The sequence below is a fragment of the Brevibacillus sp. HD3.3A genome, assembly GCF_013284375.2.
Lineage (GTDB): Bacteria > Bacillota > Bacilli > Brevibacillales > Brevibacillaceae > Brevibacillus > Brevibacillus parabrevis.
Genome location: NZ_CP085874.1, coordinates 2,826,403 through 2,941,745, shown reverse-complemented (window position 1 = coordinate 2,941,745; position 115,343 = coordinate 2,826,403). Strand labels below are relative to the sequence as shown.

Below are 115,343 nucleotides of genomic sequence, written 5' to 3'. Positions count from 1 at the left end.
ACCCCAGGCCAAATCCGGCTCCGTTTCCAGCAAGACCGGATACAGGCTCGTGAACCAGCCCACCGTACGCGACACGTCCACGCCATCCACGATCGGCTCGCGACCGTGTCCCTCTACCGAGACATACAATGCCCGCTTGTTCGTCCAATCCGTAATCGTGCGCGTCAAGGCACTGAGCAGCACATCGTTGATCTGCGTGCGATAAGCGGCTGGCACTTCTTGCAGCAGCGCCCGAGTCTCGTCCGCGCTCAGCTTTGCCTTAACTTGCACGGCCAGACCTTCCGTGTTCTTGCCTTGTGGATGATCAACAGGCAGCCCGCATGCCTGTTCGCTGTCCATGCCAGTCCAATACTCATCGACAGCGCTTTGCTCCGCGTACGTTGTCAGCTCCTCCGCCCAGCTTTTGAACGAAGTCGTCTTTTGCGGCCATGCAATCTTTTGCCCGGCTTTAACCTGTTCGTAAGCGGTTTGCAGGTCTTCCAAAATAATGCGCCAGGAGACGCCATCGACCACGAGATGGTGAATCACGATAAACAGCCGCTGTTCCGCTCCGAGTTGGAAATAGGCGGCACGGTGCAAAGGTCCTTTGGCGATATCCAGGCTTGCTTGCAGTTCGTCTGTGATGTGCCGCATCCGTGCTTCTCTCTCCGCCTCAGGAACGGACGACAAATCGGCGACCAGCAGCACATCTTCATCCGCAATCTCACCATGCGCTGCCTGCCATGTTCCGTTGACCTGCTGAAAGCGCAGGCGCAGGGCATCATGCTGGCGAGGCAGCGCGGCAAAAGCTTGTGCCAGCGTCGTCGTATCGAGTTCTTCCCGCACCGCGAGCATGACCGACTGGTTCCAGTGATGAACGTGGCGGACATCCTGCTCGAAAAACCACGTCTGAATCGGTGTCAAAGGCATTTCGCCTGTCACGATTCCTTGTTCGGCCTGCATTTCCGGCGCTTTTTCCAGCACCACTGCGCTTGCCGCCAGCTCTGCCAATGTTTGCGCGTCAAACAAATGCTTCGGCGTTAACTGCAAACCAGCCTGATTGGCCCGCGAAACGATCTGAATGGTCAAAATCGAGTCGCCGCCCAGTTCGAAAAAGTTGTCGTGAACCCCGATCGTCTCTACGCCCAGCACCTCTTGCCAAATTTCGGCCAGCTTGCGTTCCACATCCGATTGCGGTTCGACGAAGCTGCCTTCCCACTCTGTCTGCGCGACATCCGGCAGCGGCAAGGCGCGACGGTCTACTTTTCCGTTTGGCGTGAGCGGCAGGGCTTCCATCAGCACGATGGCAGACGGCACCATGTAGTCTGGCAACATTTCTTTCAAGGACTGGCGCAACTCGCTCGTCTGTCGCTCTTCTCCTTCATTGAGCACGACATACGCAACAAGCCGCTTCACTCCGGGGGTCACGTCTTCGCGGACGATCACTACGGACTCCGCAACCGTGGGATGAGCGTACAAGGCCGATTCAATCTCGCCCAGCTCAACCCGGAACCCGCGAATGCTTACTTGATCGTCGGCACGTCCGATAAACTCGATGCTGCCATCTGCTGCATAGCGCACCAGGTCACCAGTCCGGTACATCCGGGCACCTTCAATCGGAGAGAACGGATTCGGCACAAAGCTCGCTTCCGTCAGGTCAGGACGGTTCCGATAGCCGCGCGCCAGACTTTTTCCCCCGATGTACAGCTCTCCGACTACCCCTACAGGTACAGGCTGTCTGTTTTCATCCAACACGTAGACAGACACATTGTCGATCGGGCGACCAATCGTCGGCGCAGACTCGCGCTCGCCCAAAACAGGCACTACCCCTGCTGTCGCAACAACCGTATTTTCTGTCGGCCCATACTGGTTCACGAGCGTAAACGGCACGTCCGCAGTCGGGTATTGATGCAGCATATCACCGCCCGTCAGCATGTAGCGCAGCGCCGCTCCCGTCGGCCATGGCAGCGGAAGCAAGTTCTCAGCCAGCGGAGTCGGCAAAAAGCTGATGGTGATGCCTGCCTCGACCAGCCAGTCCCGCAGTTTTTCCGGCGATAGGCGAATCTCGTCCCACGGCTGGCAAATCGTCGCACCTGCGGTCAAATACGGCCAAGTCTCCCATACGGAAGCGTCAAACGCCGTACCGGCAATTTGCGAAGCGCGATCTTCTGCGGACACGCTGTAGGCGCGCTGGTGCCAGTTGACCAGATTCAGGAGCGATCCGTGCTCGATCTCTACGCCTTTTGGTGTCCCTGTCGAGCCTGACGTATAAATGACGTAGGCAAGTTGATCCGCATTCGTCTTGATTGCAGGCGCAGCCGTGCTTTCCGCCGCAATCTCCTGCCAATCCCGATCCAGGCACAGAAGCGCCGCTGTTTCCTGCGGCAATGCGTCAAGCAAGCGCTCCTGGGTCAAAACGAGCGACATTCCCGCATCTTTGATCATGAAAGCGAGCCGTTCGCGCGGGTACGCCGGGTCCATCGGGACGTAAGCAGCACCTGCCTTGAGAATCGCCAGTTGACCGATCGGCATCTCGCTGGAACGCTCCACGCAAATGCCCACCAAATCTTCCGAACCAATCCCTCTTTTCAGCAAAGCATGCGCAAGCTGGTTGGCTTTCGCATCAAGCTCCGCGTACGTCAGCGCCCCTTGCTCCCCGATCACGGCAAACTGTTCTGGCAGCTCCTGTGCGATGCGCGCGACCCGTTCGTGCACTAGCAGGTCGAGGGAATAGGCGACATCTGTCTGGTTCCATTCGACGAGCATCCGGCTTTGTTCCGCACCGCCCAACAGGGGAAGCTCCACAATTTTTTGCCCCGGATCGGCGGCGATGGCTTGCAGCAGATTGCCAAAATGCTCGGCCATGCGCTCGATCGTCGTACGGTCAAACAAATCGGTGCTGTATTCAAACACGCCTTTCAATCCGTTGTCCGCCGCTTCAATCATCGTCAGAGTCAGATCGAACTTGGTCGTCTGGTTGAGCGTGACTTCATCGGGCGCAATCGCCAATGTCTCGCCTTCACGCACCCCTGTCGACATACCCTGCACAGCAAAAAGCACCTGAAACAGCGGCGAGTAGCTCAGACTGCGCTCGATTTGCAGCTCATCGACCAGTTTTTCAAAAGGCACATCTTCGTTGGCAAACGCATCGAACGCCGTCTCGCGCACGCGACGCAACAGCTCGACAAACGTAGGATCATCGGACAAATCAGTGCGCAGGACGAGCATGTTGACGAAAAAGCCGATCAAGTTTTCGATCTCTTGCCGATTGCGTCCGGCGACAGGGGTGCCAATCAAAATGTCGTTCGCATGCGTATAGCGGTACAAAAAGCTTTTGAATGCCGCAAGGAGCGTCATGAACAGCGTAGCGCCCTCTTGCCGTCCCAGCTCGCGCAGCTTTTGCCCGACCTCACCCGGCACGTAAAAAGACAAATGGTCACCGCGATAACTTTGAACGACCGCGCGTGGCCGATCTGTCGGAAGCGGCAACAGCGGCTCGCTGCCGTCCAGTTTGTTTTTCCAGTAACGGAGCTGTTCTTTCCATACGTTGTCTTGCGATTTCTCGCGCTGCCAGACGGCATAGTCCCGATACTGGATCGGCAAGGCGGCAAGCGGCAGCGCTTCTCCTTTGAGCAACGTTTCGTACACTTCGCTCAGTTCGTTCACCAGTACATCCATTGACCAGCCATCGGAGATGATGTGGTGCACGTTCAGCCAAAGGACAGACTCCTGCTCCTCCAAGCGAATCAGCATCGCCCGCAGCAGCGGCCATTGATCGAGGCGGAACGGCGTTGCTGCATCTTCCTCGGCCATTTGCTTCCACTCCGCGTCTTTTGCCGCGGCTGGCTTGTCGCGAAGATCGGTGACGCCAAGCGACAGATGCACATCCGTATGAATCACCTGCAACGCTCGCCCGTCCACATCGACGAACGTGGTGCGGAGCGATTCATGCCGCTGGATGATTTCATTCAAAGCGCGTTCCAGCACAAGCTCATCGACCGTTCCGCGCAGCCGGAAGCCGACGGGGATGTTGTACATGGCGCTGTCCGGGATGAGCCGATCGAGGAACCAGAGACGCTGCTGGGCGTAAGACAGCGGCAACTCGTCGGCACGCTGGAGCGCGGACGGCTGAATCGGGCTGTGCTTGTCCGCTTCTGCTCCATGCCGCAACGCTTGAATCCGCCGAGCCAATTCGGCTACTGTCTGATGGGTAAAAATTTCGCGCATCGGAAGCCGGACATGAAACAGCTTGGCTGTGCGGGAAAGCACCTGTGTCGCCAAAAGCGAGTGCCCGCCCAATTCAAAAAAGTTGTCGTGCACCCCGACCTGCGATACATTGAGCACTTCCTCCCAGATGCGGACGACCAGTTCCTCAACCGGATTGCGCGGCGCAAGGTAGACGTTGCCTGTATGCACGCGGCCATCCGGGAGCGGCAGCGCTTTGCGATCGATTTTTCCGCTCGATGTCAGCGGGAACTCTTCCATCTGAATAAAATGGGACGGCACCATGTAGTCGGGCAATGCTTGGCGAAGCGCTTCACGCAGCGCGTTGACGGTCCACTGCTTGTCTGCGATGAAATACGCGCACAAATACGCTTGCCCGTTATGGTCTGTGCGAGCGATCACGACAGCGTCGCGAATCGAAGCTTCCTGAATCAGCTGCGCGCGAATTTCGTCCAGTTCAATCCGATAGCCGCGAATTTTTACTTGATGGTCGATCCGTCCAAGGTACTCGATGTTGCCATCCTGACGGTAGCGTGCCAAGTCGCCCGTGCGGTACATGCGTTGTCCCACTGCAAACGGATGGGGCACAAATTTTTCGTTCGTCAATGCTTCGTTGTTCCAATAGCCTCTCGCCAAGCTCGCTCCGGCGATGCACAATTCACCAGGCACGCCGACTGGCTGCAATTGTCCATGCTTGTTCACGATATGCGTCTGAATATTGGCAAGCGGCTTGCCGATTGGCACCAGTACGTCTTGCGAATCTTTTGCCAAGGAATACTTCGTGGCATAAATCGTCGATTCGGTCGGGCCATAAATATTTTCCAGGATGACGCCAGGCAGCGCCTCGTACACTTTGCCCACCAGCTCGGACGGCATCGCTTCCCCGGCGGCAAATATATAGCGCAATGGACTTTCTTGCTGTTGATCCCGGACATAGTCGACGAACGGAATCAACATCGACGGCACAAAATTGACATGTGTCACGCCGTGATTGACCATCGTCTCCCAGATGTGGGCAGGCTCCTTCTCCGCTCCGGGATCGAGAATGACCAATCTGCCGCTCCCCAAAATCCAGCCAAAAATTTCTGCGACCGAAACGTCAAAAGTGTAGGTCGTCTTCAGCAAATACGCATCGTTTTCCAGCAGCGGATACAGTTCCTGCAAGGCAAAAATGATGTTCAACAAGCTCGCATGCTCGATCATGACGCCCTTCGGCTTGCCCGTCGAACCCGATGTGTAGATGACGTAAGCCAAATGGTTCGCATGGGAGACGCACTCCAGATTGTCCGCTGCTCCCTGGTAAATCTCAGCCGCTTCCAGATCGATGATCCGATCCGCAAAATCGACCGCTCCAAGAAAGCGATGGTTCACCAGCAACAATTCACTTCGGCTATCTTGCAAAATATATTCAATGCGTTCCTTCGGATGGGACGGATCAATCGGCAAGTACGCCCCGCCCGCCTTAAAAATGGCCAAAATCGCAATCATCATCTCCACGGAACGCTCGGTAAGCAAACTGACCATGCTTTCCGGGCCGATTCCTCTCGCCCGCAACAGCTTCGCCAGTTGATTTGCCTTTTCGTTCAGCTCCCGATAAGTAAGGACTTGTTCTCCCATGACCAGCGCGATGCGCTCTGGCTCCCTCTCGGCGCGCTCTTCAAAAATTTGGTGGATCAGCTTATCTGTAGGATAATGGCGGTACGTATCGTTAAAGGAATGCAGTTGCAGCTGTTTCTCTGCCGGATCAACCACTTCGAGCTTTTGCAAAAGGATGTCCGGCGCATTTGTCACTTGTGTCATGATGGTGGTGAGTTGTCGACTGATGTGAAGGAGCTGTTCTTCGCTAAAAACAGCAGCATTGTATATATATTTGATGGTGATGACATCACTTGGGGTAACCATTACGTTCAGGTCGTAGTTGGTTTGTTCAAAAGCAGATAGATGAGTGAGGGTAAACTCTTCGTTGTACTGGTTCAGACGAGTCAGAAATTGCTGGCCCATCGGATAGTTCTGGAACAGCAGAATATGGTCAATCAGTTGCTGGTTGCCCTGAATGTCGGCCAAGGAAAGATAATGGTATTTGGCAAGCGAGAGCGCTTCCTGCTGCACTTGCTTCACCAGCTCGGAAAACGTTTGCTCCGCTCCCGCCTGGACGCGGATCGGCACCGTGTTGATGAACAGTCCGACCATCTGTTCGACGTTCGGCAGGTGGCTCGGACGTCCGGAGACAACCGAGCCGAACACGACGTCTTCCGTGTTGCACTGGCGTTGCAGCATCAGCCCCCAAATCGCGCGGAACAAATTGTTAAGCGTCACGTGCAATTGCTTGGCGAGCTTGTTCAAGCTGTCCGTCAACCCCTGCTCAATCGCAAACACCAATTCCGCCTGTCTGTAGCTGTTTTTGCCGCCCTGCTTGTGTATAAAGCTGGTCGGTTCATAGCCGCTTATATACTCAGCCCAGCTCGCTTTTGCCTCTTCGGCGTCCTGCTCTCCCAGCCAACTGATATACGTGCTGTAAGGGTAAACCGGGCCAAGCTCGACGGGCAGGCCGCCTTTTCGCTGTTGATAAATTTGAAAAAAGTCGTTGAGGACAATCGGAATGCACCAACCGTCCAGCAAAATATGATGGTGACTCCAGAAAAGGGTATGCGTGTCAGCCGAAGTCCGGACAAGAGTGAGACGGATCAGTACGTCTTTGGCCAAATCGAAGCTTGCTTGGCGGTCTTTCTGCGCAAAGTCTTCCAGGTAGGCAGCTTGCTCCTCTTCAGAAAGGTGGGTAATATCCAGCACCTGAACCTTTGTCTTTCTTTCCCTGAGCACGATTTGCCGGGGCTTTTGTACTTTTTCCAGGAGAAAGACCGTTCGGAGAATATCGTGTCGTTCAATCAGCGCGTTCAAGCTTTGTTCCAGGATAGCTGGATCGATGAGCCCTTTGATCGTAAAGCGCATTTGTTCAAAATAGGACTCGCTTCCTTCGTCCAGGAGGGAATGAAACAACATTCCCTCCTGCATAGGAGTTAACGGGTATATATTGTCGACCTTTTTCCTTGACACGACTACTCTCCTCCTGAGTTTCAGTTACTTACAAATCGCTAATCAAGTCCATAATGTCGTCCAGCTCACTCCGCGAAAGGTTCTTGTCCACAAAATCGCTCGGTGTCAGCTCGGTTTCTGTCTTTTGCAGGCAGTGGGCAAGCAGCGCATTCAGATGCGCTTGATAAAGCTCCAGCAGCTTGTCGATCGTCGCTTTGCGGTACTCATCGCGATGGTACTGTATGTGAATGGTCAGCTCTCCGTTGCTGATTTTGGAAAATACATCCAGTTGCTGCATGCGCTCAGCATTTGCTCCGCGCACGCTTCCCTGCGGAAGATGCGAAAGCGTGAGCCAATCGGTTTCCAGTCCGGCATCGAGCTGCTCCCATGCATGGACGACGATCTTTGGCTGGAGCGTAAAATCGTCCGGATGCTTGTGTCGAAGGTCAGTGAGCTGCTTGAGGATGGAATACCCGCTTCCTTGATGCGGAATCGCCCGCAGCATTTCTTTGACCTGCTTGATCTGCTCCCCCGGATCGCCTGACCTCGCAGCGGAGAGGACAACCGGGAACAGCGAATGGAACCAGCCCACCGTCCGCGACACATCCAAGCCTTTTGCTGCCGACTCGCGCCCGTCTTTTTCCAAAAAAACGGTGACATCGTCTGCTCTTGTCCAGTCCCGCAATGCCATGCCCAAGGCGGCCAACAAAAGCTCCTGCGCTTCCGTCTGATAGGCGTGATTGGCCTCGTGCAGCAGATTGGCTGTCTCTGCTTTCGCGAAACGAATGGCTGCTGTCGCCGTGCTTTGTTCCGTTCGGGAAAGCGGCTCCTGATCTTGTGGCAGCGGACGGGTCGGGCTGGACGCGATTTTTCTCCAATAGCCCAGTTCGCTCGTCAGCTTCTTGCTGTTGGCTGCGTTGTGCAGTTCTTCCGCCCAGCTCTGATACGAGTGGGTTTTGTTTGGCAAGGCGATTGGCTCGCCCGCAGCTTTTTGCTTGTAGGCGGTTTGGAAGTCTTCCAGAATGATCCGCCAGGAAGCTTCGTCTACAACCAGCTGATGAATCGCCAGGAGCAGATGGTCGCCTGTCCTCGTCATGAACAGCGCAGCCTGCACGAGCGGCCCTTCCTGCAAATTCATCCCGGCTTGCCATTCGTTTGCTTTTTCTTCCACTTTTCCCGCTATATCCAGCTCCTCCGTACAATCAAACGCGCGGAAGCCGAACAGCTTGCCTTCGTTCCCCTGATGGAACTGGACAATCCCCTGCTCTGTCTCGCGAAAACGCATGCGCAAGGCATCGTGCTGCAAAACGAGCGCGTTCAGCGTCTCCACGATCCACTCACGCTCCAGGCCATCCCGGCAAAACAGCATCCTCGCCTGGTTCCAGTGATGTCGATCGGCTGTGATCCGTTCAAAGAAATCGCGCTGGATCGGCGTCAGCTTGACAAGCCCCTCTACCAGTCCCTGTTCGATGACGACCTGCTCGGACGTGACGAATGGGGCAATCTGTTCAATCGTCGGGTACAGGAACAGGTGGTTGATCACCATCGTCCAATTGATCCGTTGCAGTCGAGAGGCGATTTGCAACCCTTTGATCGAATCTCCGCCCAGTTCGAAAAAGTTGTCGCGAATCCCGACCCGTTCGATTCCGAGCACTTCGCCCCAGATGTGCGCCAAAGTCGCTTCCAGTTCCGTGCGCGGCGCTGCATATTCCGCTTCCGCTTTCACACTGCCGTCCGGTTCTGGCAAAGCCTTGCGATCGAGCTTGCCATTGGCTGTGAGCGGGAACTGTTTCAGCAAAACGAAATGGGCCGGAATCATGTATTCAGGCAGTTCACGGCGAAGCAACTCGCGCAGTTGACCGACTGTCCACTCCTGTTCGGACAGCAGGTAGGCGCACAAGTACGCTTGGCCGTTTTGATCGTTTCGGGCTACGACCACCGCGTCCTGAATCGTTTCCTCCTGAATCAGCTTGCTGCGGATTTCGTCCAGTTCGATCCGGTATCCGCGAATTTTCACCTGATGGTCCATGCGTCCGAGGTATTCGATGTTGCCATCCTCGCGATAACGGGCGAGATCACCCGTGCGATAAATCCGCTCGCCTTTCTCCAACGGATGAGGAGTGAATTTTTCTTCTGTCAGCGCTGGATTGTTCAAATACCCTCTCGCCAGACTTGCTCCTGCGATGCATAGCTCTCCTGGTACGCCGATTGGTTGCAGTTGTCCATGCCGATTGATGATATACATGCGATAGTTGGGCAGCGGCTTTCCGATTGGAACAGGACTTTCCTGCGAGCCTTTCGCGAGCGAGTAACGGGAAGCGTAAATCGTCGCTTCTGTCGGGCCGTAGATGTTTTCCAGCTTCACCTCTGGCAATACTTCGTACACTTTTGGCACGAGTTCATCCGGCATCGCTTCGCCGCAAGCCAAGATGTACCGCAAGCGATTTGCTTCTGTTCGCCCTTCCAAATACTCGACAAACGGGATCAGCATGGAGGGCACGAAGTTGATGTGGGTAATTCCCGCTCCGACTACCGCCTGCCAAATAGCCTTCGGGTTCTTTTCCGCCTCCGGTTCCAAAATCACCAGTTTGCCACGACCCGGAACCCACCCGAAAATTTCCGCGACTGAAATATCGAATATGTAGGTTGTCTTGAGCAAGAAGGCATCGTCCTGCAAAAGCGGGTACTCGTCCTGCATTCCGTGAAGCACATTGAGCAGCGCTCCGTGCTCGATCATCACGCCTTTTGGTTTTCCCGTTGAGCCGGAAGTGTACATGACATACACCAGGTCGCCTGGCTGGTTGACCAGTGGCGGGTTGCTCGTATCCGCCGCATAGCTGCTCGCACTGTTCAGATCAAGGACCACTTCCGCCACGCTTGCCTTTTCCACAAACGGCGACTGTGCCAGCACCAGCTTGGCTCCGCTGTCTGCGAAAATGTAGGCGATTCGCTCCGCCGGACTGTGCGGGTCGATGGGCAAGTACGCTCCGCCCGCTTTCAACACAGCGAAAATCGCCACCATCATCTCGACCGACCGCTCTGCCATCAGCATCACGAGATCGTCAGGTTGCACCCCTTTTTCGCGCAAAGTGTGTGCCAACTGGTTGACCCGCTCGTTCAGCTCGCGATACGTCACGCGTTGTTCGCGGAAGACTAGCGCTGTTTTGTCAGGGGTAGCCGCCGCCCAATCCTCCAGCATCGACATGATCAGCTTGTTCGGATACGCCTTGGCTGTATCGTTCACCCGCAAAAACAAATCGCGTTTTTCGTCTTCCGTTACCAGTTCAAACCTTTTCACCTGTTGGTCCAGCCCGTGCACGGCTTGCAAAAGCAGGTGCTCAAACTGCGCGACCATGCGGAGGATCATTCCCTCGTCAAACAGGTGCGTATTGTATTCAAACACGATGTTCAGCCCGTTTTCCCGCTCCAGGACTTCGAGTGTCAGATCGAACTTGCTGATCCCGGCATTTATATGGTGCATGTTGCTCTCCAGCTCGGTTTCCGGTGCGCCTTGCATCATGAACATCACATCGAACAACGGGTGACGGTTCCCTTCCCGCTTGACACGGGCAGCTTCGAGAATTTTGTCAAAAGGCACGTACTGGTTTTGCAAAGCCGGCAAAAGCTTTGCCTTGACCTGTTGCAAGTTATGTAAAAAGCTTTCTTCATGATCAATGGAGAGCAAAAGCGGCAGCGTATTGACGAACATCCCCAGCAGTTCTCGCGTATCTGGATGCTGTCTGCCGTCCGTAACGGTGCCGAGAATGACTTGATTGCTGTCGCTGTTCATTTTGGACAGCCAGATGGACACGATCGTGAGCATCAGCATGTACAGAGTCAAGTCATGCTTGGCCGCTGTCGCCTTGAGCTTTCGCGTAATTTCCGGGTTCACTCGATACATCTGGATCGCTCCGTCAAACGTCAGCTGCGGCGGGCGTTTTTTCGTCGGAAGCTGGACGGCGGGAAGCTCTCCTTGCAAAAGCGTTTTCCAGTACGCTATCTGCTGTTCGTATTCGTCGCTTGCGAACCATTCATTTTGCCAGCGTGCAAACGACTTGTACGTTTTTTCCACAGGCGACAACACCTGCTGTCCGAGCAAAGCTTGCAGCTCGCGCGCCAGGATCGACTTGGACAGACCGTCCAGCAAAATGTGATGGGAATCGAACCAGAGAACCTTTTTGTCCGCCGTCTCAATGACTCCCGCCCGCAGCAACGGCGCTTTCGCCAGATCGAACGGCTTGATCTGCTCCGCAAGCAAGCTTTGTACCGACTCCTCCTCGCCAGTCTGGCGCACAAAGGACAGCTCTGCCCGAGGAACAATCCGTTTTACAATCTCGTCGCCGCGCATGTGATACGTGCTGCGCAAACCTTCGTGCCGCAGCACCAGCTGCTCCAGGGCCACCCGAATTTGCTCCGTATCGACAGTCAGGGGGAAGTTGATCGTATAGACCACGTTGTAGGCAATCGACTCCACATCTTGCTGCTGGATGATGTACATTCGCTTCTCGACGGCGGAAGTCTCGTACTCCGCTTGCTCGTCCAGCTCTCGCAAAGGCTCCAGGCTCACCTGCTTTTGCTCCGTAAGCAGACGTTTCAACTGCCGGATGGTCGGATGCGTGAAAAGCTGGTCGTATCTGAGCGAAAGCCCGATGTTTTTGAGCTGGTGAATCAGCTGCATGACTTTGATCGAGTCTCCGCCTCGCTCCAGAAAATGGTCGTCGATCCCCATTTGCGGAATCCCCAGCACGTGGCTCCACACCTGTGCCAGTTGCTGTTCAAGCTCATCAGTTGGCGCGACATAATCTTCCCCCAGCAACTCCGCATCGGCCTGCACGTCTGGCAAGGCGCGCCTGTCTACTTTCCCATTCGCGGTCAACGGGAAAGCCTTCATGTGAACAAAGTACGTGGGGATCATGTAATCGGGGAGATCGTTCCCGAGCCATTCCCGCAGCTCGCCATGCGGAATTTCTTCAGGAGCAACGTAATAGCCAACCAAGTATTTGCGCCCGTCCGCTTGCTCCTTCGCCAATACCGTTGTCAGTTCAATCAGCGGATGATTCATCAAAAATGGCTCGATTTCTCCTGGCTCGATGCGGTATCCGCGAATTTTGACCAAATTGTCCAGGCGGCCGAGAAACTCGATGTTTCCGTCAGGCAAAAAGCGTGCCCGATCGCCCGTGCGGTACATTCGCTCGCCCGTCTGCGGATGGACGATGAACTTTTCCGCCGTCAGCTCCGGACGGTTCAAATATCCGCGCCCCAGCCCTTCCCCGACAATAAACAGCTCGCCTGCCACCCCGATCGGCTGCAACGCCAGCGCTTCGTCCAAAATCAGGATGCGGGTGCGGTCAATCGGCTTGCCAATCGGAATATTCGCATACGGCTTGTCCACCTCGAACATCGTCACCATGATGGTGCACTCTGTCGGCCCGTACCCGTTGTAGAGCTTGTACGTTCCGTTCCGCTCGATTTTTTTCAGCACATCCCCGCCCGTAATCACCACGCGAAACGACTGGTTGTCCATTTGCATGAACTGTTCAGCGGCACCCGTCGGCAAATAGCTGATCGTGATCCCTTCCTGGTTGCAGTAATCGTTTAAAGCGTCCAAATCGTACTTCCGTTCGGAAGGCACGATGTGCAGCGCAGCGCCAGCGAGCAAATGCGTAAATATATCCAGTGCAGACCCGTCAAAGGAAAAACTGGAATAAACCAACGCCTTGTCCGCAGGGGTTACGCCAAAGTACGGCCGATACCACTCGCAAAAGTTGACCAGATTGTGATGCTCGATCATGACGCCTTTTGCCAAACCTGTCGATCCTGATGTGTACATGACGTACACGAGGTCATCCGGGCGATTGACGTGCGGCAAATTGTTCGTGTTCTCGCTGTAGCTGTCAGGATCGTGCACGTCGATGATGTCGCAGGCACCGTTCGCTTTCTCCTCATGCAAAGCGTTTGTCAGCAAGATCGCGGCACTGCTGTCAGCCAGCATGTAGGCAATCCGCTCTCCCGGATAATCCGGGTCGATGGGCACATACGCCCCTCCTGCTTTCATTACCGCGAGAATGCTCACGATCATGTCCAGAGACTTGTCCAGCATGATCGCTACCTGATCGTCAGGCTTGACGCCTTTGCCCCTGAGATGGTGCGCCAGCTGATTGGCCCGTTCGTTTAGTTGCTTGTATGTCAAGGATTGGCCCCGATCGACGACAGCCACGTGGTCTGGCGTCATCTCCACCTGCTGTTCGAACAGCTGATGGAACGTTTTGTCGATCGGCTTTTCGCCCCGTTTTGGCTCTGCACAAAGCCGCTTTAATGCCAACAATTCTCGTACTGTCGTCATGTTCAGGTTTTTGTAAAAATCCCGGTCTGCTTTGAAGTGGAGCGTTCCGCCAGCAGTTTGCCGATACGGAGCGATCCGTCCATGCACGATATTTTCCCACTCGCGAATGAACAGTTCCTCGATCGCCTGATTGGCTTTGTTGTAACAATCGAGCAGAGTATCTTCGTCGGCAAACGCAATCTCTTCCTGCACGAGAATGTCGCCTGTATCTACATGCTCGTCGATGAGGTGGATCGTCACGCCCTTGGGTGTCTCGTCCCAAACGCTCCAGAAAACAGGATCTCGTCCCTTGTTCCAGGGCAAAAGAGAAGGATGAAGGTTGATGATGCGCCCGCGAAACCGGGAGACGATTTCTTTGTCCAAAATATACCCGTATGCATAGCTGACAATCCAGTCGATCTCTTGCAAATTGGCCGACTGCGCGTGCACTTTTTCCTGGCAGATGACGACTTCGTGGTGTAATGATTCCAAGTACCGTACAACTTTGTTTCCTTTGCTCATAAATGTTGTTAGGAATAGTATTCTCACAAAAACACCACCAGTACTTCCTAAAATTTCGTTGACAAAAAAGTAACTTCGAATGAAAATCTTTGGTAGATACCAATTTTGGTACTTTTTTACATAACACACAAAATCATGTTAATTTGTAAACAGTTAACGGTCAAGGTCTTATATTTGACAAATGAATGCAATCAGCGATGATAAACCTGGAAAAAACTTGATTTACGTAGGGATCGCGGCGTTTTCCGTTACGGAATAATTTGGTATAAAAATCCAAAAACCTGATTTTCTGGCTGGTTCTGCGCGCCAGAAGCTGACAGGAAAATGGACAGGCCAAACGTGGCGGAATGAGAGGAAGTGATCCAGCAAGCAATATGGAATTTTCGTGAACAATCACTGTGAAAGGAGGTTTTAGAATCGACCATCAAGAAGGAATGGTATATATGTAAAATAATTACAATTTTGTGAATGTCAAGCGAGGAAAACTTCAGAAAAAGGTGATACTTTGTGGAGCATGTAATCGAAATTAAAGATCTCAAAAAATCGTTTGGCGACAAAAAAGTTCTGAACGGTATTTCTCTCTCGATTGGCAAAGGGCGAATTTTTGGTCTGCTCGGCCCGAATGGCTCGGGAAAAACGACTACCATGCGCATCTTGTCCTGCCTCATCGAGCCTACCTCTGGGGATATCACCATCCTTGGCCGCCAAATCAGCACGCACAAAGAAGAGATTCGCAAAAAAATCGGTTGTGTCACAGAATCCCCCGGTGTTTACGACAAGCTTTCCCTGTTGGACAACCTGGAGTTTTTCGCCGCCTGCTACCAGATTCCCAAAGCCAAGCGCGCTTCCCGCATCGAATATTTGCTTCGCCAGTTCGACTTGTGGGACAGAAGAAATGATCCTGCCGGGCGACTGTCCAAAGGGATGAAGCAGAAGCTTTCGATCATTTGCGCGATTTTGCACGATCCCGAAATCTTGTTCCTCGACGAGGTGACCGCGAACCTCGACCCCGTCAGCATTCGCAAGCTGAAAGATTTGATTCGTGAATGGGCCGCCTCTGGCAAGACGATCATTTTTTGCTCGCATATCTTGACCGAGGTTGACGAGCTATGCCATGAGTTCGCCATTATCAAGGGGGAAGTCATTCGTTTGACCACTCCGCAGCAGTTCCGTGAAGAATGGACCACCTACAATGTGATCCTCGATGTCGGATCGGATGTGCAAAAGTCGGAACAGATTATCAGGGAAGCGAAGGAAGTCGAAGCCTACAAGCGTTCGGAAAATCAGTTCCACCTGAGAGTAACCGATCCGGAGACAGCCAACCCGCAGCTGATCAAAAAGCTGGTCGCAGCCGATGTCACTGTCAAATACATAACGCCTCTCTCTGTTTCGCTGGAAGACTCTTACCTGAGCTTGCTCGATCAAGAAAAGGAGGCGATCTAACATGCCGACATTCGTCATTCTCCGCGAGTGGAAAGAACTGTTTGCCAACCGTTCCGTGCTGATTACGAATCTGGCCGCGCCATTCGTGATCTTGATCATGGCTTTGATCACGACTGTGTTTGCCCAAAATGGCAAGATGGAGTTCGTCCTTACCTTGATGAAATTGACTAATCCGCTGCTGAATATGGCTGGAGACGATGGCCAGATCGCGATTGCCCGCTTCTACTTCCTCCTGTTTTTGATCGTCCCGGCGATGATCCCGCTGACCTTTGCCACCACGAGCATCATCACGGAAAAAATGACAGGGACATTGGAGAGCGTGCTGGTCACTCCCATCTCGACCAAGGAGTTCTTGCTTGGCAAAATTCTTGCCTTCGCCTTGCCGTCCGTTGCGCTGACTTGGGTCATCCAGCTCATCTTTTTAGGCTTCATCTTTGCGAGCTTTGACAACGCCAGTACCCATTTTTCCATCGTTTTCATTCTCGCGATGATCCTGCTCGTCCCGTTTGTCTCGATCATCAGCTTGTCCTTGAGTGTCGTAGTTTCCTCCAAAGTGGACAACGTCGCAGCAGCGCAGCAATTCGGTGCCTTGCTTGTACTGCCGATCATCGGACTCGCCATCAGCCAGGTGATTTTCCTCTCGATGATGAGCAATCCGCTGATCTATCTGGGCCTGGTGACAGGATGTGCCGTTCTCGCCCTGATTACGTTCCAGATCAGTGTCAAGCTGTTTGACCGCGAGCATATCATCAGCAAGTGGAAATAGCGAAAAAACCGCCTCCTGCAATCGTTGCCGTCCGCGATTGCAGGAGGTTTTTTCGTGCTCCCGCTTTTTCTTGCCATGCGAAAAAGGGCTACCCGAAGGCAGCCCGCAGTCGGCTACATGATTCGTTACCTCGCGCCAATGACGGCTTTGAGCGTCTGGGTAATCGTGTGCCAGTCTTCTTCTTGCATGTGCGAATCCAAAGGTCTTTGCAATTCCGTCAGCACATCATCCACATAATGCTCCCGTCTCATGCCTACGAGGACGCTGTGTACCTCTGGCGTAGCGCGCATCGTACGGATCGCCGTCTGGCTCAGCGTATCCGTAGCCACGAGATGCGGCCGCACTCTCGACAGCTCTGTGCGGATGTCTTGCGCCCGCTGGTAGTCTTTCGGCGTATAGTAGTTCTTCAACGCCTGGGCGGCTTCCGTGAGCGCTTCCTTGTATGTATCCAACCAGCGCAGCGTCTCTTCGCCTCCCCCGCCATGCTTCTCGATCGTTTTGCGAATATCCGTAATGACCGGATCAAACAGCATCGTTTGCACGTTGTTTACGTTTGCCGAGGAGTACAGCTTCTTCCAATACTTGCGCAGCATCGCGCCAGCTGATACTTTTTTCTTCAGCTCTTTCACTTCTTCTTTTTCCATTTTCAACGCAGGCAAAATGTGATAGACGATATGATCCTCCACATCATCCACGCGATCCAGGCAAGCTTTGATTTGCTGGGTCGCTTCCTTCTCGTCGATGACTGTATTTTGATCCAGGCGAATGTCTGTCAGACGGAAAATTTTGTCCTTCGCCGTGACGTCGAGCGTCCGGTTGGTCATCACTCCGAGTGCTTTTTCCTTGGCAAACAGCAAGGCACTCTTGCCCTGCGCATGGCTTTTTTCCAGCAAGGCACCCGACTCGTACATGTTCATCGGAAACTGGATCACGCGAAAATGGTGGTTCGGCGTAATCGCCTCCGCTATCTCCCAGAGCGTATCGAGCGCAACAAAGTCAAATTCCTTTGGATTGCTGCCAAACGAGTTGGCACTGACTCCGTAGCATTGGATTCGCCCTGCCTCGACTTCTTGTTCCAAGTGGCGAAAAGCTTTCCCGATTCGCTCCAGCAGCTCTTCGTACGCTTCCTGCTGCTTGATTTTGTTCATTTTCGCCCACAACATATACCATTCCGGATTGTGCAGCATGTAACAATCGATCATGTCCAGCTGCAAACGCTCCAGGCTGCGCGTCAGCTGATCTCTCAAATACTCGGGATGGATGCAAATCGACATCCCTTCATGTACGGTCGTGAAGTCCTGGTACGGCTTGCCTTCCGCCGTCCGCTTCATCGTCTCTTCAGAGTCCTCGCCGACCACAATGCCTGCCTTGGATACGATCACAAGCTCTTCCCGCTTGATTTTTGCTTCCTCCACAAGCTGTTTCAGGACGCTGCCGATGACTTTCTCCGCGCTGCCGTTCGCGTACATGCTGCTGGTGTCGATCAGGTTGATTCCTTCGAGCAGCGCTTTGCGCAAGGCGTGCTGATACTGTTCGTCCTGTTCATCAATGCGATACGTTCCGAATCCGACCTGGCTGATCCAAACCTCGAAGCTGCCAAACGGCTTGTAAGCCAGATGCGGATTGGCTTGTGCCAGTCGCTGTGTCCCTTCCAGTGTCGCTTTTCCTGTAATCATCCGATCCCCCTGTACCCAACCAGATAGCTTTGTAATGTTGATTCGATGATCGCCAAAAGTTGTTCCTGTTCCGAATGGAGAAAGAAATGGTCGCCTTGCAGCATGTGCATCTGGAACGAAGCACTGGTGTGCTTTCTCCATGCTTCCATGTGCGCCACGGTAATGTCGGGGTCCTGCCAACCGCCAATCGCCGTCAATCCGCAACCGAGCGGCTCTTCCTCCTGGTATTGATACTGCTCGCAGATGGTGAAATCTGCCCGCAGCATCGGCAGAAGCATTTGCAAGATCTCTTCGTTTTCCTCGTTTTCAAAAAGCTCCTTCGGCGTGCCGTTCAGCGTGCGCAGCCCTTTCAGAAACTCGGCGTCAGGCAAGTGATGGATCGCTTCACCCGGATCAGGCAGATGGGGCGCATGCCGTCCTGAAGCGAACATATGCCGCGGCTTGATACCGTACTGGTTGCGCAAATATCTGGCCAGCTCGAAGCTGACCAGCGCTCCCATGCTATGTCCAAAAAAGGCAAACGGGCGATTCAGATGGGGCAAAAGCGCTTCCGCCAGCTCGCGGATCATCACGGACAAGTCGGTGTAGTACGGCTCCATAAACCGATTGCTCCTGCCTGGCAGCTGCACGGGGCACACCCCGATCTGCACAGGCAGCTTTTTTTGCCACTCGCGATAGATGCCAGCATGTCCGCCTGCATAGTGAAAGCTGAATAAAAGCACCTCTGCCTCCGCCGTCATTTTCGGGGAAAGCAGCCAACGGCTCGGGGAAACGTGTGTCTTTTGCATAAGAGATCCTCCTTGGATTGCTAGGGAACGATGTTGATTTTTGCGCCGTCTTTCAACTGGGACTGGCCTTTGATCACAACTTTGTCTCCCTGCTTCACACCAGACTCGATCAACGTCATCTCTGTTCCTTTCAGCGCGATCGAGATTTCCTGTTCAGCCACTCTTGTTTCATTCACGACGTAGACGACCGACTTCCCATTTCGCTCCACAATCGCGTCGGTTGGTACGAGAATGCCAGCCTGTCCTTTTTTCGCAGACACTTCGGCCTTCATCCCGGGAAGCAGCGTGCCTTTCGGATTCGGCACTTCAATTTCCACAGGGAATAGCCTTGATTGCTCAGAAGCGCTCAGGCCGACGTAGGAGACACTTCCCTTGACCTTGACGCCCTGGGACGGGACTTGCAAATCCAGTTGCGTGCCTTTTGGCAAGCTGGGCAACGCTTTTTCGGAAACGTTTACCTTCACAATGACCGGATCGAGGTTAATGATCGTCGCAACAGGCTTTTGCAGGGTGATCGTATCCCCTTCCTGCACGAGGATTTCCGTGACAATGCCGTCGACGGTAGCCTTGATCAGCGTGTTGTCCAAAGCATTTCGGGCGATATTCACCTCGGCTTGCCCCTGCTGGACATTGGCTTTCGTGACCCGCCCGTTTTTATCTGCCTGATTCACCTGTGTGCGGGCATTGTTCAAAGCTGTTTCCGCCTGATCCAGCTGGCTCTGGTACTGATTTTTCGCCTGCAAAAACGCATTGTGGGCGTTTTCCAGCTCGCCCTTCGACATGGCGCGCTGCTCATACAGCTTTTTGGCCCGGTCGTAGTTCGCCTGTGCCAGCTCCATTCCTTGCGCAATCGAACCTTTTGCATTCGCATACGTTTGTTCCGCCAGCTTCAACTGACTTTCGGCCAGTTGCGTGGACGTTCCCATCCGGTTTGCGCTTTCCAGATTGGCTTTGGCGACGGCCAAGCTCGCTTCTGCCTGTTGCAGCCTGAGCAGCGCCTCGGTATTGTCCAGCTTGGCGATGACTTGTCCTTTTTTGACGGCGTCCCCTTTTTTCACGAGGATTTGCGAGACGGTCCCGCTCGTTTTGCCGAGGATGCTCACATCCGTATTCGCGAAAATTTCCGCCAGCAGCTTGTCCGACTCTTTCAGCTCGCCCTCCGTCACTTCCGCTACTTTGACGTCGAGGGAATTTTCCGCTTTGATCATCTCGATCTCCGTACCGGACGGTTTTTCGCTTTGCGCCTGTCCTTTGCTGCTCTCTTCTGTTGCCGTGCTTTGTGCATTGCATCCTGTGATGATCGCAGCTCCGATCAGGCAAACCACACCTGCGTTGATTAGCTTCCTTTTCTTCATTCCCGAAAAGCCCTCCGTCTCTACCCAGACTTTTTCATATCGCGTAAACTTCGCAGCACTGAAATAAACATATCCTCACCTGGCTCCATATCTGGTTCTTGGGTATCAGGAGTAAAAAACTCTTTTTTGATCCGGTACAACAGTTCATACCCGATCGGAACGACGATCAAGGTCAGGATCGTCGAAGTAATCAGCCCGCCGATGACGACAATCGCCAAGCTTTTCGTCATCAAGGCCCCTTCTGAAAAGCCGAGGCAAAGCGGCAAAAGGGCACAGACCGTCGCAACTGCCGTCATGACAATCGGACGCAAGCGTGTCAGGCCCGCTTGGACAACCGCCTCGCGCATGGAAGCACCCGCCAGCCTCCGCTGCTGGATATTGTCCACATAGACGATCGCGTTGGTCACGACGATGCCTACGAGCATCAAAAAGCCGATGAGCGCTGTCGCATCGAGAACGGAGTCTGTCACGAACAAGCCGAACAAGCCGCCAATCGCAGCCAATGGCAGTGACAGCAAAATGGCAAGCGGCGCCGTCGCATTGCCAAACGTGATCAGCATGACGACGTACACGATGAAAATCGCAGCGCCGATGGCGAGCAGCATGTCTTTGAAGCTCTTTTCCATGTCGCTTGAGACGCCTTCGGATGACAGCGTGACGCCGTTCGGCAGCTTTTCCGCTTTGAGCATGGCAAACAGGAAACTGCTCGCGCCGCCTTTGTTATCGCTCGTAATATCAGCCGTAATCTGCACGAATTGTTGCTCATCCTTGCGATTGATCTGGGACTGCACTTTTTCCTGATCGATCTCGACGAAGTCCAGCAGACGTACTTGCTGTTTGCTCGGCGTTTGAATGTAGACGTTTTTCAGCTCATCCAGCGTTCTCGCGTGATTGTCGCTCAGTCCAAAGGACAGATCGTAGTCTTTTTCGTTGATTTTGATTTTTCCGATTTTCGTGTCTGATACTAGGAGGTTCACTTCTTGCGCCACCTGGATCGGCGAAATTCCCAGTTCTGCGGCCGCGTCCCGGTTGACCTTGATGACGATCTCCTTGTTCACATCGTTCAAATTGTCGCGCACGTTGGTCAACAGCGGACTTTCCTTCATTTTGGCCTTGACGATTTCGCGCGCCTCTTTCAACCGTTCCAGGTCCGGCCCGTGCAGGATGAGCTTGAACTGATTGCTTTCATTGCTGCCCGGCTTGGTCAATACCATCTCGGTTCCGATCGGGATATCGGGCTTGATGATGCCCTCCCATTTTTTAATGGCCTGATCGAGGTTCACGTCATCCCCTGTTTTGATCAGCAGAACGGCTTCGTTCGTCCGGCGGATGTCCGCTTCCTCTTCAGAACCAAGGCTGCTCTGTATCGAAGCAACTCCCGGCTGTTCGCGCAATTTGGCCTCGATCTGACTGACCGTTTGGTCGAGGGTGTTGAGCTGGGTCCCTTTTGGCATCGTTACTTGAACGAATATGTATTTGGCTTCCGAGTCAGGCAGCAACCCGTATTTCATATAAGGAAGCAAGGCCAGACTCGCTACGAACAGAACAAAAGACAAAAGTCCGACCGCTGGCTTGTGGTTGAGCGACCAGTGAAGCAGCTTCCGGTACAGATTCGTCCCTTTGCCCGGCTCATGTTCCTTGATATTGCGATTTTTCAGGATGATGAGCTTGGCCAGCAGCGGAACGATCGTCACGGCCACCAGCAACGAGGCGAACAACGAGCAGACGACGGTCAGGGCAAACGGCCGGAATACTTCTCCAATCATCCCGCCGACAAACACAATCGGCAAAAATACGGCAGTGGTGGTAAACGTCGATGAGGTAATCGCGTGGAGCATTTCATGGGTAGCCATCTGAATCAGGCTTTCTTTGCGTTCCTTGTTCAACTGCAAATGGCGGAAAATATTTTCGATCACGACGATGCTGTCATCCACGACCCGCCCGACAGCGACTGCCATCCCGAACAAGGTAATCATGTTGAGCGTGATCCCCATCCAGGACATGAAAATCAGGCTGACCAGGATCGAGGTCGGAATGGAAACGAGGACGATCATCGTCGCTTTCACATGGCGCAAAAACAAAAGGATGATCAGGGACGCCATCACGGCTCCGAGCAACCCTTCCTTGAGCATGCCGTTAATCGAATTTTTGATATCGAGGGACGTGTCGTAAATCGTGGTAAAGGTCAAATTTGGGTACTCGGCTTGCAACCGGGCTATTTTCGCATGGATCGCATCGCCTGTTTCTACCGCATTGGCGTCCCGTGTTTTGTAGATGTTGATGCTGATGCCATTTTGGCCGTTAAAACGGCTGATCGAGTGAGCTACCTGGTCAAAGCGGACGTCCGCGATGTCGCCAAGCCTGACGTAAGCAAGCCCGTTTTTCGGATCTCCCGGGAGAAACAGCTTGGTGTCGCGAATATCTTCTACATGGAGGTAGCGGCTTACGACGCGAATGATCCGTTCTTCGCCGTCTTCGGTGAGCGTCCCGATCGGCATCGCCACGTGGCTGTCGAGCAACAGCTGCTTCAACTGGAGCGGAGAGATTCCGTAATAGTTGAGTGCATCGACGTTCGGCAACACTTTCATTTCTTGCCCTTGCCCGCCGACTGTCGACACTTTATCGACTCCGGCAATGCCTTCCAGCTCTTTTAGCACCGACTCCTTTACTTCGCTGTCAAAGGAGTCCGATCCGCTGTTTTGCTCCTTGTCTGCCACATACAAATAGTAGACAGGCTGACTGCTGAATCCTTGGATCATGACTTGCGGTCGACCTGCTTTGGCGGGAAGCGAGATGCCGGAGACTTTTCGTTCCAGCTCATCCCGGACAGCCTGTACGTCCGAGCCGGTCTCCAAATAAATTTTTAGCACGGAGCTATTGCTGTTCGAGTAAGATTCCAACGCCTTGATGCCTGATACATGACCCAGCTCTCGTTCCAACGGTTTCGTCACATCATCCAGAACGTCTTCCGGCGATGCCTCCGGGTAAGGAGTGCTGACAAGAAGCACAGGAAAAGACACATCCGGCATGTGCTCCACCTTGAGAGACATGGCAGCAACGATTCCACTTATGACGACCAGGAGGCTGATAATGATGATTGCTGTCGAGTTTCTAAGCGAAAAATTCGTGAGAAAGCGCAAGGAATGCCCCCCTTATTGCTAATAAATTCCAATTACTATATTACGCTTAAACGATTTCCCTTTTCAATAAATTTCCATTAAAATTAAAAATTGCTTTTTATTACCTTTCAAAAAATTGTGCGTTTTGGGCAATGCTGCCCCTTCTCCCACGGCATTGCCCAAAAACAATCCCGCTCCCTTAGCTTAAAAAGCCGTGCAGCAGGATATCCCCGATCGCGTGAGCAATCATCGCATACTCCAGCCCGCGCTTCCAGTAAAGGTAGCCAAACAAAATTCCCGCCACTCCGTTAAGCGCGATAGTGCGAATGAACAACAGCGGAGTAATCTCGCCAAAATAAGTGGCGGCCGCTGGCAGATGGCCTAGCCCGAACAAAAAGGCTGCACCGACAATTCCGATCCAGTACATCCAAGCCTTGGGCGAGGAGTGACGCCCAAACAGCTTGCTCAAAATCCAGACGATCAGCGTCATCATGAACAGCCGCACCATGACTTCCTCGTACACCCCGCCCTGGATGGAGGTGAGGACACCTGCCCAAATTGGCGTATTCAAGGCTTGTGCCTTTTCCGTGAGAATCGGCAAGAGCGGTTGCAAAATCAGTCGTTCCAGCAGGTAGATCATGAACGTCCCGAGCAGCCCGAAAATGACCGCTTGCACGATGCCTTGCCTGTTAAAAGTCGCACCGCCAGTTTTGTACATCCAATTTCGCAGGATCGGAGCATCGAGTCCGACCTTTCCTGCCAGCGTCAGTCCAGCCCATGCCAGCAAAAACGCCGAGATGCTGCCCTGCACGACAAACAGCACGATCACGGCGGGCAACGGCAGCGGCACCACAGCGAGCGCATCCCCCACCATCGCTAACAAATAAGGCGTAGCCGCGATAAAACCGATCGCACTGATCCCTGCCAAGAGCAAGGCAATTTTCACATTTTTCATCGTACTCTCCCCTTCCGGATTTTTTTGGCGAAGTAGTAGCTGCTCCCGATAGTGATCACAATCGTCGCCACGACGACCAGCAGCAGCGCAAACGAGTGGATCGGCTGCGGCAAAAAGGCAGTGAGGACAATGAGAATCCCGCCGAGGAAAAACACGCGGGAACCGAAATGATGCGTCATTTTCCACACTTGTTCACTGCCCAGCGCCCATGGCGTGCGTATGCCGATCAAATAATTATGGCGAAAGCGCGGCATGAAATTGCCCATCGTGATAAACAGAACGCCCAAGATCAGCGTCACGAAAATGGATATGTTTACCATATATCCGTAACCATATGCGATGATCAAACCGTGGATGACGAGAAGCGCAAACATGAGCGTATTCAAGATCGCGTCTTTGCTGCTCTCGAACTTTTGGTAGTTCTGCCTGCGCCAGAGCGAGGACACGAAGATAACGACCATCATGATCGGAACAAACGAGACACCCAACAGTTTGGGCGCAAATCCATTCGGCTCGCCATTCATGCCCCAGTGAATGGTCATTTTGTCAGGCATGGATGGATAACAGATCAGCCCCATCGCCACGCTGATCAGAAAAAACAAAATCGTCAAACCCGAGATTTTCATGTTATGACTCCTCTTTCGCATGAAATTGGATAACCCATTTCAAGAGATCTTGAAACACGGTGGTATTTAAGGAATAGTAGATGTTTTGGCCTTTTCGCTCGTCGAAAACCATCTCCGCCTGCTTCAACAGATTGAGGTGATGGGAAATGCTTGGTTTCGTCATTGCAAAATGCTCGGCGATTTCGCCAGCCGTCATGTCTTTCTCCCGCAACAAGTCAAGCATCTTTCTCCTTGTCGGATCAGACAGCGCCTTAAACGCATGATTCATGGACATAGTTCATCGATCCTACTTTCGGAACATCTTTATTAGATATTTAGAAATTTATCGAAACAACTAACCAAAAAATACCATGGAAAATATACCCAGTCAATAGGTAAAAAGATTCTCATTATCCATAAATTGTATGTTATAACTGCACAAAAACCCCGATCATCCAGCTTCCTGCGGGAACGAAGCATCGTTCCAGGAAGTTGGACGGTCGGGGTTTTACCGTTTCCTTCTGCGCTTATCGCTTATTTCACCAGATCACGCATGATGTCTTCCACTTTCACATCGGTCGTGATCAGCTTTTCTTGTTTCATCCAGTCGATCAGCGTCTGCCACGACTCGGCTGTCATCGCACCGAACTTTTTGTCGCCTGCGTCCATCAGCGGGATCAAAATATCGAGGCTTTTTGTCTCGATGTCTTTTTCCAACGGGAACTCCGCGGCTTGTTTGGCGAGCAGCAAATCGAGCGCTTTTTCCTTGTTGTTTTTCACGTAGTCTTGCCCTTTAGCAATCGCGCGCAGGAAGCCTTCTACAGCCTGTTGCTTTTTGCCCAATGTGTCGTCGCTCGTAGCCAGCACAAGCTCATAGTAGTCCGGCACACCGAAGTCGGATGGCTTGATCACATTGACAGGCACACCGTTTTTCTCCAAAATGAGCTGCTCGTGATTGATGTAGCCGCCTACTACCGCATCGACCTTCTTCGCGGTCAAAGCCGGAACGATGTCAAAGCCAATATCGGTGAAGGACAGGCCGGAATCGTCCGCGCCAGCATGCTTGACGACTTGGCGAACGATCGACTCGTCGAGTGGAATGGACGGATAGCCGATATTTTTGCCCGCCAGCTTTTGCGGACTGTCGATCTCGCCGTCTTTGCGCGTCATGATTACATTCAATGGATGGCGAACGAGCGCCGCTACAGAAACGACAGGAATGCCTTCCGCGCGCGCCTGAATGAGCTGCGGCTGGTAGCTGATCGCCAAATCTACTTTTCCTGCTGCCGCCATTTTCAGCGGATCGTTGCTGTCAGAAGGCATTTGCAGGTTGACCTTGAGGTTTTCTTCCTTGAAAAAGCCTTGTTCCTCTGCGGCGTACAAGAAAGAGTGCACGGCGTTCGGGTACCAGTCGAGAGCTACTGTCAGTTCGGCAGGCTCTGCCGCTTTTTGTCCCGGAGTAGCTGTTTCCGGCGCAGTCGTGCCTGCTCCGGACTGATTGCCGCACGCAGCAAGCCCGGTGGCAAGCGTCAGTGCCAAAAGCGTTTTGGTCCATGTACGAATTGGTTTCATCGTTGTTCTCCCTACTTTTCTCACTTGGATGATTGGTGTTTGTTTTTTGTGTGCGGGGAAAGCTGGCGCTCGATCCGGCCGACGAGCCAGAACAGGAGCATTCCCAGGACGGACAAGAGCAGCACAGAAGCGAACAAAGCTGGCGCCTGAAAATTGCCGGACGCCCGTCTGCCGAAGTAGCCAAGCCCTTCGCTCGCCCCCAGCCATTCGCCGATGGTTGCCCCCGCGACGCTGTAAGTCGCGGCTACCTTTAAGCCGCTGAAAAAATGCGGCAAGCAGGACGGCAGTTGAAGCTTCGTGAATATTTGCCAGCGGTTGGCGCCCATCGTCTTGATCAGCTGCAGCATCTCTTGATCGGTGGAGCGCAGACCATCATACGTGTTGACGACGATCGGAAAAAACGTAAACAAGATCGTCACCGCGATTTTTCCCGATAAATCGTACCCGAACCATAAAATAAATACGGGTGATAATGCTATAATTGGGATCGTTTGGGATATGACGATATACGGATAGACCAGTCGTTCGATCAGTTTGCTCATGCTCATGGCAAAAGCCAGCAGCACACCAAACACAATCGAGACGGACAGCCCGAGCAGCACTTCTTTCAAGGTCGCCCACAAGTGCACACCGAGCAGCGACTCGCGCAAATCCCAAAGCGCCACAACAACCGTGCTTGGCGGCGGCAAAATGAACGGAGGCACGGCAAATATGCGGCAAACGGCTTCCCACGCGGCGAAAAAGATCGCGATGGAGATGCCGAACCAAATTCCTCTGCTCATCTTGCCTCCCTCCCCAGCAATTGCAGCTTGGTCTGCTCAGCTCGCAGCAAGCCCCAAATTTCTTCGCGCAAAGCCAAAAAGGCTGGTTGATTCCTGCTCGTGACAGAGCGAGGACGCGGAATGGTGACATTCAACTCTACGGGTGTGCGGATCGGCTTGCCGAGCAGGACGATCACACGGTCTGCAAGCAGGATCGCTTCGTCGATGTCATGCGTAATCATCAGCATCGTGCTGCCGGTTTCCTGCCACTTGTCCATCAGCCACTCCTGCATGTCCAGGCGCGTAATTCCATCCAGCGCACTGAACGGCTCGTCGAGCAACATGAGATCGGTACCGGACAGCAAGGCACGCAAAAAGGAGACGCGCTGCCGCATGCCGCCGGAAAGCTGGGCCGGATAGGCATCCGCCCAATCCTGAAGTCCGTACCTGGGCAGCTCCTGCCGCACCCGCTGCTGCGCTTCCTTTTTGGACATCCCTTTGATTTCCAAGGGCAACGCCGCATTTTCCACAATCGTGCGCCACGGCATGAGCAAATCGCGTTGGGGCATATAGCCTACTTGCCCCAACCGCTCGTCCATCCGTGCCTCCCCTAGCCGGATTTCTCCCTGATCCGGCTGCAAAAGTCCTGCGATCAGCTGGAACAACGTGCTTTTTCCGATCCCGCTTGGCCCGATCATGCTGACGAACTCGCCTTTTTTCACCCGCAGATCAAAATCTTCGAGAATTGGCGTATGGCTGTACGAAAAGCGGACTTGGGAAAAAGCTAGTTGATCGCGCACGGCCACATTTCCTCTCTATAGGCCATATCCCAGAACATGTACTCCATCTTGGACGTATTGACGAAATACTCTTCCAGTCTCGCCAGCTCCTGCTCGTTTTTGCCCTCTGCCAGCTCGTTCATGATGTCGAGCAGCCAGATTGCCAGCTGCCCGAACTCATCGGAGCTGTACATGCGCACCCACTCGCCATAAAGCTCGTGATCGACTGCCCCTTCGACCTGGGCCAATCGCTTGCCGATCTCCCAATAGCTCCACGTGCACGGCAGCAGCGAGCTGACCAGTTCTGCCAGCGAGCCTTGATGCGCGACACGCAGCATGTAGCTGGTATAGCCGAGCATGACAAAAGACGGCTCTGTCGCTTCCAGCTCCTCGCGGGAAATTCCGAAGCGCGCTGCGTATTGGCGGTGCAGCTCCATCTCCGTGTTCAGCGTCGACTCCTGCAAAGCGGCAAAGCGCGCGCTTGTTTCCAGATCGTATGCTTTCACGCTTGCGAGCGCAAACATTTTGGCGTAGTCGATCAGGTAGATGTAGTCTTGCTTCATGTAAAATTTGAATGCGTCCACTGGCAATGTCCCGTCACCAAGTCCGGTAACAAACGGATGCTGGTGAACCTGCTCCCAGATCGGAGCCACACTGCGCAACAAACGGTCTGTAAAAGTCGCCATGCTTCCTCACTCCTTTGCTTCCTTCGGCGTATTGCACCAACTGGCGATGAAGCGGGCCATGATCTGGGCAAACTGGACGAGCTGGTCAGGATCGATCGATTCGTCTACGGCGTGCGCATGCTTCAGTTCGCCTGGCCCGAACAGGACAGCGGGGATTCCGGCATGGGCGAACCAGCCAGCGTCCGTGACCGTTGGAGACATGTCCACGACGGGGGCCGCGTGCAGCTCGCGCTCATAAGCCGCTTGCAACTGGGCGAGTGCCGGATGATTGGCGTCCAGCTCCAGGGAAGGGAAAATTTCTCCCCGCTCCTCGATCATGGAGCGACCGCCCCAGCGAAACACGGGTGGATGTTCCCGCAGCCACACATCGGCCGCCGCCGCTCTTCTAATATGATCCTCGATCTCGCCAATCATTTGCTCATATGATTCGTTCGGATAAAAGTGAACCGTAATCCACAAGGCGCAACGGTCGGCGATAAAAGCCGCGTGTCGGCCTCCTTCGATGACGGCCGGGTTGATGGTGTTGCTGCCGGCAGGAAAACCGGGATACGCTTTCATCACAGCCCAGTCGCGCTCCAGCTCTTGCAGAGCCGAGATTACCTTCATCATTTTCTCAATCGCAGAAGCTCCGCGCACTCGTCCTCCGGCATGGATCGTCTGTGCCCGCATGCCGTCGTGCAACGTAGTCGGGCTTTCAATCGTAATCCAGCCAGTGATGACGCCGCCCTGCCCTTGCATATGCAGGTTGCTCGTGTCGACGACGACTGCGTAGTCAGCCTGGTAGCCGCGTTCAATGGCAACGAGCGTCCCCGCCTCTCCGGCTTCCTCTCCGATCACGGATTGGAACAGCAGATCGCCTGCCAGCTCGACGCCATGCTCGCGAAGCATTTGGATGGCGAACAAACTCGCAGCGAGCCCGCCCTTCATGTCCGCGACCCCGCGTCCGTACAAGCGACCGTCTGCGCCGAGCGTCAGCGAAAAGGGCGGATACGTCCAGCCCGTTTCGTCTCCAACCTCGGCCACATCGATATGCCCATTGACAATCAGGCTGTTTGCCCGCGCCGAATCACGGCCCGAAAGACGACCTACCACGTTGTCGTCGCCGGGGTAAACCTGGAAGCGATCCACCGCAAAGCCCATGTCTGCAAGCTGGCTTGCGATGACGGATTGCGCCTCGTCGCTGTTTCGCGCGGGCGGACTGACGGTCGGCTGGGAAACGAGCTTTGCCAACAGGGCGAACAGCTCGTCCTTGCGATTGGCGATCGACTCTACCGCTTCTGTCAGACGATCCACGCTACTCAATCATCCCTTCCACCGGGCTGCTCGCTTGCGCGTAACGTTTTTTCGGGATGCGTCCTGCCAAAAAGCCTTTGCGTCCCGCTTCTACGCCCAGCTTCATCGCTTCTGCCATCAAAACCGGATTGTCCGCGAGAGCAACAGCCGTATTCAACAAGACACCGTCTGCGCCCAGCTCCATTGCTTTCGCGCAATCTGCCGGAGAACCGATTCCCGCATCGACGATGATCGGCACTTTGGCGTCCTCGATGATGAAGCGCAAGTTGTTTTCGTTGACGATTCCCTGGCCAGAACCGATCGGCGACGCTCCTGGCATGACGGCATGAACGCCTACATCCTGCAAGCGCTTGGCGAGAATCGGATCGTCGTTCGTGTAAGTCAACACGATGAAGCCTTCCTCGACCAAAATTTTCGACGCTTCCAATGTGCCGATCGGATCAGGCAGCAATGTTTTCGGGTCACCGATGACCTCTACCTTGATCATGTCGCACAAGCCGGACGCTTTCGCCAGGCGGGCGATGCGCACCGCTTCCTCGGCTGTATAGGCTCCTGCTGTATTTGGCAGCAGAGTGAATTTTTTCAGATCGAGCTGTTCCAAAAAGTTCGGTTCTTGCGGATTTTCCAAATTCAGTCGGCGAATGGCGAACGTCAAAATTTCCGCTTCCGACACTTCCACCGCTTTCCCTTGCGTTTCCAAGTCTGCGAATTTTCCAGTCCCGAGCAACAAACGGGAGCGAAACTCGTAAGGTCCAATTTTCAAAGTATCCATGATGATCATCCTCCTCCGACAAAATGAACGATTTCGATGCGGTCTCCATCGGCAATCGGCGTTTGTTCATACAGGGAGCGGTCGATAATTTCTCCGTTGCGCTCCACGACCACGATTTTCTCTTGCAGGGAATACGAAGCGAGCAAAGCGCGAACCGTATTGATTTCGGCCGAAAGCTCTGCTGTTTTTCCATTCAGCACAACAACCATTGTATTCCTCCTTCTTGGTGGCACTTGCCGAGGGACAAAAAACGGCTTCCCTCGCCTGCCGGAAGTCACTCCAGTCAAACGGTGGAAGCCGTATACGTATCCAAACGGACAGATGGAATAAAAAAACCATCCGCCGTGGGATGGTTGAGTTGATCTCATCAACTGGTGCGCATCCTCTGCGAAAAATCTCGCAAACGACCGCCCTAGTGAAATCGATTCATATACCTCTTCCTCCGCTGGCATGACCCAGGTCAGGTTCAACGGTCAGTAACACACTCGTTACAATCTCAGCCAACGACGCTCGGCCCCCGTTTGGTAGTAAACCTATGCAATTGTCTTACGTTCGAGTATTACAGTACCACTCTATTTCGGGTTTGTAAAGGTTTCCTTGTGCATTGCTTCCAGTTCCGTCAGGCAGCGCTGTGCCCAAGCCGCCATTTTTCTCAGCTTGTCCATCTCGCTCTCCATGGCGATGCGCACAGATTCTTTGTACTCGGGCACCTCGCCGTTGTAACGCATCACTGCCGACACCGGGGCCATGAATTTTTCCAGATAAGAAAGCGCTGGACGCTGGTGGAACAGCGGCACGTCTACTTCATAGGAAGTGTGCAGATCGCCCTGTTGCGGGTACTTCGTCACCGCCAGCACTTTGACCAAAAGTTTTGTATCGTGAATTTCCAGCACTTCGGCGATGTATTCTCCTGTCCGCTGTTTGACGCGGACTTTGTCTCCGGGATTCCAGAACATGATAGACTCCTCCTTGCATTGTCGTTATGGCTTGCGCATTGTATTAAGCCAGCAGCTGGGCAAGCAGCTTGCGCGCGTGGGCAATTACTTCGTCAGCATGCGGCTTGGACTGTCCGCCGCCTTGGGCCATCGCCGGGTTGCCGCCGCCTTTTCCGGCAATCAATGGCAAGGTGTCTTTGATCAGCTGATTCACGGCGACATTGACTTCTTGCCCGCGTGCAAACACAAGCTGGGTTTTGTCGTCTGTTGCAGCCGCGAGCAGGCAGACGGCATCTGGAGCTTCCGCGACCATCAACTGGGCAAACTGCTGCAATTGCTGGATTGATTTGTCCGGGAACACACGGGCGATCACGCGCGCGCCACCCTCCCGCTCAGCCGTGGCGAGCTGTTTTCGCACCTCGACCTCAAGCAATTGTTTTTCTACTTCGGCGAGCTTGGCTTTTAGCGAATCGCGCTCGGACAAAACACGCTCCGCCTGGGCGATCAGCTCGGCCTCGCTCGTGACGAGCAGCTTGGCCAGTTCGCGGACAGTCGCCTGCTTGCGCGTGTAATCCCGCAAAGCGCGCAAACCGCAAATAAATTCCAGGCGGATGTTCCCGCGATGTCGCTCCCAGCCGAGGATTTTGATGGCGCCCACTTCACCCGTGCGCGCCGGATGGGTTCCCCCGCATGGATTGTAGTCGTATTCGGGGATGATGACGACCCGGACGTTTTCTGTCACGGTCGGCTGCTTTTTCAACGGCAAGCTGGCAAGCTCCTCGTCGTCCACAAAACGGGCGATGATCGGATGATTTTCCAGCACAACCTGATTGGCTCGCTGCTCGACAGCTTCCCATACATCAGCCGTCAGCTCATCCAGTCGCACGTCGATGGTCACGCGCTCTTTTCCCAAGTGAAACGCAACCGTCTCCGCCTGGGCGACTTCCAGAAACGCAGCGGACAAAATGTGCTGCCCGGCATGCTGCTGCATGTGATCAAAGCGGCGATCCCAGTCGATTTGTCCCGTTACTTCCGTGCACTCTTCCGGAAGGGGCACTTCCAGCCGATGGCGCACTTCGCCGTCTACTTCCTCCACATCCACGACCCGACATTCGTTCAAGCTGCCGAGATCGGAGGGCTGTCCGCCTCCCGTCGGGTAAAAAGCCGTCTGGCTCAACACGACATATGGCGTGCCATCTGCTTCCTGACCGCGCTTTTGTACGTGTGCCGCAAACGTTCTCGTATACGCATCCTGGTAATAAAGTCTGTCTTCCATGTTTGCTCCTTGCCGCCGGAAGGAAAAGACAACTGCTTTTTTCGCATTCCGGCCGTTTTCTCCCGCCAGGGGTTCTTAGTATACTGGTACCATACAGATCGAGGAGGGGTTATCCTTGAACAAAAAAATGTTTACGCTTGCAGAAGCAAACGAATTGTTGCCATATGTACGCGAAGAGCTATCCTTTTTGCAAAAATCGAAGCGCTCTTTCTATGAACTGTATCAAAAACGCGAGCAGCTCAAAAAACAGCAGCCCCTCGATGAAGGGGCGATCTTTTCCCTGGAATGCCAGCTTGAGTTTCTCGAATTGGAAGCGAAAATGCACGTCACCCAATTAATCTCCAAAGGAATCCAGGTCAAAGACATCGATATCGGTCTGTTTGACTTTCCAGCGATGATCGACGGAGAGGAAGTGCTGCTGTGCTGGCGCGAAGGCGAGGAATCGATCACGCACTATCACGGCTTGCACGATGGCTTCATGGGCCGCAAACCGATCGTGTAACGGCCGCCTTTTCCTTTAGCCAAACAGCCGATCCATCTGCTGTTCGCGGACGAGCCGTTCCTCGGGGCTTGCCAAGTCGTATTTTTTCAACAGGTGAAACAGCTCGTTCAAACGCTCCTGGTCAAGCTCGCCTGCAAGCATGCTCTGAAATTGTCCGACCCGCTGTTCCGACAAATAGGGGGCTTGCTCGGCGAGCTTTTTTTGCACATCCTCTTTGCTGTGATCCAGTTTGCATTCTCCCATGGTTTCTCTCCTTTTCCGGTATTTACTCCCATCATACCACGATCATCCCCTTTCGAAAACGTATCCGCGCCGCCACAAGTGCCAGCTGGCGCATGTCCTGTGCCACTGCGTCTGAGCGCATCTGCCCCCGGCTGCCCTGCATCTCGTTTTGTCAATAAAATGGGGCTGTCCCAAAAGCCGATTTCCGACTGAGAGACGCCCTTTTTGTCTTTCAAAAACGTGGATACATCCACGGTTTCAATTGTTTGTTTGACGTTAGCTAGTCTGCGCTTTTGGGACAGCCGCTTTCACCTACGCCCGCTTGCGGACCCGGAAGTTGCTTTCGATCAGGAGCCAGTTCTGCGGAAACGGCAAGCCAAGCTTCCAGTAGCTGACTCCGCGCAGCCCCAGTTGTTTGACGAGATCAAATTTGGCCTGGATAGATCGGGCATCCTCGAACCAAACCTCATGCTGCCTGCCTTCTTCATCCATATAAGTGAAAAACGGGGCTTGCGCGCGGTAGTCGTAGCGAATGACGGCGTTTTGCTGCGCCGCCAGCGCGATGGCAGCCTGCGGACTTAACGCTTTTGCCGTCGTCCCTTGCTGGAAAGGCAGCGTCCAGTCGTAGCCGTACAAATTTTGTCCCATTAAAATCTTCTCCGCCGGCATTTCCGTTATGGCGTACTGGAGAACCCGCCGCACCGGGCCAATCGGAGACACGGCCATCGGCGGTCCGCCGCTGTAGCCCCATTCATACGTCATGATCACGACGAAATCGGCAATTTCCCCAATCGCCCGATAGTCGTGCGCACTATACCATCTGCCCTGCTGCTCTGCACTCGTCTTTGGCGCCAAAGCGACGGAAACCATCATCCCCTGAGCATGTGCGCGATCGCGTGCGCGGCGCAAAAACCGGATGTACGCCTCCCGATCCTGGGCAGGAAGCGCCTCCATGTCAAAGTGGATGTCTCCCATGCCCAGCTCGCGCGCTGTGGCAAAAATGTTGTCCAGCAGCTTGTTTTGCAGCTCCTGGTTGTTCAAAACAAGACTGCCCAGTTCCGTGCTGAACTGCCCGCCCTCCAGGTTCGTGACGACGAGCATCAAGACGACCTGGTTTTCTTTGGCAATAGCCGGGAAGTCGTTCAACGTCGGACGGGCCAGCGTGCCATCCCGTTTGATCCGGAAGCTGAACGGCGCCAAATAGGTCAAATGCGGTGCAGCGGTGCGCACATCGGCTTCCAATGCGGGCGGCACTGTCTGGCGCGGCTCCACATACGCATTGAAATCGGCCGCTCGGCGCGGGCGGGGTGGAATGTACAGGCGTTGCCCGATTTGCAGCGGGCGGTATTGCGATATCCCGTTAACGCGGGCCAGCTCGGCGGCACTGATCTGATAACGCTGCCCGATCGTGTACAAGGTGTCTCCCTGCCTGACCCAGTAGTAACTGCCAACAATCGGAATCACCATCGCCTGTCCCACGACAAGCTTGCCTGGATCGGGCAGCTCATTTGCTTTCGCAATCGCCTCGGCAGTCGTCCCGTACGTCGAGGCAATCCCGGTCAGTGTCTGTCCTTCTTCCACTACATGGATTTGCATGAGCCTCCCCCTTCGCAAAATGTCTCTCTTTCTTTTATTCAAGGCGAAGGGGATAGGTGTTTGTCTAGACGAGTGTTTTCAGCACATCGTACAAATAGCCGACAGAGCGCAAGGCATAATGCCTGCTTTCGACCGACCCGCCGCGAAACACAAACAATGCGGGAACGCTGGTAATTTGCAACTGCTCCGCCAATGCCGGAGCCAGATTAATATTGAGCTGGTACAACGGAAGCTCGGGCCGCGCTGCGCTGATGACGGAAAGCATCCGCTCCGCCAGCTTGCAAGTGCCGCACATCGGTGTGTAAACAAACAGCGCCAAGACCGCTTTTTCCCGGCACAAACGGGCGAACGTGCTTGTGTCTATGTCTTGCATGGTGCGGGAGTCTCCTTTTTTCTCGGATTCTTTATGCTAGGCAGGTCGCGGCTTTTTTGTCAATGGATGGGGGGAGGAAAGCTCATATCTATTATTCTGCGAGAAGGATTGATCGTGGTTCGTTTCTTGCTTACAATGTCCGTAATGAAGCAGCTCATCCTAGCTGTTAGTAAAGACGGGAGGTTTTTTATGATGGGAAAATACGGAGATACAGCACTTATGACCATGAAGCTGGTTGAATCCCAAGAAGCCAGTAGTCCACTGGAAGCTTGGGAGAGAGCGTCTATCCATATGTTTGGAGCAGGTACAGCTAGTCAGAAAAAGGGTTGCCCGAAAAGTGCATTTTTCGGACTTTGTGAAGAGGGATTCGTTCGTGGCATTGAGCCTGGAAGTTACACAACCTCAGTGGACAACAAAGCTTACGCCCTTCAAGCAGTTGAATGGCTAAAGAAAAACCCTTCTCTTTCACCAAAACCAACCCAGTTGTGGAAAGCGCTTCACATTCCGAAAAGCCACAACAATCAGATGGATGTTGTCCTCTCGCTGTGGAATCATGGCTATATCGATCGCTAGAAAAACGCGCGCCTCTTCTTCCTATGATCAAGAGAATCCCCCTCTCCTTGCAAAAGAAAAAGCACCCCGTCAGGTGCCATTTATCTGTTCCGCAATTTGCTCACGATAATCGGGATCGCGATTAGGGTAATAACGATCGGAAAAGAAACGTCACCGATTGCCGAGATGAGTTCCACTTGGTTCAAGCTCACTGCTTCCATGATTTCCCTCCTCTTTCCTCTATTAGACTTCCTATCCGGAGCAAAGTTGCGTAATCAGCATGATTCTGTCCATCGCCGTTCTTGCCCAAAACCTGGGGTAAGGTACTTTTGGGGCATCTCATCTATAAGTATGATGGAGGAAAAACATAAGGTGGCTCTCATGAAAAGCATCACTCTTTTCTTATCGCTTTTCCTGCTGGTTGATGAGCCGTATTTGTCATCGGGCAAAAAGACTGTCCACGAAGACAACATCCCGTTTACAGATGATTTTGGCCCGATCACGATTCCAAACGATGCCGCCTTTGTGATGGGAGATAATCGCTTGAACAGCTATGACAGCCGCTCTGTTGGACCTGTACCCATTGCACAAGTGATCGGGAAAGCAGCCAAAAAACTCGCAGAAAAGCGCTGATTTCAGGCATTGGTTCATTGGGCTTATATGCCTCTTTGAAAAAATAAATGGAATTAACATAATTTTTTTACATAAATTGGTGACTTTTTCCCTCTCTTTTACGACTTTTTAGTAGAGTGCTTGTTTCACTCTTCTATTCCTGTCAAAAGGAGGTGATCTTTGTGAAAAAGGTTGTTGCGATGATTTTTACCGCTGTGATGATCATGTCGATTTGCGGCAGTGCTCTCGCTTACCAGGGAACTGGATATTTGCCGCTGCTTCGATAGAAATGCCACCCGGGTGCTGAAAAAGCACCCTTTCTTTTGGGAGATTTGACATGCGATTGCGATTATTTACCCGCTATATGGAAAAATGTGTAATATGCGTCTGAATCGGCGTCTCTTCCTGGCAAAATCATTTTGACATAATGAATATTATGTAAACCAAAACTTTACTGAATGCCTTCTCTTCCTTCCCCTGATTCCTCTACCGCGCGATATCCAGATGATGGTATTGTGCTACAATTAAGCATACATGCACTTTTCAAATATTCATCACAGAATTGACAAAGGGGAGAGATCATACTGAAATTCAGACTGCTATTTTTCCTGCCATTGCTCGTTTTACTACCCGCCACCTTCGTTGGTGCTTTGGCGATGAGTATACATGAAGTCCCGCCCTCGATATGGCTGCAAAATATAATCGTATCCATCATTGGCGGGAGCGTATCCGCGCTCATCCTTGCCAGAAACAGACACTCCCATACAAATCGATCACGGAACATTATCCTCACGATCGCAGTGCTCTTTGCTTTCCTGCTGCTAACCTTCTGGGACAGCGGCATCGACAATGTGCACCGCTGGATTGCGCTCGGCCCTTTACGTTTTCATGTAGCCAGCATCGTCATCCCCTTTTTCATCGTGCACTTATGGCGACTATTAAAAGCCGAAAACTGGTGGATTCCCTTTCTGCTGACGGCAGCAACGTCCTTGCTGTTGTTTTTGCAACCAGATGCCTCGCAACTTACTGCCTTCACTGTCTCCATGGCTATTCTTTTATGGAGTCGAGCAGATCGAAGCATCCTTCGTTTTGTCTCTGTGGGCCTGCTCTTTATTTTCGCAGTTATATCGTGGATCAATCTCGATCGCTTATTGCCTGTTCCCTATGTCGAAAAAATTTTGTACCTGGTTGCTGACATGGGAATGGTTTGGCTGCTTGTCGGAGTCCTTTCCATTCTCGCTCTGATTGCCCCTTTTCTGTTCCTGCATTCTGCGCATGCCAAAATCGTTTCCATCGCGCTCGGCGTGCATTTTGCTGTGCTTTTCCTGACAACGCTTTTCGGCAACTTTCCTGTACCGATCATCGGATACGGCGTCTCGCCAATGATTGGGTATATCATCGCCTTGACATCGATCATACGCGCAAGAAATGACCTGCCTTGCTCATAGGGCAGGTCATTTTTTTGCTAAAAAGCATCGAGCAGTCAAGCAAGCTGACGTTTGGGTGCAAAGCCGCTCCCACTCCATGTAAAGCTAACTTGACACACCACCACCTGTAAAGTACACTTTACGTAAAGTTAGCTTTACAGGTGGTGTATGATGAAAAATCGCGTTCGTGAAAGACGTCTGGAGCAAGGCTGGTCACAAGATGCGTTATCGGAAAAGGTGGGTGTTTCACGACAAACGATCATTTCTTTGGAAAATGGAAAATACAACGCTTCCTTGATCCTCGCGCATAAGCTGGCACAAGTATTCGGCTGCATCATTGAAGAGCTGTTTATTTTTGAAGGAGATGAGAATATATGATCGATACCTATTTCGGTTTGTTCGGTTTGCTTGGCGGGCTGATCATCGGCTTATCCGGTCTATATTGGGGCAACAAACTGGCCGGGAAAAGGCGTGGATTGGACGAACGCCACCACCTGATCCGCACGAAGGCAAAATCGTCCTCGTGGATCATCACGCTGGCAGCCGTCTACGTTCTGTTTGCCGTTGCCATTTTGAATCCGGGCGTCTCGCTTGCTTTTGTCCTCGCGATGATCATACTGGTGCAGTTAGGCAGCTGGTGCTGCTTCATCTTTTATTACCAGACGAAATATTGAACAGGCGAACACTTGGGCATTGCCTATCCGCGACAAAACCCGCCGCTTGAACAAGAGGGACGGGTTTTGTTCTGAGAAGCGCCCCATATACAAGGCAGAGAACGTCTCGACTTTTTTCATAAAAGCGGGGGTTAGCGCCTGTAATCAGCACTTTTCCCCCGAAAAAGGGAACCACGCTCATGGCTGCTTCCATTTTTGCTTAATCTATCCCTCCTGCTCCTGCATCGTCTCCATCATCGTATAAAAATAGCGGCCATCGCCAGTCTGGAAGTAGCGATACCACGCCTCCAACGTGTCCTTTTTAAACAGATCGAGCAGCGCAATCACTTCCCGCGCCAATAGCAGACTGCCAGCAGCGCTGGTCGTGATCAGATTGCCGTCTACGACGATCTGCTCGTCCTGATAAAAGGCAGCGCCTTTGTATGTCGGACAAAACATCGTCAAATAATCCAAGCTGTTGCTCGTATGCTTACGCTTATCCAATAAACCGGCATTGGCAAGGGCGGCCGTCGCTCCACATATCGCTGCCACATTGCCGCCTGCATGCAGCAGTTGTTTTGCTGTCTCGACGATTGGAGCATGCTCGGGATCATTCCAACGGTCTGCTCCCGGCAAGAGCAAGATCGCGGCGGTTTTAAGCGTGATCTCATCGACCGTCACATCCGGTACAACCGTCATGCCGCCCTTTGTCGTGATCGGACGTTTGGAAGCCCCGACCGTTTTGACAGGAAGACGGCTCCCCCTGTTTTTAAAATATTGACCCGAGTTCAACTCGGCAATTACCAAGCCAAGCTCCCAATCTGCCATCGTATCCAGCACGTAAACGTAAGCGTACTTCATATGATCCTCCCGGGGTTTCTCTGATTTCTCCACTGATAAGGGCGTCGAATCCTTGTCTATACCGAATTGTAAACGTCCAATGTTGACAACAGCATGTCAATGATCTCTCACGTCTGCCCCCATTTTTTTATTGAGCTTGTCGGCTATATCCATATCAATCGGAGAAATGCAAAAAAGAGGAGGAAATCCCGTCAATCTATAACTTTAGTTAGGCCTTCAAAAACATAAAAATTGGTACAATCGAATAGCCCGTTGTACATTTTCTCTCTTTTACTGTTGATGGAACGCCGTGTGCGATGAAAGTCGCCCGCACGGTGTAGGCTCGAACGAACACCCTCACCCACAGAAGGGGATAAGTCGGGAATAGCTATCAAGTGATTATGAGACCTGCTCAAATTTTGGAACCTGCTGGACTTTCGATTAGCCAATCTCCAGTCATCATCAAATGCGGTGATTATACGTACTGGTCGTATACACCTTCGACGAATGACCTTGTACTGGTTGTCGTCGCCTTTGATTCCAACAACCAGGAAGTCAAACGCTGGGAAGTTCCAGGTTATCGGTATACGCTCGACATTGGGATCGACAACCAAAATCGAACCGTAGTGTTCTACATGTGGCAAAAAGCTCCCAACTATCCAAACGGCTCCTATCCTGTTTCTTTGACATGGGATGAGCTGCGGATTAACTAACTTGCCTTCAACGCCCCTCGGGATCACCCGGGGGTATTTTCTTATCTGAATAGGCGTACTGCTTTCATCCGGTGCCATTCCAGCAAAAAAGCCGACGCCCCTCCAACGGGAACATCGGCTTTTGCCAAAACCTTTATCTGGCGATCGTCGTACCAGCCAGCTCTTCCGTCACCGTGCACACAGCGGAAGAATCCCAGCTGCCTTTCCCTTGCGCCTTGGCTGCTTCATACATTTGCGCCACGGTGCCGCCGACGAGGACGGGAACGTGTTGCTCGCGAGCCGCAGCCGCGTACAGTTGCAAGTCTTTGTGCATATGATCGAGCGAAAAGATCGCATTTTCGTACGTGCCATACAAAATATTCGGGCCAAACACAGACAGCACGCGATTGTGGGCGGAGCCTTTCTCGATGACGGCGGCAAGCTTGTGCGGGTCCACTCCTGCTTTTGCCCCTACACTGAATGCTTCGCCAAGAGCGGCCGTGATGACAGCGACGACAGAGTTGTGACACAACTTGGCTACCTGACCGGAACCGGACTCTCCGAGGTAAAAAATTTCTTTGCCGATTCCTTGCAAGTACGGCATGATCTCGGGCAGCTTGCTTTCATCTCCCCCGACCATGATCGTCAAGGTCCCTGCTGCCGAGCCTGCTGGCCCGCCGCTAACCGGGCAATCAAAGTAGGAAATGCCCCGCTCAAGCCCGGCCTGATTCAACCGTTTGGCCGTCGCCGGATCGATCGTGCTCGTGTCAAAGACGAAGCTGCCTGGGCGAAGCTCGGCAAAAAGTCCGGCCTGTCCCAGCACGACCTCCTCCACGACAGAGGGGCCAGGCAGCGAGGCGAAAACAACCTTTGCCACGCTCCCTATCGCTTGCACGCTGTCTACGACAACGGCCCCTTTTTCCGCAGCCCACTCTTTTGCCGCCGGACTTGGATCATACGCGTACACTTGATAGCCTTTTTGCAACAGGCTGCCGATCATCCCTTTGCCCATTGCACCGATGCCAATGACTCCAATCGTCGCTTCCATCTCTCTTCCCCCTATCTATCCAGAACTTATGGCCGGATGTAAACCGTCTTCGTTTCGACATAGAAATCGAGCGCGGATTCGCCCTGCTCTCTCGGCCCCAGGCCGGAGATTTTTTTGCCGCCAAACGGAAATTGCGATTCAAAATGGGTAGACGGCATATTGACGTGCGTCACGCCTGACTGGATTCCTTTTACAAACTGGAACGCTTTTTGCAGATCGTTGGTAAAGATCGTGGAAGATAAGCCGAACTCCACCTGGTTCGCGATTTCCATGGCGTGATCGAACGAATCGACGTCAATGACCGCGATCACGGGCGCGAAAATCTCTTCTTTGGCAATCGTCATCTCCTGCGTGATTCCGGTAAAGACGGTTGGAGCGACGAAGTAACCGTTCGCCAAATCTCCGTCTGTCAGCCGCTGGCCGCCGCATTCCAGCACGCCGCCTTCCTCGATGCCTTTTTGAACATAATGCAAATACAGGTTAAGCTGATGCTCGTCCACGACCGGGCCGTTATGGCTTTCCGGATCGAAGCCATTGCCAACTTTCAGGCTGCGTGCGCGCTCCACCAGCTTGCGCTTCACTTCCTCCGCCACTTCCGGTACGACCAGGACGCGGCTTGTTCCCGTGCACCGCTGTCCGTTGTCAAAAAAGCCGCTGGTCACGATGCAATCGATGGCAAGGTCAATATCTGCATCCGCCAAAATGATTGCCGGGTTTTTCCCGCCCATTTCCGCCTGAATTTTGCCGCCGCGGGCACCGACCGCTTTTCCTAACGCCAAACCGACCTCCGACGATCCCGTAAACGAAATCCCTTTGATCAGCGGATGATTGGACAGCTCGTCCCCGATTACCGAGCCAGGACCAGTCACCAGATTGACAACGCCTTTTGGCACGCCGCTTTCGATCAGAAGTTCCGTCAGCTTGACGCTGATCAAGGAGGTGTTGCTGGCAGGTTTGAAAACGACTGTGTTGCCCGCGAGAATAGCCGGAACGATTTTCCACAGGCCGATTCCGAGCGGGAAGTTCCACGGCGCGATAATCGCGAAGACGCCAATCGGCTCGCGCACCGTGTAGCCCAGCACACGCTCATCAAACGAAGGGACGGTTTGCCCCGTCAAACGAGTGGCTTCTCCTGTCAACTGCTTCATGGAGGCAATCGTCTTGAGCACCTCGCCCCGCGCTTCCCGCAATGTTTTTCCTACTTCGCTTGTAATGATCGCAGCCAGTTCTTCTCTCTGCTCTTCCAGCAGTCGAATGAGCGTAAACAGAAACTCTCCGCGCACCGGAGCCGATTTTTTGGCCCAGTCAGGAAAAGCTTGTGCTGCCGCTTCGATGGCAGACCGCGCATCCAGTCCATCGGATTTTTGAAAATAGCCGAGCACCTCGCTCGTATTGGCAGGGTTCGTGCTAGGAAATACTTGTCCGGTATGGCTATCCACCCATTCACCGTTGATGTAGTTCTTGTGCGTTGTCGTCATGTATGACTCCCACCTTCCGTCTTCGATAACCATATTGTATAAATTCGAAATTGTTTATACAATGTAGAGGCACACACAAATAAAATGAATTTTATATACATTTCTCTACACGGAAGGTGCCTACATGCATACTCTTTCCTACTTGAACGAAAAGTTGAGTGCGTGGCTTGCCATTGCACCTATGTCGATCTGGGTTCGCCTCCCGCGCGACCGCCAATTTCGGCTGGCGTATACAGTGACGCCGTCAGCTGCCGTCGCTTTCGGGACCTTGCTGACCGCTCCCGCCACGCTCCCGGCTCATGAGCAAGAGCGCTACCGATATGAAGAAATCGAGGACAAACATTTGCTGCGGTTCTTTTTCGCTGAGGAAGGACAAGCGCTCATCTGGTTGGACTCGCCCTCGGAAGCGGCCTCCACGTTGACGGATGATCAATGGGAGCTATTGTGGCTCGGGTTGAAGCTACATCTCGCAGAAGAAGCGATTGCGAGCAAAAACGCCGAATGGAGCAAACTTTTGGCAGGCATCCGCTCGATTTCCGGTACGCTTGATACCGAAGCGATCATTCGTGACATCATCGGCAATGCCCTGTCCGTCATCCCTGCCGCTGACGCCGGACTGCTGCATTTGTACGATCCTGCCATCGACCGCCTCGTGCCGAAAGCGACCGTCGGCTTTCACGACACGCTGTTCAAAGACTTTCGCCTGAAAATCGGCGAGTCGATCGCCGGGAAAGTCTTTTTGGACGGACAACCCCGCCTGTATCGCTCCCATCCCGAGACGACGCAAGCGATGAGAGACATTTCCGCGGACAATTTTCACTCGTTGAACCACGCGAAAGACTTGCAAAATTTGAACGGGCTTTTATGTGTGCCGATCTCGATTGCCGAAAAGCGAATTGGCGTGCTCGTCCTGCACCAATTTCACCAAGACAACGAGTTTACCGACTACGACCTCGCCCTGTTGCAAGGCTTCGCCGATCAAACCTCTGTCGCGCTGCAAAATGCCGAGCTGTACGCCGAGACGAAGCAGGCGTATGAAAACATGGCGACACTCAGCGCCCAACTGCAAGCCCGGCATGATGATCTGATCAAGCGCAACAAAATTCACGAATCGATCAAGCAAATGTCCCTGCAAAACAAAGATGCGGCCACAATTGTGAAGGCACTGTCGCGCATGACCGCCAAGCCCATTCAGTTCGTAGACTGGCTGGAAGAGGGCCACGAAGCTTTTGCCCAGCTCCCCTACTTCAACCGCGACGAGCTGCACACTTTGCTGGCTGGACGTCGCCACCCGCTTTTTGTCCACTTGTATTCCGCAGGGCGTGCGGACAGCGAATACTGTTACCTGTATCCGCTGATCAACGGCAGCGTGCTGCTCGGCTGCCTGATCATCCCTTCCGCCAAAACAGGCTTGTCGGAGCTGGCGAGAATGACAATTGAGCAAGGGCGGTCCGTGCTCACTCTCGATTTGGTGAAAAAGCAGTCGATCAGCTCTGTCTTGTACAAGCGTGCCCACGACCTTTTCCAGGAAGTAATCGGCAGCAAAGGCAACGACCTGTTGGAACGCGCCCGCACACTCGGACTGGTGCCGCACGCCCACTACCTCGTGGTCTACGCTCATCTGAGTCACTGCCACGATCTCGCTCTGCTCGAAGCCAACATCCATCGGCTAGTGAACCGCTGGAAGCGCGATTTTGCCCCTGCACAAGTGCTGACCTACGGCTTTCACAATCACGTCACACTCCTGCTGCAAATGAATGGAACAGAGGAGCGAAAAGCTTTGAGCGAGCAACTGCAAACAGCCGTGGAGGAATGGGAGCGGGCCCAGGAAGCGTCCTTGTCGATTGGAGTAGGCAGCATGATCGAAGGCGTCGAGCATCTGGGCAAAAGCTTTGAGGAAGCGAGAAAAGCGGCGCACTACTTGGCGGCACGAAATCGCAGCGGTGTCATCCATTACGCCGACCTGGGCGTCAATCGCCTGATGCTCAACCAAAGCCAGGCTGACATTGACGCTTTTGTCGCCGACGTGTTTGCTCCCTTTTGGGCTGAGCCACAAAAATATCAGGAGTGGGAGCACACGCTTGTGACGTATATCAAATGCAGCCAGTCGCCGCAGCAAACCGCCCGCGAGCTGCACATCCACGTCAACACGCTCTATCAGCGGCTGAAAAAAGTGGAGGAACTGCTGGAAATCGACCTGCACCGTCCCGAAGACTTGCTCAAGGTCCAGCTCGCCTGCCATCTCCGCTACGAATAGCTTTTTCGCGCAAAGAAAAACCAGACTCACTTCGACGTGGGTCTGGTTTTTTCGTATCGTTTTACTTGCGCAAGGAACGGCGCAAAATTTTGCCTGTGGTGTTTTTCGGAAGCTCCGGCACGATTTCCACCTGGCGCGGCACCTTGTATTTCGCCAGCTTATCCTGGCAAAAGGCGACGATGTCTTCCTGCGAAACCGCCACTTCTTTTAGCGCGACAAAAGCTTTGACCGCTTCGCCGTGCACCTCGTCGGGAACTCCGATGACCGCCGCCTCGATCACGGCAGGGTGCTGGTACAGCAGTTCCTCCACTTCACGCGGATAGACGTTGTAGCCATCGACGAGAATCATGTCCTTTTTGCGGTCGACGATGTAGACATACCCCTCCTCGTCCATCCGCGCCATATCCCCTGTGTACAGCCAGCCGTCCTTGAGCGCGGCCTTCGTATCTTCCGGCAGCCCCAGGTAGCCGAGCATGACATTCGGCCCTTGCACAGCCAGCTCGCCTACCTCGCCCCTCGGCAATTCGTTGCCTTCCGGGTCGACGACCTTGTTCAAGACATGCGGCAAGTTTATCCCGACCGAACCGGGCTTTCTCGTGCCGCGCAGCGGGTTGAAGGCTGTTGCCGGAGCAGCTTCGGACAGCCCGTAGCCTTCCAGTACCTTCACTTCGTACTTGGCTTCGAATTTGTGCAGCAGCTCGACAGGCATCGATGCGCCACCCGAGCAGCAGAGACGGATCGAAGCGAAATCTTCCTTCGTCGCATGCGGCAGTTGCAGCATGTAATTGTACATCGTCGGCACCCCGGCAAAGCAGGTCGCCTGTTGCTCGCGGATCGTATTGACCACTTCGACAGGGTGGAAACGCGGAATGATGATCATCGCCGCTCCGTAGCGAATCGGACCGTTCAGGCACACCGTCATGCAAAAGACGTGGAACATCGGCAATACCGCGACTACCCGATCTTCCGGGATCAGCTCGAACAAAATTCCCATCGCCTCTGCGTTGGAGGCCATGTTGCGGTGGGACAGCATTGCCCCTTTTGGCTGCCCGGTCGTACCGGACGTGTACAAAATGACCGCCAAATCGTCTTCGTTTCGCTCCGGCTCCACAAAGCTGCCGTCTCCCGCTTGTGCTACCTGCGCCAATGTCAGCTCGTCGCCTGTCGCTTCGTTGTAGATGAGATGTGTCAAATGCTCCAGTTGTTCCTTCAGGGGTGTCAGGACAGGTTCGAGCGTAGCAAGGGCAATGACCGCTTTTGTCTGGCTGTTGGCGAGAATGAAGCTGATTTCTCGCGGCGTGTAGATCGGGTTCATCGGGACAACGGCCGCACCCACGCGCAAAATCGCGTAGTAAGCGCTTACAAAATCGGGTCGATTGTCCATGATCAGCGCTACAGCGTCTCCCTTGCCAATCCCGAGCTTGGACAAGCCTTGCGCCAGCTCATCGACCCGGCGGTTCAGCTCCTGGAAGGTAGTCGTCTCCCCCAAAAATATGTAGGCGGGATGGTCTGGGAAATTTTGCGCGCTTTGCAGCAAATTTTCGTTCAAATGATACATCGCTCATCTACCCCCTTTTCAGAAAATTTTAACACCTGAGACGAGCATGATAAAGCTTTTCTTTTAGGAAATCGTGGGGATTTGCGCTGCTGTCGCTGTCTTGTTTTCTTCCCGTTTGGCAAAGAGCAGGAACAGCACGCCGCAACCGACAAACAACAAGGCATTTACGATCATCGCCTGGCCAAAACCGATGCCCACATTGGGCGCTGCTTGCACAATCGAGCCTGTGACGAGCGGAGAAATGATTCCGGCGAGCGTAACGAGGCTGGAGAGCGTGCCCACCAGCAAACCTGTGCGCTCCGGCAACATGCTGCTGACGATGACAGAGGCAGCCGTCCCTACGGAAAAAGCAAACCCTTTTCCCAAGCAAAGCGCAATCAGCACGAGCGGCAAAGACTGTACCAGCGTCACGGCGTAGAAGCAAATTCCGCCCAGGATGATGGACGCTCCTCCCACCAGCACGTACGATTTGCGATAACTCCGATGTTTTTTGTACAGACGATCGCCTGTCCAGGAGATCAAGATCGTCATCAATCCGGCCAAAAGTCCCATGCCAGCAATCGCGTAAGCCATTTGTTGATTCGTCAGGTGAATCACTTGCACCAGGTAGACAGGTTCCCACACAGCGGCAAAGGTTGTGCCCCACATTTGTGCGAAATAAATCAAAAAGCTGAACAAAAAGGTGGATGACAGAAAAACTTTGGATAAGTCCGACCATTTTGCCTTGGGCAGTGCTTGCACAGTCTTCGCCGCCTCGATGCTGACTTGCGGCCTGTCTTTGCCGACCCACAGCCAGATCAAAAGCCAGATCAGGCTGAGCGCACCCATGAACGCCCAGGCAAACCGCCATCCGTTGCTGTCAATGAGCGAAACGATGAGCGGTGCCGAAGCGACTGCCCCTACAAACGCGCCGAAGTTGACCGTGGAGTAAACAAGCCCGCGCTTTTCTTCGGGAAACCATTTGTTCAAGTGGCTGACGACTGTCGCCCAAAATGGTCCTTCGCCAATTCCGAGCAACACCCTGGCGATCACAAGCATCGGCAATCCGGCAATGGCGTAGGCGCCAAACTGGATAACCGTCCAGGACAAGGCCATGATGGCGAGCATCTTTTTCGTCCCGATCCGGTCGGACAACGCCGCTCCCAAAATACCAGCGATCGAGAAAAACCAGAAGAAACTGCTACCGACAAGTCCCCATTCTTTCTGGGACAAAGAAAATTCCGCCATAATAGGAACAGCCGAATAACCCGCAATCGTTTTATCGGCGTAGTTAATCATGTACAGCACGAACAGCATGATCATGGTGATTCTCGCCATCATCTGAATCACTCCATTCCAATAGGTGGGGGCAAGGCAATTACTCAGTCTTTTCTCAACCTCACGCGGCCGATTCCATCCTCGATCTCAATCACGGTTCCATACGCTTCACTCATCGTTTTCAGTCCTTGCAATATCTCGGGATCTGCACTCAACCTCGGCCAGCCCATCCGGTAGACAGGCTCCTCGAAGCCGAGTTCAATCGGGTGCAGCTCCAGCTCGCTTAGCTCGCCACCCTCCATTTTCCAAAGCGGGATGACGGACTGCCACACTTCTTTGTGCACGCACAGTCCGCGCGTATAGCCAGCGCTCATCGCTTCCAGCGCATCAGCGACGTTGTGCGAATGGTCCAGTCCGTATTGCTCGTAAAAGTCCGCTGGCTGCGAAGTGACAAGCTCGGTTTGGAACACGAAGTCTCCCAGACTGTAGAAGATCGGGCGGTTTTTGTAGATTTCAATGCCGCGCAACAGATGCGGGCCGTGTCCGACGACCGCGTGTGCCCCGGCGTCGATGCACGCTTTGGCAAAAGTCGGCAAAAAGTCGGCAGGCACTTCTTTGTCCAAGCCTTTCATCTCGTGCGCGTGGATGCTTACGACGACGTAATCCGCGCGCCGCTTCGCTTCCCCGATTCGTCTGACCATCCTGTCCAGATCGCGTGGGTGCGGCTGTGTCGATGTTCCCGCCTCTTCCCCTGCCATAAACCGGGAGGCACCGAACAAAAACACGTCTTTGCCCGGATGATTCATGAAGCCTTCCTCGATCAACACTTTGCTGAAAGCGTTAATGTCTGTCGAATCCGCCAGCTCTTGCAGTTGGGCGAGCTTTTCTGGCGGCAGATGATGGGTCATGACATAGCGCATCGGGTTGACGCCCGGCCGTCCGATGCTGTCTGCACGCTGCTCTCCCGCCGCCCACCACGGATGAAAGGTCGATGTCGCCGCGATCAGCGCGACTCGGGCCGACTCGCATTCGAGATAGCGGGGAGCAGAAGCCTCCGCCAGATTTTTGCCAGCTCCGGCATGGACAAATCCGTATTCGTTCAAGTGGCGCTCTGTCGCTTCCAGCCCGCCGTACAAATAGTCGAGGGTGTGATTGTTCGCCCATCCGATCATGTTGAAGCCGTAGTCTTTCATCACTTGCAGCGATGACGGCGGCGACATGGCCCAGGTTCCGCCGCTTTGCGCACTCGGATACCCTTCGTTGTCATGGACGGTCGTCTCCAGATTGGCAATGCGCACATCAGCGCGCTGAAGCAAGCTGGCAATCTCGCGAAAAGCATTGTCTCGATAGGGCAGGTCGCGGGTGATGAAGCTGTCTCCCGTCGCTGCAAACCAAACAGGCACAGACATGAAAAGTTCCTCCTTTATGAGTCGCGTAATGGCTGTTTCAATAAATCGTGAAGTCGTCCTCCCCCTCTCCCACGAACGAATAAAGCGTCGAGCTGATTTCGTCATAGTGCTGGAGCCTTTTTTGCACAGAGACGGGGTCGTGGATCATGACGCCTTTGACAAGGGCATTCAGCACAGAGAACAAGGTAGGCATGCCGCTGGTGGCGACCGGCTGCGGCGTAGAGATTTTCAACAACAAATCCGCCGCCTGGCTGATCGGGGCCAGCTCGCCTTCGGTAATCGCCAGCACCTTCGCGCCCAAAGCTTTTGCCGAGTTCACCATCGCTACTGTTTCACTCGGATGGCGAGGAAAGGACAGCGCAATCACAAGCCACTCCTGATCCCGCTCGGTCAAAAAATAGTCGGCATTGTCTACCGCTCCTGTGTATAAATGGGTGTTGCCCTTGATCGCGTTTAAGGTAGAAAACAGCCACTTCGCCGGGATGTGGCACCAGCGAAAACCGACGACAACGATGCGGTTGGCAGAAATGATGCTCTGCACGGCCTGGTGCAACAACTCGTAGTCGATCTGGTGCAAAGCTTGCTGGAGGTAGGCGATATCGGTTTCCATGACTTGGTGGGCGTAATTGTTGCGCGTCAGTGCTGCCTCCGTGTCGCGGTACTTCTGGATCGGCCCTTTCGTCTGCTCGCTGGTCAAGAGCGATTTCTTGATCTCCTGCTGCAGCTCGGTATAGCCGGAATAACCTAGCGCGTAGCAAAAACGAATGACCGTCGCTTCGCTCGTATTGGTCAGCTCGGCGATTTTTTTGGCTGTGTGGATCGCGAGCAGGCTCGGCTTTTCGAGGGCGATTTTGGAGATGATTTTTTGGCTGGCTGTCAAGTTTCCATACTGCTTGCGAATCCGTTCCGTTATGAGCTGATCCATGCCGGAAAACTCCTTTGCAGTTGCTTTGCGAACCTATTTTCAAGAATAGTATATATCTTGAAATAATTCACTTCAATACATCTTAGAAAATGTAGTTTATCCTTCATTTTGAAGCGAAAAAACGCATTTTGACAGGAGTTATTGCGCTTTTCGCAAGGCAAGATTGCAGGCGGAAAAACCGGGGTGGTTTGCATGCCGCCTCCTTTTTCAGCCGGGCAAAAGTTGATTGAAAAAGAAAAAGACCGTCGCATCCGGCATGGAGTGCGGCGATCTTGCGGTTGCCTGTTGTGCTAATATAACCTCAAAATTTGAATCTGCTGATCTTCCACTGTCGCGTTGTACTCATGTGTCCATGTTCGTTCCAGCTCGCTTGGGCTGGAGAGCTTTTGCTCGATTCCTTCCGTCAACTCCGCACAGGAACGTCCCAGCACGCCTTCGACCGCTTCTTCAACCGTTCCCTGCTCGTTCATGGAAATCCGCAGCTTCCGCGCATCTGTTCCGATCGTCAGCACATAGGAAATCACTTGTCCGCTCTTTTCCTCGCTTACCGTCACCGTTCCTCCCGCAGCCACAATCGAGTCGCGCAGAGCTTCGACGGTTCCCTGCAAATACCCCTCCCTGATTTCGGAGAGCAGCGATGCGGAGCGCTGGCGAAGGAGGCCAGGCGACAAATCATGCGATTCAAAGTAAGGGATAAGCCCGTCTTTTGTCTCCTCGAAATAGACGTGAATCCCATCCTTGAACCCGGTCAGCAGCTTGCCGAGCACGGTTCCGCCAATCATCAATTCTTTACTGAACATGTTTTTGTATTCTGTCCAGACAACGTTCTCCGGCTGGTAGCCCAAAGTTCGCAACGCTCGAAAAAGCGTACGTTTGTCCTGGAATGACATCGAAAATGTCGTGCAGTGGCTCAAGCGAATCCCTCCCCGGGCTAAAAATCGATATTCCTGCCGACTGCCTCCTCGCGAGCGACTCCATCTGCCATGGCATTTGCCGGGCTTGCTGGGCTTGCCAGGCTGGCGCGGACGGCAAACTCTTTTGCCCACGAACGCAGCTTCTCGATTTCCTCCCGCCTGGCTTTAGCCAAGGGAACTGTGCGCTGCATGGCCAGCAAAATATCTTCCGTGTCGATATCCCGATCTTTTTCCTCGGGATTACTGCGCTTCGCAAAAGCATCGATCAGCCCTTCATGGAGTGAAGCCTCAATCTCGGCACCCGTCAGGCGTATGCCTTCCCCCCAGTATTTCTCGCCCGATACTTCGACGAGCTTATCGATGTCAAAACGGGCCGGGTTGCGCTTCAGTCGCTCCAGATGGATTTTGAGAATTTCTTCGCGCTCTTCCGGCGTAGGCAAGTCCACGAAAAAGATTTCGTCAAACCGTCCTTTTCGCAAAAGCTCTGCTGGAAGCTGCTCGATCTTGTTGGCAGTCGCGAAGACAAATACAGGACTCTTTTTCTCCTGCATCCAGGTCAACAACGTTCCAAAAATGCGCGTGGCGACTCCCCCGTCGGAAAAACCGCTGCCCACGCCGGACAAGCCTTTCTCGATTTCATCGATCCAGACGATCGACGGCGATACGGCTTCACACATCATGAGCGCCGAGCGAATATTCGCTTCGGACGAACCGACGATGCCCGCGAATACCCGTCCCAAGTCCAGGCGGAGCAGCGGCATTTGCCAAGCAGCCGCCACACTTTTCGCACACAAGCTTTTTCCGCAACCGGGAACGCCGACCAGCATGACCCCTTTTGGCCACTGGATGCCGAACTGTCTCGCTTCCTCCGAGTACGACGCTTTTCGTCTCAGCAGCCAGCGCTTCAAGTTTTCCAGTCCGCCGATCTGCTCCAGGTTCAGCGATTCTGTCGAGATGTATTCCAGAACCCCCGATTTTCGCACAATCTGCTTCTTCTCTTCCAAAATGGTAGAAACATCGCTTGCGGATATTCCGCGATTTTTAACCAGCGCCTTCGCCAAACAGTTCTCGATCTCGTTGCGCCCCAAACCTACGGCGGCCCGGGCCAGCGCTTCTATGACTTCCGGGGATTGGTCGATCACGATGCCCGGACGGCCGACGTACGCATCGGTAAAGCTGCGGATGATTTGCATTACTTCATCCAGGTCAGGCAGAGGCAGGTCGAGAATCGTGATCTCATGCTGCAGCTCTACAGGAATTTCCAGGGAAGGAGCGATGATAATCGAATTGGAAGGGAAGCCTGTCCGCGTCTTTTGCGCAAATTCGCGAAACGTTCTGATGTTTACATGCGATCCGCGCAGCAGCGGGTGCAGATCAAACCATAAAAACAGCGTAGGCTCTTTCGCCAAATCTTCGGCCATCGTCAGAGCGATGCGAAAATCTGTGCTCTTGTGGTCAAGCTCTTCCCCGTTCAGCACAAGACCTTTTGTCGCTGTCCATGTCACAATCCGCTTGTTCAGGCTGGCGCCAATCCCTTGGAACACATCGAGCGCCCGCTCCTCTTCCGATGTAAAAATGTACAGGATGCTGTATCTGGCGCGAATCAGATACTCCACTTCCTTGACAAAATCTTGCAGCATGTATGTACTCCTCCTACAGCCATGTGTACAGGCTCGATTGAATATTCGCGGTAGGAAAACCAGTCAGATGCAAGGAACGCTCCCCTTGAACCAGTTCGACTTTTCGTTGGGGAATCAACTCTTCCGGCGTGATCCGGTTCGTCAGCACAATCAGTTTCTTGCCATGCCAAATCTCCTCCGACTGCGCCTGATAAGGCCCCGCAATCGCCACGTCAAACAGAAGCAAGGCTTTGCGCTTTTCCTCGCAACGCAAAATTGCTTCCGCTGTATAGCCTGTGAACAAAAGGACGGTGCCCGAGTGAACCTGGCGAAACGACTGAACCAGCCGCCTTACTTGCTCCGGCTGATCCAGCGGTTCTCCTCCGGAAACGGTCAGTCCGTCAACTGGCAGTCGTCCCAGTTCTTGCCCTAAAGAGTCTGGTTCATAGAGCCGACCGCCTTGCTTGTCCGGGTGCGTATTCGGATTAAAGCAGCCGCGGCAGCCGATGGAGCAGCCTTGCACCCAGACGACAGCACGGTTGCCTGGTCCGTTTACCCTGCTTTGCTTGCATATTTCATGGACTCGCAATGACTGCGCCAACATGCTCTCCCTCCTACAAGTCTAGCTGCCTTCCTGTCGCACCTGTCTTTCTCGGTACTTGCCCGCTGTCGTTGTTGCTGGCCGCACTTGACGGAAGCTCAATTTCCCGAATGACCACCCTTGGCTTTTCACTAGGTGCGTGTTCCTGAAGTTCGGGACGCGGCATCATCCGCCCATCGCGAATAAGAGCGGGTGTACCGGGTGAAGCAGTCTGAAGAGCTTCATCCAACGCTTGCAAAAAATGCGAGACAAACTCTTCGGGGGAATCCTGAAAGCTTTTTCCGTCCAGCTTCAGGCGAACAGCGTTATCATGGACGGTCCCGATCAGCAGAAGCAAGCCTTCGCCATTCTTTCCGCTGCCGACGATGCCAAGCTTTTGGATATCGCGCAGCCGACATTCCATCCGCACGGCTTCGTGCCGCTCCTGCATGACGATGCAGACGAGCGCGTCCTGTTTAACCAAAAAGATTTTGTTGTTGGGCTGCACATGTCGCCAGCTCTCGAAATCTTTGTACAGCGCCTTCACGATATCTTTTGGCGTAATAATCCCGATTTCCTCCAGCTCAAACAAGGTGGCATCGTCAATTTTCGTATGTACCTTGATCCGGCGCTTCATTACGAACTGCAAGTAAACAAGCGCGGAAAGGCCGATAAACAGCGTAGGCCCGACAGAAAGCTTTGTGATCAGGCTGAACAAAATCAAGCCAGCCATGCCAATTTGGGTGTACGTGATCACTTTGATTTTTTGTTCTCCTGTCTTGCGAAAAAACGAGAACCCTTTTCCGGGCTGATAGTCGGCAAGCTGGTTTTGCAGCATTCTTTTAAATTTTCCAATCGCCCAAATGCCAGGTACAACAAACACCAACCCCAACAGGAGCAGAAGAAAATTGCCCGTCATGATGCCGAACAGTGACATCAATCCGAAAAAGGCGCTGGTGATCCAAAGTGTCCTGATTTTCTTGTGAATCTCTGCAACTGCTTCGTTCTGGTTTTGCAAGTTTGTGCCAACCTCCACTCCATTGTTTACTACTTTTTTCCTACGCCTATTATAGTAGAGACAAGAAGGTGAGTAAATAAATCGGTGCCAGCAAAAAACCCCCACCAAAGTGAGGGTTTTGCTGCAAAATTCTATTGTTCCGCTTTGCGCTGTTTTCTCAATGCGTAGCGGTGCTTTGCCTTTTCATGCTGGATGCGCTCTTCTTCCGTCTCGGGAATGACAGCCGGCACTAACGTTGGCTTTCCTTGGTCGTCGAGCGCGATCATCGTCAAGTACGCCCTCGCTGTCATTTTCTTTTCGCCCGTCAGCAAATTTTCCGACTCGACCTTGACGAACACTTCCATCGACGTGTTGTGTGTCCAGGTGACGTATGCTTCCAGATTGATCGCTTCGCCCGTTTTGATCGGCGCGAGAAAATCAAAGGAATCGCTGGAAGCAGTGACGACGGGCTTCCGGCAATGACGCATCGCCGCTATGCAGGCGATTTTGTCGACGTACGCCATGACTTTTCCGCCAAAAATCGTATTGTGATGGTTCGTGTCCGGCGGGAACACGAGATCAGTCAAATAGGTTCGGGATTGTCCGGTCGGGCATGCTTCTGTTGCCATCTGTGCTGCTCCTCTCGTTGCCATCATGCGATTATGCTTTTTGTGTCAAACGGTCACGCACAGCATGCGTCGCCGCCACCATGTTTTTCAAAGCTTCCACTGTCTCTGCTCTTCCGCGCGTCTTCAGACCGCAATCCGGGTTGATCCAGAATTGGGCTGGCGGCAATACTTGCACGCCGCGCGACACCATCTCTTCGATCTCCGCGACAGCCGGAACGCGCGGGCTGTGGATGTCGTATACGCCCAGGCCGATTCCTTTATCGTACGTGCAAGTCTCGAAGACGGAGACAAGCTCGCCGTGGCTGCGAGACGTCTCGATCGAGATGACGTCGGCATCCAGCTCGCTGATGACGTCGATGAAGTCGTGAAATTCGCAATAGCACATATGCGTGTGAATTTGCGTGCTCGCGGCAACTGTCGAGGTAGCCACGCGGAACGATTTGACGGCCCAGTCCAGATACGCCGCCCTGTCTGCCTGCTTGAGCGGCAAGCCTTCCCGCAGCGCAGGCTCATCCACCTGAATCATGCGGATTCCCGCCGCTTCCAGCGCCTCCACTTCTGCTTGCAGCGCCAGGGCGATCTGTTCGCACACCTCTTGGCGGGACACGTCATCGCGGACAAATGACCAGTTCAAAATGGTCGCCGGGCCTGTCAGCATGCCTTTTACTGGTTTTTCCGTCAACGACTTGGCGTATACGCTCTCTTTGACAGTCATGGGAGCGACGAACTGCACATCGCCGTAGATGACAGGTGGCTTGACGCAACGGGAACCGTACGACTGAACCCAGCCATTTTTCGTGAAGACGAAGCCGTCGAGCTTTTCCCCGAAATATTCGACCATGTCTGTCCGTTCAAACTCGCCGTGGACAAGCACGTCCAGCCCGATCTCTTCCTGAATCGCAATCCACTGCTTGATTTGCTCCGCGATGAAGGCATCGTACTGCTCGACTGTCCAGTTCCCTTTTTTGTACTGCTGTCTGGCCTGACGAACCTCTGTCGTCTGCGGGAAACTGCCGATCGTCGTTGTAGGCAAAAGCGGCAGCTTCCAGGCGGCTTGCTGGATATCGCGGCGCTCGTGGAACGGCACGTCGCGTTTGGCTTCTGTCGTCTCCAGCGCTTTTCGAGCCTGCTGTACTTTCTCCCGGTTTCTCGCCGGAGACTCGGCCAGGCGGAGCAAGTCCTTTTCGTTCTGGGCAACTTCCTTCGAAATAACATACTTTCCAAATCGGAATCCTTGGACTAAAAGCTGCACTTCTCCCAATTTTTCGTCCGCAAAGGCTAATGCCGCTTGAACTTCCCCAGGCAAATCGGTTTCTGCTTCAACAGTGACGGGAACATGCAACAGGCTGCTCGATGGCTGTAGCCAAATCCGGTCCGGGTCGACCACATTGCTGATCGTCTTGACCAGCTCCCACTTTTCCTCCAGAGCCGAGCGCCAAATGTTGCGGCCATCGACGATTCCTGCGCCGAGCACTTTTTCCTGCGGGAAACCATGTGCCGTCAGGTTGGCCAAATTCGCTTTTCCTCCGTGGACAAAGTCCAGGCCCAAGCCTTCCACTGGCAGCGCGATCAGTTCCTCGTACCAATCCACCGCTTCGAAATACGTCTGAACCATCAGCTTGAGGTGTGGCAGCGCCTGACTGAACTGTTCGTACACTCGGCGAATGAGCGCTCTGTCCTGCTCGGAAATATCTTGGACGAAAGCCGGCTCATCGATTTGCACCCATTCCACGCCGTGCAGTTCCAGTTCACGAAGCACGTCCACGTAAAGCGGCACGATCTGATCGACAACGCGTTCGAACTCGTCTTTCGCATATCCTTTCGCCAGCTTGACAAACGTGTACGGCCCGACAATGACCGGCTTCCCGACGATGCCCAGCTGATCCCTGGCCTCCAGGTACGCTTTCAGCGGCCTGTTCTCTGCCAGCACTGGCGGGCGTTCGCCAAACTCAGGAACGATGTAGTGATAGTTCGTATTGAACCACTTGGTCATTTCGCTTGCGACAGCTTCTTTGTTGCCGCGCGCCATGGCGAAGTACGTATCGAGCGGTACCGGGCCGCCATCATAGGCAAAACGCTTCGGAACGAGTCCGAACATGACAGCCATGTCCAGCATGTGATCGTAGTAAGTAAAGTCGTTGACGGGAATCCACTCGATGCCTTTGTCTTTTTGCTTGATCAGATGCTGCTGGCGGATTTGCTCCATTTGCGCAAGGAACGCTGACTCTTCCAATTTGCCTGCCCAAAAGGACTCCAATGCTTTTTTCCACTCCCGGTCTTTGCCGATTCGCGGATATCCCAGGTTGCTGCTTTTCATGAGCTTTCTCTCCCATCCATTGAAGGTATTTGTAAAGCCAATCAAAAAAGGCACTTCCAACGGTCAAAAAGAACGTTAGAAATGCCAAATAAGCACTGAGATCACAGCATCCTAACACCTCCCTATCTCCCGTAGGTTAAGCAGTGTTGTCGAAACAGGCAGGTCTCCTGACTTGAGGATCACGATCTGCACAACGCCTTCCCAGTCCGTCTCGACCAGTGGCTTATCGCTGTGCAAACTCCCCTCATACAGTGGCGGGACCGTGTCGGATTCTCACCGACTTCCCTTTTCATCCTTGCGCCGATTTTCGCGGCCAAGGAACCTGTTCCCACTCATATGAAATTGTCGGTATGAGTGCATGTGCTCTCGCATCTAGCAAAAGAGCACCTTTCTCCTTACAGTAACACGTAAACCAGTTTTTGTCATGCTAAACTATTTCCACTCACCAAAATTATTTCAAAGTTCAGCCTGATTGCCTCTACTCTGCCAGCTTTCCGGTTTACTGCTTGGTCAGTCGCAGCTCCTGTGCCCGCAGAGAAGGTTTGCGAATCATGTAAATAGTGTAGCCGATCACAGCGCCTGCAACAGCGGGCAGCATCCAGCCAAGCCCGATCGTATACATCGGCAAGTAGCGAGTAAAGAAGTCGTTGATGACGGGAAGCTGGGCACCTGCCGCGTTCAGTCCGTCAAACAGGCTGATCAGAAAAGTAGCGAGCAAGCTTCCCTGATACACCTCTGGTCGTCCGCCAAATCCTTTGTGCATAAACGTTAAAAAGACGAGGGAAATCGCAATCGGGTACATGGTCATCAAGATCGGAACCGACACTTTGATCAGCGCCGTCAAGCCGATATTGGCGACGAGTGTACTGAACACAGCCAGAATGACGGCAAACTTTTTATACGAGATCGCCGGAAACAGCGAATGGAAAAACGAAGAGCACGCTGTAATGAGGCCGACGCTGGTGGTCAGGCATGCGATCGTAATCATGAGGCCAAGCAAAACGGCGCCGTAAGAGCCGAAGTAGTAATTGGACACCTTGGCCAAAATTTGCGCCCCGTTTTCCAGATGACCAAGCTTCTCCACACTGGAAGCACCCATATAGGCAAGCACCGTGTAGAAGAACGCCAGAAGTGCGCCCGCGATCATCGTTGCTTTTGCGCACGTGAGCAAAATTTGCTTTTTCGCCGTAATGCCTCTTTGCTTGATCGCATTCACGATGATGATTCCAAACACAAATGCCCCCAAAGCGTCCAAGGTTAAATAGCCGTCCTGAAAGCCTTTGTAAAACGCTTTGGACTGATAATCCGTCACAGGTGCTTGCAGCGCGCCAATCGGGAACAAAATCGCCGTCAACACAATCACTCCGATAAAAGTCAGCTTGATCGGTGTCAAGACTTTTCCGACTACATTGATAATTTTCCCAGGATTGAGAGATAACAGGCAAGCGAGTGTAAAGAACAAGACGGTGAAGACGATCAGTGGAACCGGACCAGCTTGCTCGGACAAAAATGGCTTGATTCCGATCTCAAACGAGACGTTCCCGGATCGCGGAATAGCGAAAAACGGCCCGATTGCCAAGTAGAGCAAAATCGTAAACACAAGACCAAATACCGGATGCACACGACTCGCCAACGAACGCAAATCATCCATTCCCGAATAAACCAACGCGATAATCGCCAGCAGCGGCAGCCCGACTCCCGTCACCAGGAAGCCCGCATTGGCCGTCCATACGTTCGTTCCAGCCATTTGCCCCAGCATTGGTGGAAAAATCAGATTCCCCGCTCCGAAGAACAGAGCGAACAGCATAAAGCCGATGATGAGGATGAACGAAGAAGAACCTTTTTGATGCATGACACAAACCCTCCTGTAATTCCAAAGCAAAGGTGCTTTTCAGCAACCCTCTGATTAGTGAAAAAATTCACACAATCACTCCGCCCGCTCATGCCCCAACAACCGGGATCAGATCGAGCGGGAATAATTGTCAGATAAATCAGTCGACCAAATCGGTAATCGATGACCAGATCGCTTCTCGCTTGCCACTTCCGCGCTGATCACGATTCTATCTGGACAACCAGAAGTAAAACAGCTCGTTACGTCATTTATTTATAACATAAATATAAATGAAAAGATATTGAAAATAGGCGATTCATTTCCTTCCCATCTATTAAAATATTATTTATCGAGCAAACCTCACGTATATTCTACTGGCGCATTTTCGGATCGGAATCGAAAAAAGACTGCCAATGAGCGGCAGTCTTTTTAAACATACGTTTAACTTTTTACTCAAAGCGGAAATCATCATCTGTCAGCGGCTCGACGTTGAGCGTGCGGACATAGCCATTTCCTTTTTTCGAGAAGAAATCATGCTGCTTCGTATGCGTCCGAATCCCGTTCAAAACGATCGGATTGACTTCTTCCTCCGGGAAGAACGGGTCCAGTCCCAGGTTCATCAACGCTTTGTTCGCGTTGTAACGCACGTAAGCCAGCACTTCGTCCGCCAAGCCAATTTCCGTATATAGAGACACGGTATACGCCTCTTCGTTCTCATGCAGCTCGTGCAGCAACGCGTACAGCTCCTCTTTCACAGCTGTCTGCTCGACGACGCTGAGGCGTTGATACACTTCTTGCGCAAGCACGCCGACGTACAGTCCGTGAATGCTTTCGTCGCGCACAATCAGGTCGATGATCTCGCCACTGCTCGTCATCTTGCCCTGTCCAGCCAAAAAGAGCGGGTAGAAGAAGCCGCTGTAAAACAAATAGCTTTCCAGAAAAACAGAGGCAACCATCGCCATGTACAAGTCTTTCGCTGTCTCGATGCTTTGATAGCGTTGCGAGATCAACGCCGCTTTCTTTTGCAGATGCGGATTGCGCTCCACCCAGGCAAAAATCTCGTCGATTTCTTCGGTGGCAGCCAAAGTCGTGAAAATGCTGCTGTAAGACTTGGCGTGAATTTGCTCCATCATGCCCATGAAAGCCAGGACGGCTTTTCGCTGCAATCCGTCCACATGCTCCATGATTTTCGGCATCCCGACGCCGCCTTGCACCGTATCGAGCAAGGTAAGGCCACCGAGCACTTTTTTATACGTGTCCCGCTCGGTAGCGCTCAGCTCCATCCAGGACATTTTGTCGTCCGACAGCGGAATCTCGTCATCGGTCCAGAACTGCATGATGTTCTGATTCCAAAACGTCATCGTAAAATCGTCGTCCGGCCTGTTCCAATTGACTGCTTTCATAAGGCGTTCCTCTTCTCTATCAACTTGTTCCAATGACCTACATCTGTTGTTAAACGGCGCAGCTAATGCACTCTTCTACCGTCAGATGCTTGGTGCGCGTGTAGTAGAGCGACTTCAAGCCTTTTTTCGCCGCGTAAATATAGTAGCGAGCCAGCTCTCTTGTCGAGATGTTGCTGTTGACGTGCAGCACGGTAGAAATCCCTTGATCCACATGCTCCTGGATTTCGGCAATCAGATCGATGACTTTGAACTGGTCGATCACATAGGCAGACTTGTAGTAAAAATAGTTCTCTTGCGTCAAGTACGGCATCGGGTAATACGTGGTCGAGTTCGCATACGTTCTCGTCTCGATATGCTCCACGATCGGCATTACGCTCGATGTCGCATTCTGGATGTAGGAAATGCTCTGTGTCGGAGCAATCGCCAGACGATAGGCGTGATACAGCCCGTTCTCCTGCACTTTTTGCTTGAGAGAAGCCCAGTCCTCTGGCGTCGGAATGTGCACGCCCTCGAACAGCTGCTTGCCTTTTTCCGTACGCGGACGGTAATCGGTTGCGAGATATTTGTCAAAATAAGTGCCCTTGGCGTACTCCGACTGCTCAAAGCCCATGAAGGTTTCCCCTTTTGCCTTGGCAATCTCGGCGCTCATCTCCAGCGAGTAAAAGTTCATCATCATGAAGAACGTGCGGGCAAAATCTTTTGCTTCTTCACTCTCATACGCGATTTTGTTTTTCGCGAGGTAGCCGTTGAGGTTCATCGCCCCCAATCCGACAGAGTGCAGCTCGCGGTTCGCTTTTTGCACGCCCGGCGCATTTTCCACACGGGTTACATCGCTGACGGACGTAATCGCTTCGATGCCTTCGCGCACGGATTCACGGATTTTTTTGTGCTCCATCACGTTGACGATGTTCAGGGAAGCCAGATTGCAGCTGATGTCGCGGCGGATAATGTCTTCCTCGCCGTAATTCGTGATCGTAGTAGTCTCCTGCAACTGGAAAATTTCCGTGCACAGGTTGGACATTTTGACCGCTCCAATATCTTTGAGCGCGTGGTTTTTGTTCGCATTCGTCTTGTTCATGATGTACGGATAGCCCGATTCCATCTGGATCATCGCGATCTTGGTAAGCATCTCGCGGGCGCTCATGACGATCTTTTTCTTGATGCGCTCGTTTGCGACCAACTCGTCGTACATCTGATCGAGATCCAGATCATCCAGATGAACGCCGTATTCCTTGTAGACCGAGTAAGGAGCGAACACGGTCAGAGGCTTGTTCTCCTCTGCCAGCTTGTAAAACACATTCGGCACAATCAGGCCGATCGACAATGTCTTGATCCGCGATTTTTCGTCAGCGTTGATCTTTTTGCAATCGAGAAACTCGTTGATGTCCCAGCCAAAAATGTTGTAATAAGCTGCCCCGGAGCCTTTGCGCTGTCCCATCTGGTCGGCGTAGGAAAACGCATCTTCCAAAAGCTTGAGTACAGGCATGACGCCTTTGGCTGCGCCCTCGACGCCTTTGATCGGCTCTCCCCGCCCGCGAAGCTTGGACAGATTGACCGCTACGCCGCCGCCGATTTTCGAGAGCTGCATGCAAGTTCCGAGCACGTAGTTGATCGAGTTCAGGGAGTCGTCCATTTCCAGCAAGAAGCAGGAGACCATTTCCCCGCGGCGGCTTTTCCCTGCATTGAGGAATGTCGGTGTAGCCGGCTGGAGACGCTGTTCCATCATGGAAACAGTCAGGCGCTTCGCAAGCTCGAAGTCTCCGCGGCCGAGCGAGAGAGCAACAATCGCTACCCGATCCGGGTACTGCTCCAAATACGTGGACTTGTCGTCCGTTTTCAGAGCGTAGTCTTTGTAAAACTTGGAGATGGCCATGTACGACGCGAATTGAAAACCAGTGTCATGCGCCAGTCGGAAAACTTCGTCGACCTGTTCAACGGTGTAGTCCTCATACACATTTTCATAAAAATCATGCTGGATCAAATAGTCCATCCGCTCTTTGACACTGTTGAAGGTCATGGTCTTCGCCTGCACTTCCTCCATGAAGACGGCGACTGCCTCTCTGTCTTTTTCCAATTGGTAAAACCCGTCGTTTCCACGCTGCATTAGTTGGTTGTTCAATTCAATGTGCCGCAATTGCTGCCACCCCACTCGTAAATTGTTCCACGTCACGGCCGGTACCGGACAATTCAAACTTGGAAATCACCGGAACGCCATACTGGATCGCGATTGTATCTGCGCTTTTGGCAAAGCTGGTGCCCCAGTTGCGATTGCCGCTGGCAGACACTCCGCGCAAATAGACATGATTTCGCTTCAGGAAACGGTCCACCTTCTCTGGCACCTGCCCGAAGCCTGTCGTGTACGTCACCAGGATGAACGGCTCGTCTAGCACCATCTCCGGATCGATTTCCACGCGCGGCAGATCGATTTTGTTTACGAATCGTCTCACGTTTCCTGTTTTTGAATCAAAAGCGATTATCATGTCCCTCATCCTTTACTGCAATTGTATACTTTTTAGCCAAAGTAAAAGCGCATTCGACGCCAAAATGTCGAATGCGCATGATGATTCCCATCGTATCCATTCAGCATGACAAACGAATGGAGCGCTCGAACACTTCCCTATCTTCCGTAGGTTACACAGTGCTTGCAGTCAGGCAGGTCTCCTGGCTTGGGGTCATTGCTCCATTTGGCCTTCCCGATTGGCTCAATCAGTGGCGATCACAAGCAAATGGAACTCTCTCATCACAGTGGCGGGACCGCGTCGGAATCTCACCGACTTCCCTATTAAGTCTACCAAATATAGCGTGGTAAACACCTGTCCGCATCAATATGTAGTTGGTAAAACTTACTTTACCTCAATATATCGTAGGAGTCAAGCTTGGCATGTTCAATTTTCGTAGTGATAATCTCTCTCATTTCTCTATTGCCAATCTCTGGTTTTCGTCCATATAATAGGTTTCGTGTACATAAAAGTTGACGCCTACGGACGAATGGAGAGTGACCCATGATGGACAGTACGACTTACGAGGCAGTAGCGATTCCCCGTTCCCAAACGAGAAAAATAACATACAACGATCGTACGTTCCACCTATTTGTGAGCACGCCAGACACAGCCCCGCCGCCAACAGGCTTTCCTGTCATCTATTTGCTGGACGCCAACTCGGTTTTCGGCACGATGACCGAAGCCATTCGCCTGCAATGCCGCGCTCCTGAAAAAACAGGCGTGCAACCAGCCATCGTCGTCGGCATCGGCTATCCGACGGAAGCGCCTTTCCATCCGTCCCGCTACTACGACTTCACGCATGTCGTTCCGCAAGACGAGCTGCCCGCTCATCCGCGCGGCGGAGAATGGCCGGAAATGGGCGGCGCCGAAAGGTTTCTTTCGTTTATCGAGAAAACGGTGAAGCCTGCTATCGAAAAAGATTTTCCTATCGATCGTACCCGCCAGACGATCTTCGGTCATTCTCTCGGCGGCTTGCTGGTGCTGCACGCCCTGTTGACGCGGCCGCACGAGTACCAATGCTATATCGCCGGCAGCCCGTCCATTCACTGGAACGAAAGCGTCCTGCTCGAAGAAGAGCGGCGCTTGCCTGAACGGCTTACAGACGAGCTGAAAGTCAGAGCGCTCCTGACGATCGGGGAACTGGAGAACGACGGGCGCTTCCACGTCAACGTCAAAGCTGAGGCCATGGCAAAAAGGCTGTCCGCTCTCGGCACAGGTCAGATACAAGCCACGTTCCGTCAATTCCCGGACGAAAATCACACCTCTGTCTTGCACGTCCTGATCAGCCACGCGATCCGCTTCGCTTCCAAAACCGCTGCCTGCTAACCAGGGCAGCTTTTTCTTTTCCCAAAACCGGCCAACAACCGCTCCACGCACGCAAAAAACCGCCCATACGAAACATATGAGCGGTCATGCACGCATTTCTGCTCTTTTTCGGCTTACTGGAGGGACAACACCTTGTTGATCTGCGGCAGCTCTTCAATCGCCGCTACAACTGTTGGCGTAATCTCTTCATCCGTGACGCAAACAAGCAGGGCGTTCTTCCCTTTTTGCTCGCGCGACACGTTCAGCTTGGAAATATTGATTTCGTGGTCAGCCAGTTTGCGGGATACGTCGTAAATGACCCCGGGATAGTCGGTATGGTGCACCAAAAGACCGTGACCGCCCGGCGGAATCCGACAGGCGCAGTAATTGATCTCACTGATGTACACCTCGCGCCAGTCCTGGGCGAACGTATATTTGTTCGCGCCCACGCGCAAATTCGCCAAATGGTTGGCGTATTCGCCAGAGCTGTTTTGCACGGAAACGCCGCTGCCCAGCCCTTCCAGAAGCAAGGATGCGATCTGCTCTTTGTTTTCATGGGCCAAAATGCTCAAGGTTGCCCCTGCAAGCTGCGGCTCCAGTCTGCTAATCAATTGGGCCAACTCACGAAGTCCAGCGTATTGGGTCATGTAATGCCCTCACTCTCCCAGTCAAGGTTATTCTTCATTTCGGAAGAATCCACTCTTCCGGCTCTTTGATGATGGAGGAATGGTTTTCGGAACGGTACCAGGCTGTCAGGCTTTCCCCGTCCTTTTTGTACACAATGCGGTAAATCGTATTGCCTTTTCCGCTTTTGGCAAAAGGGCTTTCATCGGCAGGAACAGCGGTCACGCCGCCCGGTTCAATCACGCCGCCTTTTTCCTTGATGACAGCCTGGATCGTCGCCATGTGCTCACTGCTCGTAGCCGACATTCCCATGTAAGCGAGAAACCCCAAGAGGAGTGCTCCCGCCAAAAACGAAACGATAATCACTTTGGATTTTTTCGTTGCATCCACCAAGCGCTTCCCCCGTATATTAATTCTCTTTATCTATCGAACGCACCTTGTCGATCGTTCCTCCGCCGAGACAAACTTCGCCATCGTAGAAGACGACGGCCTGTCCAGGAGTAACGGCTTTTTGCGGTTGAGCGAAAACGACCTCTATGGTGTTGCCTTCCTGCACGTGTACCGTCACTTGCTGATCCGGCTGACGATAACGGAACTTCGCGGTGCAGACAAACGATCCAGTTGGCTTGTTGGCGCTAACCCAGCTCACGTCTGTCGCCAAAAGACTGCTTGAGTACAGGCGGGGATGATCGGAGCCTTCCCCGACAATCAGTGCGTTGCGTTCCAGATCCTTGTCCACGACAAACCACGGTTGACCGCTCGTGCCGTGTCCGCCGCCGATTCCAAGCCCTTGGCGCTGACCGAGCGTGTAGTACATCAGTCCATCGTGCTGCCCGATCACGGTTCCCTCGACAGTCTCGATATTGCCGGGCTTCGCTGGCAAGTAGTTTTGCAAAAACTCGCGGAAGTTGCGTTCGCCAATGAAGCAAATCCCTGTGCTGTCCTTTTTCTTTGCGGTGTAAAGCCCTGCTTCCTCGGCAATTTTGCGCACCTCGGGCTTTGGCAAATGTCCGATGGGAAACATCGTTTTGGACAACTGCTCCTGGCCGAGCACGTTGAGGAAATACGTCTGGTCCTTGTTGTTGTCCGCGCCTCGGATCAGCTTGTACTCCCCGTCGATGAATTTCACCTGCGCATAGTGGCCTGTCGCGATGTAATCGGCTCCCAGGTCCATCACTTTTGCCAGCAGTTCGCCAAACTTGATTTCGCGGTTGCACATGACGTCCGGGTTCGGAGTGCGCCCGCGTTTATATTCATCCAAAAAATACTGGAATACTTTATCCATGTATTCTTTTTCAAAATTGACGGTGTAATATGGAATGCCGATCTGTTCACAGACGCGCCGGACATCCTGGAAGTCTTCTTCCGCCGTGCAGTGGCCGAATTCATCGGTATCATCCCAGTTTTTCATGAAGATGCCGATGACGTCATATCCCTGTTGCTTGAGCAGGTAAGCCGTCACGGAGGAGTCGACTCCGCCGGACATGCCGACAACGACGCGTGTGTCTTCTGGTCGTTTCATAGTCTTTCTCCTCTTGATTCAATTTGTTCTTCTACAGATTACCATGTTTCGCAAAACAATTCATGTTTTGTTGCACTTTTCCCCGCTCCATGCCAAAAACACCTGCCGCAACTCTTGTGGCAGGTGTCGATGCGAGATGATTTTCAGCTCACTGGGACGTCTCATCCTCGATTTCCGAACGGAAGCCTTCTGCACTTTCTGCACGACGCTCGTTCTTCGCCTCGATGTCCGCACGTTCCTTGGCGGAAATCTCCCCTGCGTGCGCAGCCAGATAGTCATTCGCCTCGTTGATATTTTCCTCTGTATTTCGCGCCATTTCTTGCAGCTTGGCAGCGTTGTCAGAGCGATCATCCGGTTTTGCCATCACAATTCCTCCTCTGGTTCCAACTAGATTCACTACCTGTACCATTGTTCTCCGTTCACGCCAGAAGTATGTATGATAAACTGGTAGCATCTGATTTTGGACGAAGAGGAGTTTGACCGATGGCTTCCCTTGATTTTCTGGAACGAAAGCTGTTAAAAATCATCGCGGAGACAGACCCGGTGCGGCTCAAGCGCCAATGGGTGAGCAGGCATGCCGAGCCGTTCCCCGAAATCGAGCAGCGCAAAAGGATCGCGCTATTGCTGCGCAGACTCGACAAGCTGCCTGCATCCAAGCGCGAGGAAGTGCGCGATTTGCTGAATCAGTTCAACTGGAACGGATAAGCCGGATAAACGACTAGCGAATAGACCCGCCGATGCGCCAATGCCCGTCCACTTTTTCCATCCGGCGAATATCGGCAATGGCATCGTGATTGAGCGGACCGTAAATATGCGGATAAAGCAGTCCGTCGCTCGCCTGCTCGTATTTGATCGGAGAAGCGGATTTGCTCTCGTCGACTACGAGGACGAACAACTCCCCTTCAAATGCGCCGTATACCCGGTCCGCTACCTTCCCCAACAGCTCGTCGCCTTTTGTGGCATGAATAAAACCTTCCTGCTCGTAGTCGCGGGGCAGGTAATGCTCCTTCTCTTTCCACTGTTCCCAGTAAGCTTTTGGCACCATGCAATAAATGATCGATTCCTGCATCGAAAGTATGTCTCCTTTTTCGCTTGCGCTTTATTTGTTTCCCATCGCTTTGTTGACATGCCGCATGGCTTTATCGAAAAACATCTGGTCAAATGCCCCTTGATCGAACTTCCATTCAATGAAGTTTTTCAATGAATGCAAATCCACCCACGCATCCTTCGCTTGCGGATTGCGGTTAGGCACTTCACCCGTAATTTCTCCCTCGTAAACCAGCTTGGCCATCTCGTTTGGGTGCATCCCGATTTGATAGGCGATCTGGTGCAGCGCTATTTTCATCGAACTCCCCCTGCTCGGTAAGTCAATCCATACGTACGCTCTATTCTGCCAGTCTTTTTTCCCCGTGCCAAGTCCCTCTTGCGCACAGAGACATGTTTTCCTCCTGGCGCCTGCTTTGGTAAAATAGCGGTAGAAAAACAGGTCATACAGCACCGGAGGCCGCTCCATCTATGGAAAACATCAAATCGGCACCGAAAAAGAAGCGGTTGCGCCGCATCTTCTTTTGGGCATTCCTGACGCTCCTTCTCTATATGTGGGTCGTCAACAGCTCTTTTTTGGCGAGTCCGCCTGACGGCTCTCCTTTTTTGCTGGCTCACCGCGGAGTGGCGCAAACCTTTCATATGGAAGGAATCACAAACGAAACGTGCACAGCCGAGCAAATTTACCCACCAGAACATCCTTACCTGGAAAATACGCTTCCTTCCATGCGCGCGGCTTTCGCAGCCGGAGCCGATGCCGTTGAACTCGATGTCCACTGGACGAAAGATTCTCAATTCGCCGTCTTTCACGACTGGACGCTCGGATGTCGCACCAATGGCGAAGGGGTGACGAGAGACTTCACCATGTCCGAGCTGAAAAAGCTGGACGTGGGCTACAACTACACGGCAGACGGCGGGCGCACGTATCCTTTTCGCGGCAAAGGTGTCGGACTGATGCCTTCTCTCGACGAGGTTCTGACGGAATTTCCGACGGAGTCATTGTTGATCCACATCAAAAGCCACGATCCAAACGAAGGCAAAGCGCTTGCCGCCTTTTTGCAGCCCTTGCCGAAAGAACGGCTGGCGAAGCTCGCTGTATACGGCGGCGACGAGCCTGTTGCCACGCTGAAGCAAGCAATGCCGGAGCTGCGCGTCATGTCGATGAGCACGATGAAAAGCTGCCTGATTCCTTACATCGCTGTCGGCTGGTCCGGATACGTTCCGGACGCCTGCGCCGGGACCCAGCTGCATATTCCCGATCAAATCGCTCCCTGGCTGTGGGGTTGGCCTAATCGCTTCATGGAAAGAATGGAAGCAGCGGATACTCGCGTCATCCTGGTGGCAGGAAGCGGCGACTTCTCCCAAGGCTTCGATACCCCGGCCGATTTGAACCGGGTTCCCGAGAAGTTCAACGGAGGAATCTGGACAAATCGGATTGATCGCATCGGACCGCTTTTGCATAAAAAAAGCGAAACAAAGTGAAACTGTCTCCAGACATATGCGTATATACGAATACGCAGCCGAATCTGACAAGACAATTGGGAGTGATGGGGATGTTCAAAAAGCTTTTGAAAAATTTACTGGGTAATCACTCGAATGCTTCCCACAAATACCGGAAATACAGCAGCAGCGACCGCAAATACCGGAAAGGTTACGGGTCCAGCCACAGGGGGCACGGACACTCTCATTACGGCAGTTCCCACTACAAAAGAAAACATTCCAGCAGGAGCTTTTTCAGCAGCTAAACGACCTGCTCTTGGTACGCAAAAACACTCTGCCAGCTTCTGCAGCAGAGTGTTTCTTGTTTACGTATGCTACAATATGGAAAAGGAGCGTGCTGAAATGAACCCTTCCAAATCGTTTTATTATACCGTTGATCACTCCATGGTAGATGAATACAAAAAAATGCTCGATTTGATGAAAATCCCCTACACGATTGAAGCGCCAGTCGCTTTGCTCAAGGAAGGGGCCAATCAGTATTCCTTTGTGTTCCCGGATATGTCCGGCCGTTTGTATCAAATGGTAAGCAAGCTCTTTCAAGGGGAAGGCAAGCCCTATCCGCAATAATCGATGGCCTCGGGCAAAAAAAGGGACCCATTTCTGGGCCGAAGATAGGAAGTGGAGAGAATGCATGCTATGTAATATATACTAACATGAAACGAGTGATTGTCAACTTGTTTTGTCATTTTTCTGAGTTTTTATGTTAGTTTTTCTTACACCATTTCTTTCCGTTATCATTCTCTATCTGTTCGCACGCAAAAAGGAGGGACTTCGCGCCCCTCCTTTTCTTGTTTTTTCGGTCGTTTCGTTTATCCAAGAACGTTCACGATCTGCTCCAAACCGATCCACTCGCTTCTCGCTTCATTGACCAGTTGAACCTTGCGTGCCTTGGGGTCAACCCACTTGACTACGCCCCACATGCTGTGCGTATTCCCGCGCTCGCCATCCATGGACACCCACCAGCTGACTGTCACGCCATAATCTTCCCTGCCGGAATCACGGAGCATGTACAAAAACGATTCACGCTCCTGCTTTGTGATCACTGGCTGAGCCATGTCTTGCGGAAAAAGCTGACGTCCTCCGCCGTTACGAATACCGCTCATCACTTGATTTCACCCACCCTAGCCTGTACAAATCGTTTACTGCCCGTCTCATTTGACGATTGGACGCGATCGTATGAATCTCTGTTCCATTTTCCAGCATTCTGTAGACGCGAAGATGTACGGCTGTAAGCACGGGAACCCGCTGCATCTCCTTGTTCACAGGAACGAGAATGGTCTCCAGCATAAACATCACCCTCGAACGTACGTTTGCTTCATTATATACGAACAATATGCGAACAGGCAATATGAAAAAGCAGAATCTTCCTGCTTTCTACTGGGCGACTTCCTTCCCGATTGGTTGCGGCCGCTTTTCCACCACATCCAAAAACTTGCCGAACGTAGAGGCGAGCGTCTGCTGAAACAGCATCCCGAGCACGACAGGCAGGGCCACTGTAGCAGGGAAATACGTAATCGCCATAACCGCTCCGGCACTAATATTGCGCATCCCGCTATTAAAAGTCAGCGCGACGATTACGTCCCGTTCCCAGCCAAACAGTCTTGCCATCCACCAGCCTAGCAAGTAACCGAGAATGGCGAGCAAAAGCACCAACACAGCCATCCCGAACAGCTTGGCGTCCCATGCCTGGAAATAATTCGACACCATCGAGCTGTTAATCGCGACGACCACACCCATGCCCAGTTTGGAAAACGGAGAAAGCTTGGGAGCCAGCGTCTGTTTTACTCTCCCCCGCGACAGATGATGCAACAGCATACCGGCAAGCGACGGCAGCACGATCATGAAAAAGAGTCCCTGCATCATGTCCCATGTATCCATCTCTACTTTCGCCCCGAGCAACACGTACATGCCGAAAGGAACCACAAGCGGCGAAATCATCGTGTCGAGCAAAATAATCGACAGCGTCAGCGCGACGTTTCCCATGTAAATCGAAGACCACAAAAAACTGGAGATGCCCGTCGGAATGAGCGCCGCCAGCAAAAAGCCGGTAATGACATGGACATCGTCGGGATAGAACAGATGCGCCACTCCCCAGGCAATGAACGGCATGATGACATGCAAAATCATCAAATTGACCAGCAGCGGCAACGGACGTGCCAGCACTTTGGCAAACTCCTTGAACCCAGATCCCAGGCTCCCTGCAAAGGTCATAAAAGCGAAAACCCACGGAGACAAAAACGCGAACGGCTGCAGGTGCGATCCCGCAAGCACGCCAATCGCCACACTGCTCGGGGTCAACAACGGCATGATTTTTTCCAGCGACTTGTTTACTTTTGCGAATACATCCATTTCCTGCACCTCATTTGCTTTTGCGAACGCCTGATGAAAACCCATCTTTCTATATTACGTACTGGACAACTTTATTTCTAGAGAAAATGACGGGCGCCGCACTTTGACGGGCAAACAAAGGCACACTTGCATACTTTTTGGCGAACGGGTAAAGCCTAAGCTTTAGAAAGGAGGTATTTTTATGAACGGCATGGATTGGGTAGAATTTATCCGAAAAACCGAAGATAAAATGTTTCACCTCCATCGGGCGATTGATGGGATTTGTAACGAACCGGATTATAAAGAATCCGTCTCCGCTCTGACCGAAGTGGTCAGAGATTATCAAGTATTGGTTGAAAAAGCAAAAAGCGAGCTGCGTGGCATCGACTTGCATCGTGATCGTGGCGAACGCGATCGCGACCATCACGATCATGACCGTTACTAGAAGAAACTCAACTCCCCAATCGGGAGTTTTTCTTTTTTTACACGAAGCAAAAAACCTCAATCCATCCGCTTGCGATGGTGAGGTCTTCGTCCCAGTTACCCTTTCATTTTCTTTTCCAGCTCTTTTGCAGCTTTTTTCTTCTGGCACGCCTCTTTTACATCCGTCGGCCATGGCGTACCGCTCATCGATTGCAAGTCCATAAACAGTTTCTTATCAGAAGTGACGTGAACTTTCGAATCGGGAAATGCCGTTTTCAGCTTGCCCGCCACTTCTTTTTCAATCGATTGCAGTTTAAAGCGATTGAAGTTGCTAACCTTGATGGCGAGGTTCAAATCGTTGTCAATCTGGACAGCAACCACTTCATCGATCCCATCCACTTTAGCGGCAATCGCTTTCGCCTGCTCTTCCCACTCCGCATGCCGGACAGGCACAGGTGTGCACAACGGCTCTGCCTTGTTCTGTTGCTGTGTCTGCGCATTGTTTTTCCCCGAGCATCCTGTCATGACCAGCGCGATCGCCAAAATTGCCAGTATCGTACGCATGCAAACACCTCCTGACAAGTTATCCTTACTTTAGGATGACCGGAAATGGAGCATGTATGAGTGCGGGTTCTTTCCAATATAGAGACGCAGGAGACCGATTTGACCGTCCAGGACTATGTAACTATTTATCCCCGCCTGCGATTTTGGCATAAAAAAATGCGGCGGCTCATCTGCATTATTGAGCCGCCGCAGACCCCAAGAACATTGCGAGTCCTCCAATAGGATATACCAAATATGGCTTTGTAAGCGATAGGAGATCACTGGATGGCTTTTGGTGAACAAAAAAAAATCCCAGCCGCTGCTTCCGGCCGGGGCGTACGGGGTAGTACGCATATGTCATACGTGAATGATTTCATGATATAGGACAATAGAACTCGCAACAACCATCACTTTTAGGTAATAATACCTATGAATGGAACAAAAAAATAGCGCCGACCTATCTGCCTGAATTAAGTCGAACGCATTCAATCCCCAAGTTGGATTATACTAGCTAGCTTGGATTACTTTTCTATTATCTACGGAATTGGTCGATCATACCATGCGAAAATTATGGTAACAAACGCAATACTTTCCGCTTGATTTTGTTTCGTGTCGCTTTGAATCGTAGCGCTTTTCCAATATTTTCGGCAAAGATGCTTTTATGGTATGCTAGTTTTGCCATAAAAAGGAGTGAGACGATGAATCGCGATCAATGGACAGCTGTAGATGAATATTTTACGACGAAACTGGTTTCAGCAGATCCTGTACTGGACGCCGTTTTGGAACACAACGCAGCATCTGGCCTTCCGCCAATCGACGTGGCCCCCAACCAGGGGAAGTTCCTGCACTTGCTCGCCCAGATTCAAGGGGCACGCTCCATTCTGGAGATTGGTACACTCGGTGGCTACAGCACGATTTGGCTCGCTCGCGCCTTGCCTCAAGACGGCCGCCTGATCACGCTCGAAGCCGCACCGAAGCATGCAGAGGTAGCAAAAGCGAACATTGCTCGTGCCGGACTCGAATCGCTGGTGGAAATCCGCCTTGGCGACGCTCTGGACAGCCTCTCCGCTCTCGATCGCGAAAATCAAGGACCGTTCGACCTGATCTTTATTGATGCAGACAAGAAGAACAACCCGGACTACTTCCGCTATGCGCTCAAATTCTCGCGCAAAGGCAGTGTGATCATCACGGATAATGTCGTGAGAAAAGGTGCGGTCATCGACGAAACGAGCACCGATCCTAACATCCTCGGCGTTCGCCAGTTCGCCGATCTCGTTGCCGCAGAGCCAAGAGTGAGTGCGACTGCCATTCAAACAGTCGGCAGCAAAGGCTACGACGGTTTTGCCATCGCCCTGGTGACAGCAGATCCTAACTAACACACATCTCCCAATAAAAACCCGTCCGATGCTGAGCGCACAGACGGGTTTCGTTCATTGCAGACCGATTTGGGATTTGACTTGCAGTTTGCCATCCAGGAATGCCAAACTGGCACTGCTTCCGAGCGTTTCTCCTTCATACATGTAGACGACAGCATGATGCTGCTCCCCTTTGTTCCCTGCTTCCGACAGCAGCTCGCCTTCTCCCCCAATGATCCCCGTTGCTTCCTCATACGTCATGCCGTTTTCGATCTTGTCAAAGGCAGCCTTGGAAATCTTCGTTTTTTCATTGGCAGCAGAAGCCGACGCTGCATTGGTCGGCGAGGAAGTTTCCGAAGAACTTGCCTGTGTTCCCGCAGCGGGTGTTTCTGCTGGTGCAGCGGCAGTCGAAGTCGCATTGGTCGGTGCGGAACTTTCAGAAGAGCTTGCCTGCGTTCCCGCAGTTGGCGTTTCCGCTGGTGCAGAAGCGCAACCTGTCAGTCCCAGTCCGATACTGAGTAGCAATGCACATATTTTTTTCACGGTAACCAATCCCCCTTTTCATCTCTACACCTTAATCCAAAATATTACCAGTTTCATGAGAATATTTTCCTAATTGGCGACCTTTTTCCAAGCAGAGACAAGCAGGGAATACAATCGGAATAATTGTTGACAAAAATTTATTTTTGTGTTATATTAAAATATTTAATCATTTACATCAGCTTTTAAACCTTTCATACTATTCTTTACGCAAGGGACAGCGAAGAACTGGATGAAAGGATGTGCTGTAATGAACACATTGCCATGTCAGGGCTGCAAAGGCTTATGCTGTGGCCCGGTACCCATCACTGACAAGGAACGAAAGCTCATACATAAAAAGCTGAAAGCCATGCCGAAAAAGCTCCGCGAAGGCTTGGCGCATCAGCAGCGCTTTCCCGGCACCTGCATTTTCTACGACGTCAATCACGATCGTTGCGGCATTCATTCGTTTCGTCCAGACGTTTGCCGCCTGTTTGGCTATCACGAAGACCTCGTCTGTTTTCGCAAACCGGAACTGGCGACAAAAGGGAAAGCGCCGATCAAAGAACGACATGTCGGCTACCTCTCGATCGATTTTACGTGGAAAGATTTTCAGTGACGTATCTAGGCTGGACGTAAGGTGACACGGCGCAGGGATTGCAAGCATGGAAGTGCCAGGAAATATTCGGGAGGTGCCAGTCAAATGGAACCGTTCATCGGGTTTGTCATTCTCGCCTTTCTTGCCATCCTGCTGTTTCTCGTACTGGAAAGGCTGGTCGAACGCGCCGTGCATCCCCAGCATTTTTGGGCGGGTGCGATCATGAAAACGGTCATTTTCTTGTTGATTTGTGCAGGCGTCTATTTGTCGCTGCCTTGGTTTAGCGACCTGTTCTCATCCTGATTGGCAAGTCCAACCAAAAACCCGCCCTTTGCACAGGACGGGTTTGGATCGCAAGCAGACCATGTCGGGCTTGCCTGCTGCTTTTTAGGAAGCTGCTTTTATTTCCAATGCTGCTGAATGTACGCATCGCGGCCGGACTTTTCCCGGTCTTCCTTGTAATGCTTCGGGTTTTTCTTGTGGTAGCCTTGGTGATATTCTTCGGCGGGATAAAAAACGGACGCAGGCAAAATATCCGTGACGATTGGCTTGGAGAAGCGACCGCTCGCCGCCAGCGCTTGTTTCGATGCGACCGCAAGCTCATGCTGCTTTTCGTTATGGGTAAAAATCGCGGTGCGATATTGGCTGCCCCGATCGTGAAACTGTCCATCCGGGTCAGTCGGATCGATTTGCTGCCAAAACAGCTCCAGCAGTCTTTCATATGGAAACAACTCGGGATCGAACGTAATCTCGACCGCTTCCCAGTGTCCGGTTTCGCCTGTTTTTACTTGTTCATAGGTCGGGTTTTCCACCGTTCCCCCGGTATACCCGGAGATGATGCCTCCGATGCCCGGCAGCTCATCAAACGGTGTCACCATGCACCAGAAGCATCCGCCCGCAAATGTCGCTTTTTCCATCTGTATTTCCTCCAGTCCCAGCTACAGGTAATCTCCATGTTCTGCTCTCATTCATTGTACAAGAGCTTTCGGCTCGCTTCTAGGAAAAAGTGGGCAACAAATCTGCTCGTCCATAGAATCTCGTGAAGCCAATGCCCTCAGGATGTTTTATAATATCTGAGTAAAGCCATAGACAATTAGCTGTTAGGAGGACCATCCATGTTCCAAGTCGAAAAATTTCAAGGAAATAGAGAAGAGCAATACGAACTGGTCATCAAGCAGTTGGAAGCCTTGCTCGCTGGCGAGTCCAATCAGGTTGCCAATCTGGCCAATGCCGCAGCGCTGCTGAACCAGTTTTTTGAGGAAGTCAACTGGGTGGGCTTTTATCTGAACGACGGAAATGAACTCGTGCTCGGTCCGTTCCAAGGACTGCCTGCATGCGTGCGCATCCCGTTCGGAAAAGGCGTATGCGGCACCGCCGCGCAGAAGCAGGAAACGATTCGCGTAGAGGATGTGCACTTGTTTCCAGGGCATATCGCGTGCGATGCAGCTTCCGAGTCGGAGATCGTCGTCCCGATCGTAAAAGACGGACAACTGCTCGGCGTCCTCGACATCGACAGCCCGCGCAAAAACCGTTTTGACGAAATCGATCAAGCTTATTTGGAAAAGTTCGTCCAGGCGCTCGTGCGTTTTTTGTGATCGCGCCTTCTTTTCCACGCGAAAAAAGAGCAGGCTTCCTTCTGCTCTTTTTTTCATGGCGATTTGTTATTTTCGGTAGTAGTGCTTGGCCCATTCGTTTTGGATTTGCTTTTTTGACTTTGCTCTCACCCGCGGCACCTGGCTCGTTTCCCATTCGCGGATGGCAGCCGCAAGAGTTCGGTAGAAGCGAAAATCGTTGATGTCCCAGGAGCAAAACAGTTTGCGGTACATCGCGCCGACAGAAATGCCTTTCTGGTATCCCGCATCACTTGCGCAAATGCTCCGACAGCTGCGCAAGCTTTTCGTTATACTCGCGGTCCAGCCGGATTTTTGTCTTCATGAAGTGAATGGCCTTCACAATTAGATAGATAGCAAGTCCATACAGCAAAAGCATGGGCAAAAAAACGAGCACTTGCGTAAGCAGAGTGCCCCATTCTAAAGAAACAGCGCCAAAATCGAGCACATTTCTCGTCTCCTTTCTCCCCTTTTTGCGTTTTCCGTCGCACATCGTTGGATGCAAAGCGTAAAGAAGTTCTTTTTATATTACCACCATCTTCCACGTTTTCAAAATAAACAGACCGCGATAAGCAAAAGGAAGCTTTTTATGATCATCATGAAAATATTTCGCTGTCGCTGGAAAATAGAGGTGATTTTCGATCGTTCTTGTTGTAATATTATCCCAACTCCAAATCAACTGACAAAGGAATGATGCAGACGCCATTCGCTCTGCTGCTACTAGGCGTTCTTTTGCCTTCCCGGCTGACAGCCACACTACTTCGGATGTAAAAAGGAGACTGCCATGTCCAATCCATTGACCAGTCAACACTTGACTCTCACCAAACTGGCTCCGCCCGACTGGGAATTGATTCGCTCCATCTACACCAATCCGGTCCTCATGCAGCATATCGGCTCCCCTATGAGCGAGGAAGCGATCCGAAGCAACTTTGCGAAAGAGTTGGCTCCGTGGACTCTCGACTCCACCCACTGGCTCACCTGGATCATTCGCGAAACAGACACCGGAAACGACGTTGGCTTGATCAGCATCTGCACCCGTGATCGTGACGTGCTCACTGCGGAAGTAGGCTTTATTATTTTGGATACGCACAAAGGCAAAGGCTATGCAACCGAAGCGCTTGCTTTTGTCCTAGACCACGCTGCTCATGCATATGGCTTCCGAAAATTCACAGCTGTTTGTTCCGAAGAACACGCAGCTTCCAGAAAGGTGTTGGAAAAGGCGGGAATGAAGCTGGATAAAATCGTGCCGGAACATACTGAAATTGCTGGCACCATGGTGAATGACTGTTTTTATTCGTTGGAAAAATGAATGGTTGTTACAAAGATAACGGCCCCGTTCGCATAAGGAGAGGTACTAATGAAGCTCTGGCAACAAATGATCATCGTCATTGGCTTACTGCTATTTGGCAGCCTGCCTGTCTTCGCTGCATTCGAAAACGAGCCAGCAGACAGGAGTGCGTACGAAAGCTATCGTCCATATGAATCTTCCGCAAATGCACAAAAATTCCTTGCCCATACCGTGAAACATCTGTCTGAGGGAACCATGGGCGGCAGCATCCCTTTACAGACGACGCGCGACGAGCTGCAAGCAAACTATGGTTTGCAGGAAAGCGAAATCGTATCGCCAGTCCCGAACGCCCATTTTTTTGAGCGGGACGGCTACCGTTACTTCCTCAATCGCATCAATGGCGAATCGACTGTCATGGTCATCCAAGCTCCCTTTGCCCCGCTGACAAAAGAGGAAATTTTTGAAGTGGTTGGCGATCAGCCTTGGTATGGCGGCAAAAGGCAACACCAGATCATTTACAAGCTGGATCGCTACATGCTCATATTTACCCACACGGATTCCAAGGAGCAAGTCTACTATAATAGCGTTATGATCAGTCCTCTGGACCCTACCAAAAAATAAGCATAAAGCGTGACCAACCCCCGTGCTGTTGACGGGGGTTTCTTGTACTTTACATTTGTGTCCACGCACGCCGCCCCATCCATCTGATGCTTGTATAGCCTGCAAACACTCAGTAAAGATGACCACGGTCATGTGTTGATTCAGCTCTCCGCTTCCCATTCTCGCTTAAACGCAATTGCCTTGCTCTATTTCTTTAATCGGTTCGGGACTGTTTCAGGTTCACCCCACCACGAACCGATTGGACGGGCGCGGCACGCCCAGATGCTCACGCAGCGTACTTCCGCTGTACTCCGTGCGAAAAATGCCACGATTTTGCAGTTCGGGGATGACAAAATGAACGAGATCGTGCAGCGATTGCGGCAGCAGGTGCGGAATGAAAGTGAATCCGTCCGCAGCATCGTTCGTCAGCCATTCTTCCAAGCGATCGGCAATTTGCGCTGGAGTGCCTGTGATCGAAAAATGCCCGCTCTGCTGCCTCACATGCTCGTACAACTGGCGAATCGTAACCAAACCGAGCTGATCCGCTGTTTGCTTCCACTGTCTGTACGAAGCCATGCCAGCGTCAGCCAGATCCGGTTCGGGAAGCGGATCGTCGAGCGAGTACCCAGAGATGTCGAGTCCAAGCGAGGATGAAACGATATCCTTGCGCGCCTCCGGAAGCAACAAACGCTCCTGATGCTCCCGCTTCTCCTTCGCCTCGGCTTCCGTTGCGCCGACCACCACATTCAAGCCCGGCATCAGCAGCAAATCAGACGTTGCCCGGCCGTATTTGGCCAAGCGCCGTTTCAGGTCGAAATAAAAAGCTTGTGCTTCCGGCAAGGTGCGTAAAGCGGTGAACACGACGTCCGCCTGCTGGGCCGCCCGTTCCCTGAAAGTATCAGACCGTCCGGCTTGGATAATGACGGGATGACCCTGAATCGGCCTTGCCACATTCAGCGGCCCGCGCACGGAAAACCACGCCCCTTCATGATGCAACGTGTGAATTTTGGCAGGATCGGCAAAATCGCCCGTTTCCCGGTCAATCTTGATCGCATCGTCCTCCCAGCTGTCCCACAGCGCCTTAACCACATCAAGAAATTCCTCAGAATGCGCATGCCGCTGCTCGTGCAACGGACGGTGATCGTTGCGAAAGTTGTGCGCATCCAGATCGCCGATCGAGGTGACGACGTTCCAGGAAGCGCGGCCGCCGCTCAGATGATCGAGCGTCGCCAGCATGCGCGCGACATGAAACGGTTCATGGTAGGTCGTCGATATCGTCGCGGACAAACCGATATGCGAGGTCGCCCCTGCAAGAGCAGACAGCAACGTCACAGGCTCGGGCCAAATGTTAATCCCCCGGCGAAGTTCTTCCGGGCTGTTTGCTGATATCGTATATTTATCCGGTTGAAAAATATAATCGAGCTTGCCTTCCTCTGCCGTTCGCGCCAGCTCGCGATAAAAGGCAAAGTCCAGTATCCGTTCCGGCTGCGCCGTCTGATCCCGCCATCCCCCGCCAGACGAACCCGGCGTTATAAGCAAGGTAGACAGCTTCAACTGCTTTTTACAATGGAGCATGATCGGCCCACTCCTGTCGTTGGTAAATGGGATAGTAGACGGTCAACCTGGTCCAGCTGCCATTCCAATGTGATCGCTTCATAGGAAGCCCAGCGATGCTCAAGCACATGCACCTGGCCCCTCCGTACTGCTTCATGGTTTTTCCAGCCTTTCGTACGCTGCAATTCGTCGAACCATTCCTGAAATTGTTGTTCTCTCCCGCGGATGACGATCAGCTTATCTGCCTGCAAATCCGCGAATCGAGCAAAGTCAATCGGCACTCGGCGAATGTGTTCATCCTGCTGGACGTGGTTCACCAGCAAGCTTGGAGCAGAAAACCCGAGCACCTCGTAGACGGTCGGAAAAAAACGCGGGGCGTGCAGCCACACCTTGCCATTGTCTATGCGCAGAACAGCAGCCGTTATTTCCGGAGCGACCAATGGACGCACTCGCTTCTGAACAACCTTTTTCTTCAACTCGTAGCGCTCCAGCCACTGGTTGGCTTCCGCCTCTTTGCCGAGCACCCGGGCGATTCGCTGAAGGCGCTCGAACGGCCGTTCGTCCCAAGGTACGACGATAACAGGTGCCAGTCGGGAAATGACGGAAAACTCCGAGCTTACCATAAAATCTGAAGCCACGATCAAATCCGGCTGCAGAGGTTCAATTCTCGCCAGCTCCACTTGGTTGTCGCCGATACTCTTGATACTGCTCGCGATTTCCCGAAGCGAATCGAGCGAAATGTCGAGCGCGCCAATCGGCTTAACGCCAAGCGCCAGCATGTCCCCAACATAGTGCGGCGTGACGATTTTCGTATCGCAGCCACGACTGCACGCATATTGTTTCGGGGGAAGGCCGACGATTTGTTTGAATCGCCGATTGAAATAATGCGTGTCTTTGAACCCGCTGTTGCGCGAGATGGTATGCAGCAGCTCGCCACCGATAAGGAGTTCCTCCTTCGACCGATTGATCCGATAGGTGGTCAAGTAATCGATCGGGCTTTTTCCCGTCGTCCTTTTGAACAAACGGGTATACTGGCGAACACCGAGATTCGCTTGCTTCGCCAATTGCTGCACGGTCAGTTCATCGGCATAATGATCGTGCAAATATGCAATCGAACGCTCGATTGCAGCGGCCGAGTTCTCCTCCGCATCGACCGTTCGCGTTTGCTCCAAAAGGAAGCACAGCAACTGCTGAAAGGCGATCTGCATTTTGAATTGCTCGATATCATCCTCCGCCGGCCAACGCCGCAGCAAAGCTTGACAGTCGACGAGCACGCGATGAGCCGGCTTCATGTTGAAAACGTGATCGAAACGGAACCGGAACGTTTCCCCGCCCTTATTCCCTTTACTGCGCTCCACTGTCCGAAATAACAGGCGGTACAGCCGCAGCTCCTTTTGCCCCGTATTAGCTATTTCGCAAAAGGTTGCAGGCTCCACCATCCAGCAGGCTCCCTTGGCAATCTGCTCAGCGTTTTCCTGAAGCCAGAGCTTGCCTTGTCCATCTGCCACAGCCATAAAACTAAAGCTGCTTTCCGCCCGAAACCGCCTAGTATCCTTCGCAAGTACGCAAACTTTTTCGACCTCTTCAAGTACGAACAAGGGGAACTGATTCCTCGTGTTTTCATCCGATGCGTTTCCCATGTCCGAACCCCCTTTCGCTTTCGTGCTTATTTCAGCAAGAGCCTTTCCACTTCATCAAACGCCCAATCCAACGTGCTGGCATCGGCTATAGATAACCGTTTGTCAATCACATACACCTGGTTATTTTGAACGGCGGGCAAGTTTTTCCAAACAGCACCTTTCTTCGCGTCTTCAAACGTCTGTTGCGATTCCTCGTCATTCACGATGACGAAAATACGATCTGCCGCAAACTCCGGCAACACCTCCTCCGCCAGCGGTACAACTCCCTTGAAATTCTCTTGCTGCTCCAATTCCTGCAGCTTTTTCGGCGGAATCAGGCCCAGCACCTGATAGACGGTCGGAAACGTGCTTGTCCGGTATGTATAGATTTGCTTTAAGGCAAATTGAATGACGACACCTGTTTCCCCTTGCTTGAACATTGGCTTGACTTTGTCCTGCAGCTGTTTGGCTTTCGTTTCATAGCGCTCGATCCATGCCTTCTCCTCCTGCTCCTTTCCCAAAATGTCTGCGGCGAGATGCAGCGATTCAAATGCGTCCCCGAAGAAAGGGACCGCCACGACTGGCGCGATTTTGCTGTAGGCTTCGATTTCTTCTGGCGCCATGCGGGCGGAGACGAGAATCAAGTCGGGATTTAGCGCCAATACGGCTTCCTTGCTCGCTGTGTCCACAGCGATGTTGGCAATGCCTTGCTTCTCCTCGGCAGAAAAAAATCGCAGTAACTGGTCTGTCGCTCCGATCGGTTTTTGCCCGAGGGCCAACATTTCGCCGACAAAGGCCAAAGCGACCACCCTTTGGGGCCGAACGGGAATCACCACTTCCCGATTCAACGAATCTTTAAACGTTCTCATTTCTCCTTTTTCCGCCTCGGAAGCGGACTGCGCGCTTGAACTCAAGCTTTGCGCTGCCCCAGACTGAGAACTTCTGTTACCATCTGCATTGCTTCCGCAAGCGGACAGTACAACTGTTAGGCTCAAAAGCAAAGCGGCCGCACCGATCATTGTCTTGTAACGAAACAACTACAACCCCTCCGATAATATTGATTATCATTTTCACTTGGCTATTATAATCGGATAACAAAGGCTATTCAATGGAGGAACAGGACTTGTTTCGATTAAACAATTGCGACATGCAATTGGCGCTACCAGGGCGACGTCCCAGTCACTAGCTCCAGTTGCCCATCAATCACCTGCCCCTCTCCTGCTCTGGTGAGACGAAAACATATCATCGTTTTCCCATTTGAGCACTGCCTTCGTCACTCGGGATTTGAACCGTAACCCCAATCACGCAGAAGCGAACCGCGCCAACCCAGTCGCCGACCGATTTATCCAGCGGTTTGCCTACGAAAAGAGCAAGCACCCCTGAAAGGAAGGCACTTGCTCTGATTCAACTGCCTATTTTTTCGCTCCCGTGCTCACCAACCAGTCCGCCAGCTCTTCCGTTTGCGACAAGGTGGCGATCGGGTCGAAATACCATGATTTCGCTTTTTTCCAAATGTAGACGCGATCGTTTTTCACAGCGTCGAGCGTGCGCCAGATCGGATCGGCTTTCAGATCAGCCATCGTCCGCTCTTCGGAGGTCAAGATGATATAGTCACCCGCGTAGGTCGGCAACCTCTCGCTGGAAACTTCCACTTCCTGCTTCTCCATAATCTCCTTGGCGATGGCAGCCGGAGGTTTCAAGCCGAGCCCGCCATAGACGGCTTGGCCGCCGCGTCCGAAGTTGTCGCCGAAGACGCCTGTTTGCTTGCCCCAATCTTGCATGATGGAAACGGTGGCATCTGCCGGAACGACTTTGGCTATCTTTTCCCGCGCCTGCGCGATTCGCTGGTCATACTCCGTGAGCCATGCCTTTGCTTCCGCCTCTTTGCCCAACAACTGTCCGACAAACGTAATCTCTTCGTGCACATTTTTCAGCTGTCCAAACGGAACGACAACCGTCGGCGCGATTTTCTGGTACTGCTCAAAAGCGGCCTTGTTTCCGGTGAAGATCAAGTCAGGTTGAAGTTCCAGCATTTTCTCCAGGGAAATATTTTCGTAATCCCCGATGTTCTCCACTCCGACAAGGGACTCCGCAAAGTACGGGTTTTTCAAATTCAGCTCCGGCGTGCCGATCGGCTTGAACTGCAAGGCTATGAAGCTGCCGAGGTACAAATCGACGATCACTCGCTTCGGCGCTGAAGGAATCTCAATCTCTCCTTTGATCGTTTTCATGATGCGCACCTGTTTTTGGCTATCTGCGCTCGCGGCACTTTGCTCTTTGACCGCAACCGCTTGCGGATTGCCGGAAGCAGCGCCTGCCCCGCCACCAGTACCTGCACCGCATGCGCTCAACACCAGGGCGAAGCAGACCAGCATCGTCGCGACGATTGACAACTTGCGACTGTTCATCGATGTTTCATTCCTTCCTTTATATCGATAATGATTCTCATAACCACTATCAATATAACGGCGGACGGAAAGCGGAACAATGGACGAACGGCGCAAAGCGTATGGACAAATTTCCGTCCCGAGCGCTTCCCCCTGTTTTTTGAAGCGGATCGGCGACATCCCCACGTATTTCGCAAACAGTCGCGAAAAATAAAAGCGATCGGCGTAGCCGACTTTTTCGGCAATTTCCTGCACAGTGGCATCCGAATGCAGCAAAAACGCTTTGGCTTGCTCCATCCTGACCTGGATCACAAACTCCATCAAGCTGTGCCCCGTCTGTTTTTTAAACAGCTTGGACAGATGCTTGGCGCTATAGCCGAAGCGCTGCGAGATCGTCTCCACTGACAGAGGCTCCGCGTACTTGTCTTGTATGTATAAAATCGCTTGCTCGACAACAGAAAGCGCCCCCGTCTTCCCGTCCTGCTCCTGGAGCTGCTGCAAAATCTGGTGCACCCACAGCTGAAACAGCGTTTTGACGTGAAATCGCTGCAAAGGTGTGGACGACTGCCATTCCTCGTACATGGCGACAAGCAAGTCTAGCAGTTCGAGCGGGGCTTTCGGCTTGACTTCGTACGTGCGAGCGAAAGGATTGGCTGTCTCAAGCAGGACGCGAAGCTCTTTTCGCCAAGGCAGAAACACTTTTGCCTGATAGAGGATCAAATAAAAGACGACGGCATCGTCCAGGCAATAAATCTCCACCCGCGAGCCTTTTCCGCTGTGCAAGACGTGGAAAGGACGGGCGTCGTAAAAACGCCCATCCAAGTAGACATGGGCGTGCCCGATCGTCGTGTACAAAAATGCGCTGGCTGGCAAGCGGTAGGAAAACGGGGCTTCATCGCCTCGCAGACGATGCTGCCGAACATCGATCATTTTGATTGTCGCCTGGTTCCACAAGGCGATGTACTGTTCCAGTTGCAGATGAATCTCCCCCTCTTTTTTCCAGCAGACTGGACTGTTCTCTACAACACTCTATCGATAACCATTCTCACTGTCAATTCACGCATCGCACTAAAGGGCCATGAATGCTGCGTGAACGGCAAGCGGCTCTATCCCCTTTTCTTTTCTGGAAAAACAGCGACACGTTTCTCACAAAAAAAAGAGAGATTCGCAATCGAACCTCTCTTCATGAACAGTTCCTAGGAGACGCTGGCTGGCTGACCTCCGCGATGCTTGGCAAACACGAGCAAAGCAACGCACGCCAGCGACAGCGAGCAAACGAGATACGGAATGGACATCTGCCAGCTGTACAGCATCGTCCCCGCCAGCGGGCCGACAAACGAGCCGACACCCTGCGCCGCCCCTGTGTAAGAAGCCACAGCCGACTGTTCTTCCGCCGAAACGGCCAGAGACGCTGCCGTAATATAGCCGGGCAATGTAAATCCGATCCCGATTCCGTGGAAAAGAAAAGCGACGATGTACCAGGCCGGAGCGAGCATAAACAAAGTAAAGGCGACAAACAGCGAGCTCAACCCGATTTTCAGCAGGCGGGCGGGCTGCCATCTGAGATAACGCCCAACCAAAAGCTGCACGACAACGACAATCACACCCGCAACAGACAGGCCGACACCGATCGATTGCGCCGCTGCCTTATCGCTTAATTGAAGCTGATCTTGCATGTAAATCCCGCACGTTACTTGCAGCATGATCATGACGGTGGACAGCAACAGGCCGATCAAGATGTACAAGCGAATGCGCGGATCGGTCATCGAGAGCTTGACCGCTGCTTTCTTCACCTGACCGCCCTTGCTATCCGGCAAAATGATCCCGCTCAAAATAGCGACAGCGACAAGCAACGCGGTCGATACATACATCGGGGAAGTGAACCCGATCGGCGTCAAAGCCGCCCCGAGAGCTGGCCCGAGAACAAAGCCCATCCCGCTCGCCCCTCCGAATAACGCCATGCCGGAAGCGCGATTTTGCGCGGTCGTCCATTCCATCAAGTAGCCTTGGGCCATCGTCGGAATCGCCCCGAAGAAAAAGCCGCCAACGGCGCGCAGCGCGAACAACTCCCAATACAGGACAACGGCATTGCCGGGAGTTGCTTTTGCCCAGTCAGCGAGTAAGGCAAAGCTCGCCAAGGTCAGCGTATACCCGAGAATCGCAATGACCATCAAGCGCTTGCGATTGGTGCGCGACCATTTCTCCCATAAAAAACTGCCGACGATCCAGAACAATCCGGTAATCGTCACCAGACTGCCCGACTGGATTTCGCTAAAGCCCAGCGTTCGCGCCAAAAGTCCCAAAATCGGATTGAAGGTAGCGATCGACGTCATCGCGACTAGGACGGTAGCGAAGATCATCCAAAAATGTTTTTTCAATCTGCTTCTCTCCTCTCATTCCTTTGCAAGCTGCAACAACTTGACGCTGCCGCCCATCTGATAGTGATTATCACCCGCGAAGCCGTCGCGCCTCTACCTGTAGCGGTTGTTTTTCTGCCTGCAAAAGAAGAAAAACAACCCGAACATCGCTCGGGTTGTTTTTAGGAGAACTGCCGTCTTACGTATTCACTTGGGTTCATGCCGTATTGCTTGCGAAAAGCTGCCGTAAAATTGCTCGCATTGCTGTACCCGACAGCAGCGGCTGCCTGCCCGATGGTGAGCTGTTCCGTCTCCATGAGCGCCAGCGCTTTTTCCATCCGCGCCTGCCGAACCTGTTCGAAAATGCTCATGCCGTACATCTCGCGAAAGCCTTGCTTGAGCTTGCTCTCATTCATCCCCGCCATGCGGGACAGCTGGCGAATGCTGTACGGGTTCTCCAAGTTTTGCACAATCGTTGCCTGCACGCGAGCCAGCATCTCCACATCCTGCTTGCGCAAGTTGACGCTGCTGCGCGCTTTTGCCGTGCCGGGACTTTGGCTGACCAGCGCGATGATTTCCATCGCCTTGCTCTCCATGTACAACCGTTTGAGCGGCCCCTGGTACGTGCAAAAGAACATATCGTGGATGCATTTCTGAATCGCTGGTGACGTGTCATAAGGCTCTACGCCGCCCTGATGCCGATTCAAAAACGCTTCGAAAATCGAGCCATCCTCGCTTTGTTCGGAATAGCTGAGAAAATGCTCGGGACTCATGCGAATCTCCACGTGCTGGTTGCGAATCCCCGCTTTTCGTTCCAGGTACACCTTCTCGTCTGCCAAAAAGACGACGCTGCCTTCCTTGCTTGCGATCTGCTTTTCCTTGCCGTTCCAGGCGCAATACGTCTGGCCGCTCAAGCTGTAATTCAACTCCAGCAGCTGGAAGTTTTCCTGAATCGTGTACTTCATGTCTTCTTCCAGCAACAAGTCGGTCATGACGATCTCCATGCCAGGGCGAATCCGCAGCCGAGTGATGCCGCCCGAGCCGATATGCGCGGGAGCGATCGCCTGTTGTTCCCAGGAACGGTCAAGCAAAGTCGCCTGCATGGACGCCAGAAACTGCGGGAAATATTCTTGCATATCCGATAACTGTATATGGAATTTCATCGTCATCTATCCTTCCCCGTAACGGAAGGGAGCGGCTGGTCGTGCCCCTTCAGTCTGCCACTGCTTGTGACAGAGGCTTTTTCATCATGTTGACGTATTGTACCATATACAAATATCGTTCGGTCAACAACTCAACTCCCGCTTTTGCGTCGCGCATATAGTGGCCGCCCGCCTCGGCCAGACGTGCGATCAGCTCGGCAAGAAAGTCCATCCCGTATTCCCGCGCACTCGCTTCGAGCCGGGCGAGCGTTGCCAGGTCAGCAGACTCGAATTTGCGGATGCCTTTGAGCAGCATGCGCTCCACCCAATCTTCCAGTTTTTCGCGAAAAGCAAAAATCTCCTCCATGTGCGAATCCTCACACTCCACTGCCGTTATAAATCAAGCTTCAAGCTCGTCAATGATTTGCCTTGCAGCATGCTGATCGGGTACAGCTCATCCCCTCTGACTTGAACAAGCCAATACACGTCCCGCAGCTCCAGCAGCCGCTTGTTGTTTTCCAGATAGCGAATCGTTTTGTCGAACTCGCCCTGGTATGGAATGACAAGCGGGATGCTCTCGCCGTCGTGCGCTTCGACCGTAATGATCAGCTGCTGCGTGGCTGCTTCATAAAACACTTGCAGCACGGACTTCGTTGGGAGCAAAAAGACGTGCTCTGTCGCCTGCTCAAACAAGACGCCTGCTCCCTCGCCCATGCGCTCGGCCAAATCGCGGCACAGCGTCTCGCCCAGATCGAGTTCCTCGATATTTTCCCTCGGCAACACGACAAGCTTCGTCTCATCGCTCGATGACAGCCGCTGCTCCCGGTTCGTCTTCGCACTCGTCAAGCTCACCTGGGAATGGGACAGCTCCTCCATCGTCACCAGTCCGCCCCATGGCGCCTTGCTTTTGTAGCTCGTCGCATACGTAAAGCTCGTTCCCTCGTAAAAAACAGGCCGGGCCTCGGTATACGTGTAAATGCGCTTGTCTGCCAGCGAGAAAAAGTAATACGTCACACCCTTGTAGCCGGAGCGCGTCTCCCATGGATTGGCCCCCAGCGCGTACAGCGTCAGGTGCGGCACCGTGTGGTATTTGCTTTTAAAGCTGCCCAGCAGCTGTTTTTTCAGCTCCGGACGCTCGCTTTTTTCCAGGGCAGCCAGCCCCAGGTAGACGCGGGCCAGTCTGTCTAACAGCACGTCTTGCGAAAACTTCACGTGGCGCTGGAAAAACAGGCCAAGCTCTCCTTTGATCCCGCGCAAATCTTTTTCCAAGGCAGGCAAGTTCCCGTTATGGGCCGCAATCGCCAAAAGCTCGAAGCGCGTACAAACCGTCTCCGGCAGCTTCGCCAATCCGATTCCGAGCACTTCGGCCAGCAAAGCTCTCGCCTCCGCCGCCACCTCTGCGTCATAGCTGACATCCGTGATGTCTGCCTGCAACGCTTCCCGGTCGTCGATCTCATGGACGAGACGATAGCGCAAGAGGCATTCCAGCTTGTGAATGCAGTTGCCTTTTGCCTTGCAACTGCACATCGCCCGGCTCAGATCGGCTTCCTGGTCGAACGAAACCTCGACCTGTTGAAGCTGCAGCGTCACGGTCAAAAAGGACGTTTCCGCAACTTCCAGCGCCTCGACGTACTCTAAGCGGAACAGCACTTCCTCGATCTGTGCCGCGGTAAAAGCCTGCAAAAAATCGGACGGATGAAGCTGCAACAACCAGCCAAAGTCAGGCTTGAATACGGCAGGCTCATCACCCGCGTCACCCGTGCCAGCTGCTGGCTGATGCTGTGTGGCGTAAGCGACGATCGCCAGGATGACATGCTTGCATATTTTATCTGACGGGCACGAGCAGGAAAAACGCTCGATGTCTCCGTACAACAGGCACACGCTGTCATCCGACAGCGCGCACCTGACATGATCATCCATGAACTCATACGAAACCGTAACGCCCTTCTCGATTTCCTTGCATGCGCGATTGTAAAGGCCCTTGTTGGCGTACTTGATCAAATATTCCTCGTTGCACAGTCCGATCCATCGCTGAAAATCGCTTTTGAAATCTGCCATGATTACTTCCCGGTAGCACGCACGACATCGTAGAGCGTTTCACTGAAAATCCGCGCCGGAAGCGTCGCCAGCTTCAAACGGTCGATCGGCTTGAAGTACATGTACTTGTACTGGCTGTCGTCATTCGGGTAAAAAGCGAGGCTCTCCAAAGTGACGTCATCCATGCCGTCGTAGTACGAAATGCTCGCTCCGCTGATTTTCAGCTCGGCCACGACATTGCCGTACAGCTTGTAAAACTCGTAGTAGAAGCCCGCATCCTGCGGAGTGCCTTTGATCCAGCCGTATTTCTCCATCGTTTTGGCAAAAGCGGTTGGCGTGTAGGCGCCGTCCGGGAGCCGCAGCACTTCGTCCGCTTTCAGTTCTTCTTCTGTCGGCAAGAACAGTTCGCGGTTCAATTGGTCAAACGGCTGGGAAATTTCGTAATCTTCCAGCTGAGTGCGCCAGCCTGCCAGCGTCTCTTCGTCCAGCTCCAGCGGATGCACCAGGCCGATTTGCGCTTGTTCTGGCAACTCGTATTCGTCCTCGTCAACGGTGTTGAACGTTCCGTCATCCATATAGCGGAAAGTGGCCGCGAGCGAACCGTCCTCGTAAACGCCCCAGATCAGGCCAATCGCGAATTTTTGCATCAGCACATTTTCCACAAACAGGCGGTTCCACGCTTCTGTCGTCCAGTAGCGCGACTTGGACAACGATTCTTCCAGTCGCAGCGCCTGCAGCTTGACCATGCTTTTCAGGTCTTTTTTCAACTGGGCAAAAGTCGCTCGTGCCTCTTCCGCCAGCTGCTGATCGTCTTTTTGCGTCGGAGCAGGCAAATTTTTGACCGCCTTGCCCGTGCTGTCGTTGGTCACTTCCAGCTCCAGCTCGTTGCTGACTTTTACCGTAAACGTGCGTTCGCCATAAGAGAAAACTTGCTTGCCGGACGCATCGAAGCCAAGCTGGGTAACCAGCCGATCTTCCAGTTCTTCCGCTGAAATTTTCAGGTTGGCCGCCGCCATGCCCAGCGCTTCCTCTGCCGCAGAGCGGACTTGCTTGTTTTTAATCGTCCGTTTGATCGAATCGATCTGCCGCAGCGCTGCCAAATCTTCCGAGAAGGACAACGCCCGCACTCCTTCTGCGGCGAGCGCTCCGCGGGAGTAGTCCGTCCATTCCTTGATCATCTGGCTGATCGTATCGACCGTCCGTCTGTCACCGAGCGCAATCGCGAGCGGCATGACCCATTTTTCTTTTGCCACCGCTCCCTGGTCGAGCCACGCACGAAGCACTTCGGCAACAAAATCGGCGGCCGACGCGGCGGTGAACTGAGCTTTCAGCAGCAACACATGCGGAGATGGGGCCGTTGGCGATTCCAGCGATTGCGTCAAAATGTACTCGATCAGTTCTTTGCCCAGCTCGTTTCCTTGCTCGTCGCGCAGTTGCGGGAGCAGTTCGATCGGCAGCCATTTGATCCGGGCGAGCTTGCGTTTGTCGATCAGATTGCCCAAATTGGCGATGCTGGCATCTGGCCCTTGGCCGTCTGCCTCGATCAAATTTTCGAGCAGCGCCTTGAACTTGCTGTTTTTCTCCTTTTGCAACAGTTCTGCAAAAATGTCTTTGCGGTTATCCAAGGTGCGAATCGCATCAAGCGCCCATTCCTTGACTTTCGCTTTCTTTTCCGTGGTGTACACTTCTACGCACAGTTCCTCGTCCTTCGCGTGCAACAAAGCCGCATTGGCGAGTCCCGTCACTTTTTTCGACGAATCGGACAGACCGAGGCGAATGGCCTGGTTGCGCACCTCGCGCGACACAGGCTGGTTGGCGTCCAGAAGCGTTTCCAGCACAAACAGGCGAACTTCTGTATCAAACTTGTCGAATGCGTCGAGGCATATTTGCGGATAGGCGCGAACGAGCGACTGATAGTGCTCTGCTTTGACTTCTACGTGGTAGTAGAGAGAATTTTTGATCGCCAAAATTTGGTGAACAAGCTGTTTGATATCTGTCTCAGGATCTTGTTCGTACATGCCTACCAGCTTGATCAAGTCGTTCTGGAAAGCATGGACGTAACACATATGTCCAACCATGCGCCCCGACTTGCCGACGAATTTGCTCATCGCCGCCGTGAGTCGAGCTACAAAAGGATGCTCCACTGGCAAGAAGCTGAGCAAAATCATTTGCTGTCTGACGCGGTCGAAATCTTCCAGATGGACGTTTGCCAGCGCTTCTTCCAGCGTGTCTTTGCCCTCCAAATAATTGGCCAGCTTTTGCGTTCCTTTCATCCGGCGCAGCGCATCCAGCGCAATCGCTTCCAGCGTCGTGTCCGCAGCGGACAGGTCGACTCCCTGATCGGTCAGCTTTTTGTACAAATACCCTTTCACAATCGGAATCGCAGCGATGTCCAGGGCGCGTCTGGATTTTCCGAGGTCAGCCAGCACGACCTTTTCCAGCTGCTCCCAATTGGTAGGCGGCTGGAGCAAGTGGCTTCGCATGGCTAAAAGCAAGTCGTATGGCTCCTCCATCTTCACGAGCTCGCGCAGGCGGACGTCGTGATCCAAAATGTCGAGCGGGTACAGCTCGAACATCACTTGCAAAGCCGCGAGCAGATCGCGGTCGCTCTCTTCAGGCTCCGCGAGAAACGCTGTCATCCCGCCCTTGACATGCATCCGGTAATACGCCAGGCTGAGCATGATTTCGAAGTAGCGCTTCAAATGCCTCTGATTGAGCAAAGAGCTTTCCGATGTAGATTCATCCGGGAAGTGCGTCTCGCGCACCTGCGCTTTTTTCTCCTTGCAGTACGCCGGATAGAGCGACTCGCTGGTCAACGTGTTGCTGTTGACTGGCAGCACGGCAACTTTTTTGGCCATTTGCCATATTTCCGCGACGTATGCACGGGTATCGCCCGTCACCAGGTGATAGTAAACAGGCTCAAGCTTCTCTCCCAATGATTCCAGCAAGTTTGGCGAGATAGCGTAGGCGTAGGCGAGCAAAAGGATGTGCTTGGAGCGCGCAAAGACAGAAGTGTAGTCCCGGCTGATGCTTGCCCGGTAGTCTTCCACCGTTTTGCGCAAAAACTCGCGGAACAACGGCATACCGAACTGCTCCACAGTCTTTTTCATCGCGTCATACGATTTTTGCTCGACAGCCAGAAGCTCTTGCAGGCGGCTTGCATCCACGTCGACGTCGCGCAACTCAATCGCATCCAGGAAGCAGCGCTCCATGACGTTTTGCTTTTCGTAAAAGCGGTGGCTGGTCTTGTACAATACTTCCGCGGCACGATAAAAAGCGGTCTCGTCTCCGCGCTTTTTCAGTTTGTCCAACTGCGGCATGAGCGCATATCCGTAATAGCGCTGATCTTCGACAATCGGCGGGCATTCGTTTGTCTCTTGCGTCAAGTAGTCCGAGATGCTGTCGATCAAATGAGCGTTCTGCGGGCTGTCTGATTTGTAGCGCTCCAAAAATGTCCCAATGATCAGATGGGCGTCGAGTTTTTTCAGTACCATCTGGCTTCCTCCCTTGTCTTCCCCGTTTATTTGATGATCTTGCCAATCCATTGCGATAGCTGGTCAGGCGTTAGCGCAGCGACGTGCGCGCCCATGTCCGCAAGCACGCGGGCAGCATGCTTGTTGTATGTAGCGTTTCCGTTGAAATCAAGCGCGGTCAGCACGAGAAACTTGCAACCTGAGTCGATGATCTCTTTGCTTTGGCGGTACATCTCTTTGATCGGATACCCTTCCTCCAGGTCGCTGACCAAAATGAAGATCGTCTTGGACGGATTCTCCAAAAGCGACTTGCCGTAGCGGAGCGCCTGCGCAATGTGGGTCCCCCCGCCCAGTTGCACGCTCATCAGCACATCGACCGGGTCATCCAGCCTGTCGCTCAAATCGACGACCTTGGTGTCGAAAATGACCAGGTTCGTTTTCAGCGCCGCCAGCTTGTAAAAAATGCTCGCCATCACGGCGCTGTAAATGACCGAGTCCATCATGCTGCCGCTCTCGTCGACGACGATCACGATGTTCCATTTGTTGTGGTGCTGGATGTTGCTGTGAAAATACAGCTCGTCGATCACAAAGCGCTTGTTGGCCCGGTCGTAGTTTTTCAAGTTTTTGCGAATCGTTTTGTGGACGTCCAGATTGCGCATCGTTTTCGTGTAGCCGCGCCGGAAACGGTTGCGCTTGCCCACGATGCTCGTCTGGATTTCCGCTTCCAGTTGGCGGCGCAGCTCCTCGACGACTTTGCGGACGATTTCCTTGGCGCTTCTGACGACTTCGCCCTTCATCCTGCCCTTGAACTGGAGGATGTTTTTCAGCAGGGTCATGTTTGGCTCAAGGCTTTCCAGCACTTTTTTGTCTGTAAGCAGCTCGGTCATGTTGTAGCGCTCCAGCGCCTGCTTTTCCAAAATTTCCACCGTTTCTTTCGGGAACAGCTTGCGGATTTTTTGTAGCCAGGTCGGCACCGTCAGCGTGGAGCCTTCCCGGCCGCCTTCTTTGCGGTAGCCTTGCTCTTCGCCGTGCTCCCGGCCGTACAGGAAATCGAGGATCGAATCCAGCTCGCGGTAGGCAAAATCGGAGCGGCTGTAGTCACCGCACTCTTCCAGCGCATCTTCTGCCTGCGCGCCTAACAGAAGCCGCCAGCGGTTCATGGCTTCCCGCTTCAAATGAGGTTCCATCTGGCAAACTCCCCCCTGATCCTGTCGTCAAGCAACCGCGCCCGCTGCAAAACCGGCTCGGCAACGGCTGGAGCCGTCATTTCTTCGGCTGTCGTCTCGAACAACGCCCCGACTTTTTCCGCCAGCATGCTGATTTCCATTGGTCCGAAAAACGCGAAAGCCAGCCGAAGCTGCGGCACAAGCTGCAAAAAACTGTCGTAGTCGAGCCTGATAATCATCTGGTTCAAATCGGACAAGATGCTGTCATCGTCAAACAAATAATCCCGGCCGACGAGGAAAACACCGTGCAAGTAGGCGGCGGTGTGCTGCATCTTTTCCGGTGTGCCGAACATGTAAGCCCGTGCCCTGACGCTGATCTCCCCGCGCTCCAAGGCACCAAGATTGCACAAAATCGCGGCGGCGGCCCCTTCCAGCATCGCTGGCAACGTCGGAACCGCAAGCAGCGTCTCCAGTTGGTCGAGAAAAATGTCACGGGAAGCTTCCGCCTGTTTTTGCTCGCTGACCATGTACAAAAATTTGAACTGCTCGGCGATTTCCGGGCATTCGTCAGGGTTGGGACTGCTCAGCTCGGAAATTTTCGCCACAGCCTGGTAGTACACCTCATCGACAAGTGACTCCAGCCGTGCCGTGTCTGTCAATCCGAACAAGCGCCTTTGCTCGTGCAAAATCGACAGTGTTTTCAACGTTTTGCACAAGGACAAAAAGTGTCCGTCTTCCCTGACTGCCGACACGACAGCTGCAAACAACCGCTCGCCAAGCTTCTCCAGTCCCATGACAACCGCCATGAGCAGCCATTTCGCCAGCATGTGGCTTTGGTGCTGCGGCAGCTCCTTCATCATTTCTTCCAGCTTTTGCGCCGCCGCTTCTTTCACGGTTCCGCCGTAGACAGAAGCCTCGATCAACCGCGCCTCCACGTAGGAAGAATAGCTGTAGCGCCACGTCTCGCGCACGAGATTGACGTACTTGTCGTTCAGCCAGTCCGGCCCGGCTTCCTTCGTGCAAAACTCCGTGCCCAAAAAGTGGACACAGTGCAAAAAACGGCTCGCTTCCCTGTGCGATCGCTTGGCGTACAGTTCCAACACTTTTTGGTTGCGCCCCGTTGTCGTAATCGTCAGTTTGAACGCTTTGCACGTTTCCTTAAAATCGCGGACAATCGGGACGTCGAGGTCGTTGGGCGCCACTTCGCCGATGCCTTCGCCTGTCATCAGCTCGCGCAGTGTCTCGATCGGCTTCGCGGTGGCGATGGAACGCTCGCCTTTTGTAAAGGCAGACAGCACGGAGTCTTGCAGCTCATACGCCCCGCCCTCCGACTTTTCGCGCATCACGGCAAGTCCGCTGATCAGGCTGTACGCCTCAATCGCATCTGCCGTCGAGACGATCTCGCCCTTTTCGCGAAGCCGCTTCACGAGTTGCGCCAAGTACGACAGCGCGCTTTTTGAAAAAGGCGTCTGCTCCTTTTTCCCCATGGCATTCCATACTGTCTCGTAATAGTGGACGTACGGCATGCCGCTGGCGTAGCCATTCAACTGGTCGGCTTCCTGGTAGGTGTACACCATCGGATATATTTTTTCGTCTTTGACTTTTTGAATCTTGTAAGCCGTCTTTCGGCTCTCCAAAAGCCCGTATGTATGAAACCCGCCCGTCACCACGAGAATTTTTTGATATTTCTCTTTGGCTTCTGCAATTTTTTGGCGCATATGCGCTTCGCGGATCAAGTCTCCCTCTGCTTCGAGCGTGGCGTCGTCGTAACATTTTCGCGACAAATAGCAGTAGGCGAACACGTCTTTGACAAACTCTCGCGTCGGCTTGCGAATGCCTTCGACCTCGAAAACCCGTTCCCACAGTTCGTCGAAGTTGCGGCATCTCATCGTTTCGCACAGCCGGGCAATAAATTGCGACCCGGCCAGCATCCGCTCATCGTGGTAGGAGAGCTTCTGGTTCTGCTTTTTCAGATCGTGTCCGTCTTCCATGCTCTCCAGCCGGCTGCCGTAGCCAAGATCGATGAAAGCGGCGGGAATCTCCCTGCGCTTTGCCTCGACGAGGGCCACATACTCCGGTGAATAGGTGAGAAACGGGAAATAGCAGACGTATTTTTTCTCGCCCGAAGCGTAGGCGTAGTAGATGCTCACGGGCGGTTTCGTCTGCTCAGCCGTCAATATCGGGATGAGATGGTTGCTGTTGTCCGGCCCTTCGATCAAGATGATCTGCGGCTCGTATTCCGCAATCGTCTTTTGCAGATGAAAGGCGCAAGCAGGACTGTGGTGTCTGATCGGAAAATAGACGACCTGCTTCGCCAGATCGTATACTTCCTGCTCGACCAGCCTGTTTATTTGATCCATTTCTTCTCGTTGTAGTACGCTCCCCATAGGCCCTCTTCCTTTGCCCGTTCTTTGACCACCTTCGTGAAGTACGTTTTCAGCACGCCAGCATCCTTCTGGTTCTCCTTGACGACAGCTCCCTGCAAATTTTGCACGAGTCGCTCCATCGTCATCGGCTTGCCTTCGTAGTAATGAGCGGTCATCGCGCTTTGCACGTACACCGATACAGCTTCAGCCGTGCTCATCACCGATTGTGGCGAGTCGATTTTGTAGCCTTCCTTCGTCTGCCCTGTGCGCAGTTCCATGAAAGTCGTCGCCAAAATTTCCACAACATCGCGGTCGATCTCGATATCCACGCCGCTGCGCTGCAAGATCATTTTCGCCTGCGATTCGATAATTTGCGCTTCCATTTTCACGTGATTGATCGGCGCAATCGTCTCGAAGTTGAACCGACGCTTGAGGGCGCTGCTCATCTCGTTGACGCCCTTGTCTCTCAGGTTGGCGGTAGCAATAATATTGAATCCGGGCTTGGCAAACAAAATGCCGTCCGCAAGCTCGGGAATGTTCATGACTTTGTCGCTCAAAATACTGATCAACACGTCTTGCACTTCAAAAGGGCAGCGAGTGATTTCCTCAAACCGGGTAATAATGCCTTTGTTCATCCCCGTGTACAAAGGCGATGGAACCAAAGCTTGCAAAGAAGGACCTTTGTCCAGCAGCATGGCGTAGTTCCACGAGTATTTGATCATGTCTTCGGTCGTGCCTGCCGTACCTTGAATCGTGTTGGTGCTCGTGCCGCTAATGGCAGCAGACAGCAGTTCGCTCAGCATGGTCTTGGCTGTTCCCGGTTCGCCGACCAGCATCAGGCCGCGGTTTCCAGCAAGTGTCACAATCGCTCTTTCGATCAGGGCATCGTCGCCGTAAAACTTCTTCGTGATCTCGATTGCCTCTCCCTCGTAGGGAAGCGGTTTGTCAGCACCCAAGATAAAGTCGCGGACCGCTCGTGGCGACATTTGCCAGTTTGGCGGCTTTGCTCCCGTATCGTTGGCCCGCAACGCATTAAGCTGCGCTGCGTACAAGACTTCCATAGGCGGCTTCATCGTTTCCATCCAAATGCCCACTCCGTTTCCGCTTTTTGTCGTGCAATCATTTCTCGACGTTCTTCTGAAAATGGGACTGCGACTGCTTACAGTCCAAAAAATGGCTCATCTAAAAAATAATAAGCAAAATGATCTTGGTAAATGAAGGGTATTTGTGCCCAATATTAGGAAGAATATGTGAAAATTTGCGCTTGGAGTCCTGTTGCGCGGTAATTTGGGGTGGGATGTTTGCACTTCGCGGAGCAGCTCTTCCGGTGAGGTCGCGGTCCATTGCTCTACTGTCAAGTCGGGATGATCATGTAAAAACGTCTGCACCAGCCTGTAGCCTTCGCTGTAGCCGAACACTTGCGGAATGCCATCCTGGCCGCCAAACATGATCTTTTGCTGCAACGCAAGCTGGGTGGAGTCCAGATGCTGTAGCATGGTGCGCCTGCTTTCTACCTGTTCGTCGTCCGGGAAGGTATCGATGATATTGAAAAGAGCCGTTTCAATAGAAACAAGCGTGATCGAACACATCTGTCCGCACGCCTGTATGGTGTAGCCTTTTACAGTTCTCTCCTGGTTTGTTCTACAGCTGCGTGCGCAAGCTCCACAGCTCAGGGAAGAAACGATGGTCCAGCGCTCTGCGCAAATAGCCGACGCCGGAAGAACCGCCTGTACCTTGCTTTTGTCCAATAATCCGCTCCACGGTCGTCATATGGTTGAAGCGCCACTGTTGCTGTTGGCTGGCGATATCGACAAGCTTTTCCGCCAGCTCGTACAAATCCCAATATTGATTCACATTGCGGTACACGGTCAGCCATGCTTGCTCGACACTATGATTCGGCTGGTACGGCTGCGACCAGTCGCGTTCCAGGCACTCGGCGTCAATCGGCAAGCCCCGCGCCGCCATCTCCTTGATCGCCGCATCGTAAATGCTGGGAGCATGCAAAACCGCGTCCAGCTTGGCATGAAGCTCAGGCTGATGCTCGTACACAGCCAGCACATGGCCGTTTTTGTAGCCAAGCGTAAATTCGATCAGCCTGTTTTGAAACGATTGAAACCCGGACGAATGCCCCAACTTGTCGCGGAACTGCAAGTAATCCGCAGGCGTGAGCGTCGAGAGCACGTCCCACGATTTAATCAGCTGCTGCTGAATCCGCGACACCCGGGAAAACATCTTGAAGGCAGGCTCCAGCTCGTGCTTCGAAATACAGTCCATGGCAGCGCCCAATTCATGCAAAATTTGCTTCATCCACAGCTCGCTTACCTGGTGAATGATGATGAACAGCATCTCGTCATGATGAGTGGAGAGCCGCTCCTGACTCGCCAAAATCTTGTCCAGATGCAAATAGTCGCCGTACGTCATTTCTTTTTGAAAATCGGTATGGATTTCCTTTTCCAGCGAGGTCTTGTCTTGTTCGTTGCTTTCGTGTTGGTGGGGATTCATCTGTGATGGCCTCCTTTTTTGGGTGGAGAGGGAATGGATGTGATGTATGCGCTTTCATAAGTTGTGTTTAAATTCTGATAGCACTATGTTTTATTTCTTCTTGGGCGGGTTTGTTCCTGCTGGTTTTGGCGGATTTTTGCCGAGTGGACTTTCTGGAGGTACTAGGTAGCATGCGTCTTGCAAAAAATTGGTCTTAGACGTTACAGGAAGCGATAAAACCGTTTTTAATGAAGCGAGTATCTTCCATAAAGAAGAAATCGGCATAAAACTTCATTTTCTTGGCTGTCTGCAGTTTATTTAATCTGCCAGTTATCATTCGCTTGATTCCAAGAGAGCTACGTTCGCCAGCCGCGTGAACTTCTACGTAAATCTCCCAGTAATCATAGTTTGGAAAATCCTCTTCCCAAATTTTCGAGATTTGTTTACCTTCTCGCGCTAATCGAATTATTTTTTCAGAATCTCTTTGATCCATTCTGATCCCTCCAAGGAGTCGTTTCTGTATCTCTTGTACTATTCGTTGAATATTTCCAAATACCTACATCATTCGACTGATATAAAACGACAAAACCTCCTGATCAGATGATCAAGAGGTATCGTAAGACTTGCTGCGCACTAGCTACCCAAATATAGTTGGTCGATCAGCTTCAAACTGATGAATGAGCGTCTCTCCAAACAAACTAATGGAATGTTCCCAAGGGTGCCCTAAATATCCCCACTTAAAATCTTTATGCAAAAAGAAACAATAGTCCCCATCTGGGTAAAACCCTATCCTTGCCCCGACATCGCCGCGCTCCCGATGCGGATAATAGAGGTAGCATTGGTGCTGCCAATCCAGTGCGTAGATATATTCTTCCGGCACAGTGATCGCTCTTAGACAGCTAATGCACTTTTCCTCAAGATCATCGATATCTGCATCCGTATATTCAGTAACATCATAAGTAACGAAAGGGGACGGTAACCGAAAGGAAGGCCAATCACTGCTATGGATACTTGGTTTGAATTTGAAATCCTCGTACATTTTATCCCAAGCCAGACGATACTGATCACTCGTCATAGGAATCCAACTATTCATGTTACATCCCCCCAAAATCGATTCTCCCGCAACAACAAGAAAAGTGGCTCTTAACCAACAACCAAACAACTCCCCAAACCCAACCACTCACCCTCCACCCCGACGCTTCCGCACAAACACCACCAAAAAACCCACCCCTACTACACCAATCCCTATGTACACAAACTTCGAATACACATCCATCACGTGCAAAACCTGCTCCCACGACTCGCCAAGCAGCGCCCCCACCAGCACCAGGGCAATATTCCACAGCAACGTCCCGATCGTCGTAAACAGCAAAAACAACGGCAAGCCCATCCCGGTCATGCCAGCCGGGATGGAAATGAGGCTGCGCACGAGCGGAATCATCCGGCAGAACAGGATCGTCCAGTAGCCGTATTTGTCAAACCAGGCGTCCGCTTTCTGGATGTCTGTCTTTTTGATCCGCAGCAAGTGCCCGTACCGCTCCACGACCTTTTCGATTTTGCTCACATCCAGATAGCGGCCAATTGCGTACAGCAGGACCGCCCCCAGCACCGAGCCCAATGTCGCCGCCAAAATGACACCAGGCACCGTCAAGGTCGTGCGCGTCGTCATAAAGCCGCCGAACGTCAAAATGACTTCTGACGGGATCGGCGGAAACACGTTTTCCAGCGCCATCATCAGGAAAATGCCCAGATAGCTGTATTGTTCAATAAAATGCGTCAGCCAGTTTTGCATGCTACCCCTCTTTTATCTCATCCGAAGCTTTTTCTTCAAGTATAGAGACGATTTCCTTCCAGTTCAAATGGAAAGCGAACCGAAGGAAGCAAAAGTTTGTCCGCCTGAATCAGACCTCAAATGAAATGTGTCATATTTTTTGCAAACTGTTTCGAAATGTAGACTTTTCGCATCATTTAAGTATATGATTATATTAGCAAACAATTATTTATTTGTCGAAATTAGTGGATTCCACTTTTAGGAGGCGTACACAATGTTGAATATCAGGGAATCGGATTTGCCGGGAATCGGGCGCAAATACCAGGTGGAGACAAGAAACGGCGACAAGCTGATTATTATCCTCCACGACGACGGGCAAAGGGAGATTTACCATTTTGACAAAGACGACTGGGATGAAAGCATCTCCATGGTCACTCTGGATGATCAGGAATCGCGCCAGCTGGCCGGAATTATTGGCGGGATGACCTACAAGCCAAAAGCGCTGGAAACGATTGAGATGGCTCTCGATCAGCTCGTGATTGAATGGTACAAAATCGAGCCGGGGGCCGCGTGCATCGGAAAATCCATTGGGGAACTGGACATTCGCCAGCGAACAGGTGCTACGATCATCGCCATTATCGAGAAAAACCAAAAGCAAAAAGTGAGTCCGGGACCGGAATGCGTCCTGACGGCAGGCGTTACGTTAGTTGTGGCAGGCGAGAGAGGGCAGGTGAAAGTGTTAAAATCTACACTCATAACAGGGGGGGCTTGATTTGGAACACATCGTCTTTGAAATTGGTCTGGCTATCGGTTTAATCGCAATTGCCGGGTTTATCTCGCAAAAACTCCGCTTTTCCATCGTACCGTTCTACATCCTCATCGGCATGGCCGTAGGGCCGCACGCCGCCTCGATCGGCTTGATCGATTTTCGATTTATTGAAAGCGAACCGCTCATTGACTTCATGGGTCGGATGGGTGTTTTGTTCCTCTTGTTTTACGTCGGGCTTGAATTTTCGGTTGGCCGTCTGATCAAGGCAGGACGCTCTATTGCGATCGGCGGCACTATCTATATAGGCATCAACTTTACGCTTGGTCTGCTCTTCGGCTACTTTGCCGGGGTTCCGTTCAAAGAAATTCTCATCATTGCCGGAATTACGACCATCTCCTCTACCGCTATCGTGGCAAAAGTGCTGGTCGATCTCAAACGGACCGCCAATCCGGAGACGGAAATGATTCTCGGAATGATCATGTTTGACGATTTGTTCCTCGCTGTTTACTTGTCGATCATGTCCGGTCTCGTGCTCAGCGGTGCAACTTCTGTCGTTGGCGTGCTCACCTCTGCGCTGATTGCACTCGGCTATATGCTTCTGTTCATCATTGTCGGGCGCAAGCTGGTTCCGTTGCTCAATCGCGGGCTCAATATCAAATCGAATGAACTTTTCATGTTGACGGTCTTTGCAGGTCTGTTCCTCGTAGCCGGCTTCTCGGAAACCATCCACGTAGCCGAGGCGATTGGAGCCTTGCTCGTCGGTCTGGTCCTTGCAGAAACGGTCCATATGAAGAGAATTGAGCACATGATTCTCCCCTTCCGCGACTTTTTTGGCGCCATGTTCTTTTTCAGCTTCGGCTTATCCATTGATCCGCTTCAGCTTGGCGGAGCGGTCTGGCTTTCCCTGGCAGCCGTCGCCATTACCCTGATCGGGAACTACACGGCAGGGCTTTTGGCTGGCCGCAGCGCAGGCTTGTCGGCACGCGCCTCCTCGAATATCGGGTTGACGATTACCGCACGCGGGGAATTTTCCATTCTCATTGCAAATATGGGCAAGGCAGGCGGACTGTTGGAAATTTTGCAGCCATTTACGGCGCTTTACGTACTCATTCTGGCGATTCTTGGCCCCGTATTGACCAAAGAGTCCAAGCATATCCACAATTTGCTGTGCAAAGTGGTTCCTCTGGAGAAAATGTTCCAAAAAAGAGGCGCAACCGCTCCGGCTGCCGCGCAAAAAACGGAGAACCATTCGGGATAACCACACTTTGACGCCAGCACTCTGCAACTAGCTGTACACAAAAAAACAGGATGCCCCCGCTGCGAACATACACGTCACGGGAGTGATCCTGTTTTTTTGACTTCTCCTTTTCTAGCCATGCAAGCTCCCCTGCAACCGCGCCCGCTGGCGGTAAAAGCCGACAGGCACTTGGATGAGACACGTCTTGCTTTCCTGCGGCAAGCCGTAAATCTCGTCGCTGCTCGCCACATCGTACCCAAGCAACGGATGTCCGCCCAATCCGCAGGAAAAGGCAGCGAGCAATAGCGCGTGCAAGGCGATCCCCGCCTGCATCTGCTGAATGCGATAGCCGCGATACCCCCAGCGCTCCAGCAGATGGTTGCTTTCCCCTGCGATATGAAAGCAAAGCGGCACCTGGTACAGACTGACATTGTCGAGGGTCATTCCGGCTTGCAGTTCTGCCCGCTGGTCGCCGTGCCGCCGCTGTGTCAACAAGCCGCTTGCGGGATCGCAAAAGTACGCCCCGTCCTCCATTTCGTCCACCTGGTGAAGACAGACGCAATACGCCAAACATCCGTTGTTCTCGTGTCCCAGGTCATGCTGGTAGTGCAAGGCTGTATACGCACGCCGCACAAGCGTTTCCAACTCTTCTCGCGTCAGCTTGCCCGCGACAAAATCCAGCTCCGGCGAAATTCGGCTGCGGCAAAATTCCGCGAAATCCAGCGCTGGCAGCCTGTCTTTTGCCGCTTCTGTCTCTCCGGGCTTTCCCCGCAGTTTTCCGCCGTCTTTTTCCGCACCAAACGGTCTTTCAGACACAGTCTCCCTGACAAAACAGTCCGTTGACTCATACAGCGCAGCCTGGTGCATCTGGCGTAGCAAAGGGTAGTCTTTTCGCGCGTTCGAACCGATCTGATGGCGGTGGCTCAACGGCTGTAGCGATTGCACGAGCTGTTCCGCCGAGACAGACTCTTGCGCATCCGCGCTGCTCTCAGTCAATGTTAATGCCGAGTCTGCCGTTGTCTCGCCTGTCTGCTGCGGATTCAATGCCAGCCCAAGCGGCAGGATTGCATACACGCTTTCTTCGTTCCCGTCCAAGCCGAGCAGCCCGTTGACAGCCCGATCCAGAAACAAGTAGTGGACACTGGCCTGAATGCCATACTTATCGGCCAAAGCCAGCCATTGCCCGAGCAGCACACCCGTATCCAACCCTTGCAAACGGTACGAGAAAAGATCGTATTTAAAAGCATTTTTCCAAAAGTAAGTGGACACGAAAACAACTCCAAAGCAGTCGCGTAGCGCAAAGCGCTGGCCGAGCGAGCTGGTTACATAATCAGCGAAGTCTCCCTCGCGCAACAGAACGAGGCGATGATGCGCCACATCGTAATGATAAATCCCTTGCCTCAAATACGAGAGCTTCAGATACAAATACACCTCGTTCGGGTACAGCGCTCCGCCGGAAGGAATCGCCCTGCGGTACGACTGAACGAAAAAGCTCTCTTCTTCCGGGGCCCCTTGCCCGAAAGTCATCTGGCTGACTTTTGTCAATCCGTACGCGTAATAAAGCATGCTGCCCAGTTGGACAAGCGACGGCTCCTCTGTGATCTGTTCGCCTATGAGCGACAAAGCGACTTCCCCGGGCAGCGTTACGGCAGGCAAGCCTTTGTACAGCTTGTATGGCAGTGGCGCATCGTCCCAATTCACTTCCAGATCGGGCGGCCGGACTTTTTCGGTAGCAAAATGCAAGTCGTGCAAAAACGTCGCAAGCTTCATCACTCGCCCTCCCTTTGTGCCATGCTTTTACGGAAACGGGTGAGGATGCGGGTTCAACTGATCCAAAGCAAGCGGTTGTTTGGCATAGCCTAGCGTGACAGGCACGTGCAGCACGCGTTTCAGATTGGTCACTCGCGTCTGATGCTGTCCGAACGTCATGGGCAGCATTCCCGGAATCAGTACGCGCACGCAGGACAACCCGATGCGGCTCACTTCCGGTGTCGTCTGGTCGATGACAATGACGTCGAGCTCCAGCTTGCGAAACACTTGCAAAATGTCCTTCAGGTCGTCTGTCAAATCGGTGTGGCCGCCTTGCCAGGAAAAAGCTTCCGCAAAAGACTGCATCGGTCTGTTGTTCCCAAGCAAAAAGTCGAGACGCTCTGCCGCCTCTGGCAAGCCGTAAAGCATGGCGTGGTCATCCATTTTTTTCACCAGCGACGAGTCGTGGTACATCCGCAAATACGCGGCGCGATTCGCTTCAAATTTGTCGTGCAGCGTATTCAGCATGGCAGCCGTCTCGTGAAGGGCGCCCTTGACGGCGCGAACCGGATCAGGGTGCGCACCACCCGCGCAGACGAGATGCAGTCCTGTCTGTTTCTTATTTTTCGCGATCGTCCACACGCTGGGAATCCCGTTTTCCATCGTCGCGTTGTACAAAAACAGCTCGTAGTCGGTGACAGACTGGAGCCGTGCGATCATCAGTTCCAGCTCCGTATCGCCAGATGTGTGCGGATCGAGTCGCGGCAGCGGCAGTTGCGCATACCACGTCAGCAAAAACGCATCGCGCTCCACCACTTCCATGATTCCGTAAAAGATCGCTTCCTCCAGACTGCCGCCGATCGCACAGCCATTCGACGTCTCAAATACGGTGCCGTCACCGAAGCCAAGGCTGTAGTAAGCCATCCGTTCGGGAACGAGCACGGGCCGCTCGCGGATGCAGGAATAGCCCCAAACCCAGTTTAACGGCCGTTTCGGATCAAACGGTTGAAAAGGAAATCCCGGCAGCGCATACTGCTCTTTTGAATGGACGCCGGCAGTGACCGGATTGAGCGCCTGCTCCCCCAGGTTGGCGTAACAATCGTACACGACTGTCTTTTTGCCGCGCGGCGTCAGTCCGCAATATCGTTCCAGCCCTTCCAAAATCGCCGTCCCTTCACTATGGACGTAAGAATGGGAGCGGCCTGCCGTCGCTTCGTCATGGGGGAACAAAGGCAAATTGACGCTGACATCGGAAAAGACGGAGACAAGGTCGCGCATTTTCCCGTTAAAAAAGCCTGTTCTCGCATCTACATAGTCGGAGCGGAGCGCTTGCTTCCAATCGTCCAGCGACTTCACGCGGTAGCTTGTCGGGGAAGGCTTGGGATTCGGCTGCCAAGTAAATGTGGCCAGTTCTGGCGCGTCATCCGGCAGACACCCGCAATGACCGCAAAGCGGATCAGCCAGGAAAAAGTGCCGGGAGCTTGCCAGCGTCTGCAAGTCGAGCAACTGGATATGTTCGTGCAGACGGGCTTGCTGGCGGCTGGCTATTCGCTGTACCTCGTCAATTACATAGTGACACACCTGCCATAATCCCGTTCGCGACGACCACATGTCGACTGCCGTTCCGCCTTCCTCTGTAAGCTGGAACTGGTACTCCCACATTTCTTTGCGATCGCGCCCAGCCATGAGCCGCCGCATGTCCGCGCACTGGGAACAGCCAGGCACGCCCGGACGAACGAGCGGCCCGATCACGGCTTCGCCAAACGAAACGAACGCCCTCAGCCACGGAATCCCGGATGCCTGGAAAAGCTTTTCGGCTTCCGTATGCTCATGCGGCCGCCATCCGTCTTGCAGCACAAGCGCCAAATCAATCTGTTCGTCGATCGGTTTCAGGGTACGCTGCCGGATCACGCGATATTGTTTCGGAAGCTGCATGAAGACGAGATCAGCCAGCAGTCCTTCGCCCACAATCATAATCTCCATGCTCATGCCCCTCCTCCGCTCGCAATGCAAGGGCGATCACCCTTGACAAATCTTCCTGCAAAAACGTCTCTACAGCCGCATTGCGCAGCACAGGCACCAGCCGTTCCTTGGCAAGGACGTCCCGCGCCTGCTGCCAAAGCGCTTCCTCGCTCTCCGGAAAAGGCGGAAGTTCCACTTGCTGTTCGCGCTCATCCAGAGCAACCTCCAGAGCCTTTACCGCATAGGCGATCTGCTCATCCGGCACTCCTTGGCTGTTTTGCAGCGCCGTTTGCAGTGCCTTGCGCAACGCGAGCGTATCGTGCAAGCCTACGCTGCCGTACCAACCGTTCTCCGTTCCTACCCAGTACACCGGAAATCCGCACAAATTCGCTCCTTTGGCGATTTTATGCCCTTGCTTCTGGAGCGCCAGCGCACGCGCGTAAAACAAACACGGCTCGTCTTGCCCCGTCCACTGCACGAGAGCGGCTGCTGGCGGCTGCTCCCGCACTTCTTTTGCCAATACAGCTTGCAAATAGTGCTCCAAAGCCCGGCACGCTGCTTCTGCCGCCGATTCTCCCGCGCCAATCGCAAAACCGATCTCCCCCGCACTGTCCGGCATAGAGGGGGCATCATCGTGCAGATGAATGCCAGCCGCCTGGATGCCGCATGCGCTCATCAGGCGCGAAACGTACATCTCCGTCCCTGTCAATCCCGCTTCCTTGCGCGCTTCCTCATGCGTATACCCCGGGCAAATGCGGACAGGCAACAGCTCGGCGGGGCCAACTGCAACGGGATCGACCGCCTGCACCTGACACTGGGAGAGCGGAAGTTGCATCAGCTCGCCTTCCTCCCACGTGTGAAAAATGCCGACGTCAGGCGAGGTCCAGGACTGAAAAGCCGCAAGCAAGCCGTCCTTTGGCGATGTAGTCTCTGCGAAAAACGACTGTTCATCAACAGGCAAAAAGCGCGGTTTGCTTTTGACGAGAGGATGCGGCATGGCCGTTCGCCAGCTCCCCGTGAGCGTATCCAGATCGAGCAGAAAAAGCTTGCCCGCCGACTCTGCCTTCACCACGCCAGTCACATGCTTGAACCATTCCATGACCGCCGCGTTTGCCAACAGAGCGGCTGACGTAGCTGTAAAAGGATGATCTTCTGCATTCCCGCTCAAAAAGACCCGATGGAAACGGCGTACGACCGAGTCGAGGCACACGGGCGAAGACGGCTGCATCACCGGGCCTGCAATGCCCTTATGCAAAAGCAAAAACACAGGAATGAACACAATGCCCCGCTCCTGGCAAAGCGCATACACCAGCTCCATCTCGCTGCGATCCCCGGAATCTGAGCCGTACAGCACCGCAGAAACTGGCGCCAGCGTCTTTTCCCAGCAGGCCCGGCTTTGCTCGCGCACGGTTAGTTCTGTCAGCTTGGCCTCGTCATCTTTTTGCCGGACATGTGCATGCAGCTCGGTCAGGCGAGCTTTGTTGACCAGGCTCGCGTCCGTGACGGCGTAATGAACATGCGGGCACCCCGATTCCCACAGCGCATGGATCAGCGCGGGCACAAAGCTCCCGCTCCCTGCAACGAGCGGCTTTTGCTGCCGATACGTCTGGAAAGCATGACCGCCCGAGCCAATCAGGTGATCCAAAAAGGCAATTTGTGCCGAAAACTGCTCCACCACCGCGGGAGAAAGCTCATGCGGCAAATGCTGGCTGACATCTTGGGCAAACCCGTTTTCCAGCAAAAGACTGGCGATTTTATGAATCTGAGCCTGGTACTCCGCTGGCAAATCGTCCGTAATTTCCGCCAGCGTGTGCTCTCCGTTGAAAATGGGCACCAGCTGCGAAACCCATTGATCGATCATTTCTCCTTCCATCCGAAACGTCCCGACGTTATTGCGAAAATACACGCTGCCATCGGGATTGGGCAAAAAGAACGTATCCCGCTTCACTGCAAGACGCATCGCTCGGTTCAGTTTGACCATGCTCCTCCTCCTTGCTTGGCTGCGCTCGCCACTTTATGTGCCATGAAGGTGTCACCGTCATTGTATGAGCGGCTCTTTGTCCGACATGCTATTGCAAATAATGCCGGGAGCACGCTAAAAAAGCCCCAGCCTGGCGCAAGCCAAACCGGAGCTTTGGTTGTGTTGTTGCCGCTGCCAGGATGAGATTCCCCGGCTAAACGCAACGCGCACACGACGTACACGGAAAAAAGCACGGGAAGAAACACGTACCGAAGCAACTGCATGAACAGCTGCACGAACAACTGCAAGAGCAGTTGCACCTTGCACAACCGCCACATCGACCGCAACCGCCGCAGCCTCCACATCGGCCATGACCGCATCGGCCGCGCACCAGCATCGTTTCTTTCTCACTGTTTTTATCCCAGGGGGTCACTCGATCCGCCTTAAATTCAGAAGCTTTCAGTTTCTTCAGCTCTTTTTTGAACTCATTCATTACCAATCACCTCCGCCACTGCATGTAGCTACTCTACATTTATGTGGGGACACTAGGTATTCGTTCCATCCACGACCGCCCATTTTTCGGGTGTGCTGTCGATCCAGGCACAGGCCATGCGTATGCTTCCACACGGACAAGGTGTAAAAATCGGGTCGCTGGCTATAATGTTGTTGATTACCATGCGCTTTCTTTCAAGTGCACGGGAGCGAGGAAAGGGGATCATCATGAAAAAGTGGCTGCTCTTGTTCCTGTATGCGCTCATTTTTGCCATCGGCTTTGTATACAGAGACGTTTTGCTGAACTGGCTCTCCAGCGATTCGCCCGACCTGTTGCCGTTCATGTTTTTGGCTGCCGTTTTTCTCGGCTTGTTTCCCGTTATTCCGTTTGGGATTTTCGCAGGCATGATGGGAGCCAAATTCGGGCCATTTTGGGGAACGCTGATCAACTGGACAGGCTCTGTCGGCTCGGCGTTCCTGTTTTTTCTGTTCATACGCTACGGCTACCAGAAAGCCGGGCGCGATTATTTGACGAAATCTCCCCGGTTGGCTCTGTTTACGCGTGCATTTGAGCAAAACGCCTTCATCGCCGTGCTGTTCGCCCGACTCATCCCGATCATTCCCTCTCCGGTGATCAATATATATGCGGGAATCAGTGCCATCCCGATTTTGTCCTTTGCGCTGGCTACCGCCATCGGAAAAATCCCGACCATGCTGGTGTTCGCCTTTTTGGGCGACCAGCTGTTTCATAATGCCCAGCGCTCGTTCTGGACGCTGTTGTGTTACGCTGGCTTTCTCGGTCTTGCCTATCTTCTCTACCGCGTCTGGCAGGGGCGCAGCAAGAAAGTGAAGGCTCCTTCCTAGTCGTACAGGGCGGCCCACAGGAAACAGACTGATTTCCAAAGACGAAACCGGAATCTCGGGCCGCCACCGACACCCTCATCAGACCAGAATGGCAGGCAAGCGGCTTTTGCGCTAGTACATATTCTTTTCCCGGCGTAACGCCGACATCATGGACGAGTCTCGCTAAACGACATTCCTTTGTCAGCGAGCGCACGTCTGAGCTGTTCAAGTGCTTTTGGCCCCATCCCGTGCAGCTTGCGCACATCTGCCTCGCTCACTGCCGTCAACTGTTTCAACTGATGGTAGCCTGCGTTCGCAAGCGCTCTTTTCGCAGGCTTCGCCAGCTCTTTTGGCAAATCGCTTTCCCGGTCTTCCGCATTTGTGCCCGTCATCTCTGCGCCCCCTTCCCCTCGTTATGGATATTTGCCAGAAAGCTCCGCCAAATAGCTTCTCATGCTTGCCAAAAGCTCCGGTGAATGAGTAACCGTCGCTTCCCGCCCCAGGCCGATGAAAAAGGCGGCGAAAAAATCGCGGTCGCTCTCTGCAATCTGGCCCGAAAGCGATCCTGTTCCATCCGGGCGAATCGTCAGCATCGAGGCAGACCAACGCTCCGCTTCGCACTTTTGCACTCCCACCCTTGTCAGTTCCGCACGGATCCCGATGCTGTTCTTTTCTTCTCCCGCAAGTCTGGACTCCCGATTGTCCAAATGAATATCCCACAAATCAAGCGGTTCTGTCTCTGCACACTCGACAGCCGTTTGAATCCGGTCGCAGCGAAAGACGCGATAGCTGCCAGTTTGAAAACAATAGGCTGGACAGTACCACAGGCCATTTTGCGTGTAAATCCCGATTGGCTGAATGCGACGATTGGTTTGTTTTTCCCGGGATTCGTATGCGATCGCGAGCACCTTTTGGTTCACGGCTGCATCCAAAAGAATCGACAAGTGCGGAGAATCTGCCTGCCTTTTCGGTGTGACAAAATCAACGCGGTGCCTCATCTCGTCGATCCGCTCGCGGACATCTGGCGGCATGTAAGCGTAAAACTTGCTCGTGGCAGACGCCGCTTCCGCTGCAAAAGGCAAAGCGGAGTAATGGCGAAGCGATTGGATCGCAAAAAAGATGGCGACGGCTTCTTCCTCGGAAAAGGCGATAGGCGGCAAAATCCGCTCTTTCAGGACGCGGTAGCCGCCGTGCGGCCCTACTTCGGAATAAAGCGGCACGCCCCACTCGGATAATTCCTGCAAATCTCGCAAAATCGTTCGCTGCGACACGCCAAATTCTTGCGCCAGCTCGCCGACGGTAAATTTGCGTTTCCGGTTGACCGTCATTAACAGTTCCAGCAGTCTTTGTGTTTTCGCCATATCGGTTTCGTCCTTTTTATCTATGACAGCTTTTGTCATGATTATCTGTTATCGTCAAGATAAAGTCCAGTCAGGTGCTCTTTTGGGCACACCATAAGGAGGAATATGCCTTGACCACACAACACCAAGCAGCAACCCGCAAATACTTTTCATCGCAAAACTTGCGTCTCTCTTATCTCGACTTTGGCGGCGACAGCCCCAACGTGCTGCTTTGCTTGCACGGTCACATGAATGATGGGCGTGTGTTTGCGGAATTTGCCAGCAAACTGAGCGGCTGGCGCGTCATTAGCCTGGATCAGCGCGGCCATGGCTGGAGTGAGCATTCGCCGGAAAAAGACTACTCCCGCAACGCCTACGTGCAGGACATTCTCGCTTTCGTCCAAAACGAACTTGGCGGGCAGCAAATCGCCTTGCTCGGCCATTCTCTTGGCGGCCTCAATGCTTATCAATTCGCTGCGCGTTACCCGGCGTATGTAAAAGCGCTGATCGTGGAAGATATCGGAACCGAAATCCATGTTGACCTGTCCTTTGTCGAGCGCCTGCCGCAACGCTCCGCTTCCCTCGAAGAACTGAAACAATCGCTGCGGCAAGTTGGCGTGCGCGCCGTGGATTATTTTGCGGAAAGCGTGTTGGAGGACGAGCACGGCTTCGCTTTTCGCTCTGATCTGTCTGGCATGCGCATCTCGCAGGAGCATTGCAACGGCGAATGGTGGACAGATTGGCTGGCCTCTGCATGCCCCGCTCTGCTCATTCACGGCAAACACAGCTTTGTGATGGACGAAGCACATGCCAAGCTGATGGCCGAACGCAGAGCGAACACCCGGCTTGCCGTGTTTGCCGAGTGCGGGCACGATATTCATTCGTCTGATCCAGACGGGTTTCAGCGGGAAGTGCAAGTATTTCTGGACGAGATCGCCCGCTCATAAAAAGGATTTGCGCCTCCTCAAACGAAATCGTATGGAGTTCATCCAAGGACGGGAGGCGCTCCATGAACAACCATTCCCACTCGCCCGCTGCCGCAGAAGCGATTTTGGCTGACCTGACAGCAGCGGTTCAGCACTATTTCGGCTTGCACATCCGGGAAGCCACACCGATCAACCGGGGTTGGCTCAATTTGAAATGGCACATTCGGACAGAGGAAGGCACATATTTGTTGAAGCAATACAACCAAAAAAGGTTTGCTTTATACGATCCGGCTGATTTGGCTGTCGCTTTTTCCGAGCAAGCGAGACTGCATGCCGCGGGCCTGCCCTGTCCGATGCTGTTCGCCCATGACGGACGATTTTTGCTGGAATCCGCTCACGGAGAGCGCTTTCTGGTCATGGAATTTTGCGAGGGGCAGTTGGTGTCGCCGGGGAAAGCTTCACAGGCGCAGATGTACGATCTGGGCCGAGTGACCGGGCGGATGCACCATTTGCTGAACGACGGATCGATTGCGATTGCAGGCCAGAAACAGCCGCAGTTCGTTCCCCCGGAGCGGGCACAGCGACTGGCCCATTGGCACTCTGTTTGGCAAAATGTGCAGCATGCGGGGAAAACCGAGCTGCAAGGATTCGTAGAACAGCAAATCATCGCGACGGAAAAGCTTGAGTTGTCGCCTTTCGAAGCTTTGCACAGCGGATGGGCTCACCGCGATTTATGGGTGGACAACTTGCTGTTCGCTGCGGATCGCGTCACCGCCGTGCTCGACTTTGACCGGATGAAATACGACTACCCACAGCTCGATGTGGCGAGAGCGATCCTGTCTTGCGCGCTGGACGAGCAGCTTGACCCGGCGCTTGCGCGGGCATTCCTATCCGGCTACAAGGAAGTGCGCCCAGTGGAACATGGCTATTTGACGACTAGAATCCAGCTGTTGTGGTACTTGGAAAGCGTTTGGTGGATTACGGCAGACATGGATCGGCACAGTGCCCCGCCCGCCCGTTTTGCCAAAGAAATGATCTGGCTCGCTAAGCATCTCGACAGCTTGCCTGATTTGCTGGGCGATTTGTAGTTTACAGAATAAAATTATGGTTAACTTTATGTTGCAAATACTAAAAGCGGTTACTGCTCGTTAACGCGTAATAAGCAAAGTGCAAAGAGCCTCCATTTGATGTGGAGGCTTCTCTGTCTTTTCGGTTATGGCTCATGACTTTGCTTCCTTTTGCTATCGTTCTGCACTTCAGTCAGCTACCGTTCCCCGCAAGGTTCACCTCCTAAAACTAAAAGGTTCCCCCTACAGCTTCGTAAACTCCACTCCATACTGCTTAAATATCGCCTCATATTGCTTTTCAAATATCGTCCATCGCTGTTCTGCCCCATGCTTTTCCTGCAACGCCTGCAAATACTGTTTGGCCGCTGCTACATCATTCGTTTGCAACAGCAAATGAAAGCTCTCTTCGCCCAAATGCAAAAACGGGCCTGACGTGTAATAATCCACGATGGACCTGGCACTGGTCATCGTACGATAGAATTGAACAACTTGTTGCAATCCACTTAACAGCGTTTTGCGTACGTCATCCATTTTCGTATCAGCAGTGATGGCAAAGCGATCTGGAGCCACCTCGGCAATTTCCCTGATTCTTGCCCTGAAATGACAATCTGCTTCTTTCGGCTCAGTCAAAACGTCCTTCGCTTGGATCTGCGCCAGCTCCGCCGAATAAATGCCGCAGTTCACATAAAACATGAGATGATCAGCTGAATTGCCAGCGGATTTTTGGAAGTTGAGCATGTAAATGAGATTGTCTGTTATTTTGTAGAAATTCAAACTTTTCTTGACAAAGCCATGCTGCGCAAGGAACGGCTTCACGTCCTGCTTGATCATCTCGTTAAAAAGCTGTTGCAACATACTCCCCCCTGGAAGATACAATTTGTCCATATTATAGCATTTATTTGGCAGCTATCTCACGAAAGGTGCAGCGTATGCCCCTTTCGCCATTGCTTCGATTGGGGAAAGGTGGAAAAATCGGAATCTGAATCAGGAGAAAAACCGTTTAGTAACGGTGCTCCGCCTGTCCGTTCGGCAAAAAATGATCTGGCTGTGCTGATGCCGCAACATCTCGACAGCTTGGCCGACAAATGAGCAGATCGTTGTCTACAGAATGTTATTATGGTAAACAAAAATGATTTGCAGCTGCCCGCAATCCGTAAAGCGACGCCTGCACTCTTCAACGTATACAATCACTGCTCCATAAAAAAACAGCGGTCAACCTGGAGTATGCTGCTGTCATTCCTCCTTGTTGACCGCTGTTCGTTTCTATCACCTTATGGCTCGCCAATATTGCGTGTGCAAGAAGCTGTCTACGTGCACAAGAGGCTGCCTTCGTGTACAAGAAGCTATTTCCGTGTACAAGAAGCTGTCTCCGTGCACGAGAAACTGTCTCCGTGCACAAGAAACTGTCTCCGTGCACAAGAAGCTATCTCCGTGCACAAGAAGCTATCTCCGTGCACAAGAAGCTATCTCCGTGCACAAGAAGCTATCTCCACTTCCAAGACGCTACTACCTACTTGCCTTTTGAAAAAAGCACATCCCCCCGCCACTCAAAACTGAGCGGCGTCCCTTTCTTCTCCGGCTCCCACCCTCGCTGCACGGCTTCGGCGATGATCGCCTCCACATCGGAAGGCTTGATCGCTCGCCGCTCCTGTGCAAGCGGCGAATCGCCTGCCTGCTCCGTCGCCGCAGACATTACGGGCACGTCCGCCTTCATGTACACCCGGATCAACTGTCCGGCCTCCCCGGCGCTCTGAATCGTCACGACAAGCATTCCTTGCCCCGCTGAGCTGACGACCCAGCGGTACGCTTTTTGCTGAACCGTTATGCTCCGCGTTCCTTTTTTCGGTAAAGCCATCTACTCCTCCTGACTTTTCTCGCCCGTTACAGACTACGGGCTGTTTTCATGATGCATCTGCTCCTGCGACCGCTCGCCTGCAACCGGCAGCGCAAATGTCAGCGACTGAAACCAGGCGAAAACGATAATGAGCAGGAGCGCGCTGACAACCGGATGCCTTAGTTTGCCAAAGACGCTTGCCTCATTCGCTTGCTCCACTCCATGCCATCGCTCCATCAGCAACAGACACGCCGTATACAGCATCGCCAAGAAAAACAACAGCGGCTCTGCCTGCTCCAGCGTAATCATCTCGCCGAGCATCGCGCCCATCATGCCAGCCATCAAACCGGATAGCGTCCCTTCCACAATCGTCAGCACGGACAAGCGCAAGCCGAAGACGAATCCGGCAAAAGCGCCGCAAGTCATCCCCCACAGCGTGGAGCGGGACAGATTCCCCTGGAACAGCAGACCGAAAAGCAGACCTGTCAACAAGCCCACC

The 115,343-nt window shown here is 52.9% G+C and carries 104 protein-coding genes and 3 riboswitches (2 of these 107 only partly in view); of the genes, 27 read left to right on the top strand and 77 right to left on the bottom strand.

From position 1 onward, the window contains the following. Positions 1-7,257 carry the start of a non-ribosomal peptide synthetase gene (locus tag HP435_RS29065; RefSeq protein ID WP_304502710.1) on the bottom strand. It extends 8,232 nt beyond the left edge of the window, so 7,257 of the gene's 15,489 nt are visible here — the first part of the coding sequence; its start codon is at positions 7,255-7,257; its stop codon lies off the left edge, out of view. Between the two features lie 28 nt (positions 7,258-7,285). Continuing rightward, entirely contained in the window at positions 7,286-14,107 is a 6,822-nt protein-coding gene (lgrA, locus tag HP435_RS14425; RefSeq protein WP_173598773.1) for a linear gramicidin non-ribosomal peptide synthetase LgrA, read from the bottom strand. A gap of 480 nt (positions 14,108-14,587) precedes the next feature. Between lgrA and HP435_RS14420 the strand changes: the two genes are divergently transcribed. Continuing rightward, a complete protein-coding gene (locus HP435_RS14420; protein ID WP_122963284.1) occupies positions 14,588-15,523 on the top strand; it encodes an ABC transporter ATP-binding protein in 936 nt (311 codons plus the stop codon). Position 15,524: 1 nt separating this feature from the next. After that, positions 15,525-16,289: an ABC transporter permease gene (locus HP435_RS14415; RefSeq protein ID WP_122963285.1), complete on the top strand. Its 765-nt coding sequence runs from the start codon at positions 15,525-15,527 to the stop codon at positions 16,287-16,289. Between the two features lie 125 nt (positions 16,290-16,414). Here HP435_RS14415 and HP435_RS14410 read toward each other — a convergent pair whose 3' ends face one another. The 16 genes from HP435_RS14410 to HP435_RS14335 all read right to left on the bottom strand — a co-directional run bounded on the left by HP435_RS14410 (position 16,415) and on the right by HP435_RS14335 (position 32,861). Next, positions 16,415-17,965 carry an aldo/keto reductase gene (locus HP435_RS14410; RefSeq protein ID WP_122963286.1) on the bottom strand — a complete coding sequence of 517 codons (1,551 nt, stop codon included), beginning with the start codon at positions 17,963-17,965 and terminating at the stop codon, positions 16,415-16,417. Then, positions 17,962-18,753 carry a linear gramicidin aldoreductase LgrE gene (lgrE, locus tag HP435_RS14405; RefSeq protein WP_173595968.1) on the bottom strand — a complete coding sequence of 264 codons (792 nt, stop codon included), beginning with the start codon at positions 18,751-18,753 and terminating at the stop codon, positions 17,962-17,964. The genes HP435_RS14410 and lgrE overlap by 4 nt, the downstream gene beginning before the upstream one ends. A 20-nt stretch (positions 18,754-18,773) precedes the next feature. Then, the gene (locus HP435_RS14400; RefSeq protein WP_173595967.1) at positions 18,774-20,108 is read right to left on the bottom strand and encodes an efflux RND transporter periplasmic adaptor subunit; all 1,335 of its coding nucleotides are present in this window, start codon (positions 20,106-20,108) and stop codon (positions 18,774-18,776) included. A 20-nt stretch (positions 20,109-20,128) separates the two neighbouring features. Further along, a complete protein-coding gene (locus HP435_RS14395; RefSeq protein ID WP_173598772.1) occupies positions 20,129-23,248 on the bottom strand; it encodes an efflux RND transporter permease subunit in 3,120 nt (1,039 codons plus the stop codon). A gap of 178 nt (positions 23,249-23,426) precedes the next feature. Beyond that, positions 23,427-24,182 carry a CPBP family intramembrane glutamic endopeptidase gene (locus HP435_RS14390; protein ID WP_173598771.1) on the bottom strand — a complete coding sequence of 252 codons (756 nt, stop codon included), beginning with the start codon at positions 24,180-24,182 and terminating at the stop codon, positions 23,427-23,429. Continuing rightward, positions 24,179-24,808, bottom strand: coding sequence for an SdpI family protein (locus tag HP435_RS14385; protein ID WP_122963291.1), 630 nt, complete (start codon positions 24,806-24,808; stop codon positions 24,179-24,181). Before HP435_RS14385 ends, HP435_RS14390 begins: the two co-directional genes overlap by 4 nt. A 1-nt stretch (position 24,809) precedes the next feature. Next, positions 24,810-25,076: an autorepressor SdpR family transcription factor gene (locus HP435_RS14380; RefSeq protein ID WP_173596005.1), complete on the bottom strand. Its 267-nt coding sequence runs from the start codon at positions 25,074-25,076 to the stop codon at positions 24,810-24,812. A gap of 245 nt (positions 25,077-25,321) precedes the next feature. Continuing rightward, positions 25,322-26,359, bottom strand: coding sequence for an ABC transporter substrate-binding protein (locus HP435_RS14375; RefSeq protein WP_122963293.1), 1,038 nt, complete (start codon positions 26,357-26,359; stop codon positions 25,322-25,324). Positions 26,360-26,379: 20 nt separating this feature from the next. After that, positions 26,380-27,141 (bottom strand): ABC transporter permease, encoded by a 762-nt coding sequence (locus HP435_RS14370; RefSeq protein ID WP_122963294.1) that lies wholly within the window; start codon positions 27,139-27,141, stop codon positions 26,380-26,382. Then, on the bottom strand, positions 27,138-27,920 hold the full coding sequence (locus HP435_RS14365; protein WP_122963295.1) for an ABC transporter ATP-binding protein: 783 nt from the start codon (positions 27,918-27,920) through the stop codon (positions 27,138-27,140). The genes HP435_RS14370 and HP435_RS14365 overlap by 4 nt, the downstream gene beginning before the upstream one ends. Then, a complete protein-coding gene (gene tenA, locus HP435_RS14360; protein WP_173598770.1) occupies positions 27,905-28,585 on the bottom strand; it encodes a thiaminase II in 681 nt (226 codons plus the stop codon). The genes HP435_RS14365 and tenA overlap by 16 nt, the downstream gene beginning before the upstream one ends. Positions 28,586-28,591: 6 nt before the next feature. Beyond that, positions 28,592-29,887: an acetylornithine deacetylase gene (locus tag HP435_RS14355; RefSeq protein ID WP_122963297.1), complete on the bottom strand. Its 1,296-nt coding sequence runs from the start codon at positions 29,885-29,887 to the stop codon at positions 28,592-28,594. Next, positions 29,880-30,650 (bottom strand): thiazole synthase, encoded by a 771-nt coding sequence (locus HP435_RS14350; protein ID WP_122963637.1) that lies wholly within the window; start codon positions 30,648-30,650, stop codon positions 29,880-29,882. The genes HP435_RS14355 and HP435_RS14350 overlap by 8 nt, the downstream gene beginning before the upstream one ends. Before the next feature lie 5 nt (positions 30,651-30,655). After that, on the bottom strand, positions 30,656-30,859 hold the full coding sequence (thiS, locus tag HP435_RS14345; RefSeq protein ID WP_063231021.1) for a sulfur carrier protein ThiS: 204 nt from the start codon (positions 30,857-30,859) through the stop codon (positions 30,656-30,658). Positions 30,860-31,070: 211 nt separating this feature from the next. Next, positions 31,071-31,181: riboswitch (TPP riboswitch) on the bottom strand. A gap of 41 nt (positions 31,182-31,222) precedes the next feature. Further along, positions 31,223-31,606, bottom strand: coding sequence for a kinase-associated lipoprotein KapB (gene kapB, locus HP435_RS14340; RefSeq protein WP_063231022.1), 384 nt, complete (start codon positions 31,604-31,606; stop codon positions 31,223-31,225). Between the two features lie 43 nt (positions 31,607-31,649). Beyond that, complete coding sequence (locus HP435_RS14335; RefSeq protein WP_173595962.1) at positions 31,650-32,861, bottom strand: alanyl-tRNA editing protein; 1,212 nt, start codon at positions 32,859-32,861, stop codon at positions 31,650-31,652. Positions 32,862-32,976: 115 nt separating this feature from the next. Here HP435_RS14335 and HP435_RS14330 point away from each other — a divergent pair, with 115 nt between their 5' ends. Then, positions 32,977-33,363, top strand: a complete 387-nt coding sequence (locus HP435_RS14330) for a DUF2203 domain-containing protein (protein ID WP_063231024.1) — start codon at positions 32,977-32,979, stop codon at positions 33,361-33,363. 15 nt (positions 33,364-33,378) lie between these two features. Here HP435_RS14330 and HP435_RS14325 read toward each other — a convergent pair whose 3' ends face one another. The 3 genes from HP435_RS14325 to HP435_RS14315 all read right to left on the bottom strand — a co-directional run bounded on the left by HP435_RS14325 (position 33,379) and on the right by HP435_RS14315 (position 35,554). Further along, positions 33,379-33,606 carry a hypothetical protein gene (locus tag HP435_RS14325; protein WP_063231025.1) on the bottom strand — a complete coding sequence of 76 codons (228 nt, stop codon included), beginning with the start codon at positions 33,604-33,606 and terminating at the stop codon, positions 33,379-33,381. Between the two features lie 291 nt (positions 33,607-33,897). Then, positions 33,898-35,181 (bottom strand): glycoside hydrolase family 18 protein, encoded by a 1,284-nt coding sequence (locus tag HP435_RS14320; protein ID WP_122963299.1) that lies wholly within the window; start codon positions 35,179-35,181, stop codon positions 33,898-33,900. A 64-nt stretch (positions 35,182-35,245) separates the two neighbouring features. Next, entirely contained in the window at positions 35,246-35,554 is a 309-nt protein-coding gene (locus HP435_RS14315; protein WP_173595961.1) for a thioredoxin family protein, read from the bottom strand. 189 nt (positions 35,555-35,743) lie between these two features. Between HP435_RS14315 and HP435_RS14310 the strand changes: the two genes are divergently transcribed. The 5 genes from HP435_RS14310 (at position 35,744) to HP435_RS14290 (ending at position 38,819) form a co-directional block, all read left to right on the top strand. Beyond that, on the top strand, positions 35,744-36,127 hold the full coding sequence (locus HP435_RS14310; RefSeq protein WP_208715194.1) for a DUF6979 family protein: 384 nt from the start codon (positions 35,744-35,746) through the stop codon (positions 36,125-36,127). A gap of 360 nt (positions 36,128-36,487) precedes the next feature. Further along, on the top strand, positions 36,488-36,739 hold the full coding sequence (gene lepB / locus HP435_RS14305; protein WP_229049911.1) for a signal peptidase I: 252 nt from the start codon (positions 36,488-36,490) through the stop codon (positions 36,737-36,739). 635 nt (positions 36,740-37,374) lie between these two features. Continuing rightward, positions 37,375-38,166 (top strand): hypothetical protein, encoded by a 792-nt coding sequence (locus tag HP435_RS14300; RefSeq protein WP_063231029.1) that lies wholly within the window; start codon positions 37,375-37,377, stop codon positions 38,164-38,166. Positions 38,167-38,316: 150 nt separating this feature from the next. Next, complete coding sequence (locus HP435_RS14295; RefSeq protein WP_122963302.1) at positions 38,317-38,523, top strand: helix-turn-helix transcriptional regulator; 207 nt, start codon at positions 38,317-38,319, stop codon at positions 38,521-38,523. Continuing rightward, positions 38,520-38,819, top strand: a complete 300-nt coding sequence (locus tag HP435_RS14290; protein ID WP_122963303.1) for a hypothetical protein — start codon at positions 38,520-38,522, stop codon at positions 38,817-38,819. Before HP435_RS14295 ends, HP435_RS14290 begins: the two co-directional genes overlap by 4 nt. Positions 38,820-39,023: 204 nt before the next feature. Here HP435_RS14290 and HP435_RS14285 read toward each other — a convergent pair whose 3' ends face one another. Further along, on the bottom strand, positions 39,024-39,659 hold the full coding sequence (locus HP435_RS14285) for a type 1 glutamine amidotransferase family protein (RefSeq protein WP_122963304.1): 636 nt from the start codon (positions 39,657-39,659) through the stop codon (positions 39,024-39,026). A gap of 374 nt (positions 39,660-40,033) precedes the next feature. Between HP435_RS14285 and HP435_RS14280 the strand changes: the two genes are divergently transcribed. Then, entirely contained in the window at positions 40,034-40,351 is a 318-nt protein-coding gene (locus tag HP435_RS14280; protein WP_141254150.1) for a hypothetical protein, read from the top strand. 133 nt (positions 40,352-40,484) lie between these two features. Here the strand turns inward: HP435_RS14280 and HP435_RS14275 are convergent, their stop codons facing one another. Together HP435_RS14275 and HP435_RS14270 are read right to left on the bottom strand one after the other, a co-directional pair. Continuing rightward, positions 40,485-41,378: an NAD(P)-dependent oxidoreductase gene (locus HP435_RS14275; protein ID WP_122963306.1), complete on the bottom strand. Its 894-nt coding sequence runs from the start codon at positions 41,376-41,378 to the stop codon at positions 40,485-40,487. 26 nt (positions 41,379-41,404) lie between these two features. Next, positions 41,405-42,856, bottom strand: coding sequence for an aldehyde dehydrogenase family protein (locus tag HP435_RS14270; protein WP_122963307.1), 1,452 nt, complete (start codon positions 42,854-42,856; stop codon positions 41,405-41,407). A 124-nt stretch (positions 42,857-42,980) separates the two neighbouring features. Here HP435_RS14270 and HP435_RS14265 point away from each other — a divergent pair, with 124 nt between their 5' ends. Further along, entirely contained in the window at positions 42,981-45,113 is a 2,133-nt protein-coding gene (locus HP435_RS14265) for a helix-turn-helix domain-containing protein (RefSeq protein WP_122963308.1), read from the top strand. 61 nt (positions 45,114-45,174) lie between these two features. Here the strand turns inward: HP435_RS14265 and HP435_RS14260 are convergent, their stop codons facing one another. From HP435_RS14260 to nrdI, 14 genes are all read right to left on the bottom strand, one after another. Beyond that, positions 45,175-46,671, bottom strand: coding sequence for a long-chain-fatty-acid--CoA ligase (locus HP435_RS14260; protein ID WP_173598768.1), 1,497 nt, complete (start codon positions 46,669-46,671; stop codon positions 45,175-45,177). Positions 46,672-46,734: 63 nt separating this feature from the next. Then, on the bottom strand, positions 46,735-47,991 hold the full coding sequence (locus tag HP435_RS14255; protein ID WP_122963310.1) for an MFS transporter: 1,257 nt from the start codon (positions 47,989-47,991) through the stop codon (positions 46,735-46,737). Positions 47,992-48,032: 41 nt separating this feature from the next. Next, a complete protein-coding gene (locus HP435_RS14250) occupies positions 48,033-49,337 on the bottom strand; it encodes a CapA family protein (protein WP_122963311.1) in 1,305 nt (434 codons plus the stop codon). A 37-nt stretch (positions 49,338-49,374) separates the two neighbouring features. Next, complete coding sequence (locus HP435_RS14245) at positions 49,375-50,262, bottom strand: MurR/RpiR family transcriptional regulator (protein WP_063231037.1); 888 nt, start codon at positions 50,260-50,262, stop codon at positions 49,375-49,377. Between the two features lie 290 nt (positions 50,263-50,552). Beyond that, positions 50,553-51,176 (bottom strand): DUF2997 domain-containing protein, encoded by a 624-nt coding sequence (locus tag HP435_RS14240; protein WP_122963313.1) that lies wholly within the window; start codon positions 51,174-51,176, stop codon positions 50,553-50,555. Positions 51,177-51,193: 17 nt separating this feature from the next. Continuing rightward, the gene (locus tag HP435_RS14235; RefSeq protein WP_173598767.1) at positions 51,194-52,816 is read right to left on the bottom strand and encodes an AAA family ATPase; all 1,623 of its coding nucleotides are present in this window, start codon (positions 52,814-52,816) and stop codon (positions 51,194-51,196) included. Positions 52,817-52,829: 13 nt separating this feature from the next. After that, complete coding sequence (locus tag HP435_RS14230) at positions 52,830-53,399, bottom strand: 4Fe-4S single cluster domain-containing protein (protein WP_173595951.1); 570 nt, start codon at positions 53,397-53,399, stop codon at positions 52,830-52,832. A 10-nt stretch (positions 53,400-53,409) separates the two neighbouring features. Beyond that, positions 53,410-54,393, bottom strand: coding sequence for a hypothetical protein (locus tag HP435_RS14225; RefSeq protein WP_173595950.1), 984 nt, complete (start codon positions 54,391-54,393; stop codon positions 53,410-53,412). Between the two features lie 131 nt (positions 54,394-54,524). After that, complete coding sequence (locus HP435_RS14220; protein WP_229049910.1) at positions 54,525-55,001, bottom strand: acyl-CoA thioesterase; 477 nt, start codon at positions 54,999-55,001, stop codon at positions 54,525-54,527. A 31-nt stretch (positions 55,002-55,032) separates the two neighbouring features. Further along, the gene (gene metE, locus HP435_RS14215) at positions 55,033-57,318 is read right to left on the bottom strand and encodes a 5-methyltetrahydropteroyltriglutamate--homocysteine S-methyltransferase (RefSeq protein WP_173595949.1); all 2,286 of its coding nucleotides are present in this window, start codon (positions 57,316-57,318) and stop codon (positions 55,033-55,035) included. Positions 57,319-57,457: 139 nt separating this feature from the next. Next, positions 57,458-57,659, bottom strand: a riboswitch (cobalamin riboswitch). A 158-nt stretch (positions 57,660-57,817) separates the two neighbouring features. After that, entirely contained in the window at positions 57,818-59,170 is a 1,353-nt protein-coding gene (gene brnQ, locus HP435_RS14210) for a branched-chain amino acid transport system II carrier protein (protein ID WP_122963318.1), read from the bottom strand. 428 nt (positions 59,171-59,598) lie between these two features. Continuing rightward, complete coding sequence (nrdF, locus tag HP435_RS14205; RefSeq protein ID WP_122963319.1) at positions 59,599-60,552, bottom strand: class 1b ribonucleoside-diphosphate reductase subunit beta; 954 nt, start codon at positions 60,550-60,552, stop codon at positions 59,599-59,601. A 49-nt stretch (positions 60,553-60,601) separates the two neighbouring features. Further along, on the bottom strand, positions 60,602-62,686 hold the full coding sequence (gene nrdE / locus HP435_RS14200) for a class 1b ribonucleoside-diphosphate reductase subunit alpha (RefSeq protein ID WP_063231041.1): 2,085 nt from the start codon (positions 62,684-62,686) through the stop codon (positions 60,602-60,604). Continuing rightward, positions 62,673-63,032 (bottom strand): class Ib ribonucleoside-diphosphate reductase assembly flavoprotein NrdI, encoded by a 360-nt coding sequence (gene nrdI / locus HP435_RS14195; RefSeq protein ID WP_173595946.1) that lies wholly within the window; start codon positions 63,030-63,032, stop codon positions 62,673-62,675. The genes nrdE and nrdI overlap by 14 nt, the downstream gene beginning before the upstream one ends. Before the next feature lie 153 nt (positions 63,033-63,185). Further along, positions 63,186-63,384, bottom strand: a riboswitch (cobalamin riboswitch). Positions 63,385-63,557: 173 nt separating this feature from the next. On the opposite strand from nrdI, the gene HP435_RS14190 reads away from it, so the two are divergent. Beyond that, a complete protein-coding gene (locus tag HP435_RS14190; RefSeq protein ID WP_173598778.1) occupies positions 63,558-64,379 on the top strand; it encodes an alpha/beta hydrolase in 822 nt (273 codons plus the stop codon). 113 nt (positions 64,380-64,492) lie between these two features. Here HP435_RS14190 and HP435_RS14185 read toward each other — a convergent pair whose 3' ends face one another. From HP435_RS14185 to tlp, 4 genes are all read right to left on the bottom strand, one after another. After that, positions 64,493-65,005 carry an ACT domain-containing protein gene (locus tag HP435_RS14185; RefSeq protein ID WP_063231043.1) on the bottom strand — a complete coding sequence of 171 codons (513 nt, stop codon included), beginning with the start codon at positions 65,003-65,005 and terminating at the stop codon, positions 64,493-64,495. 34 nt (positions 65,006-65,039) lie between these two features. Then, complete coding sequence (locus HP435_RS14180) at positions 65,040-65,372, bottom strand: hypothetical protein (RefSeq protein WP_122963321.1); 333 nt, start codon at positions 65,370-65,372, stop codon at positions 65,040-65,042. A 19-nt stretch (positions 65,373-65,391) separates the two neighbouring features. Further along, positions 65,392-66,504 (bottom strand): tRNA 2-thiouridine(34) synthase MnmA, encoded by a 1,113-nt coding sequence (mnmA, locus tag HP435_RS14175; RefSeq protein WP_173595945.1) that lies wholly within the window; start codon positions 66,502-66,504, stop codon positions 65,392-65,394. A 148-nt stretch (positions 66,505-66,652) separates the two neighbouring features. Then, positions 66,653-66,868 (bottom strand): small acid-soluble spore protein Tlp, encoded by a 216-nt coding sequence (gene tlp, locus HP435_RS14170; protein ID WP_122963323.1) that lies wholly within the window; start codon positions 66,866-66,868, stop codon positions 66,653-66,655. Between the two features lie 119 nt (positions 66,869-66,987). Between tlp and HP435_RS14165 the strand changes: the two genes are divergently transcribed. Beyond that, positions 66,988-67,209, top strand: coding sequence for a hypothetical protein (locus HP435_RS14165; protein WP_122963324.1), 222 nt, complete (start codon positions 66,988-66,990; stop codon positions 67,207-67,209). A gap of 13 nt (positions 67,210-67,222) precedes the next feature. On the opposite strand, the gene HP435_RS14160 is transcribed toward HP435_RS14165, so the two are convergent. Then, on the bottom strand, positions 67,223-67,573 hold the full coding sequence (locus HP435_RS14160; protein WP_173598766.1) for a DUF952 domain-containing protein: 351 nt from the start codon (positions 67,571-67,573) through the stop codon (positions 67,223-67,225). 30 nt (positions 67,574-67,603) lie between these two features. After that, on the bottom strand, positions 67,604-67,849 hold the full coding sequence (locus HP435_RS14155; protein ID WP_173595944.1) for a hypothetical protein: 246 nt from the start codon (positions 67,847-67,849) through the stop codon (positions 67,604-67,606). A gap of 170 nt (positions 67,850-68,019) precedes the next feature. Between HP435_RS14155 and HP435_RS14150 the strand changes: the two genes are divergently transcribed. The 3 genes from HP435_RS14150 (at position 68,020) to HP435_RS14140 (ending at position 69,615) form a co-directional block, all read left to right on the top strand. Next, entirely contained in the window at positions 68,020-69,030 is a 1,011-nt protein-coding gene (locus HP435_RS14150; RefSeq protein WP_173595943.1) for a glycerophosphodiester phosphodiesterase family protein, read from the top strand. A 71-nt stretch (positions 69,031-69,101) separates the two neighbouring features. Then, a complete protein-coding gene (locus HP435_RS14145) occupies positions 69,102-69,293 on the top strand; it encodes a hypothetical protein (RefSeq protein ID WP_122963327.1) in 192 nt (63 codons plus the stop codon). 97 nt (positions 69,294-69,390) lie between these two features. After that, the gene (locus HP435_RS14140; protein ID WP_122963328.1) at positions 69,391-69,615 is read left to right on the top strand and encodes a hypothetical protein; all 225 of its coding nucleotides are present in this window, start codon (positions 69,391-69,393) and stop codon (positions 69,613-69,615) included. A gap of 242 nt (positions 69,616-69,857) precedes the next feature. Here HP435_RS14140 and HP435_RS14135 read toward each other — a convergent pair whose 3' ends face one another. The 3 genes from HP435_RS14135 to HP435_RS14125 form a co-directional block, all read right to left on the bottom strand. Next, on the bottom strand, positions 69,858-70,151 hold the full coding sequence (locus HP435_RS14135) for a YolD-like family protein (protein ID WP_122963329.1): 294 nt from the start codon (positions 70,149-70,151) through the stop codon (positions 69,858-69,860). Next, the gene (locus HP435_RS14130) at positions 70,135-70,335 is read right to left on the bottom strand and encodes a hypothetical protein (RefSeq protein WP_122963330.1); all 201 of its coding nucleotides are present in this window, start codon (positions 70,333-70,335) and stop codon (positions 70,135-70,137) included. The genes HP435_RS14135 and HP435_RS14130 overlap by 17 nt, the downstream gene beginning before the upstream one ends. A gap of 87 nt (positions 70,336-70,422) precedes the next feature. After that, a complete protein-coding gene (locus tag HP435_RS14125) occupies positions 70,423-71,397 on the bottom strand; it encodes a bile acid:sodium symporter family protein (RefSeq protein ID WP_122963331.1) in 975 nt (324 codons plus the stop codon). A gap of 181 nt (positions 71,398-71,578) precedes the next feature. On the opposite strand from HP435_RS14125, the gene HP435_RS14120 reads away from it, so the two are divergent. Beyond that, positions 71,579-71,821, top strand: a complete 243-nt coding sequence (locus HP435_RS14120; protein WP_063231054.1) for a hypothetical protein — start codon at positions 71,579-71,581, stop codon at positions 71,819-71,821. A 95-nt stretch (positions 71,822-71,916) separates the two neighbouring features. On the opposite strand, the gene HP435_RS14115 is transcribed toward HP435_RS14120, so the two are convergent. Then, positions 71,917-72,363: a YhcN/YlaJ family sporulation lipoprotein gene (locus tag HP435_RS14115; protein WP_122963332.1), complete on the bottom strand. Its 447-nt coding sequence runs from the start codon at positions 72,361-72,363 to the stop codon at positions 71,917-71,919. 677 nt (positions 72,364-73,040) lie between these two features. Here HP435_RS14115 and HP435_RS14110 point away from each other — a divergent pair. After that, the gene (locus HP435_RS14110; RefSeq protein WP_122963333.1) at positions 73,041-73,718 is read left to right on the top strand and encodes an O-methyltransferase; all 678 of its coding nucleotides are present in this window, start codon (positions 73,041-73,043) and stop codon (positions 73,716-73,718) included. A 54-nt stretch (positions 73,719-73,772) separates the two neighbouring features. Here HP435_RS14110 and HP435_RS14105 read toward each other — a convergent pair whose 3' ends face one another. Continuing rightward, positions 73,773-74,240 carry a DUF3862 domain-containing protein gene (locus HP435_RS14105; protein WP_122963334.1) on the bottom strand — a complete coding sequence of 156 codons (468 nt, stop codon included), beginning with the start codon at positions 74,238-74,240 and terminating at the stop codon, positions 73,773-73,775. Between the two features lie 247 nt (positions 74,241-74,487). Between HP435_RS14105 and HP435_RS14100 the strand changes: the two genes are divergently transcribed. Together HP435_RS14100 and HP435_RS14095 are read left to right on the top strand one after the other, a co-directional pair. After that, entirely contained in the window at positions 74,488-74,835 is a 348-nt protein-coding gene (locus HP435_RS14100; RefSeq protein WP_122963335.1) for a YkgJ family cysteine cluster protein, read from the top strand. 84 nt (positions 74,836-74,919) lie between these two features. Then, positions 74,920-75,117: a hypothetical protein gene (locus tag HP435_RS14095; RefSeq protein ID WP_173595942.1), complete on the top strand. Its 198-nt coding sequence runs from the start codon at positions 74,920-74,922 to the stop codon at positions 75,115-75,117. A gap of 98 nt (positions 75,118-75,215) precedes the next feature. Here the strand turns inward: HP435_RS14095 and msrA are convergent, their stop codons facing one another. Further along, positions 75,216-75,731 (bottom strand): peptide-methionine (S)-S-oxide reductase MsrA, encoded by a 516-nt coding sequence (gene msrA, locus HP435_RS14090; RefSeq protein ID WP_122963337.1) that lies wholly within the window; start codon positions 75,729-75,731, stop codon positions 75,216-75,218. 198 nt (positions 75,732-75,929) lie between these two features. Between msrA and HP435_RS14085 the strand changes: the two genes are divergently transcribed. Beyond that, entirely contained in the window at positions 75,930-76,409 is a 480-nt protein-coding gene (locus HP435_RS14085; protein ID WP_173598765.1) for a GAF domain-containing protein, read from the top strand. 265 nt (positions 76,410-76,674) lie between these two features. Here HP435_RS14085 and HP435_RS14080 read toward each other — a convergent pair whose 3' ends face one another. Next, the gene (locus HP435_RS14080; protein ID WP_173595941.1) at positions 76,675-76,872 is read right to left on the bottom strand and encodes a hypothetical protein; all 198 of its coding nucleotides are present in this window, start codon (positions 76,870-76,872) and stop codon (positions 76,675-76,677) included. A 336-nt stretch (positions 76,873-77,208) separates the two neighbouring features. Here HP435_RS14080 and HP435_RS14075 point away from each other — a divergent pair, with 336 nt between their 5' ends. Further along, positions 77,209-77,733 (top strand): GNAT family N-acetyltransferase, encoded by a 525-nt coding sequence (locus HP435_RS14075; RefSeq protein WP_122963340.1) that lies wholly within the window; start codon positions 77,209-77,211, stop codon positions 77,731-77,733. Between the two features lie 48 nt (positions 77,734-77,781). Further along, positions 77,782-78,333, top strand: a complete 552-nt coding sequence (locus tag HP435_RS14070; protein WP_173595940.1) for a hypothetical protein — start codon at positions 77,782-77,784, stop codon at positions 78,331-78,333. Between the two features lie 219 nt (positions 78,334-78,552). Here HP435_RS14070 and HP435_RS14065 read toward each other — a convergent pair whose 3' ends face one another. From HP435_RS14065 to HP435_RS13985, 17 genes are all read right to left on the bottom strand, one after another. Beyond that, entirely contained in the window at positions 78,553-79,887 is a 1,335-nt protein-coding gene (locus HP435_RS14065) for an LLM class flavin-dependent oxidoreductase (RefSeq protein WP_173598764.1), read from the bottom strand. Next, a complete protein-coding gene (locus HP435_RS14060) occupies positions 79,863-81,506 on the bottom strand; it encodes an AraC family transcriptional regulator (RefSeq protein WP_173595938.1) in 1,644 nt (547 codons plus the stop codon). Before HP435_RS14060 ends, HP435_RS14065 begins: the two co-directional genes overlap by 25 nt. 26 nt (positions 81,507-81,532) lie before the next feature. Continuing rightward, positions 81,533-82,354 (bottom strand): ABC transporter substrate-binding protein, encoded by an 822-nt coding sequence (locus HP435_RS14055; protein WP_229049909.1) that lies wholly within the window; start codon positions 82,352-82,354, stop codon positions 81,533-81,535. Positions 82,355-82,897: 543 nt separating this feature from the next. Further along, a complete protein-coding gene (locus HP435_RS14050) occupies positions 82,898-84,802 on the bottom strand; it encodes an AraC family transcriptional regulator (protein ID WP_122963643.1) in 1,905 nt (634 codons plus the stop codon). 266 nt (positions 84,803-85,068) lie between these two features. Then, positions 85,069-86,250, bottom strand: a complete 1,182-nt coding sequence (locus HP435_RS14045) for an MFS transporter (protein ID WP_122963344.1) — start codon at positions 86,248-86,250, stop codon at positions 85,069-85,071. Between the two features lie 161 nt (positions 86,251-86,411). Next, a complete protein-coding gene (locus HP435_RS14040; RefSeq protein WP_167470247.1) occupies positions 86,412-87,392 on the bottom strand; it encodes a helix-turn-helix transcriptional regulator in 981 nt (326 codons plus the stop codon). Positions 87,393-87,441: 49 nt separating this feature from the next. Then, a complete protein-coding gene (locus HP435_RS14035) occupies positions 87,442-87,738 on the bottom strand; it encodes a hypothetical protein (protein WP_122963346.1) in 297 nt (98 codons plus the stop codon). A 26-nt stretch (positions 87,739-87,764) separates the two neighbouring features. After that, entirely contained in the window at positions 87,765-89,429 is a 1,665-nt protein-coding gene (locus HP435_RS14030) for an SWIM zinc finger family protein (protein ID WP_173598762.1), read from the bottom strand. Between the two features lie 2 nt (positions 89,430-89,431). Continuing rightward, positions 89,432-92,902, bottom strand: coding sequence for a DUF4132 domain-containing protein (locus tag HP435_RS14025; RefSeq protein ID WP_173598761.1), 3,471 nt, complete (start codon positions 92,900-92,902; stop codon positions 89,432-89,434). Positions 92,903-92,928: 26 nt separating this feature from the next. Continuing rightward, positions 92,929-94,068 (bottom strand): VWA domain-containing protein, encoded by a 1,140-nt coding sequence (locus tag HP435_RS14020; protein ID WP_122963349.1) that lies wholly within the window; start codon positions 94,066-94,068, stop codon positions 92,929-92,931. After that, positions 94,053-96,434, bottom strand: coding sequence for a DUF5682 family protein (locus HP435_RS14015; protein WP_173598760.1), 2,382 nt, complete (start codon positions 96,432-96,434; stop codon positions 94,053-94,055). The genes HP435_RS14020 and HP435_RS14015 overlap by 16 nt, the downstream gene beginning before the upstream one ends. Next, positions 96,395-97,495: an ATP-binding protein gene (locus HP435_RS14010; RefSeq protein WP_173595930.1), complete on the bottom strand. Its 1,101-nt coding sequence runs from the start codon at positions 97,493-97,495 to the stop codon at positions 96,395-96,397. Before HP435_RS14010 ends, HP435_RS14015 begins: the two co-directional genes overlap by 40 nt. A 96-nt stretch (positions 97,496-97,591) precedes the next feature. Beyond that, complete coding sequence (locus HP435_RS14005; protein WP_173598759.1) at positions 97,592-98,002, bottom strand: DUF2268 domain-containing putative Zn-dependent protease; 411 nt, start codon at positions 98,000-98,002, stop codon at positions 97,592-97,594. A 52-nt stretch (positions 98,003-98,054) separates the two neighbouring features. Continuing rightward, positions 98,055-98,915, bottom strand: coding sequence for a tryptophan 2,3-dioxygenase (gene kynA / locus HP435_RS14000; protein WP_122963353.1), 861 nt, complete (start codon positions 98,913-98,915; stop codon positions 98,055-98,057). Positions 98,916-99,108: 193 nt separating this feature from the next. Beyond that, positions 99,109-99,387, bottom strand: a complete 279-nt coding sequence (locus tag HP435_RS13995) for a hypothetical protein (RefSeq protein ID WP_229049908.1) — start codon at positions 99,385-99,387, stop codon at positions 99,109-99,111. Between the two features lie 144 nt (positions 99,388-99,531). Then, the gene (locus HP435_RS13990) at positions 99,532-99,987 is read right to left on the bottom strand and encodes a DUF2716 domain-containing protein (RefSeq protein ID WP_173598758.1); all 456 of its coding nucleotides are present in this window, start codon (positions 99,985-99,987) and stop codon (positions 99,532-99,534) included. A gap of 87 nt (positions 99,988-100,074) precedes the next feature. Further along, positions 100,075-100,686, bottom strand: coding sequence for a DedA family protein (locus tag HP435_RS13985; RefSeq protein WP_173598757.1), 612 nt, complete (start codon positions 100,684-100,686; stop codon positions 100,075-100,077). A gap of 253 nt (positions 100,687-100,939) precedes the next feature. On the opposite strand from HP435_RS13985, the gene HP435_RS13980 reads away from it, so the two are divergent. Together HP435_RS13980 and HP435_RS13975 are read left to right on the top strand one after the other, a co-directional pair. Next, complete coding sequence (locus tag HP435_RS13980) at positions 100,940-101,437, top strand: cation:proton antiporter regulatory subunit (protein WP_122963355.1); 498 nt, start codon at positions 100,940-100,942, stop codon at positions 101,435-101,437. Between the two features lies 1 nt (position 101,438). Next, the gene (locus HP435_RS13975) at positions 101,439-102,692 is read left to right on the top strand and encodes a cation:proton antiporter (protein WP_122963356.1); all 1,254 of its coding nucleotides are present in this window, start codon (positions 101,439-101,441) and stop codon (positions 102,690-102,692) included. A 111-nt stretch (positions 102,693-102,803) separates the two neighbouring features. On the opposite strand, the gene HP435_RS13970 is transcribed toward HP435_RS13975, so the two are convergent. From HP435_RS13970 to HP435_RS13955, 4 genes are all read right to left on the bottom strand, one after another. After that, entirely contained in the window at positions 102,804-104,441 is a 1,638-nt protein-coding gene (locus HP435_RS13970; RefSeq protein ID WP_173598756.1) for a SagB family peptide dehydrogenase, read from the bottom strand. Positions 104,442-104,468: 27 nt separating this feature from the next. Next, complete coding sequence (locus tag HP435_RS13965) at positions 104,469-106,409, bottom strand: TOMM precursor leader peptide-binding protein (protein ID WP_173598755.1); 1,941 nt, start codon at positions 106,407-106,409, stop codon at positions 104,469-104,471. Next, a complete protein-coding gene (locus HP435_RS13960; RefSeq protein ID WP_173598754.1) occupies positions 106,366-108,363 on the bottom strand; it encodes a putative thiazole-containing bacteriocin maturation protein in 1,998 nt (665 codons plus the stop codon). Before HP435_RS13960 ends, HP435_RS13965 begins: the two co-directional genes overlap by 44 nt. A gap of 193 nt (positions 108,364-108,556) precedes the next feature. Further along, positions 108,557-108,835: a heterocycloanthracin/sonorensin family bacteriocin gene (locus tag HP435_RS13955; RefSeq protein WP_122963360.1), complete on the bottom strand. Its 279-nt coding sequence runs from the start codon at positions 108,833-108,835 to the stop codon at positions 108,557-108,559. A 227-nt stretch (positions 108,836-109,062) separates the two neighbouring features. Here HP435_RS13955 and HP435_RS13950 point away from each other — a divergent pair, with 227 nt between their 5' ends. Continuing rightward, positions 109,063-109,698 carry a TVP38/TMEM64 family protein gene (locus HP435_RS13950; RefSeq protein ID WP_167470248.1) on the top strand — a complete coding sequence of 212 codons (636 nt, stop codon included), beginning with the start codon at positions 109,063-109,065 and terminating at the stop codon, positions 109,696-109,698. 146 nt (positions 109,699-109,844) lie between these two features. Here the strand turns inward: HP435_RS13950 and HP435_RS13945 are convergent, their stop codons facing one another. Together HP435_RS13945 and HP435_RS13940 are read right to left on the bottom strand one after the other, a co-directional pair. After that, positions 109,845-110,069, bottom strand: a complete 225-nt coding sequence (locus tag HP435_RS13945) for a helix-hairpin-helix domain-containing protein (protein WP_173595924.1) — start codon at positions 110,067-110,069, stop codon at positions 109,845-109,847. A gap of 21 nt (positions 110,070-110,090) precedes the next feature. Beyond that, positions 110,091-111,038 carry a helix-turn-helix transcriptional regulator gene (locus HP435_RS13940; protein WP_173598753.1) on the bottom strand — a complete coding sequence of 316 codons (948 nt, stop codon included), beginning with the start codon at positions 111,036-111,038 and terminating at the stop codon, positions 110,091-110,093. A 110-nt stretch (positions 111,039-111,148) separates the two neighbouring features. Here HP435_RS13940 and HP435_RS13935 point away from each other — a divergent pair, with 110 nt between their 5' ends. Next, on the top strand, positions 111,149-111,964 hold the full coding sequence (locus HP435_RS13935; RefSeq protein ID WP_173598752.1) for an alpha/beta fold hydrolase: 816 nt from the start codon (positions 111,149-111,151) through the stop codon (positions 111,962-111,964). A gap of 62 nt (positions 111,965-112,026) precedes the next feature. Further along, entirely contained in the window at positions 112,027-113,031 is a 1,005-nt protein-coding gene (locus HP435_RS13930; protein WP_122963365.1) for a phosphotransferase, read from the top strand. A gap of 222 nt (positions 113,032-113,253) precedes the next feature. On the opposite strand, the gene HP435_RS13925 is transcribed toward HP435_RS13930, so the two are convergent. The 3 genes from HP435_RS13925 to HP435_RS13915 form a co-directional block, all read right to left on the bottom strand. Beyond that, on the bottom strand, positions 113,254-113,865 hold the full coding sequence (locus HP435_RS13925) for a DUF4304 domain-containing protein (protein WP_122963367.1): 612 nt from the start codon (positions 113,863-113,865) through the stop codon (positions 113,254-113,256). Between the two features lie 655 nt (positions 113,866-114,520). Then, positions 114,521-114,865 carry a hypothetical protein gene (locus HP435_RS13920; protein WP_173598751.1) on the bottom strand — a complete coding sequence of 115 codons (345 nt, stop codon included), beginning with the start codon at positions 114,863-114,865 and terminating at the stop codon, positions 114,521-114,523. A 33-nt stretch (positions 114,866-114,898) separates the two neighbouring features. Beyond that, a protein-coding gene (locus HP435_RS13915) for a hypothetical protein (RefSeq protein ID WP_173598750.1) crosses the window boundary here: on the bottom strand, positions 114,899-115,343 show its 3' portion. Its footprint extends 131 nt past the window's final position; the window shows 445 of its 576 coding nt (coding positions 132-576); its start codon lies beyond the right edge, outside the window; its stop codon occupies positions 114,899-114,901.

What these genes read in the sequence shown, in the direction of transcription:
- HP435_RS14415 (WP_122963285.1), top strand. Translation starts at nt 15,525, where the DNA reads ATGCCGACATTCGTCATTCTCCGCGAGTGGAAAGAACTGTTTGCCAAC.
- HP435_RS14410 (WP_122963286.1), bottom strand. Translation starts at nt 17,965, where the DNA reads ATGATTACAGGAAAAGCGACACTGGAAGGGACACAGCGACTGGCACAA.
- lgrE (WP_173595968.1), bottom strand. Translation starts at nt 18,753, where the DNA reads ATGCAAAAGACACACGTTTCCCCGAGCCGTTGGCTGCTTTCCCCGAAA.
- HP435_RS14400 (WP_173595967.1), bottom strand. Translation starts at nt 20,108, where the DNA reads ATGAAGAAAAGGAAGCTAATCAACGCAGGTGTGGTTTGCCTGATCGGA.
- HP435_RS14390 (WP_173598771.1), bottom strand. Translation starts at nt 24,182, where the DNA reads ATGAAAAATGTGAAAATTGCCTTGCTCTTGGCAGGGATCAGTGCGATC.
- HP435_RS14385 (WP_122963291.1), bottom strand. Translation starts at nt 24,808, where the DNA reads ATGAAAATCTCGGGTTTGACGATTTTGTTTTTTCTGATCAGCGTGGCG.
- HP435_RS14380 (WP_173596005.1), bottom strand. Translation starts at nt 25,076, where the DNA reads ATGAATCATGCGTTTAAGGCGCTGTCTGATCCGACAAGGAGAAAGATG.
- HP435_RS14375 (WP_122963293.1), bottom strand. Translation starts at nt 26,359, where the DNA reads ATGAAACCAATTCGTACATGGACCAAAACGCTTTTGGCACTGACGCTT.
- HP435_RS14370 (WP_122963294.1), bottom strand. Translation starts at nt 27,141, where the DNA reads ATGAGCAGAGGAATTTGGTTCGGCATCTCCATCGCGATCTTTTTCGCC.
- tenA (WP_173598770.1), bottom strand. Translation starts at nt 28,585, where the DNA reads ATGGCGACTTTTACAGACCGTTTGTTGCGCAGTGTGGCTCCGATCTGG.
- HP435_RS14350 (WP_122963637.1), bottom strand. Translation starts at nt 30,650, where the DNA reads ATGGATACTTTGAAAATTGGACCTTACGAGTTTCGCTCCCGTTTGTTG.
- thiS (WP_063231021.1), bottom strand. Translation starts at nt 30,859, where the DNA reads ATGGTTGTTGTGCTGAATGGAAAAACAGCAGAGCTTTCGGCCGAAATC.
- kapB (WP_063231022.1), bottom strand. Translation starts at nt 31,606, where the DNA reads ATGTTCTGGAATCCCGGAGACAAAGTCCGCGTCAAACAGCGGACAGGA.
- HP435_RS14335 (WP_173595962.1), bottom strand. Translation starts at nt 32,861, where the DNA reads ATGGAAGACAGACTTTATTACCAGGATGCGTATACGAGAACGTTTGCG.
- HP435_RS14325 (WP_063231025.1), bottom strand. Translation starts at nt 33,606, where the DNA reads ATGGGAGAATGCAAACTGGATCACAGCAAAGAGGATGTGCAAAAAAAG.
- HP435_RS14320 (WP_122963299.1), bottom strand. Translation starts at nt 35,181, where the DNA reads ATGCAAATCCATGTAGTGGAAGAAGGACAGACACTGACCGGGATTGCC.
- HP435_RS14315 (WP_173595961.1), bottom strand. Translation starts at nt 35,554, where the DNA reads ATGCAAGACATAGACACAAGCACGTTCGCCCGTTTGTGCCGGGAAAAA.
- HP435_RS14310 (WP_208715194.1), top strand. Translation starts at nt 35,744, where the DNA reads ATGATGGGAAAATACGGAGATACAGCACTTATGACCATGAAGCTGGTT.
- lepB (WP_229049911.1), top strand. Translation starts at nt 36,488, where the DNA reads ATGAAAAGCATCACTCTTTTCTTATCGCTTTTCCTGCTGGTTGATGAG.
- HP435_RS14300 (WP_063231029.1), top strand. Translation starts at nt 37,375, where the DNA reads ATGAGTATACATGAAGTCCCGCCCTCGATATGGCTGCAAAATATAATC.
- HP435_RS14295 (WP_122963302.1), top strand. Translation starts at nt 38,317, where the DNA reads ATGAAAAATCGCGTTCGTGAAAGACGTCTGGAGCAAGGCTGGTCACAA.
- HP435_RS14290 (WP_122963303.1), top strand. Translation starts at nt 38,520, where the DNA reads ATGATCGATACCTATTTCGGTTTGTTCGGTTTGCTTGGCGGGCTGATC.
- HP435_RS14285 (WP_122963304.1), bottom strand. Translation starts at nt 39,659, where the DNA reads ATGAAGTACGCTTACGTTTACGTGCTGGATACGATGGCAGATTGGGAG.
- HP435_RS14275 (WP_122963306.1), bottom strand. Translation starts at nt 41,378, where the DNA reads ATGGAAGCGACGATTGGAGTCATTGGCATCGGTGCAATGGGCAAAGGG.
- HP435_RS14270 (WP_122963307.1), bottom strand. Translation starts at nt 42,856, where the DNA reads ATGACGACAACGCACAAGAACTACATCAACGGTGAATGGGTGGATAGC.
- HP435_RS14265 (WP_122963308.1), top strand. Translation starts at nt 42,981, where the DNA reads ATGCATACTCTTTCCTACTTGAACGAAAAGTTGAGTGCGTGGCTTGCC.
- HP435_RS14260 (WP_173598768.1), bottom strand. Translation starts at nt 46,671, where the DNA reads ATGTATCATTTGAACGAAAATTTGCTGCAAAGCGCGCAAAATTTCCCA.
- HP435_RS14255 (WP_122963310.1), bottom strand. Translation starts at nt 47,991, where the DNA reads ATGATGGCGAGAATCACCATGATCATGCTGTTCGTGCTGTACATGATT.
- HP435_RS14250 (WP_122963311.1), bottom strand. Translation starts at nt 49,337, where the DNA reads ATGTCTGTGCCTGTTTGGTTTGCAGCGACGGGAGACAGCTTCATCACC.
- HP435_RS14245 (WP_063231037.1), bottom strand. Translation starts at nt 50,262, where the DNA reads ATGGATCAGCTCATAACGGAACGGATTCGCAAGCAGTATGGAAACTTG.
- HP435_RS14235 (WP_173598767.1), bottom strand. Translation starts at nt 52,816, where the DNA reads ATGCTGCAAGATTTTGTCAAGGAAGTGGAGTATCTGATTCGCGCCAGA.
- HP435_RS14230 (WP_173595951.1), bottom strand. Translation starts at nt 53,399, where the DNA reads ATGTTGGCGCAGTCATTGCGAGTCCATGAAATATGCAAGCAAAGCAGG.
- HP435_RS14220 (WP_229049910.1), bottom strand. Translation starts at nt 55,001, where the DNA reads ATGGCAACAGAAGCATGCCCGACCGGACAATCCCGAACCTATTTGACT.
- metE (WP_173595949.1), bottom strand. Translation starts at nt 57,318, where the DNA reads ATGAAAAGCAGCAACCTGGGATATCCGCGAATCGGCAAAGACCGGGAG.
- brnQ (WP_122963318.1), bottom strand. Translation starts at nt 59,170, where the DNA reads ATGCATCAAAAAGGTTCTTCTTCGTTCATCCTCATCATCGGCTTTATG.
- nrdF (WP_122963319.1), bottom strand. Translation starts at nt 60,552, where the DNA reads ATGAAAGCAGTCAATTGGAACAGGCCGGACGACGATTTTACGATGACG.
- nrdI (WP_173595946.1), bottom strand. Translation starts at nt 63,032, where the DNA reads ATGATAATCGCTTTTGATTCAAAAACAGGAAACGTGAGACGATTCGTA.
- HP435_RS14190 (WP_173598778.1), top strand. Translation starts at nt 63,558, where the DNA reads ATGGACAGTACGACTTACGAGGCAGTAGCGATTCCCCGTTCCCAAACG.
- HP435_RS14185 (WP_063231043.1), bottom strand. Translation starts at nt 65,005, where the DNA reads ATGACCCAATACGCTGGACTTCGTGAGTTGGCCCAATTGATTAGCAGA.
- mnmA (WP_173595945.1), bottom strand. Translation starts at nt 66,504, where the DNA reads ATGAAACGACCAGAAGACACACGCGTCGTTGTCGGCATGTCCGGCGGA.
- tlp (WP_122963323.1), bottom strand. Translation starts at nt 66,868, where the DNA reads ATGGCAAAACCGGATGATCGCTCTGACAACGCTGCCAAGCTGCAAGAA.
- HP435_RS14165 (WP_122963324.1), top strand. Translation starts at nt 66,988, where the DNA reads ATGGCTTCCCTTGATTTTCTGGAACGAAAGCTGTTAAAAATCATCGCG.
- HP435_RS14160 (WP_173598766.1), bottom strand. Translation starts at nt 67,573, where the DNA reads ATGCAGGAATCGATCATTTATTGCATGGTGCCAAAAGCTTACTGGGAA.
- HP435_RS14155 (WP_173595944.1), bottom strand. Translation starts at nt 67,849, where the DNA reads ATGAAAATAGCGCTGCACCAGATCGCCTATCAAATCGGGATGCACCCA.
- HP435_RS14150 (WP_173595943.1), top strand. Translation starts at nt 68,020, where the DNA reads ATGGAAAACATCAAATCGGCACCGAAAAAGAAGCGGTTGCGCCGCATC.
- HP435_RS14145 (WP_122963327.1), top strand. Translation starts at nt 69,102, where the DNA reads ATGTTCAAAAAGCTTTTGAAAAATTTACTGGGTAATCACTCGAATGCT.
- HP435_RS14140 (WP_122963328.1), top strand. Translation starts at nt 69,391, where the DNA reads ATGAACCCTTCCAAATCGTTTTATTATACCGTTGATCACTCCATGGTA.
- HP435_RS14135 (WP_122963329.1), bottom strand. Translation starts at nt 70,151, where the DNA reads ATGAGCGGTATTCGTAACGGCGGAGGACGTCAGCTTTTTCCGCAAGAC.
- HP435_RS14130 (WP_122963330.1), bottom strand. Translation starts at nt 70,335, where the DNA reads ATGCTGGAGACCATTCTCGTTCCTGTGAACAAGGAGATGCAGCGGGTT.
- HP435_RS14125 (WP_122963331.1), bottom strand. Translation starts at nt 71,397, where the DNA reads ATGGATGTATTCGCAAAAGTAAACAAGTCGCTGGAAAAAATCATGCCG.
- HP435_RS14120 (WP_063231054.1), top strand. Translation starts at nt 71,579, where the DNA reads ATGAACGGCATGGATTGGGTAGAATTTATCCGAAAAACCGAAGATAAA.
- HP435_RS14115 (WP_122963332.1), bottom strand. Translation starts at nt 72,363, where the DNA reads ATGCGTACGATACTGGCAATTTTGGCGATCGCGCTGGTCATGACAGGA.
- HP435_RS14110 (WP_122963333.1), top strand. Translation starts at nt 73,041, where the DNA reads ATGAATCGCGATCAATGGACAGCTGTAGATGAATATTTTACGACGAAA.
- HP435_RS14100 (WP_122963335.1), top strand. Translation starts at nt 74,488, where the DNA reads ATGAACACATTGCCATGTCAGGGCTGCAAAGGCTTATGCTGTGGCCCG.
- HP435_RS14095 (WP_173595942.1), top strand. Translation starts at nt 74,920, where the DNA reads ATGGAACCGTTCATCGGGTTTGTCATTCTCGCCTTTCTTGCCATCCTG.
- msrA (WP_122963337.1), bottom strand. Translation starts at nt 75,731, where the DNA reads ATGGAAAAAGCGACATTTGCGGGCGGATGCTTCTGGTGCATGGTGACA.
- HP435_RS14085 (WP_173598765.1), top strand. Translation starts at nt 75,930, where the DNA reads ATGTTCCAAGTCGAAAAATTTCAAGGAAATAGAGAAGAGCAATACGAA.
- HP435_RS14075 (WP_122963340.1), top strand. Translation starts at nt 77,209, where the DNA reads ATGTCCAATCCATTGACCAGTCAACACTTGACTCTCACCAAACTGGCT.
- HP435_RS14070 (WP_173595940.1), top strand. Translation starts at nt 77,782, where the DNA reads ATGAAGCTCTGGCAACAAATGATCATCGTCATTGGCTTACTGCTATTT.
- HP435_RS14065 (WP_173598764.1), bottom strand. Translation starts at nt 79,887, where the DNA reads ATGCTCCATTGTAAAAAGCAGTTGAAGCTGTCTACCTTGCTTATAACG.
- HP435_RS14060 (WP_173595938.1), bottom strand. Translation starts at nt 81,506, where the DNA reads ATGGGAAACGCATCGGATGAAAACACGAGGAATCAGTTCCCCTTGTTC.
- HP435_RS14055 (WP_229049909.1), bottom strand. Translation starts at nt 82,354, where the DNA reads ATGAGAACGTTTAAAGATTCGTTGAATCGGGAAGTGGTGATTCCCGTT.
- HP435_RS14050 (WP_122963643.1), bottom strand. Translation starts at nt 84,802, where the DNA reads ATGATCGATGTTCGGCAGCATCGTCTGCGAGGCGATGAAGCCCCGTTT.
- HP435_RS14040 (WP_167470247.1), bottom strand. Translation starts at nt 87,392, where the DNA reads ATGAAATTCCATATACAGTTATCGGATATGCAAGAATATTTCCCGCAG.
- HP435_RS14035 (WP_122963346.1), bottom strand. Translation starts at nt 87,738, where the DNA reads ATGGAGGAGATTTTTGCTTTTCGCGAAAAACTGGAAGATTGGGTGGAG.
- HP435_RS14030 (WP_173598762.1), bottom strand. Translation starts at nt 89,429, where the DNA reads ATGGCAGATTTCAAAAGCGATTTTCAGCGATGGATCGGACTGTGCAAC.
- HP435_RS14025 (WP_173598761.1), bottom strand. Translation starts at nt 92,902, where the DNA reads ATGGTACTGAAAAAACTCGACGCCCATCTGATCATTGGGACATTTTTG.
- HP435_RS14020 (WP_122963349.1), bottom strand. Translation starts at nt 94,068, where the DNA reads ATGGAACCTCATTTGAAGCGGGAAGCCATGAACCGCTGGCGGCTTCTG.
- HP435_RS14015 (WP_173598760.1), bottom strand. Translation starts at nt 96,434, where the DNA reads ATGGGGAGCGTACTACAACGAGAAGAAATGGATCAAATAAACAGGCTG.
- HP435_RS14010 (WP_173595930.1), bottom strand. Translation starts at nt 97,495, where the DNA reads ATGGAAACGATGAAGCCGCCTATGGAAGTCTTGTACGCAGCGCAGCTT.
- HP435_RS14005 (WP_173598759.1), bottom strand. Translation starts at nt 98,002, where the DNA reads ATGTGTTCGATCACGCTTGTTTCTATTGAAACGGCTCTTTTCAATATC.
- kynA (WP_122963353.1), bottom strand. Translation starts at nt 98,915, where the DNA reads ATGAATCCCCACCAACACGAAAGCAACGAACAAGACAAGACCTCGCTG.
- HP435_RS13995 (WP_229049908.1), bottom strand. Translation starts at nt 99,387, where the DNA reads ATGGATCAAAGAGATTCTGAAAAAATAATTCGATTAGCGCGAGAAGGT.
- HP435_RS13990 (WP_173598758.1), bottom strand. Translation starts at nt 99,987, where the DNA reads ATGAATAGTTGGATTCCTATGACGAGTGATCAGTATCGTCTGGCTTGG.
- HP435_RS13985 (WP_173598757.1), bottom strand. Translation starts at nt 100,686, where the DNA reads ATGCAAAACTGGCTGACGCATTTTATTGAACAATACAGCTATCTGGGC.
- HP435_RS13980 (WP_122963355.1), top strand. Translation starts at nt 100,940, where the DNA reads ATGTTGAATATCAGGGAATCGGATTTGCCGGGAATCGGGCGCAAATAC.
- HP435_RS13970 (WP_173598756.1), bottom strand. Translation starts at nt 104,441, where the DNA reads ATGAAGCTTGCGACGTTTTTGCACGACTTGCATTTTGCTACCGAAAAA.
- HP435_RS13965 (WP_173598755.1), bottom strand. Translation starts at nt 106,409, where the DNA reads ATGAGCATGGAGATTATGATTGTGGGCGAAGGACTGCTGGCTGATCTC.
- HP435_RS13960 (WP_173598754.1), bottom strand. Translation starts at nt 108,363, where the DNA reads ATGGTCAAACTGAACCGAGCGATGCGTCTTGCAGTGAAGCGGGATACG.
- HP435_RS13955 (WP_122963360.1), bottom strand. Translation starts at nt 108,835, where the DNA reads ATGAATGAGTTCAAAAAAGAGCTGAAGAAACTGAAAGCTTCTGAATTT.
- HP435_RS13950 (WP_167470248.1), top strand. Translation starts at nt 109,063, where the DNA reads ATGAAAAAGTGGCTGCTCTTGTTCCTGTATGCGCTCATTTTTGCCATC.
- HP435_RS13945 (WP_173595924.1), bottom strand. Translation starts at nt 110,069, where the DNA reads ATGACGGGCACAAATGCGGAAGACCGGGAAAGCGATTTGCCAAAAGAG.
- HP435_RS13940 (WP_173598753.1), bottom strand. Translation starts at nt 111,038, where the DNA reads ATGGCGAAAACACAAAGACTGCTGGAACTGTTAATGACGGTCAACCGG.
- HP435_RS13930 (WP_122963365.1), top strand. Translation starts at nt 112,027, where the DNA reads ATGAACAACCATTCCCACTCGCCCGCTGCCGCAGAAGCGATTTTGGCT.
- HP435_RS13925 (WP_122963367.1), bottom strand. Translation starts at nt 113,865, where the DNA reads ATGTTGCAACAGCTTTTTAACGAGATGATCAAGCAGGACGTGAAGCCG.
- HP435_RS13920 (WP_173598751.1), bottom strand. Translation starts at nt 114,865, where the DNA reads ATGGCTTTACCGAAAAAAGGAACGCGGAGCATAACGGTTCAGCAAAAA.